At 64.7% G+C, this 115085-nt stretch carries 109 protein-coding genes, 2 tRNA genes and 4 pseudogenes (2 of these 115 only partly in view); 72 read left to right on the top strand and 43 right to left on the bottom strand.

Features of this window, described 5'->3' with window-relative positions:
* Positions 1–431, bottom strand: the start of a protein-coding gene (gene egtB / locus K359_RS0124215; protein WP_029081657.1) for an ergothioneine biosynthesis protein EgtB. The gene continues 823 nt to the left of window position 1, outside the view; the window shows 431 of its 1254 coding nt (coding positions 1–431); it begins with the start codon at positions 429–431; its stop codon lies off the left edge, out of view.
* A 293-nt stretch (positions 432–724) separates the two neighbouring features.
* Here egtB and grxD point away from each other — a divergent pair, with 293 nt between their 5' ends.
* The 5 genes from grxD (at position 725) to K359_RS52815 (ending at position 5831) form a co-directional block, all read left to right on the top strand.
* On the top strand, positions 725–1057 hold the full coding sequence (grxD, locus tag K359_RS0124210; RefSeq protein WP_029081656.1) for a Grx4 family monothiol glutaredoxin: 333 nt from the start codon (positions 725–727) through the stop codon (positions 1055–1057).
* Entirely contained in the window at positions 1054–1605 is a 552-nt protein-coding gene (locus K359_RS0124205) for an O-acetyl-ADP-ribose deacetylase (protein WP_029081655.1), read from the top strand. Before grxD ends, K359_RS0124205 begins: the two co-directional genes overlap by 4 nt.
* A gap of 49 nt (positions 1606–1654) precedes the next feature.
* Positions 1655–2935 carry a serine hydrolase gene (locus K359_RS0124200; protein WP_035976975.1) on the top strand — a complete coding sequence of 427 codons (1281 nt, stop codon included), beginning with the start codon at positions 1655–1657 and terminating at the stop codon, positions 2933–2935.
* 97 nt (positions 2936–3032) lie between these two features.
* Positions 3033–4295, top strand: a complete 1263-nt coding sequence (locus K359_RS0124195; RefSeq protein ID WP_029081653.1) for a serine hydrolase — start codon at positions 3033–3035, stop codon at positions 4293–4295.
* A 21-nt stretch (positions 4296–4316) separates the two neighbouring features.
* Entirely contained in the window at positions 4317–5831 is a 1515-nt protein-coding gene (locus tag K359_RS52815) for a serine hydrolase (RefSeq protein WP_156928638.1), read from the top strand.
* A 44-nt stretch (positions 5832–5875) separates the two neighbouring features.
* On the opposite strand, the gene K359_RS0124185 is transcribed toward K359_RS52815, so the two are convergent.
* The 4 genes and pseudogenes from K359_RS0124185 to K359_RS52805 form a co-directional block, all read right to left on the bottom strand.
* Complete coding sequence (locus tag K359_RS0124185; RefSeq protein ID WP_029081652.1) at positions 5876–6943, bottom strand: low specificity L-threonine aldolase; 1068 nt, start codon at positions 6941–6943, stop codon at positions 5876–5878.
* A gap of 92 nt (positions 6944–7035) precedes the next feature.
* Positions 7036–7653, bottom strand: coding sequence for a 30S ribosomal protein S4 (gene rpsD, locus K359_RS0124180; RefSeq protein ID WP_029081651.1), 618 nt, complete (start codon positions 7651–7653; stop codon positions 7036–7038).
* Between the two features lie 288 nt (positions 7654–7941).
* Positions 7942–8271: pseudogene (locus K359_RS52810) on the bottom strand (acyltransferase); the annotation flags it as partial.
* Between the two features lie 85 nt (positions 8272–8356).
* Positions 8357–8743, bottom strand: a pseudogene (locus K359_RS52805) (cupin domain-containing protein).
* Positions 8744–9568: 825 nt separating this feature from the next.
* Between K359_RS52805 and K359_RS61470 the strand changes: the two are divergent.
* The 14 genes and pseudogenes from K359_RS61470 (at position 9569) to K359_RS64550 (ending at position 25050) form a co-directional block, all read left to right on the top strand.
* A complete protein-coding gene (locus K359_RS61470; RefSeq protein ID WP_156928637.1) occupies positions 9569–9835 on the top strand; it encodes a hypothetical protein in 267 nt (88 codons plus the stop codon).
* Positions 9836–10141: 306 nt separating this feature from the next.
* Positions 10142–11140 carry a formylglycine-generating enzyme family protein gene (locus K359_RS0124165; protein WP_029081650.1) on the top strand — a complete coding sequence of 333 codons (999 nt, stop codon included), beginning with the start codon at positions 10142–10144 and terminating at the stop codon, positions 11138–11140.
* Between the two features lie 30 nt (positions 11141–11170).
* Complete coding sequence (locus K359_RS0124160) at positions 11171–12973, top strand: arylsulfatase (RefSeq protein WP_029081649.1); 1803 nt, start codon at positions 11171–11173, stop codon at positions 12971–12973.
* A gap of 85 nt (positions 12974–13058) precedes the next feature.
* The gene (locus tag K359_RS0124155; RefSeq protein WP_029081648.1) at positions 13059–14771 is read left to right on the top strand and encodes an arylsulfatase; all 1713 of its coding nucleotides are present in this window, start codon (positions 13059–13061) and stop codon (positions 14769–14771) included.
* Positions 14772–14822: 51 nt separating this feature from the next.
* Positions 14823–15836 carry an HAD family phosphatase gene (locus K359_RS52800; protein ID WP_035976974.1) on the top strand — a complete coding sequence of 338 codons (1014 nt, stop codon included), beginning with the start codon at positions 14823–14825 and terminating at the stop codon, positions 15834–15836.
* 10 nt (positions 15837–15846) lie between these two features.
* Complete coding sequence (locus tag K359_RS0124145; RefSeq protein WP_029081647.1) at positions 15847–17169, top strand: DUF1214 domain-containing protein; 1323 nt, start codon at positions 15847–15849, stop codon at positions 17167–17169.
* 9 nt (positions 17170–17178) lie between these two features.
* On the top strand, positions 17179–17421 hold the full coding sequence (locus K359_RS0124140) for a DUF3302 domain-containing protein (protein ID WP_029081646.1): 243 nt from the start codon (positions 17179–17181) through the stop codon (positions 17419–17421).
* Positions 17421–18362, top strand: coding sequence for an HlyD family secretion protein (locus tag K359_RS0124135; RefSeq protein ID WP_029081645.1), 942 nt, complete (start codon positions 17421–17423; stop codon positions 18360–18362). The genes K359_RS0124140 and K359_RS0124135 overlap by 1 nt, the downstream gene beginning before the upstream one ends.
* Before the next feature lie 13 nt (positions 18363–18375).
* On the top strand, positions 18376–19803 hold the full coding sequence (locus K359_RS0124130; RefSeq protein WP_029081644.1) for a DUF1254 domain-containing protein: 1428 nt from the start codon (positions 18376–18378) through the stop codon (positions 19801–19803).
* A 53-nt stretch (positions 19804–19856) separates the two neighbouring features.
* A pseudogene (locus tag K359_RS52795) lies at positions 19857–20844 on the top strand (DUF1254 domain-containing protein).
* Positions 20845–20893: 49 nt separating this feature from the next.
* A complete protein-coding gene (locus K359_RS0124120) occupies positions 20894–21922 on the top strand; it encodes a transporter (RefSeq protein ID WP_029081643.1) in 1029 nt (342 codons plus the stop codon).
* 21 nt (positions 21923–21943) lie between these two features.
* A complete protein-coding gene (locus K359_RS0124115) occupies positions 21944–24046 on the top strand; it encodes an adenylate/guanylate cyclase domain-containing protein (protein WP_029081642.1) in 2103 nt (700 codons plus the stop codon).
* A gap of 1 nt (position 24047) precedes the next feature.
* Positions 24048–24614 (top strand): annotated as a pseudogene (locus tag K359_RS64555) (ABC transporter substrate-binding protein); the annotation flags it as partial.
* 133 nt (positions 24615–24747) lie between these two features.
* A complete protein-coding gene (locus tag K359_RS64550) occupies positions 24748–25050 on the top strand; it encodes a hypothetical protein (protein ID WP_029081640.1) in 303 nt (100 codons plus the stop codon).
* A gap of 7 nt (positions 25051–25057) precedes the next feature.
* Here the strand turns inward: K359_RS64550 and K359_RS0124100 are convergent, their stop codons facing one another.
* Positions 25058–25834 carry an HpcH/HpaI aldolase/citrate lyase family protein gene (locus K359_RS0124100; protein WP_029081639.1) on the bottom strand — a complete coding sequence of 259 codons (777 nt, stop codon included), beginning with the start codon at positions 25832–25834 and terminating at the stop codon, positions 25058–25060.
* Between the two features lie 60 nt (positions 25835–25894).
* Positions 25895–26692, bottom strand: coding sequence for a glutamate racemase (gene murI, locus K359_RS0124095; RefSeq protein ID WP_029081638.1), 798 nt, complete (start codon positions 26690–26692; stop codon positions 25895–25897).
* A gap of 184 nt (positions 26693–26876) precedes the next feature.
* Here murI and K359_RS0124090 point away from each other — a divergent pair, with 184 nt between their 5' ends.
* The 3 genes from K359_RS0124090 to K359_RS0124080 all read left to right on the top strand — a co-directional run bounded on the left by K359_RS0124090 (position 26877) and on the right by K359_RS0124080 (position 31125).
* Complete coding sequence (locus K359_RS0124090) at positions 26877–27440, top strand: cytochrome b (protein WP_029081637.1); 564 nt, start codon at positions 26877–26879, stop codon at positions 27438–27440.
* Positions 27441–27573: 133 nt separating this feature from the next.
* Positions 27574–28560 (top strand): agmatine/peptidylarginine deiminase, encoded by a 987-nt coding sequence (locus K359_RS52785; protein WP_051346339.1) that lies wholly within the window; start codon positions 27574–27576, stop codon positions 28558–28560.
* 156 nt (positions 28561–28716) lie between these two features.
* Complete coding sequence (locus tag K359_RS0124080; RefSeq protein ID WP_051346336.1) at positions 28717–31125, top strand: DUF2235 domain-containing protein; 2409 nt, start codon at positions 28717–28719, stop codon at positions 31123–31125.
* Positions 31126–31141: 16 nt separating this feature from the next.
* Here K359_RS0124080 and K359_RS0124075 read toward each other — a convergent pair whose 3' ends face one another.
* The 4 genes from K359_RS0124075 to K359_RS0124060 all read right to left on the bottom strand — a co-directional run bounded on the left by K359_RS0124075 (position 31142) and on the right by K359_RS0124060 (position 36065).
* Positions 31142–32314 (bottom strand): M20 aminoacylase family protein, encoded by a 1173-nt coding sequence (locus K359_RS0124075; RefSeq protein WP_029081635.1) that lies wholly within the window; start codon positions 32312–32314, stop codon positions 31142–31144.
* A 178-nt stretch (positions 32315–32492) separates the two neighbouring features.
* A complete protein-coding gene (gene purB, locus K359_RS0124070) occupies positions 32493–33800 on the bottom strand; it encodes an adenylosuccinate lyase (protein ID WP_029081634.1) in 1308 nt (435 codons plus the stop codon).
* Positions 33801–34021: 221 nt separating this feature from the next.
* Positions 34022–34690, bottom strand: a complete 669-nt coding sequence (locus K359_RS0124065; protein WP_051346334.1) for a response regulator transcription factor — start codon at positions 34688–34690, stop codon at positions 34022–34024.
* Position 34691: 1 nt separating this feature from the next.
* Positions 34692–36065 (bottom strand): sensor histidine kinase, encoded by a 1374-nt coding sequence (locus K359_RS0124060; protein WP_029081632.1) that lies wholly within the window; start codon positions 36063–36065, stop codon positions 34692–34694.
* 285 nt (positions 36066–36350) lie between these two features.
* Between K359_RS0124060 and K359_RS0124055 the strand changes: the two genes are divergently transcribed.
* The 7 genes from K359_RS0124055 (at position 36351) to K359_RS0124025 (ending at position 41829) form a co-directional block, all read left to right on the top strand.
* Entirely contained in the window at positions 36351–37118 is a 768-nt protein-coding gene (locus K359_RS0124055; RefSeq protein ID WP_029081631.1) for a MotA/TolQ/ExbB proton channel family protein, read from the top strand.
* Complete coding sequence (locus K359_RS0124050) at positions 37115–37789, top strand: hypothetical protein (protein WP_029081630.1); 675 nt, start codon at positions 37115–37117, stop codon at positions 37787–37789. Before K359_RS0124055 ends, K359_RS0124050 begins: the two co-directional genes overlap by 4 nt.
* A complete protein-coding gene (locus tag K359_RS0124045) occupies positions 37782–38390 on the top strand; it encodes a hypothetical protein (RefSeq protein ID WP_029081629.1) in 609 nt (202 codons plus the stop codon). The genes K359_RS0124050 and K359_RS0124045 overlap by 8 nt, the downstream gene beginning before the upstream one ends.
* 412 nt (positions 38391–38802) lie before the next feature.
* Positions 38803–38937 carry a hypothetical protein gene (locus tag K359_RS65840; RefSeq protein ID WP_256375171.1) on the top strand — a complete coding sequence of 45 codons (135 nt, stop codon included), beginning with the start codon at positions 38803–38805 and terminating at the stop codon, positions 38935–38937.
* The gene (locus K359_RS0124035) at positions 38934–39527 is read left to right on the top strand and encodes a TetR family transcriptional regulator (protein ID WP_029081628.1); all 594 of its coding nucleotides are present in this window, start codon (positions 38934–38936) and stop codon (positions 39525–39527) included. The genes K359_RS65840 and K359_RS0124035 overlap by 4 nt, the downstream gene beginning before the upstream one ends.
* A gap of 95 nt (positions 39528–39622) precedes the next feature.
* Positions 39623–40363, top strand: coding sequence for a metallophosphoesterase (locus tag K359_RS0124030; RefSeq protein WP_029081627.1), 741 nt, complete (start codon positions 39623–39625; stop codon positions 40361–40363).
* A gap of 5 nt (positions 40364–40368) precedes the next feature.
* Positions 40369–41829 (top strand): bifunctional serine/threonine-protein kinase/universal stress protein, encoded by a 1461-nt coding sequence (locus K359_RS0124025; RefSeq protein ID WP_029081626.1) that lies wholly within the window; start codon positions 40369–40371, stop codon positions 41827–41829.
* Positions 41830–42043: 214 nt separating this feature from the next.
* Here the strand turns inward: K359_RS0124025 and rpe are convergent, their stop codons facing one another.
* Positions 42044–42745: a ribulose-phosphate 3-epimerase gene (gene rpe / locus K359_RS0124020; RefSeq protein ID WP_029081625.1), complete on the bottom strand. Its 702-nt coding sequence runs from the start codon at positions 42743–42745 to the stop codon at positions 42044–42046.
* 253 nt (positions 42746–42998) lie between these two features.
* Between rpe and K359_RS0124015 the strand changes: the two genes are divergently transcribed.
* A complete protein-coding gene (locus K359_RS0124015) occupies positions 42999–43814 on the top strand; it encodes an EF-hand domain-containing protein (protein WP_029081624.1) in 816 nt (271 codons plus the stop codon).
* On the opposite strand, the gene K359_RS0124010 is transcribed toward K359_RS0124015, so the two are convergent.
* The 6 genes from K359_RS0124010 to K359_RS0123985 all read right to left on the bottom strand — a co-directional run bounded on the left by K359_RS0124010 (position 43811) and on the right by K359_RS0123985 (position 50086).
* Positions 43811–44806 (bottom strand): P1 family peptidase, encoded by a 996-nt coding sequence (locus K359_RS0124010; RefSeq protein ID WP_029081623.1) that lies wholly within the window; start codon positions 44804–44806, stop codon positions 43811–43813. The two genes, K359_RS0124015 and K359_RS0124010, sit on opposite strands and share 4 nt — an antisense overlap.
* A gap of 177 nt (positions 44807–44983) precedes the next feature.
* Positions 44984–46102 (bottom strand): branched-chain amino acid ABC transporter substrate-binding protein, encoded by a 1119-nt coding sequence (locus tag K359_RS0124005; RefSeq protein WP_029081622.1) that lies wholly within the window; start codon positions 46100–46102, stop codon positions 44984–44986.
* Between the two features lie 154 nt (positions 46103–46256).
* A complete protein-coding gene (locus tag K359_RS0124000) occupies positions 46257–47006 on the bottom strand; it encodes an ABC transporter ATP-binding protein (protein ID WP_029081621.1) in 750 nt (249 codons plus the stop codon).
* The gene (locus K359_RS0123995; RefSeq protein WP_029081620.1) at positions 47003–47836 is read right to left on the bottom strand and encodes an ABC transporter ATP-binding protein; all 834 of its coding nucleotides are present in this window, start codon (positions 47834–47836) and stop codon (positions 47003–47005) included. Before K359_RS0123995 ends, K359_RS0124000 begins: the two co-directional genes overlap by 4 nt.
* Positions 47833–49158, bottom strand: coding sequence for a high-affinity branched-chain amino acid ABC transporter permease LivM (livM, locus tag K359_RS0123990; protein ID WP_029081619.1), 1326 nt, complete (start codon positions 49156–49158; stop codon positions 47833–47835). Before livM ends, K359_RS0123995 begins: the two co-directional genes overlap by 4 nt.
* 10 nt (positions 49159–49168) lie before the next feature.
* Positions 49169–50086 carry a branched-chain amino acid ABC transporter permease gene (locus K359_RS0123985; RefSeq protein ID WP_029081618.1) on the bottom strand — a complete coding sequence of 306 codons (918 nt, stop codon included), beginning with the start codon at positions 50084–50086 and terminating at the stop codon, positions 49169–49171.
* Positions 50087–50598: 512 nt separating this feature from the next.
* Between K359_RS0123985 and K359_RS0123980 the strand changes: the two genes are divergently transcribed.
* Positions 50599–51129 carry a hypothetical protein gene (locus tag K359_RS0123980; protein WP_029081617.1) on the top strand — a complete coding sequence of 177 codons (531 nt, stop codon included), beginning with the start codon at positions 50599–50601 and terminating at the stop codon, positions 51127–51129.
* Here K359_RS0123980 and K359_RS0123975 read toward each other — a convergent pair.
* From K359_RS0123975 to K359_RS0123960, 3 genes are all read right to left on the bottom strand, one after another.
* A complete protein-coding gene (locus tag K359_RS0123975) occupies positions 51109–51501 on the bottom strand; it encodes a carboxymuconolactone decarboxylase family protein (protein WP_029081616.1) in 393 nt (130 codons plus the stop codon). The genes K359_RS0123980 and K359_RS0123975 overlap by 21 nt on opposite strands.
* A 107-nt stretch (positions 51502–51608) precedes the next feature.
* Complete coding sequence (pcaD, locus tag K359_RS0123970) at positions 51609–52391, bottom strand: 3-oxoadipate enol-lactonase (protein ID WP_029081615.1); 783 nt, start codon at positions 52389–52391, stop codon at positions 51609–51611.
* Positions 52392–52494: 103 nt separating this feature from the next.
* On the bottom strand, positions 52495–53850 hold the full coding sequence (locus K359_RS0123960; protein ID WP_029081614.1) for a 3-carboxy-cis,cis-muconate cycloisomerase: 1356 nt from the start codon (positions 53848–53850) through the stop codon (positions 52495–52497).
* A gap of 209 nt (positions 53851–54059) precedes the next feature.
* On the opposite strand from K359_RS0123960, the gene K359_RS0123955 reads away from it, so the two are divergent.
* The 9 genes from K359_RS0123955 (at position 54060) to K359_RS0123915 (ending at position 61626) form a co-directional block, all read left to right on the top strand.
* Positions 54060–54506: a carbon monoxide dehydrogenase subunit G gene (locus K359_RS0123955; protein WP_029081613.1), complete on the top strand. Its 447-nt coding sequence runs from the start codon at positions 54060–54062 to the stop codon at positions 54504–54506.
* Positions 54507–54674: 168 nt separating this feature from the next.
* Complete coding sequence (locus K359_RS0123950) at positions 54675–55160, top strand: (2Fe-2S)-binding protein (protein ID WP_029081612.1); 486 nt, start codon at positions 54675–54677, stop codon at positions 55158–55160.
* Positions 55161–55197: 37 nt separating this feature from the next.
* A complete protein-coding gene (locus tag K359_RS0123945; protein WP_029081611.1) occupies positions 55198–56004 on the top strand; it encodes a xanthine dehydrogenase family protein subunit M in 807 nt (268 codons plus the stop codon).
* 48 nt (positions 56005–56052) lie between these two features.
* A complete protein-coding gene (locus K359_RS0123940) occupies positions 56053–56961 on the top strand; it encodes a MoxR family ATPase (protein ID WP_029081610.1) in 909 nt (302 codons plus the stop codon).
* A gap of 137 nt (positions 56962–57098) precedes the next feature.
* Complete coding sequence (locus K359_RS0123935; RefSeq protein WP_029081609.1) at positions 57099–58301, top strand: VWA domain-containing protein; 1203 nt, start codon at positions 57099–57101, stop codon at positions 58299–58301.
* Positions 58302–58329: 28 nt separating this feature from the next.
* The gene (locus K359_RS0123930) at positions 58330–58653 is read left to right on the top strand and encodes an XdhC family protein (protein ID WP_021077800.1); all 324 of its coding nucleotides are present in this window, start codon (positions 58330–58332) and stop codon (positions 58651–58653) included.
* Positions 58654–58655: 2 nt separating this feature from the next.
* Positions 58656–59357, top strand: coding sequence for an XdhC family protein (locus K359_RS0123925; protein ID WP_029081608.1), 702 nt, complete (start codon positions 58656–58658; stop codon positions 59355–59357).
* Positions 59354–60958 (top strand): NTP transferase domain-containing protein, encoded by a 1605-nt coding sequence (locus K359_RS0123920; RefSeq protein WP_029081607.1) that lies wholly within the window; start codon positions 59354–59356, stop codon positions 60956–60958. The genes K359_RS0123925 and K359_RS0123920 overlap by 4 nt, the downstream gene beginning before the upstream one ends.
* 263 nt (positions 60959–61221) lie before the next feature.
* Positions 61222–61626, top strand: a complete 405-nt coding sequence (locus K359_RS0123915) for a DUF4189 domain-containing protein (RefSeq protein ID WP_371261179.1) — start codon at positions 61222–61224, stop codon at positions 61624–61626.
* Between the two features lie 13 nt (positions 61627–61639).
* Here K359_RS0123915 and K359_RS0123910 read toward each other — a convergent pair whose 3' ends face one another.
* The 3 genes from K359_RS0123910 to K359_RS0123900 all read right to left on the bottom strand — a co-directional run bounded on the left by K359_RS0123910 (position 61640) and on the right by K359_RS0123900 (position 64825).
* The gene (locus tag K359_RS0123910; protein ID WP_029081605.1) at positions 61640–62857 is read right to left on the bottom strand and encodes an FAD-binding oxidoreductase; all 1218 of its coding nucleotides are present in this window, start codon (positions 62855–62857) and stop codon (positions 61640–61642) included.
* Between the two features lie 123 nt (positions 62858–62980).
* Positions 62981–63595 carry a tetratricopeptide repeat protein gene (locus tag K359_RS0123905; protein ID WP_165124427.1) on the bottom strand — a complete coding sequence of 205 codons (615 nt, stop codon included), beginning with the start codon at positions 63593–63595 and terminating at the stop codon, positions 62981–62983.
* A gap of 117 nt (positions 63596–63712) precedes the next feature.
* Complete coding sequence (locus K359_RS0123900) at positions 63713–64825, bottom strand: S9 family peptidase (RefSeq protein WP_029081603.1); 1113 nt, start codon at positions 64823–64825, stop codon at positions 63713–63715.
* Between the two features lie 154 nt (positions 64826–64979).
* On the opposite strand from K359_RS0123900, the gene K359_RS0123895 reads away from it, so the two are divergent.
* The 10 genes from K359_RS0123895 to K359_RS0123850 all read left to right on the top strand — a co-directional run bounded on the left by K359_RS0123895 (position 64980) and on the right by K359_RS0123850 (position 75200).
* Complete coding sequence (locus tag K359_RS0123895) at positions 64980–65390, top strand: DUF2000 family protein (RefSeq protein ID WP_029081602.1); 411 nt, start codon at positions 64980–64982, stop codon at positions 65388–65390.
* 607 nt (positions 65391–65997) lie between these two features.
* Positions 65998–66711: a TetR/AcrR family transcriptional regulator gene (locus K359_RS0123890; protein ID WP_245284705.1), complete on the top strand. Its 714-nt coding sequence runs from the start codon at positions 65998–66000 to the stop codon at positions 66709–66711.
* Positions 66708–67505 carry an HlyD family secretion protein gene (locus K359_RS0123885; RefSeq protein WP_051346332.1) on the top strand — a complete coding sequence of 266 codons (798 nt, stop codon included), beginning with the start codon at positions 66708–66710 and terminating at the stop codon, positions 67503–67505. Before K359_RS0123890 ends, K359_RS0123885 begins: the two co-directional genes overlap by 4 nt.
* Complete coding sequence (locus K359_RS0123880; RefSeq protein ID WP_029081599.1) at positions 67502–68461, top strand: ABC transporter ATP-binding protein; 960 nt, start codon at positions 67502–67504, stop codon at positions 68459–68461. Before K359_RS0123885 ends, K359_RS0123880 begins: the two co-directional genes overlap by 4 nt.
* 6 nt (positions 68462–68467) lie before the next feature.
* Positions 68468–69631, top strand: coding sequence for an ABC transporter permease (locus K359_RS0123875; protein WP_029081598.1), 1164 nt, complete (start codon positions 68468–68470; stop codon positions 69629–69631).
* 127 nt (positions 69632–69758) lie between these two features.
* The gene (locus tag K359_RS0123870) at positions 69759–71075 is read left to right on the top strand and encodes an adenylate/guanylate cyclase domain-containing protein (protein ID WP_029081597.1); all 1317 of its coding nucleotides are present in this window, start codon (positions 69759–69761) and stop codon (positions 71073–71075) included.
* Between the two features lie 80 nt (positions 71076–71155).
* Positions 71156–71884: a GntR family transcriptional regulator gene (locus tag K359_RS0123865; protein WP_029081596.1), complete on the top strand. Its 729-nt coding sequence runs from the start codon at positions 71156–71158 to the stop codon at positions 71882–71884.
* Between the two features lie 46 nt (positions 71885–71930).
* Entirely contained in the window at positions 71931–73175 is a 1245-nt protein-coding gene (locus tag K359_RS0123860) for an MFS transporter (protein WP_029081595.1), read from the top strand.
* A 15-nt stretch (positions 73176–73190) separates the two neighbouring features.
* Positions 73191–74090 (top strand): amidohydrolase, encoded by a 900-nt coding sequence (locus K359_RS0123855; RefSeq protein ID WP_029081594.1) that lies wholly within the window; start codon positions 73191–73193, stop codon positions 74088–74090.
* 180 nt (positions 74091–74270) lie between these two features.
* Entirely contained in the window at positions 74271–75200 is a 930-nt protein-coding gene (locus K359_RS0123850) for a PhzF family phenazine biosynthesis protein (protein WP_029081593.1), read from the top strand.
* A gap of 143 nt (positions 75201–75343) precedes the next feature.
* Here the strand turns inward: K359_RS0123850 and dapD are convergent, their stop codons facing one another.
* The 3 genes from dapD to K359_RS0123835 form a co-directional block, all read right to left on the bottom strand.
* Positions 75344–76315, bottom strand: coding sequence for a 2,3,4,5-tetrahydropyridine-2,6-dicarboxylate N-succinyltransferase (gene dapD, locus K359_RS0123845; protein WP_029081592.1), 972 nt, complete (start codon positions 76313–76315; stop codon positions 75344–75346).
* A 192-nt stretch (positions 76316–76507) separates the two neighbouring features.
* A complete protein-coding gene (locus K359_RS0123840; protein ID WP_029081591.1) occupies positions 76508–76969 on the bottom strand; it encodes a DUF488 family protein in 462 nt (153 codons plus the stop codon).
* Between the two features lie 11 nt (positions 76970–76980).
* Complete coding sequence (locus K359_RS0123835; protein WP_029081590.1) at positions 76981–77808, bottom strand: DUF72 domain-containing protein; 828 nt, start codon at positions 77806–77808, stop codon at positions 76981–76983.
* 136 nt (positions 77809–77944) lie between these two features.
* Here K359_RS0123835 and K359_RS0123830 point away from each other — a divergent pair, with 136 nt between their 5' ends.
* The 12 genes from K359_RS0123830 (at position 77945) to K359_RS0123775 (ending at position 90754) form a co-directional block, all read left to right on the top strand.
* Positions 77945–78301 (top strand): hypothetical protein, encoded by a 357-nt coding sequence (locus K359_RS0123830; RefSeq protein WP_029081589.1) that lies wholly within the window; start codon positions 77945–77947, stop codon positions 78299–78301.
* Between the two features lie 67 nt (positions 78302–78368).
* Complete coding sequence (locus tag K359_RS0123825; RefSeq protein ID WP_029081588.1) at positions 78369–78572, top strand: hypothetical protein; 204 nt, start codon at positions 78369–78371, stop codon at positions 78570–78572.
* Positions 78573–78823: 251 nt separating this feature from the next.
* Positions 78824–79957: a glycosyltransferase family 2 protein gene (locus K359_RS0123820; protein ID WP_029081587.1), complete on the top strand. Its 1134-nt coding sequence runs from the start codon at positions 78824–78826 to the stop codon at positions 79955–79957.
* Positions 79958–79964: 7 nt separating this feature from the next.
* Positions 79965–81467: a glycosyltransferase family 39 protein gene (locus K359_RS0123815; RefSeq protein WP_029081586.1), complete on the top strand. Its 1503-nt coding sequence runs from the start codon at positions 79965–79967 to the stop codon at positions 81465–81467.
* Positions 81468–81546: 79 nt separating this feature from the next.
* Positions 81547–82242: a DUF899 family protein gene (locus K359_RS0123810; RefSeq protein WP_029081585.1), complete on the top strand. Its 696-nt coding sequence runs from the start codon at positions 81547–81549 to the stop codon at positions 82240–82242.
* A gap of 424 nt (positions 82243–82666) precedes the next feature.
* Positions 82667–83803 (top strand): tlde1 domain-containing protein, encoded by a 1137-nt coding sequence (locus K359_RS0123805; protein ID WP_029081584.1) that lies wholly within the window; start codon positions 82667–82669, stop codon positions 83801–83803.
* A 90-nt stretch (positions 83804–83893) separates the two neighbouring features.
* Positions 83894–84634 (top strand): signal peptidase I, encoded by a 741-nt coding sequence (gene lepB / locus K359_RS52780; RefSeq protein WP_051346331.1) that lies wholly within the window; start codon positions 83894–83896, stop codon positions 84632–84634.
* A gap of 204 nt (positions 84635–84838) precedes the next feature.
* Entirely contained in the window at positions 84839–85795 is a 957-nt protein-coding gene (locus K359_RS0123795; RefSeq protein ID WP_029081583.1) for a GAF domain-containing protein, read from the top strand.
* A 282-nt stretch (positions 85796–86077) separates the two neighbouring features.
* The gene (gene adh / locus K359_RS0123790) at positions 86078–87595 is read left to right on the top strand and encodes an aldehyde dehydrogenase (protein ID WP_029081582.1); all 1518 of its coding nucleotides are present in this window, start codon (positions 86078–86080) and stop codon (positions 87593–87595) included.
* 96 nt (positions 87596–87691) lie between these two features.
* Positions 87692–88042, top strand: a complete 351-nt coding sequence (locus tag K359_RS0123785; RefSeq protein WP_035976969.1) for a DUF779 domain-containing protein — start codon at positions 87692–87694, stop codon at positions 88040–88042.
* Positions 88043–88155: 113 nt separating this feature from the next.
* The gene (locus tag K359_RS0123780) at positions 88156–89652 is read left to right on the top strand and encodes an AMP nucleosidase (RefSeq protein ID WP_035976968.1); all 1497 of its coding nucleotides are present in this window, start codon (positions 88156–88158) and stop codon (positions 89650–89652) included.
* 322 nt (positions 89653–89974) lie between these two features.
* On the top strand, positions 89975–90754 hold the full coding sequence (locus K359_RS0123775) for a Crp/Fnr family transcriptional regulator (protein ID WP_051346329.1): 780 nt from the start codon (positions 89975–89977) through the stop codon (positions 90752–90754).
* A gap of 16 nt (positions 90755–90770) precedes the next feature.
* On the opposite strand, the gene K359_RS0123770 is transcribed toward K359_RS0123775, so the two are convergent.
* The 5 genes from K359_RS0123770 to K359_RS0123745 form a co-directional block, all read right to left on the bottom strand.
* Positions 90771–90968, bottom strand: coding sequence for a hypothetical protein (locus K359_RS0123770; protein ID WP_029081578.1), 198 nt, complete (start codon positions 90966–90968; stop codon positions 90771–90773).
* Between the two features lie 41 nt (positions 90969–91009).
* Positions 91010–91222 (bottom strand): hypothetical protein, encoded by a 213-nt coding sequence (locus tag K359_RS0123765; protein WP_029081577.1) that lies wholly within the window; start codon positions 91220–91222, stop codon positions 91010–91012.
* Positions 91223–91439: 217 nt separating this feature from the next.
* Positions 91440–91886, bottom strand: a complete 447-nt coding sequence (locus K359_RS0123760) for a phasin family protein (RefSeq protein ID WP_245284704.1) — start codon at positions 91884–91886, stop codon at positions 91440–91442.
* 416 nt (positions 91887–92302) lie between these two features.
* Positions 92303–92932, bottom strand: coding sequence for a glutathione binding-like protein (locus tag K359_RS0123750; protein ID WP_029081574.1), 630 nt, complete (start codon positions 92930–92932; stop codon positions 92303–92305).
* Between the two features lie 10 nt (positions 92933–92942).
* Positions 92943–93536: a cysteine hydrolase family protein gene (locus K359_RS0123745; protein ID WP_029081573.1), complete on the bottom strand. Its 594-nt coding sequence runs from the start codon at positions 93534–93536 to the stop codon at positions 92943–92945.
* Between the two features lie 128 nt (positions 93537–93664).
* Between K359_RS0123745 and K359_RS0123740 the strand changes: the two genes are divergently transcribed.
* From K359_RS0123740 to K359_RS0123725, 5 genes are all read left to right on the top strand, one after another.
* A complete protein-coding gene (locus tag K359_RS0123740) occupies positions 93665–94504 on the top strand; it encodes a LysR family transcriptional regulator (RefSeq protein ID WP_029081572.1) in 840 nt (279 codons plus the stop codon).
* Between the two features lie 205 nt (positions 94505–94709).
* A tRNA-Phe gene (locus K359_RS61465) sits at positions 94710–94780 on the top strand.
* 3 nt (positions 94781–94783) lie between these two features.
* Positions 94784–94850: transfer RNA gene (locus K359_RS0123735), tRNA-Leu, on the top strand.
* 337 nt (positions 94851–95187) lie between these two features.
* Positions 95188–96339 carry an SPFH domain-containing protein gene (locus K359_RS0123730; protein ID WP_029081571.1) on the top strand — a complete coding sequence of 384 codons (1152 nt, stop codon included), beginning with the start codon at positions 95188–95190 and terminating at the stop codon, positions 96337–96339.
* 245 nt (positions 96340–96584) lie between these two features.
* Complete coding sequence (locus K359_RS0123725; RefSeq protein WP_035976965.1) at positions 96585–99932, top strand: adenylate/guanylate cyclase domain-containing protein; 3348 nt, start codon at positions 96585–96587, stop codon at positions 99930–99932.
* An 81-nt stretch (positions 99933–100013) separates the two neighbouring features.
* Here K359_RS0123725 and groL read toward each other — a convergent pair whose 3' ends face one another.
* Positions 100014–101654: a chaperonin GroEL gene (gene groL / locus K359_RS0123720; protein ID WP_029081569.1), complete on the bottom strand. Its 1641-nt coding sequence runs from the start codon at positions 101652–101654 to the stop codon at positions 100014–100016.
* 58 nt (positions 101655–101712) lie between these two features.
* Complete coding sequence (gene groES / locus K359_RS0123715) at positions 101713–102027, bottom strand: co-chaperone GroES (RefSeq protein WP_029081568.1); 315 nt, start codon at positions 102025–102027, stop codon at positions 101713–101715.
* A gap of 380 nt (positions 102028–102407) precedes the next feature.
* Here groES and K359_RS0123710 point away from each other — a divergent pair, with 380 nt between their 5' ends.
* Entirely contained in the window at positions 102408–102698 is a 291-nt protein-coding gene (locus K359_RS0123710; protein WP_029081567.1) for an usg protein, read from the top strand.
* A gap of 113 nt (positions 102699–102811) precedes the next feature.
* Positions 102812–103387, top strand: coding sequence for a cupin domain-containing protein (locus K359_RS0123705; protein ID WP_029081566.1), 576 nt, complete (start codon positions 102812–102814; stop codon positions 103385–103387).
* A gap of 245 nt (positions 103388–103632) precedes the next feature.
* Here K359_RS0123705 and K359_RS0123700 read toward each other — a convergent pair whose 3' ends face one another.
* Positions 103633–104889, bottom strand: coding sequence for a NupC/NupG family nucleoside CNT transporter (locus K359_RS0123700; RefSeq protein WP_029081565.1), 1257 nt, complete (start codon positions 104887–104889; stop codon positions 103633–103635).
* Positions 104889–105140, bottom strand: coding sequence for a hypothetical protein (locus tag K359_RS52775; protein ID WP_035976963.1), 252 nt, complete (start codon positions 105138–105140; stop codon positions 104889–104891). Before K359_RS52775 ends, K359_RS0123700 begins: the two co-directional genes overlap by 1 nt.
* Positions 105141–105190: 50 nt before the next feature.
* Between K359_RS52775 and K359_RS0123690 the strand changes: the two genes are divergently transcribed.
* Both K359_RS0123690 and K359_RS0123685 read left to right on the top strand, forming a co-directional pair.
* Positions 105191–106033: a peptidoglycan-binding protein gene (locus K359_RS0123690; protein ID WP_029081564.1), complete on the top strand. Its 843-nt coding sequence runs from the start codon at positions 105191–105193 to the stop codon at positions 106031–106033.
* A gap of 465 nt (positions 106034–106498) precedes the next feature.
* A complete protein-coding gene (locus K359_RS0123685; protein ID WP_029081563.1) occupies positions 106499–107722 on the top strand; it encodes an MFS transporter in 1224 nt (407 codons plus the stop codon).
* 320 nt (positions 107723–108042) lie between these two features.
* Here K359_RS0123685 and K359_RS0123680 read toward each other — a convergent pair whose 3' ends face one another.
* Entirely contained in the window at positions 108043–108804 is a 762-nt protein-coding gene (locus K359_RS0123680; RefSeq protein ID WP_029081562.1) for an SDR family oxidoreductase, read from the bottom strand.
* A gap of 12 nt (positions 108805–108816) precedes the next feature.
* Positions 108817–109578, bottom strand: coding sequence for a proteasome-type protease (locus tag K359_RS0123675; RefSeq protein ID WP_029081561.1), 762 nt, complete (start codon positions 109576–109578; stop codon positions 108817–108819).
* A gap of 305 nt (positions 109579–109883) precedes the next feature.
* Here K359_RS0123675 and K359_RS0123670 point away from each other — a divergent pair, with 305 nt between their 5' ends.
* Positions 109884–111479 carry an ABC transporter substrate-binding protein gene (locus tag K359_RS0123670; RefSeq protein ID WP_029081560.1) on the top strand — a complete coding sequence of 532 codons (1596 nt, stop codon included), beginning with the start codon at positions 109884–109886 and terminating at the stop codon, positions 111477–111479.
* 169 nt (positions 111480–111648) lie between these two features.
* Here the strand turns inward: K359_RS0123670 and K359_RS0123665 are convergent, their stop codons facing one another.
* From K359_RS0123665 to K359_RS0123645, 5 genes are all read right to left on the bottom strand, one after another.
* Positions 111649–111942: a GYD domain-containing protein gene (locus tag K359_RS0123665; RefSeq protein WP_029081559.1), complete on the bottom strand. Its 294-nt coding sequence runs from the start codon at positions 111940–111942 to the stop codon at positions 111649–111651.
* A 306-nt stretch (positions 111943–112248) separates the two neighbouring features.
* Positions 112249–112659 carry a carboxymuconolactone decarboxylase family protein gene (locus tag K359_RS0123660; RefSeq protein WP_029081558.1) on the bottom strand — a complete coding sequence of 137 codons (411 nt, stop codon included), beginning with the start codon at positions 112657–112659 and terminating at the stop codon, positions 112249–112251.
* 27 nt (positions 112660–112686) lie between these two features.
* Positions 112687–113529 (bottom strand): transglutaminase family protein, encoded by an 843-nt coding sequence (locus tag K359_RS0123655; protein ID WP_029081557.1) that lies wholly within the window; start codon positions 113527–113529, stop codon positions 112687–112689.
* Positions 113530–113690: 161 nt separating this feature from the next.
* Complete coding sequence (locus tag K359_RS0123650) at positions 113691–114638, bottom strand: alpha-E domain-containing protein (protein ID WP_029081556.1); 948 nt, start codon at positions 114636–114638, stop codon at positions 113691–113693.
* A 7-nt stretch (positions 114639–114645) separates the two neighbouring features.
* A protein-coding gene (locus K359_RS0123645) for a circularly permuted type 2 ATP-grasp protein (protein WP_029081555.1) crosses the window boundary here: on the bottom strand, positions 114646–115085 show its end. The gene runs 979 nt beyond the window's last position; only the last 440 of its 1419 coding nucleotides appear in the window; its start codon lies off the right edge, out of view; the stop codon is at positions 114646–114648.

The following is a 115085-nucleotide window of genomic DNA, read 5'->3' as shown; positions in this document are numbered from 1 at the left end:
GCTGCGGCGGTCTGGAAGAATTTCACCACTTCGGCGTCGACATGGCGGCGGTAGGCGGTGACTTCGTCGGCGGTCGGGCGGGTCAGATGGCCGCGCTGATGGCGGGCGTGCCGGGGGCCGGCGCTGACGTAATAGGAATTGAACAGATAGGCGTAGTCCGGATGGAAGGGCGTGTAGCCCTTGACGTGCTCGCCGAGCAGAAACTGCTCGAAGAACCAGGTCGTATGGGCGCGGTGCCACTTGGCGGGGCTCGCATCCGGCATCGACTGGATCAGCTGGTCTTCCGCGGACAGCGGCGCGGCCCGGCGCTCGGTCTCGTCGCGGACCGCGCGATAGGCGTCCACCAGGCGCTGGGCTGACGACCCGGATTCGGAGGGCAATGACGGGGGGGCGCCGGGAATGGCGGCCGCGGCAGAGGCTGGTTTCGTCAACGATGGTCTCCGATTCAAGGGGAGAACGTTGCTTCGGCAAACTGGTTCCAGACGGACAGTTCGTCCTAGATAGGGGCTCCGTTACGGGAAAAAAGCCTCCTCCATGATGATATTGGGGCCGTCAGGTAATCCCGGCACCTTTGGGGCGCCGCCCGGCTCCCGCCGCATGCCAGATTTCCGGCCATTTTGCTTTGGATGCACAATGGTTTGGGCTACATATATGGGAGGTCACGGGTTAGAAGGGCGGGCCGGCCCGTCAGGGCTTGAGAGCGCCGCCGCCGAAGGAAGCGAAAATGAGCATCGAGCAATTCATCGACAACGAAGTGAAGGCGAACGACGTCGTGCTGTTCATGAAGGGCACGCCGCAATTCCCGCAGTGCGGGTTTTCCGGTCAGGTCGTGCAGATCCTCGACCACATCGGTGTCGGCTATAAGGGCCTCAACGTTCTCGAATCGGCCGAGCTGCGCGACGGCATCAAGGTCTATTCGAACTGGCCGACGATTCCGCAGCTCTATGTGAAGGGCGAGTTCGTCGGTGGTTGCGACATCATCCGCGAGATGTTCCAGGCCGGTGAATTGCAGCAGCTGTTTGCCGACAAGGGCATCCCGGTCGACGTGGCTGCCTGACCTTGACCGCGCGCCAGGTCGGCAAGGCGCGGCTCGACGTCATCGTTACCGACATCACGACCCTGCGCGTTGACGCCATCGTCAACGCGGCCAATTCGTCGCTGCTCGGTGGCGGCGGCGTCGACGGCGCGATCCATCGCGCCGCGGGCCCGGAGCTGCTCGCCGAATGCCGCACGCTCCATGGCTGCAAGACCGGTGATGCCAAGATCACCAAAGGGTATCGGCTGCCTGCCAAGCACGTCATCCATGCGGTCGGCCCGGTGTGGAATGGCGGCACCCAAAACGAGGACGCGCTGCTCGCATCCTGCTATCGCCGCGGCATCGAGCTTTGCCACGCCAACCGTCTCGGCTCGGTCGCATTTCCTGCCATCTCGACCGGCGTCTATCACTTCCCGCCGGACCGCGCCGCCGGTACCGCAGTCAGGGCCGTCGTCGATACCCTGGCGGCGGCACCCGACCTCACGCATGTGATCTTCTGCTGCTTCTCGGCCCAGAGCGGCGAGCTTCATCAGAAGGTCCTGGACACCTTCGGTAGCCCTTGTGCCTGATGATACCGCCGCTACACTTCCCCGTGATTTTCGGGGAGGGATAGATAGAATGCATTCATTTCGTTTGACGTGTGCGGCCGCGGCCGCCGCGCTGTTGCTTGCGGTGCCGCTGGCCCGCGCCGAAGGCACCTATGAGATTCCGGCGGGTGCGCATTTCAATCCCGACAAGCTCGCCAAGATCGGCGAGTTCTTCAAGAACGAGGTCGCGACCGGGAAGATTCCCGGCGCCATCGTCCTGATCCAGCAGCACGGCAAGCCCGTCTATCACGAGTCCTTCGGCGTGCAGGACGTGATCAGCAAGGCGCCGATCACGGACAAGACCATCTTCCGTTTGGCTTCGATGACCAAGGCGATCACCGCCGTGGTGTCGATGCAGCTTCTGGAAGAGGGCAAGTACAAGCTCGACGATCCCGTCTCGAAATACATCCCGTCCTTTGCCAATGTGAAGGTCGGCGTCGAGAAGAAGGCCGAGGACGGCACCAAGACGCTCGAGCTGGTGCCGCTGGAGCGGCCGATCACGATCCTCGACCTGATGCGGCACACCTCCGGCATCACTTACGGCTTCTATGGCGATAGCCTGGTCCGCAAGGCCTACAAGGAAGCCAACATCTATGGCGGCGATTTCGACCTCGCCGAATTCGCCGAGCGGATCGCCAAGCTGCCGCTGCACAACCAGCCCGGCGCGCTCTGGCAATACGGCCATTCCACCGACATTCTGGCGCGCGTGATGGAAGTGGTCACCGGCAAACCGCTGCTGACGATCGAGCGCGAGAAGCTGCTCGATCCGCTCGGCATGAACGACACCCGCTTCTTCGTCACCGATCCCGAGAAGCAGAAGCTGATGGCCGAGCCGCTGCCGAACGACAGCGATTTCCGGGTCGGCCGGGTCAACGATCCGACCAAGGTCAAGAAATGGGAGTCAGCCAGCGGCGGCATGGTCTCGACCATGGCGGACTATTCGCGCTTCGCGCAGATGCTGCTCAATGGCGGCACCTTCGACGGCAAGACCATTCTGAAGCCCGAGACGTTCAAGCAGCTGACGACCGACCAGGTCGGCCCGGGCTCCGGCGTCGGGCGCGACGTTTTCTACTTCCCCGGCGACGGCTTCGGTTTCGGGCTCGGGATCGGGGTGCGCACCGATCCCGGCAACGCCAAGCCGCCGCCGCCCGGCGATCTCGGCGAACTGAAATGGGATGGCGCCAGCGGCTGCTATTTCGTCATCGACCGCAAACAGGACTTCTTCTTCATCCTCCTGGAGCAGACGCCGACCGAGCGCCAGCGCGTCCAGCGGACGCTGAAGCTGCTCGTCTATGAAGCCATGGAAAACTAGAGCGTTTTCGAGCGAAGTGGATACCGGTTCGCGTGAAGAAAACGCATCAAAACAAAGGAACAAGAGCATGACCCGATTCAATCGGTCATGCTCTTACATGCGTGGGTGCCGCGCAGTCGTCGCGGCGCTCGCGGTCGCGTTCGTCGCAACGGATGCGAAGGCCGGCTCCGCGGGGCCGGCCGCGCACAGCTTCTCGCCGGAACGCCTCGCCAAGGTCTCCGACTATGTCAGGAACGAGATCGTAACCGGCAAGATTCCCGGCGCGATCCTGCTGCTGCAGCAGCACGGCAAGCCGGTCTATTACGAGAAGTTCGGGGTTCGCGACGTCGCCACCGAGCTCTCGATGAGCGCGGATACCATCTTCCGCCTCTATTCGATGTCGAAGCCGATCACCACTGTCATCGCGATGATGCTGGTCGAGGAAGGCAAGCTCGCTCTCAGCGATCCCGTATCGAAATACATCCCGGCCTTTGCCGGCATGAAGGTCGGCGTGGAAAAGCGCGGCGATGAGGGCAAGGCGACGATGACGCTGGCGCCGCTCAAGCGTCCCGTCACCATCGAGGACCTGATGCGCCACACCGCCGGCCTGCCCTACGGCTATTACGGTGGCGGTGTGGTGAACACGACCTACGCCGATGCCGGCCTGTTCAACAACGATCCCGACAATGCCGAGTTCGTGGCGCGGCTCGCGGCGCTGCCGCTTGCCGAACAACCCGGCACGCAATGGGACTATGGCCATTCCACCGACGTGCTCGGCCGCATCATCGAGGTGATCACAGGGAAATCCCTGTTTCAGGTCGAGAAGGAGCGGCTGCTCGGCCCGCTCGGAATGAACGAGACCGCATTCTATGTCGCCGACCACGCGAAATGGCCGCTGATCGCCGAGCCGATGCCGAAGGATCGCACCATCAGTCCGGTGGCCGAGGTTCGCGACCCGCGCAAGCCGCTGCGCTGGGAATCCGGCGGCGGCGGCATGGTCGGCACCATCGGCGACTATGCGCGCTTTTCGCAGATGCTCTTGAACGGCGGCAGCTATGACGGCCGCCGCTATCTGAAGCCGGAGACCATCGCGCTGATGGCGTCGGACCATATCGGTCCGGAGACCGGGGTCGTGCGCGACAAGAACTACTACCCGGGTCCGAACTCCGGCTTCGGCCTCGGCTTCGCGGTCCGCACCTCGGTGCCGCCCAACACGTCATGGCCGCTGGGCGAATATCGCTGGGACGGTGTCGGCGGCACGTTCTTCTTCATCGATCCCGCGGACGATCTGTTCGGAATCTTCATGGTGCAGACGCCGTCACAGCGCGGCCGGATCCAGCAGGAGCTGAAGACGCTGATCTACCAGGCGATGGGGCGCTAGAGGCGGTGGGCGGAGGTGGTCATGCAGGCAATGACATTCACCTTCCGCAAGCTCATCCCGGTGGCCGTCACGCTTGCCGCGGTGACCGCGTGTCGGCCCGTTCTGGCCGAAGAAGCTCTGCGCCGGAATGATGCTGACGTCATGCAGCGGATCGACCACGTCGTAAACGGCCTGAGGACGGCGATTGTCGTCGACGGCGATGCGCCGATGACATTGTCGGACCGCATGAACGAGCTGCATGTTCCCGGTGTCAGCATCGCGGTGATTCACGGCGGCGCCATCGAATGGGCGCGCGGTTTTGGCACCGTCGCCATCGGCGGTCCGCCCGTGGTGCCGGAAACGCTGTTCCAGGCGGCTTCAATCAGCAAGCCGACGACGGCCATTGCCGCGCTAGCGCTGGCTCAGGCCGGCAAGCTCGATCTCGATGCCGACGTCAACGTCGCGCTCAAGGGCTGGAAGATTCCGGACTATCCGTATCCCCAATCCCGGGTGACGGTTCGGCGGCTGCTGAGCCATACGGCCGGGACGAACGTGTCCTTCTACCCGGGCTATCAGGCCGGCCAGCCGGTCCCCTCGCTTGTCGAGATCCTCGATGGCAGGCCGCCTGCGAACACTGCGCCCGTTCGGGTCGAGCACGAACCCGGCAAGCAGACTGAATATTCGGGCGGCGGTTACACCATCGTTCAGCAATTGCTCATCGACGTGACGGGACGGCCGTTTCCTGCGCTGCTCGATGAGTTTGTCTTCAAGCCGCTCGCCATGACGCATTCCAGCTTCGCGCAGCCATTGCCTGCGGATCGTTTGCCGATGGCCGCCACGCCGTACCGGCCGGACGGCACGCCGGTGCCCGGCGGGGCGCATGTCTATCCCGAACTGGCCGCGGCGGGATTATGGACGACGCCGAGCGATCTCGCCCGTCTCCTGCTCGCCATGCTGGATTCGCTGGCCGGTCGGAGCAATCCCGTTCTGTCGCAATCGATGACGGCCGAGATGCTCGCGCCGGTTCTGGGCAGTGCCGACGGGCTACCCCCGGGGACAGGACGACGTGGGATGGGCTGGCTGGTTCGCGGCTCGGCGCCCAATCGGCAATTCTGGCACAACGGGGTGAACGAGGGCTTCATCGACACCATGGTCATTTTCGAGAATGGCGATGGCGCTGTTGTCATGACCAATGGCTGGGGCGGTCAGATCCTCGTCGGCGAGATCCTGCGCAGCATCGCAGCCGAGTACCACTGGCCGGATCGTCAGGCCAGGGTCGGGAAGCTCACCGCGGTGAGCCCGCAGGCGCTGGACCGTGTGGTCGGGACCTATCGGTTCACGCCCGAATTTTCGATCCACGTTACAAGGGAGGGAGACCGCCTGTTCAGCGAGGCGACAGGGCAGCAGCGGCGCGAGATCTTCGCCACCAGCGATCGCGAGTTCTTTTTCAAGGTTGTCGATGCCGTGTTGTCATTCGACACGGACGGTCAGAACGCGGCAATGCAAGTGACGCTTCACCAGGAAGGCACTGATTACGTCGGAAAGCGGCTGCCGTAGTTTGGTAGCCCGGATATCGATGCACTCCATCCGGGCTACGGGAACTATGCTGCGCGCACGATATCCCTGACGTGGCCCATCATTTCCTCGATCATCGCAGCCGACACGTCGAGATGCGTACAGGCCCTGATCCGGCCGTCCATCATCGCCAGCGTCACGCCGCGTTTGCGCAGCTCGGCGACCATTTTGTCGCCTGATACGCCGGCGCCATCGGGCTTGAAGAAGACGAGGTTGGTCTCGGGCGCCTGCACGGCGATGCCGTTGATCTGCGACAGCCCGCGCGCCAGCGCCCGCGCATTGGCATGGTCGTCGGCGAGGCGGTCGACGTGGTGATCGAGTGCATGGATGCAGGCGGCCGAACAAACGCCGGACTGCCGCATCGAGCCGCCGAGCCGCTGCTTCCAGCGCCAGACGTCGTCGATGAAGGCGCGGCTGCCGGCGATCACGCCGCCGATCGGTGCGCCGAGGCCCTTGGAGAAATCGATCCAGGCGGAATCCCAGCCCGCGGTCATGTCGCGCGGCGAGATGCCCGAGGCCACGGTGGCGTTCAGCAGCCGCGCGCCGTCCATATGGGTGACGAGCCCATGGGCCTTGGCGATACGCACGACCTCGTCAAGCGCGGCCTTCTTCCAGATCGTGCCGCCGCCGATATTGGCGGTCTGCTCGACGCTGACGAGCACCTGCGACGGCTGGTAGCGGGTGCGCGGATGCAGCGCGGCGCGGAAGGTGTCCGGCGTGAACTGGCCGTCATCGCCCGGGAGCTGCGTGATCTGGAAGCCGCCGAGCGCCGCATGCGCGCCGCCCTCGCGTGCGATGATGTGCGCGGTGGCGTGCGCCAGGATCTCGTCGCCGGGGCGGCAATAGGCCAGCGTCGCCGCGACGTTGCACATCGTGCCCGACGGCATGAACACGGCGGCCTCCTTGCCGAGCAGATCGGCGACGCGGGCGCAGAGCTCATTGGTGGTCGGATCGTCGCCGACCTGCTCGTCGCCGACCACAGCCTTCGCCATCGCCTCGCGCATCGCCGGCGTCGGCCTGGTCTGGGTGTCCGACAGCAGGTTGATGCGGACGGGCGGCGCCTTCGGATCGGGCGGGGCAGGGGTGTAGTGCATGATGGTTCTCTCGGTCGATGTGCGCTGACTTTAGCCAAACAAAAAGGCCCCGGCAAAACCGGGGCCTTTCGGATCTCGCATGCGTGCCGTGATCAGCGCGAATAGAATTCGACGATCAGATGCGGCTCCATCTGCACCGGGAACGGCACGTCGCCGAGCGCCGGGATGCGGGCGAACTTCGCGGTCATCTTGCCGTGATCGACCTCGAGGAAGTCGGGCACGTCGCGCTCGGGCAGCTGGGCGGCTTCCAGCACCGGGGTGAGCTGCTTGGAGGCTTCCTTGACCTCGATGCTGTCGCCGACCTTCAGCTTGTAGCTGCCGATGTTGACCTTGCGGCCGTTCACCTTGACGTGGCCGTGGTTGATGAACTGGCGCGCGGCGAACATCGTGGCGACGAACTTGGCGCGATAGACCACGGTGTCGAGACGGCGCTCCAGCAGGCCGATCAGGTTCTCGCCGGTGTCGCCCTTGAGGCGGCTGGCTTCGACATAGATGCCGTGGAACTGGCGCTCGGAAATGTTGGCGTAATAACCCTTGAGCTTCTGCTTGGCGCGGAGCTGCACGCCGAAGTCGGAGAGCTTGCCCTTGCGGCGCTGGCCGTGCTGGCCGGGGCCGTATTCGCGGCGGTTCACGGGGCTCTTCGGGCGGCCCCAGATATTCTGGCCCATGCGGCGATCGATCTTGTACTTCGCCTCACTGCGCTTTGTCATCGCGTCCTCTTTGTACAGCCGTCGCTACGTCGCGCCCGGCGTTTTGTCAGTTTCAGGTTTGAGGAGACGCGCCCTCCTGTGTACCGGCCAAAAGGCCCGTACCGACAGGTCCGCCTCGAAAGCTCGGGGAGAACCACGGGTCGCGAAACGCATCGCGGGCCGAAACCGGCCCGCGAGCAAGGGTGGTCTTAAGGAGAAAGTCCGGGTCTGTCAAACAAAACGCGGGGCGATTTGGGTCGAATCGACGCCAAAATCGGCCATTTTCGTCCCTCCCGGGCGGTTTGCCGCCGCCCGGACCGGCCGGGCGCCGGTTTCCGGCCGGATCGCGCCCAATTCCGCTGCAATCACACTGCTCAGCACCTGCTCGAGCCGGGCCAGGGTCCGGGCGATCAGGGCCGCGTCGCAGACCAGATGGTCCCAGCGCAGCACCACATCGACGGTGTGGTCCGGCTTGATCACGCCATAGCTCAGCAGGAACGGGCCCGGGCTCAACGCGTGCAATTCGCCCGGGCCATAGGCCGCGACCGAGGTCACGCCGAAGCTGCCGCAGAAATTGGCGCGCTGCCGCCCGAAATTCAGCCCGATCGCCCAGGCCAGCAAGTCCCTGTAAACCGGCAAAATATCAATATCGGCGAGCGCAAATTGTCGCTCGCCGTACCTGAAGCTCAGATGAACCAACTGGCGGTAGGCCAATTGGTTCAGCTCACGGCGCCGGTTTTGCCAGGGGCTCGCCGGCCTTGACCACGTACCCGAGCACCTTGAGCGGCTTGTCGCCGGAGGTTTTGGCGTCGTGCACCGCACCTTCCGGGATCTGGTAGGAATCGCCCGCCTTCACTTTCAACGGCGGCTGGCCGTCGATCACAAGTTCGAGCTCGCCTTCGAGCACCTAGCCGGTTTCAGCACCGGGATGACTGTGACGCCCCGATGCACCCCCGGCCGGAACCTCGGCGATCGCGGTCACCGTGTTGTAGCCCGCCGGGAAATCGACCTTCTGCAGCGGCGTGCGCTTGATGCCGCTCTGCTGCGCAACAGCAGCGCCGGCACCGGCAAAGGCAATCACGGTGAGACCAATCATCAATTTTCTGAACATGCATTTCCTCCCAAGGCGCCAAAGCCTAGCAGCGCGGAATCGCGGCGGAAAGCCTGCGAAGTGTGATGCGCGCCTGCGACGTTCGGATAGGTCCGCTCATCTCGCGGCGCCAAGCACCCGAGTTTTTGCAGCATTTGTCCGCCCTCGATTATCAGAGGGCGCAGGGAAAGCCGGGTGCCGATCGCACCCATGGGTCCCGTGCAACAAAAAGCACGGGAGGTAGGACCACAGGTGTAACCGGGAACTCCGGCTTTCCCTGCGCGATGGTTTTACGGCTTATACGTGCTCTCCCCGGTGAGACTGGGCTTGCTTGTCACCGCCTTCGCAAAACGCTTTCGCATCTTGCGACGAGACACCTGCCGCTAGGGCGTCAGGACCACACGATTTCGCCGTCCGCATCAATCACGCTTCGTCGGTCGTGACCTCAGCGTCCACCGCGTCTCACCGCAACACCCGTGACGATGCGCAAGCGCCTCGATCGGGTGAGACGGGCAAATCTATACACTGAGTTGGGTGTGCCGATAAACAGAAATATTTTTGACGAAGGGGCTTGCCACGTCGGGCAACTCAGTGATCGCGATTTCGGGTGACGCCGGCTCGTTGCGCCGTACCCGCAGCGGGCCGAGTTCCGGTTCGTGCAGGCCGTTCAATTCGCGTGAGACAATGTGCCGCGCAGCCTGCCGCGCTCAAGCTGCGTGACCGCGACATGCGAGCCTTTGGCGGCGCCATGGAGTCTTTTGAAGCCGAGGTCGCTGGTGCTGACCGAGAGGGTGCTCGCTTATTTTCAGGTTCATAACTGGAGCGCGATTGATCTGCCGAGACCAAGTGCTTGAAGTCAGGACAGGAACTGCCCCCGCGACAACGCGCCAAGGCTGGTTTGATGTCCGCGGCGAGATCGTGGCGCGGATTCGCAGGCGTGCAAATTTTCGTTTGTTTTTCCGAGAAGGCAATGATGCCGGCGGCATCGGATTGATGGAATTGGCACATCGTTCGTTAAGGCTGCACGCCTTGGGGTTGAGATTGGCACAAAGTGCACATCACACGCATGACGCGTTGCGCTATCGTTTGATCTCAAAGCGAAACAGCTCGTGACAACGTCCGGCGGGATGGATCACGCGCCGCAGGAGCGGCTGCGCGTGTGGACGCGCGCACGGAGAACAACAGAGGAGGAAGGGAAGAAGGCCTGACGTAATCAACGCTGCCGAAAAGTGCAGCATCAAAAAATGGAAGGGCGCGACAATGCAATCGAGCACGACGTTCGATCACCGAGAAGCCGATCCTGCGATCTTCAAGCCTGCCATCTTCGGCAAGATCTTCCGCGGAGCGCTTATCGGAGTCACCGACCCATCGAGAACACAGGGGTTCTGGCCACGGTAGTGCGCGAACAGGTGTATCGCCATGTCCCGGGCCGAGATCGCTTCCGCTGAAGCAGAGCCGGACGACCGCATGCAGACCGACGACATGGTCTGGATTCCCGGCGGCACGTTCCGCATGGGCTCGGACCAGCATTATCCCGAGGAGGCGCCGTCGCATCGCGCGTCGGTCGATGGCTTCTGGATCGACCGCACGCCGGTGACCAACGCCCAATTCCGCGACTTCGTGCGGGAAACCGGCCACATCACGTTCGCCGAGCGGCCGCCCGATCCCGCGCAATATCCGGGTGCGCTGCCGCATATGCTTTATGCCGGCTCTCTGGTGTTTTCTCCGCCGCGCCGCGTCCACACGCTGCGCGACTGGAGCCAATGGTGGACGTTCCTGCGGGGCGCGAACTGGCGCCGCCCCTATGGCCCGCGCAGCAACATCAACGTGCTCGGGAGCCATCCGGTGGTCCACGTCACCTATGCCGATGCGCTCGCCTACGCCAAATGGGCCGGCAAGGAGCTGCCGACCGAAGCGGAGTGGGAGTTCGCGGCACGCGGCGGGCTCGAGGATGAGGAATATGCCTGGGGCAATGCCTTGACGCCCGGCGGCAAGCACATGGCCAACACCTGGCAGGGCAATTTCCCGCTGCAGAATCTCTGCGAGGACGGTTTTGACCGAACCTCGCCGGTGACCGCGTTTCCGCCGAACGGTTATGGCGTCCACGACATGATCGGCAATGTCTGGGAGTGGACCGCCGACTGGTGGTCCGCCCGCCATGAGGCCGACGCCGCGAAACCCTGCTGTATCCCGCAGAACCCGCGCGGCGGCCGCGAGAGCGCGAGCTACGACCCCGCCCAGCCGGCGATCAGGATTCCCCGCAAGGTCCTGAAGGGCGGCTCGCATCTCTGTGCGCCGAACTACTGCCGCCGCTATCGCCCGGCTGCACGCCATGCCGAACCGGTCGATACCTCGACCAGCCATGTCGGCTTTCGCTGCGTGGTGCGGGTATCCGCTGCCGTTTCTCACCCGACGTAGTGAAGGCCTTTGCAATGTAAGGAGTTTCTTATGAGTAACGACGCCGAGAACAAGAAACAGGCTGACAAGGCTATCGACCGTCGCAATCTGTTGCTGGGTACATCCACCCTGGTGGCCGCGGCGACATTGACGTCCGATGCGTTGGCGCAGGCGCAGAAGGCTGCCCCGGCGCCGGCTGCAAGTCCGGCCCCTGCGGCGACCTCGGGCCGCAAGCCGAATATCCTGGTGATCTGGGGTGACGACATCGGCATCGCGAACATCAGTGCCTATTCGAATGGCTTGATGGGATACGAGACGCCAAGCATCGATCGCATTGCGCGCGAAGGCCTCAAGATGCAGCATTATTACGGCGAGCAGTCCTGCACGGCCGGCCGCGCAGCGTTTCTCACCGGCCAGCATGGTATTCGTTCCGGTCTGACCAAGGTCGGCTTTCCCGGTGCGCCAATGGGGATGAGCCAGCTCGATCCCTCAGTCGGCGGTCTGCTCAAGAATCTCGGCTATGCCACCGGCCAGTTTGGCAAGAATCACGTCGGCGACCGCAACGAATCGCTGCCGACTGTGAACGGCTTCGACGAGTTCTTCGGCAACCTCTACCATCTCAATGCCGAGGAAGAGCCGGAGCTGCCCGACTATCCCAAGGATCCGGCCTACCGCGCCAAGTTTGGCCCGCGCGGCGTGCTGCGCTGCAAGGCGACGGATCGTGACGATCCCACGGTCGATCCGCGGTTCGGCAAGATCGGCAAGCAGACCATCGAGGACACCGGCGCACTGACCAAGAAGCGCATGGAGACGGTCGACGACGAAACGTCCGCGGCGGCGATCGATTTCATCAAGCGGCAGCAGGCGGCCGGCAAGCCGTTCTTCTGCTGGTTCAACGCGACGCGCATGCATCTGCGCACGCACGTCCGCGCCGACCACCGGGGCCGCTACACCCACGGCGACAGCGAGTACGTCGACGGTATGATGGAGCACGACGACACCGTCGGCTCACTGCTCAAGGCGCTGGACGATCTGGGAATCGCGAACGACACCATTGTCGTCTATTCGAGCGACAACGGGCCCCACATGAATACCTGGCCCGACGGTGCCATGACCTGGTTCCGCTCCGAGAAGAACACCAATTGGGAGGGCGCTTTCCGCGTGCCTTGCCTTGTCCGCTGGCCCGGTGTGATCAAGCCCGGTACGGTCAGCAACGAACTCATGAGCCACAACGACTGGATCCCAACGTTGTGTTCGATCGCCGGCGAACCCGACATCGTCAACAAGCTTAAATCCGGCTACACCGCGAACGGCACCAGCTACAAAGTCCATCTCGACGGCTACGACCAGTCGGCGTTCCTCCGCAACGTCAGCGGGACCGCCGCCAACAACAACGGCACCAAGAGCGCGCGCGACAAGTTTTTCTACTCGGACGATGACGGCTTGTTGGTGTGCTTCCGGCAGGGCGACTACAAATACGTCTTCTCCGAGCAGCGCAAGGAAGGGACGATGGGGCTGTGGGCCGAACCCTTCACCACGCTCCGCCTGCAGAAGATCTTCAACCTGATGCAGGACCCCTTCGAGCGCGCCGACATCACCTCCAACACCTTCTGGGACTGGAATCTGAATCATGTCGGCAGCGCCTACGGCATGATGGATGAGGTGTTCCAGTTCGTCGCGACGTTCAAGGAGTTTCCGCCGCGCGCCTTCCCGCCGAGCTTCAATCCCGCCAACATCCTGGAAGGCATGATGGATGGGATCAAGCAGAAGAAGGCGCTAACCGAAGGAATGGATGTCGACAAGGTCCGCGCCGGACTGAACCGGATCATCCAGCAGCAACTGCAAAATCGCTAACTCTGCGCACCCGGCTCATCCTTCGGTGAGCCGGCCTGCTGTTCTCGACCGTCGCAACGGCCTTCTGAAAAGTAAGGAGTGTCGAATGAGCAAAGAAACCAGGAGCAAGAGCCAGACCGAAGCGGAACAGGCGATCAATCGCCGAAATCTGCTGCTCGGTACATCCTCACTGGTCGCAGCCGCGGCGTTGACATCGGACGCGCTGGCACAGGCGCAGAAGGCTGCCCCGGCGCCGGCCGCAAGTCCGGCCGCTGCGGCGGCCTCGGGGCGCAAGCCGAATATTCTCATCATCTTCGGCGATGATATCGGCCAGACCAACCTGAGCGCCTATTCATTCGGCCTGATGGGCTATCGCACGCCGAATATCGATCGCGTTGCCAAAGAAGGCATGATGTTTACCGACTATTATGCCGAGCAAAGCTGCACGGCAGGGCGATCATCCTTCATCACCGGCCAATGCACGTTGCGAACCGGCCTCTCGAAGGTTGGCGTCCCGGGTGCGACCGTTGGCCTGCAGGCCAGGGACGTCACGATCGCCCAAGTGCTCAAGCCGCTGGGCTACGCCACCGGCCAGTTCGGCAAGAACCACCTTGGCGACCGCAACGAATATTTGCCGACGGTGCACGGCTTCGACGAGTTCTACGGCAACCTTTATCACCTCAACGCCGAAGAAGACCCCGAGAACTGGTTCTACCCGAAAGACCCCGGCTTCTTCGACAAGTTCGGACCACGCGGCGTACTGCGCTGCAAGGCATCCGAGCGCGACGACCCGACCGAGCAGCCACGCTGGGGCAGGGTCGGCAAGCAGACCATCGAGGACACCGGGCCGCTCACGAAGAAGCGCATGGAAACCATCGATGACGAGACCTCGGCCGCAGCGGTCGATTTCATGCGGCGTCAGGTTCAGGCGAACACGCCGTTCTTCTGCTGGTTCAACTCCACCCGCATGCATTTCCGTACCCATGTGCGGGCGGAGCATCGCGACAAGCCGGGCCTGACTTCACGGACCGAATATGCCGATGGGATGATCGAGCACGATGCGACGATCGGCACGATCCTCAAGGCCCTGGACGATCTCGGCGTCGCCAATGATACGATCGTTCTCTACACGACCGACAACGGCCCGCATCAGAACTCCTGGCCGGACGCCGGCACGACGCCGTTCCGCAGCGAGAAGAACACCAACTGGGAAGGCGCGTTCCGCGTGCCCTGCATGATCCGCTGGCCGGGACGAATCCAGCCGGGTTCGGTCTCGAACGAAATGATCAGCGGACTCGACTGGTTCCCCACACTCATGGCCGCGGCCGGCGACACTGAGATCAAGCAGAAGCTGCTCAACGGCTATAACGTCGGTGGCAAGACCTTCAAGGTTCACCTCGACGGTTACAACCAGCTTCCATATCTCACCGGCCAGCAGGATCGCGGCGCCCGCAAGGAATTCATCTACTTCAACGACGACGGCGATGTCGTGGCGATGCGTTATGAGAACTGGAAAGCGGTGTTCGAAGAGCAGCGCGTCAACGGCACCATGCGGATCTGGGCGGAGCCGTTCACCAAGCTGCGGGTGCCGAAATTCTTCAATCTGCGTTCCGATCCGTACGAACGTGCGGACGTCACCTCGAACACTTACTACGACTGGTTCATGTCGGACGCTGCCGGCGCGTTCCTGGCGTCCTCGGCGGTCGTCGGAGACTTTCTCGCGACTTTCAAGGATTATCCTCCGAGCCAGCGGCCATCGAGCTTCAGCATCGACCAGTTGGTCGAGAAGATGCAGAAGAGCTTCGAGGTGACCCAATAGGCATGAAGCTCAACGAGAGGCGGTAGGGGAAATCCGTTGCGGATTGCAGTGATGGCTGGATGCACAGGACTGAACCGACGAGCGGCCGTTGCGGCGCTCGTCGCTCTCGTGCTGTGCAGCGTTGTCGGTGCCCGTGCCCAGACCGACCCGCTGCCGTCCTGGAACGACGGCGCGGCGAAGAAGGCGATCACCGATTTCGTCGTGCGCGTAACGACGCAAGGCGGAGCGGATTTCGTGCCGCCGGCCGAGCGCATCGCCACCTTCGACAATGACGGCACGCTGTGGACCGAGCAGCCGATCTATTTCCAGCTCGCCTTCGCGTTCGACCGCGTCATGGCAATGGCGCCGGAGCATCCGAACTGGAAGACGCGGCAACCCTTCAAGGCCCTTCTGGAGAAGGATACCAAGGCGCTTGCCGCCACTGGAGAGAAGGGGGTGCTGCAGATCCTGGCGGTCACGCATACCGGCATGACCACGGATGTGTTCGCGCAATCTGTCCGCGACTGGCTCGCGACCGCGAGGCATCCGCGCTTCAAACGTCCCTACGACAGTCTCGTCTACCAGCCGATGCTGGAGCTGCTCGCCTACCTCAGGGCCAACGGCTTCAAGACCTTTATCGTCTCCGGCGGCGGCATCGAGTTCATGCGGCCGTGGACGGAGCGGGTCTACGGCATTCCGCCGGAGCAGGTGGTCGGCTCTTCGGGCGTGGTGAAATTCCAGATCGGTGCTGACGGCAAGTCCGTGCTGATGAAGGAAGCCAAGGTCGAGTTCATCGATGACGGCCCGGGCAAGCCGGTCGGTATCAACCGCTTCATCGGGCGCCGCCCGATCTTCGCCTTCGGCAATTCGGATGGCGATCTGCAAATGCTGCAATGGACCGCGGCGGGGCAGGGCACGCGTTTCGCCGGCATCGTGCACCACACCGATGCTGAGCGCGAATACGCCTACGACCAGCAATCGAAGATCGGCAAGCCCGACAAGGCGCTCGATGCAGCTGCGGCCGGTGGCTGGACCGTGGTCGACATGAAGCAGGACTGGAAGACCATGTTTCCGGACAGCCCTTGAGGATGTTCAGATGAAAACAGCACTGGTTGTCGCGCTTGCAATGTCCTGCCTGGCCGGCGTCGCCGTCGCCCAGGCGCCGAACCGCGCCGGAACGCCATCGGATCAGGAGATCAGCGATTCCTGGATTTACCTGTTCACGCGCATCCTCGTGTTGCGGCAGCAACAGCTCGATTTTCAGGAAGGCTTCAAATGGAACGAACTGCGGCACCGCAAGCCCGGCGCGGTGGACTGGCCCAATCCGAATCTCGACGTCGCCTATTCGGAAGCCTGGGTCGCAGTGGACGAGACGAGTTGCACGATCGTCACCGTGCCGAAGATCGTCGATCGCTACTATACGGTGCAATTCCTTAACGGATGGGACGAGACGCTCGCCAACATCAATGAGCGGCTCTTTCCAAACAAGCCGGATGGCGAGTTCGCGGTCTGTCTGCGAGGCGCCAATGTGACACTTCCTGCCGATGTCAGACGTGTTGATCTGCCGGTCAAATATGCGCGCGTGCTGCTGCGGGTCGAGCTGGGAGACAATTGGGACGATGCGGTCCGCCTCCAGCACGCCTTTGCGTTCCGCGCCACCGGTTCACCGAAACTGCCCGACATTCCGAAGACGCCGATCTTCGACCTCGACAAGCTGCCCGGCGTCGAACTCTTCGACTATGCCGATATCGCGCTCGACAGCGAACCCGACCTCAACCCGGGCCTGGAGAAACAGGCCGCGGATGCGCGGGCGATCGGCAAGGCGATCAAGGACCAGGCCGAGCGCGAGAGAGTCGCCAAGGTCGTGCGCGAGCAGACCTATCCTGAATACGCAAAGTTCGGCAACACCATCGGGCACGGCGTGATCTACAACGGCTGGGCGCGCCCCGCGGTGGTCGGCAATTACAACATCGACTTCATCGCTCGTACGCTGGTCACCTTTGGCGGCATCTGGGCCAACGTGATGCCCGAGGTCCTTTATTACCGCGCCGGCACGGACGGCACCGGCGCAACGCTCTCCGGCAACAGCAGCTATACCATGACCTTTCCGAAGGGCGAGTTGCCGCGGTCCCTTGCGAAATACTTCTGGTCGGTGATCGCAGTCGATCCCGTGCATTACCGCGTGCTGCCGAATCCGAGAGAGCGCTACCTGCTGAACCGCGAGACCAAGCCGGAATACGCCGACGACGGCTCGCTCACGCTGTATTTTGCCGCCGAGAAGCCTGCCAACGCACCCGATGGCAACTGGCTGCCGACGCCGAAAGGCTCAGGTTATCGTCTGACATTCCGCTTCTATGGACCGATCGGTGGCGTGGCGAACGGGACTTACTTCCCGCCGCCTCTGGTGAAGATGCAATAGGATCGAACCATGAGCGGCTACGACATCTTCGCCTGGATCGTGCTGCTTATCCTTGTCGCGAGTGCGATCGGCGTGTTCTGCATCGCGGGCTGGCTGCCCGGGCATATCGCGAAATCCCGCAATCACCCTTATGCGCAGGCCGTGACCGTCGCCGGCTGGATCACCTTGACCTGCGGCTTTGCACTGTGGCCGGTGGCTTTCGTCTGGGCCTATGTCGACGTGCCGGCGCCGCGCCGGGCGGGAGACGCGTGATGGGTGTCGCGATCTTCAACACCTATCTGGTGCTGCTGTTCCTGCTGGTGCACTTCAGGATCGTGCGCTTCAACCTGTTCTGGAAGGCGTCGCCCTTCATCGTGCTGGTGCTCCTGCTGTTCGGCCTGCTGGTGCCGATGGGCTGGGGCGCGCCGCAGGGTTCGGTTCTGGTCGTGCGCAACGCGGTGTCGATCGTGCCCAACGTCGCGGGTGAGGTGACCGAGGTGCCCGTCGTCGCCAACACACCGCTGAAGGCGGGCGACATTCTCTTCAAGATCGATCCGACGCCGTACGACGCACAGGTCAAGGCGATCGAGGCGCAGCTCAAGCTATCCAGGACGCGGCTCGCCCAGATGACGACGCTCTACGAGCGCGACGCCGGGCGTGGCTTCGATGTCGAGCAGCGCCAGTCCGAGGTCGACCAGCTCGGCGGCCAGCTCGAGGCCGCGCAGTGGAACAGCGACAAGACGGTGGTCCGCGCGCCGGCCGACGGCTACGTCACCAACCTCGCGCTGCGCAAGGGCGCGCGGGTGGCGAACCTGCCGCTGTCGCCCGTGATGGCGTTCATCGACACCTCGGACACGATCATCGGCGTCGAGATCAACCAGATCGACGCGCGCTACGTCGCGCCGGGGCAGGAGGTCGAGGCGACCTTCAAGTTCGCGCCCGGGCAGATTTACGCGGGGAAGGTCGAGAGCGTGCTGCAGGCGGTGGCGACCGGTCAGGTCCAGACCTCGGGCACCGCCGTTACGCCGAAAGCAATCGAGGCCGTTCCCTTCGTAGTGCGCGTCAAGCTCGACGATGCCGCGTTCGCCAACCGCTTGCCGGCCGGATCGGCCGGCACGGCCGCAATCTACACCGACCATTTGAAGCCGACCCACGTCGTGCGCCGCGTGATCCTGCGCCAGGTCGCGATCGTCAACTACGTCAATCCGTTTTGAGAGGGAGATCATCATGAGACGTTTGCTCACGGCAGGAGTTGCGCTCATGCTCTCGATCGTGGCCGCGCAAGCCCAAACGGGCGACGATATCGCTGCACGCAATGTTCACCGCCGCGCAGTTGAAGCTGTGATCTGGGCGATGCCTGCAGTGAACTACGATCTCATGCTTCAGGAGATGCTAAGCAAGACTGCCGGGAAGGTCGGACAAGCCATCTATTGGGGGCGACCGCTGGATTGGCACAATCAGACACTGACGCCCAATCCCGATGCCCTCTATTTCATGGTGTTCTTCAACACCAAGGATGGTCCGGTCGTGCTCGATCTGCCATCGGGTGATGCCAATGGCTCGTTCAACGGCAATATCGTCACAGTCTGGCAAATGCCGCTGGAAGACGCCGGGCTGCTTGGTGCGGACAAGGGCAAAGGTGGAAAATATCTGATCCTGCCGCCGGGATACACGGGCAAGGCGCCCGACGGCTACATCGCGCTGCAATCCGACACGTTCGGTGGTTACATGTTGCTGCGCTCGAACCTTCGGAGCCATGGCGCCGACGACGTCGTCAGGTCGATCGCATACGGCAAGCAGCTGAAGATCTATCCGTTGGCGCAGGCGGACAACCCTCCGCCGACCGTGTTCACCGACGTCAAGGACATTGGTTACGACTCGACGATCCGCTATGACGCGAGCTTCTTCGAGCATCTCGATCGGATCGTGCAGAACGAGCCGTGGCTGCAGCGCGACCGGGCGATGATCGATCCGCTCAAGACGGTCGGCATCGAAAAGGGCAAGCCGTTCAGTCCAAGCGACGCTACCAGGGCCTTGCTGACGTCGGCTGCGCGCGAAGCTGGTGCTCTGCTCGAGGCGAAGTACGACGCCGGACTCCCGCCGTTCTTCTCCGAGACGAGCCGCTGGACACTCCCGGCTCCGGCCGACATCGTCAAGGCGGCTCAAGAAGGTTACGCCGATCCAGACGTATATCCGATCGATAGTCGCGGTATGGCCTACAGCTATGCCTACATAGGGATCAAGCGGCTTGGGGCCGGCCAGTTCTACCTGATCTCGATCAGGGATAAGGATGGGCGGGCGTTCGAGGGGGGCGGGACCTACCGCCTGACGGTGCCGCCCAATGCGCCGGTCGAGCAATACTGGTCCGTCACCGCGTACGATCGGCAGACCCACGCGCTGATCAAGAATATGTCACGCGCCAGCCGCTCGTCCCAGATCGCCGACATGCAGAGGAACGCCGACGGTTCGGTCGATGTCTATTTCGCCCCGGCCGCGCCGGTGGGCAAGGAGGCCAACTGGGTGCCGACCGATCCGGCGCGCAAGTTCGAGCTGATGTTCCGTGCCTATGCGCCAACGAAAGCGCTGTTTGATCACAGCTGGAAACTGCCTGACGTCGAGCGTCTCGCCGCCACGGTTGGCGGGTCAACGCGATGACGCGTCAGAATCAGCAACGGAGCATTCCCATGAAGGTCAGTTTCTTGCTTACGATGGTTGCCGGTTCCTGCCTTGCGGTTTCGTCTGCATTCGCACAAGCGCCGGTCCCGGTGACAGTTGATAATTTCGCCCGTGCCGAGTCCGATCTCTACATGAACAACCTCGTCAAGGACGCCGGCCTTGGCAAGCTCAGCCACCGCCGCGAGCCGGCCAGCATCGACAAGCAGTCCGTCATCCGGCTCAATCGCGACACGCTCTATACATCTGGCGTGTTCGACCTCGACGCAGGTCCGGTGACGGTCACGATGCCGGATCCCGGCAAACGCTTCATGTCGCTGCAACGAGGATCACTACGTGCCCGCGGTGTATTACGGCGCCGGAAAACGCAAATTGACGCGCGAGAATGTCGGCACGCGCTACGTGGTGGCCGGGATTCGTACGCTGGTCGATCCGAACGATCCGAAGGACCTCGCGCAAGTGCATGCGCTGCAGGATGCCATCAAGGTCGACCAGAAGGCACCCGGCAAGCTCGAACTGCCGAGCTGGGACCAGGCCAGCCAGAAGGGCATCCGCGATGCGCTTCTGGCGTTGAACGACTATACGGGCGGCTTTGCGCACGCGTTCGGACCCAAGGGGCAGGTCGACCCTGTCAGGCACTTGATCGCAACCGCTGCCGGCTGGGGCGGCAACCCCGACAAGGACGCGTCCTATCTCAGCATCACGCCGGCCAGGAACGACGGCACCACGGTCTACAAGCTGACCGTCAGGGACGTTCCCGTCGACGCGTTCTGGTCGATCAGCGTCTACAACGCGAAAGGATACTTCGAGAAGAATCCCTACGATGCGTATACGCTGAACAACATCACGGCGAAGAAATCCGCTGATGGTTCGATCGCGATTCAGTTCGGCGGCTGCGACGGCAAGCTGCCGAACTGCCTGCCGATCATGAAGGGATGGAACTACACGGTCCGGCTCTACCGGCCGCACCCGGAGATCCTGAATGGGAAGTGGAAATTCCCGGAGGCGAAGGCGGTGAGCTGAGGCGCACGCGAATCCGCTACGCTGTGGTGAACGAAGTGGGGAGGTCGGGATGACGATGGTCAAACATCACGGGTGCGCCGTACTCGGCATTGTTGGCACACTGGCGCTGGCGACGATGCCGCGCACAGCGTTGGCCGATGCCGGTGGATTGAGCTTCTGGCTTCCCGGCGCATTCGGAAGTCTTGCCGCCGCGCCAGCGGTGCCGGGATGGTCCTATGCCACGATCTACCTGCATCTGCAGTCGAGCGGCGGCCGAGGGGCCAACTTCGTGCTTCCCGGCGGCGGCCGTGGCGCGGTGGCCGTCGGCCTCACCGATCATGCCGACGCCCTGGTCCAGGGCATCACCTACACCTCGGCGTTGCCGGTGCTCGGTGGCCAGGCGGCGCTCACGATCCTCGGCGCGCCGGGCAACGTCGGCGTCGGCGTCGGCGCCACGCTGACGGGCCCGCTCGGCAACACCGTCTCGGGCGTCCGGACCGACAACCGCACCACCTTCGCCGACGTGTTTTATCAGGGGACGCTCAAATGGAACCAGGGCGTCCACAACGAGATGGTCTACGTCACCGGCAACATCCCGAGCGGCACCTACGATGCGAATCGCCTTGCCAACCTGAGTCTCGGCTTCGCCGCCATCGATGCCGGCGCCGGCTACACCTATTTCGACCCCAAGGCCGGCAACGAGTTCGCCGTCGTCGCCGGCCTGACCTACAGCGCCTCTAACCGGGATCTGCAGTACCAGAACGGCATCGACTTCCATATCGATTGGGCGGCCTCGAAATTCCTCACCAAGACGTTCCAGATCGGCGCTGTCGGCTACTACTTCCAGCAGCTGACCGACGACAGTGGTCCAGGCGCGGTCCTCGGAGGCTTCAGAGGCATGACGGTCGGCATCGGCCCGCAAGTTGGATTCCTGTTTCCGAACCTGTCCGAAGGCTACCAAGGCTACTTGAACCTCAAGGGCTACAAGGATCTCGCGACGGAGAACCGGCCGAGCGGCTGGAGCACATGGGTCACCTTCGCGATCTCGCCAGCGCCACCCGAAACCGCGCCGGCGAAGCCGATCGTTCGGAAGTACTAGGGGAGGCGGACAACAAGCCCGATGAGTGACGTGCGTGCGACCAGCCGGAGGCCGGTTCGGATCGGTTTCCGTACCTCGATCATCGCGGTGTTCATCGCCGCCGTGCTGGTCGTCGGCTTGACGCTGGTCTATCTCAGCTTCAGGCGGGTCTCGTCGATCACGCAGATGGCCGCGAGCACCTTCATCGACAAGGTGGGGCAGCTCGGCGCCGACCGCATCGACGCGCAGTTCAAGAATGTGCGCGACAATCTCGATATCCTGGCCGGGCTGCCGGCGATCCAGGAGGCCGACATCGCCGACAACAGCCGGCTCTACGCCCTGCTGGCCTCGATGCTGCGCAACAATCCGCAGATCTTCAATCTCTATGTCGGCTACGAAGACGGCTCGTTCCTGGAGATGGACGTCATCGACCGCGCCAAACCGCAATTCCGCGCGGCGCTGAATGTCGACGCCGACGCGGTCTATCGCGTCGTGGTGATCGCCCGCACCGGTGCTGCTGCGGCCGCGCCGGTGACGCTGTTCCTGTCGGAGAACCTGATCCAGGTCGGCGAGGTGGCGGGGCCGGACAGCTATGACCCGCGGCAGCGGCCCTGGTATGTCGAGGCCTTCAAGGATCGCAAGACGCTGCTCACCGGGCCGTATGTGTTCTATGCGACCGGCGAGCCCGGCTACACGCTGCGCATTCCGCTCAAGGAGGGCCGCCGCGGCGTGGTGGCCGCCGACCTCCTGCTCAACCGGCTCGAGGAGATGCTGAGCCGGCAAAAGCTCGGCAAATCCGGGCTGGCCTTTCTGTTCAACGACGCCGACCGGATCGTAGGCCATCCCGAGATGCGCGATCTGATGGCCGAACGCCGCGACGCGCTGCCGCGGATCGACGCCCTCAAGCTTCCCGGCCTGTCCGCGGCGATCCAGTCCTGGCGCAGCGACGGACGCGCGCAGCAGTTCTTCACCGACGCCGACGGGCGGACTTTGGTGGCGGCCTTCCACCGCATCGAGACCGCCGGGACGGCCAACATCCGCCTTGCGGTGGTCGCCCCGCTCGATGAATTCTTTGCCCAGATCATCTCGGAGCGACGCGCGCTGTTCGCCATCGCGCTCGGCTTTGTGGCCGCGATGCTGCCGTTCGCATTCTGGCTCGGCTCGCTGCTCGCCCGCTCGCTGCGCGAGCTGGCGCGGCAGACCGACGAGATCCAGCGCTTTCAGCTCGCCGACCGGCCGCGGATGCGATCGGCGATCGGCGAGCTCGACGAGCTCGGCCGTTCGGTGTTCACGATGCGCACCGTCGTGCGAAATTTCTCCAGCTTCATTCCGCAGCCGATCGTGCGCCAGCTGATGGCGTCCGGCGCCTCGCTGCAGCTCGGCGGCGTCAGGCGCGAGGTCACGGTGCTGTTCACCGACGTCGCCGACTTCACCGCGAAGACGGAGAAAGCCGATCCGTCGCAGGTCATGATCTTCACCTCGCGCTATTTCGCCGCGATGTCGGAGGCGATCATGAAACACCATGGCACCATCGACAAATTTATCGGCGACGCCGTGATGGCACTGTGGAACGCGCCCGACCAGGATCCAGATCACGTCATTCACGCCTGCGAGGCCGTGCTGGACTGCCTGCAGCGCAACGCCGAGCTCAACCGGGCGTTCCGCAGCGAGGGCTGGCCGGCCTACACCACACGGTTCGGCCTGCATCTCGGCGACGCCGTGGTCGGCAATGTCGGCTCCGCCGACCGCATGAACTACACCGCGCTCGGCGCCACCATCAATCTCGCCTCGCGGCTTGAAGGCCTCAACAAGAATTATGGCACGCAGGTGCTGGTCAGCGCCGCGGTGCGGGCGCGTGCCGAACACAAATTCGCGTTCCGCAGCGTCGACCAGATCCGGCCGAAGGGCTTTGCCGAGGCGATCACCGTCTACGAGCTCCGCGGCGCGCGCGGCGATTCCGAGCTGACGTTCTGCGCGTGCTGGGAGGCCGTCTACGCTGCGATCCGCGGCGCCGAGCCCGCCACCGCGCTGCTGCACATTGCCGACTTCCTGGCCGAATATCCCGGGGACGGCGTCGCGCAATACCACGCCGAACGGCTGCGTGGGATCTTCCCGCAACCGCTGCTCGATCATCCGGTGCACTGAGATGCGGGTCGGGGCCAGGCTATTGTCTCGCAGGACCAGTCGACGGCTCTTTCTCATCGGATCAGCGCTCGGTGCCGCGGCGCTCGGGACGCCTGCGATCGCGCGCGAGCGAGCCCGGCTGCGGCTCGGCTATCTCCACGTCGTCGCCGTCGACGGCCAGATCCTCACCGGGCTCGACCGCGGCTCGTTCGACCGGGAAGGGATCGATTTCGATCTGGTCGAGTTCAACACCGGTTTCGAGGTGGTAGAGGCGATGGCTGCCGGCAAGCTCGACGTGCTCTCGGCCGGCGGCGTCATCTCGAGCCTGCTGCCGCGCGGCGGTTACACCGCGTTCCTTGTCAACGATATCGAGATCGCGACCGCTCAGCTCTGGGTGCGGCCGGACAAGGGCGTCACGACATTCGCCGACCTGCGCGGCAAGCGCATTGCGACTACCAGGATGACCACCGCCCACATTTTCCTCGATCGCGCGCTGCGCGCCAACGGCCTCGCGCCGGCCGACGTCGAAATCGCAAACAGCAGCATGTCCGCGGCGGTGAACGCGTTCATCGCAGGCGAAGTGCCCGCCGTCGCGCTGTGGGTTCCGTTCAATAAAGGCGCCCGGCGCCGTCAAGCTGGTCGACGCATCCGCCTACTATCCGCAATCCGCCGTCGTCGGCGGCTGGGTCGCCCGCCAGGATTATTTTGCCGCCAACCGCGACGTGTTCGCCCGGATCATCCGCGGCTGGGCCGACGCCAACGACCACATGCTGCGCAACGGCAAGGCGGTGGCCGGCGCGTTGCAGAAGAAGCATTATCCGCAGGCCACGATCGCCGATATCGAGGAGGCGCTGGCCGCGCAGAAGATGTTCTCGTCGCGGGAGTGGAAACGGCTCTATGCCGACGGCTCCGTGGCCCGATGGCTGCAGCAGGTCAGCGACTTCTTCCTGACCGAGGTCTCGATCGCGCCTGCAACGCCGGCCACGCAATATTTCGATCCGAGCCTTTACCTCGCGACAGTCTAGCGTTTTCTTACCGCTTGATCCCGGCGAACGCGGCGGCGATGCCGCGCTGGAACAGCGACCAGTCAAAGCCGAGCGCGAGCGCGAGGTAGCCGCGGTCGATCATCGCATTGGCCTGCTCGGCGGTGCGCGCGACGCCGCCGATCGGCACGCCGCTCTTCATGATGCCCGCCTCGGCGCGTTTGATCAACTCCTGCACCTCGGGATCGTCAATCTGGCCGCGCTTGTTGATCGAGGTGGCGAGATCACCGGGGCCGATCACCGCGAGGTCGACGCCCGGCGTCGCCATGATCTCGTCGATGCGGTTGACGGCCTCGACATGCTCGATCGTGATCATGCAGATCATGTCGTCGTCGGCGGTCGCCATGTAGTCGATCATCGAGACGCCCCAGCGGAACGGCGCATGGAACGGCCCCCAGAGCCGGTCGCCGTTCGGCGGATAGCGCACGCTGCGCACGGCTTTGTCGGCGTCGCCGCGGTTGCAGATCATCGGGAAATTGATGCCGAGCGCGCCGATGTCCATCGGCGCCTTGGCGAGATAGGGCTCATTGGCGGCGATCCGCACCATCGGCACGCAGGGTGTGCCCGAGGTGGCGACGATCATCGCATGGGCGGTGCCGAGATCGATCGGACCGTGCTCGAGATCGACGATGATCCAGTCCAGCGACTGCGCCATGATCTGTACGGTCTGGATGCTCGGTATGGTCGCGATCGCGCCGAAGGTCGGGCGCTTGTCGCGCCACGCCCTGCGCAGGCGGTTGAGCGGCGGCAGCGGTGCTGAGGTCAATGCAGTGCTCCCTCGATGAGGCGAGGGGAAGCTAGCAGCACATGGTGACCGCGAAAAGGATCAGGCCGGGACGCGGCCGCCGAAGAATGGCGTCAGCGCCTCTGTCAGCCTGTGCGGGCGCTTTGAGGTGAAGATCATCTCGGCACCGGCTTCGTCGCTCTCCGAGCCGGCCGGGCCGAGCAGGTCGGCGACGCGGCGGGCGATCGCCGGCGCCGGATCGATCCAGTCGACGGGCCAGGGCGCGAGCCTGGTCAGCCGCTCCAGCAGCAGCGGGTAATGCGTGCAGGCGAGCACGACAGTGTCGGTGCGGGCGGGGTCATTACCTCCATCGCCGACGAAGCAGGGCGCAAGCTCGGCCGCGATGTCCTCGTCGCGCACCCTCTCGCCGCTCAGCGCAGCCTCCGCCAACGAGGCGAGCTCGCCGGAGCCGACCAGCGTCACCTCGCAGCCCTGCGCGAAGTCCGAGATCAGCTTGCGGGTATATTCCCGCTTCACGGTGCCCCTGGTGCCGAGCACCGAGACGCGCCTGGTTTTCGACGAGGCGCAGGCCGGCTTGATCGCCGGCACCGTGCCGACGAAGGGCAGGGGATAAGCATCGCGCAGATGCGACATGACCAGCGTCGACGCGGTGTTGCAGGCGATCACGACCAGATCGGGCGCATGGGCCTCGATCAGCTCGCCGACCAGCGGCACCACGCGGGCGACGATCTCGTCCTCGCTGTGGTGGCCATAGGGGAAGAACGCGTCGTCGGCGACATAGACGTAATGTGCGTCGGGCCGGGCGCGGACGACCTCGCGCAGCACGGTGAGGCCGCCGAGGCCGGAATCGAAGACAAGGATGGTGGGGGGATTGGACACGCGGAAATTCTATCCGAACCGGGGTTACCATTCAGTTGTTTTTGGCTATCCGGCGAGTTGGGCCGACAAAAGGCGGTGAAGGGCGGGAATTTCATATGGCTTTGGCAGATACCTGCAAGTATCACGGCAAGCTATTGCTGCGACGTGCGAAATCCAAACGGGGCCGCCTGGGGACCAATCCACCATGATCCGCAATACCACAGCGAGCTGGGGCTCGCTTGCCCGCGCGTTCCACTGGGTGCTGGGCATCACCATCATCGGCATGCTGGCCTATGGCTGGTGGATGAACCACATCCCGGCGCGGGCGGACAAGTTCTTCTACCGGTCGATCCATGCCGACATCGGCTATCTGGTGCTGCTGCTGACGGTGCTCAGGCTGGTCTGGCGCGGCGTCAACCCGTCGCCGTCGCTGCCGGCCGACACGCCCTCCTGGCAGCGGATCGCCGCCCGCGTCAGTCACGGCGCGCTCTATGCCGTCACCATCCTGGTGGCGATGCTGGGTTGGGCGCATTCCGGCGCCCGCGCGCAGAATTATTCTGATTTCTTCGGCCTGTTTCACGTGCCCCAGATCACCTCGCCCGACAAGGCGGCGGCGGATGCCTATGAGGATCGCCACATCTTCTTTGCCTATGTGCTGCTCGCACTGATCGTGCTGCACCTCGCGGCGGTCGCTTTCCATCATTTCGTCAGGCGCGACCGCGTCGTGGCGCGGATGGTGGGGGCGGGTGAGGCGGACGGCGCTCGCTAGAGCCCCGCGGCTCCGGGCGTCCCAAATTGGCCACGCGTGCGGGGCTAACTGCGCTACCTTGTGATAAACAGGGATGGCCATCGCGGCCTGAACGCTCGTGGATCAATTGGCGCGGGATCATGCGAACTGGCGGATGCCGGACGAGGGCGCTCCGCATGCCGCGACCTGGATGGCTTTTGGCGCCAGCGCCGCGATCTGGGGCGGCAAGCTGCTGCCGGTCGCGCGGGAAAATCTCGCTGGCATTGCCAAGGCGATCGCGGCCTATGAACGCGTCAACATGCTGGTGCGCGAGGAGGACCAGGAGATCGCCGCGCGGCTGTGCGGCCCCTCGGTCAGCCTCGTCGTTCAAGCGATCGATGACGTGTGGATGCGCGATACCGGGCCGGCTTTTGTCAGGGATCCGTCGGGCCAACTCGGCGCCGTCGGTTTCAACTTCAACGGCTGGGGCAACAAGCAACGCCATGCGCTCGATGCCGAGGTCGCCGCGAACGTGGCCCGGGCCGCAAAGGCTGTGTTCATCAAGGCCGGCCTGGTGCTGGAAGGCGGCGGGATCGAAGTCGACGGCGAGGGGACGGCCATCATCACCGAGAGCTGCGTCCTCAATCCAAATCGCAATCCGGGTGTATCCCGGGACGAATGCGAGGCCGAATTGTCTCGCCTGCTGGGGCTGGAGAAGATCATCTGGCTGCCCGGCATTGCCGGCAAGGACATCACCGACGGGCATACCGATTTCTACGCACGTTTTGCCAGTCCCGGCGTTGTCGTGGCCGGACTGGAGATCGACCCGTCGTCGTTTGACCATGCGGTGACGAGGCGGCACCTCGAACTCCTGCGCGGCGCTGTTGATGCGAACGGCCGGCGCCTGGAGGTCGTGGTGCTGCAGGGGCCGTCGACCGTGCGGCCAAAGGTCAACAAGGACTTCGCCGCCGGATACATCAATTTCTACGTTTGCAACGGCGCCGTGATCGCTCCCGAATTCGGTGACGCGACCGCGGACCGCAACGCGCGCGACACGTTGCGCGCGCTGTTTCCGGACCGGGAGATCATCCAGCTCAACATCGACGGCATCGCCGCCGGCGGCGGCGGAATTCACTGCACAACGCAACAGCAGCCGCGCTGACGAGAGACGCCGCAGTCTTGCTCGGCGATCGCCTGGTTTGCCACGCTGGAGAGATTTTCCAGCGGATTTCCCTATCTGCTCTCTGTGATTGTACCTTGCCTGAAAAGCAATTTCAGGCAAGCATGCTGCTTTTCCAGTTTTTCAGGCAAGGCATCCATGCCAAAGAATATTGTCCTCCTTTCCGACGGAACGGGAAACAGCTCCGCCAAAGTCCTGAAGACCAATGTCTGGCGAATGTTCCAGACGCTCGACCTGTCGGACGCGCAGCGGCAGATTGCCTATTACGACAACGGCATCGGGACATCCTCGTTCAAGCTGTTCGCGATCCTGGGCGGCATTTTCGGCTTCGGGTTGAAGCGGAACGTCATCGATATCTACAGCTTCTGCTGCCGCAACTATGTGCCGGGTGACCGCATCTACGGCTTCGGCTTCAGCCGGGGCGCCTTCACCATGCGCGTTGTCGCAGGCCTGATCGCGAATGAAGGTCTTGTCCCGTATCATGGCGACGAGATTGCGCTCGCGCGTTACGCGACCGACGCCTACCGGGGTTACCGGAGGCGGTTCAGCATCACGAAGGGGCTGGTCACGCCGCTGCGCAACCTGCGCGACGGCTGCATCAGGATCTATCGTCATCTGCGGGGCATTCCGCAATACGAAAAAGATGATCAGGTCGGTGTCCCGCAAATCCACTTCCTGGGTCTGTGGGACACGGTCGATGCATATGGCGGGCCGATCGAGGAGATCGTCAGTGCGATCGACTATTGGTACTGGCCACTGTCGATGCCCGATCGCTTCATGAGCTCGAAGATCCACCGCGCCTGTCACGCGCTTGCGCTCGAGGATGAGCGAGACGCATTCAGGCCTGTGCTTTGGGACGAGCGTTATGTGCGCAATTTCGACACCCAAAAGCTGCGTGACATGCAGCAGGGGTGGAGCGCGGACGTTACGGACGAATGGCGCGGCAGGTTGACGCCGATCGACAATCGCCGGCTCAGCCAGGTCTGGTTCGTCGGCGTTCACGCCGATATCGGCGGCGGGTATCCGCAAGATGGCCTGTCGTATTTCACGCTCAGCTGGATGTTGGACCGCGCCGCGCCGTTCGGGCTGCTGTACAATCCGCCTCAGCTCGAGCTTGTGCGATCGATGGCCGACCGTTTCGACAAGCTGAACGATTCACGCCACGGGCTCGCCGGCTATTATCGCTACAAGCCGCGCAACGTGCACGAACTCAGCACCGCCTTGCCGTACAAGCCGTCGTTCAGCGGCGATATCGAGTACATGCTCGGTGAATTGATCAACCGTGATCCGGAGCGCCGCGTCGAACAGAAGGCGGTCATGAAGGATCTGGAGCCGGGCACGCCCTATCTGTGGCAGCCGGACCCCATCATCCACAAAGCCGTGTTTCAACGGATCGAGGCGACCGCAAAGCCGACTCCCGCGCCGCCATTCAGCGTCGGGACCGACGGCTACGTGCCGATCATGCTGCCCGCCGCCTATCAGGTCACTGACAAGGCGGGTGATCTCTTCGCAGCGAATGATCCGGGCGATCCGGAGCCGCCGCGTCATCAGCTGCAGACCCACACGGTCTGGAATATGGTTTGGCTGCGGCGCATCGTCTATTTCCTGACAGTGTTCGCATCCGTGGCCCTGGCGGCCGTGCCGTTGCTCGATCATCCGACGCTCGGCGCGGATACGCCGCTGGTTCTGCTGCGGCCGCTGATTGCGCTTGCAGGCGCGTTTTTGCCGTCGATGGTCGCTCCGTGGCTGACAGCCTACAACGCCGCACCAGGCTTTCTCGTACTGGGCGGGGTCACTGTGGCGGTTCTGCTATTCGTCAGCGGTTGGCTGCAAACAAGAATTCGCGACGTCATGCGGATGATCTGGATGTCGCGCTCCGTGACTCCCGGCGCTTTCGATACGGTCGCTTACGCGATACGCACCCAGCCAGCCTACAGGATCTTCTTCTATTGGTCCAAACACCAGGGCCTGCCGTCGCTGTTCGCCGCCCTGATCCTGCTGATCTTGCTGGCATTGGCCAGCCAGACCGCGTTCCGCGTGGCCGATTCCTTTGGAGCATTTTGCGTCGGCAGCGGAGGCGCCGGGGCGGGCTCCGGCCAGGTCAACTTTGCGACCAGCGAGATCTGCATGCCGACGAAGGTCGCGGTGGTGCGGGACGAGGATTACCGCATCACGATCGACGTGAAGGAGGGCTGGAGCGACCAGACGATCGCGACCGATCCTCGCGGCTTCGGCTTCAGCAAGATGTCCTGGCCGATGTATTTCGGGCTGCCGTTCCGCCGGGTCGTCTTTGCAAGCTGGTTCGCTCCGGTGATCCGGATCGGGGCCAAGGGCGGAGAGGAGCATGTCCTCGATATCAAGCCGGTCGATCCCGGGCGGAGCTCGCTCTACGAGGCCAGGTTCAGGCCGCGCAGCGATGGCGAGGTTTTCATCTTCGTCAACGACGCGGTTTGGGGCTTGCCGTCGGTCTACGGCACGTTCTACGCCAACAACGGCGGCAGCGCGTCGGTGACGATCGAGCATCTCCAGATCAAGTCGCGCGAGTAACGATCGGCGGGCGACCTCATCCCGCCGGCATCTGCTTCTCGACCAGCCGGACCCAGTAGGACGCGCCGTGGCCGAGAATGTTGTCGTTGAACTTGTAGGCCGGGTGGTGGCACATCGGGCCATCGCCCATGCCGAGGAACATGAACGCGCCGGGGCGCGCCTCCAGCATGAAGGCAAAATCCTCGGCGCCCATCACCGGCACCAGATTGTCGTTGACGCGGTCGGCGCCGACCACGTCGCGGGCGACCTCGGCGGCGACGCCGGCCTCGCGCGCATGGTTCAGCGTCACCGGATACATGCGCCCATAGTCGGTCTCGGCCGATCCGCCATAGGCGCGGGCGATGCTGGAGGCGACCTCGCCGATCCGGCGCTCGACCAGATCGCGCACTCCCGGATCGAGCGTGCGCACGGTGCCGCCCAGCGTCACGGTCTCCGGGATCACGTTGAATGCGGTGCCGGCTTCGAACATCGTGATCGAGATGACCGCGGATTTCAGCGGATCGACATTGCGCGACACGATCGACTGCAGCGCATTGATGATCTGGGCGCCGATCAGCACGCTGTCGACCGCCTCGTGCGGCGCGGCGCCGGCGTGGCCGCCCTTGCCGTGCACGACGATTTTCAGCGTGTCCGACGAGGCCAGCATCGGGCCCGGCGTGGTCGCGAAATAACCCTCGGGCAGGCCGGGCATGTTGTGCAGGCCATAGACCTCCTGGATGCCCCAGCGGGTCATCAGCCCGTCGTCGACCATTGCCTTGCCGCCGGCGCCGCCTTCCTCGGCGGGCTGGAAGATCACGACCGCGGTGCCGTCGAAATTGCGCGTCTCGGTGAGATATTTTGCGGCGCCCAGCAGCATCGCGGTGTGGCCGTCATGGCCGCAGGCGTGCATCTTGCCGGGAATCTTCGAGGCGTAGGCGACGCCCGAGGCCTCCGCGATCGGCAGCGCGTCCATGTCGGCGCGCAGCCCGATGGTCTTGCCCGAATTGGACTTGCGGCCGCGGATCACGCCGACCACGCCGGTGCGCCCGATCCCCGTCACCACCTCGTCGCAGCCGAACTCGCGCAGTCTGTCGGCGACGATGCCGGCGGTGCGGTGGACCTCGTAAAGCAGTTCAGGGTTCTCGTGGAAGTCATGGCGCCAGGCGGCCATTTCATCCGAGAGGGCGGCAACGCGGTTGACGATGGGCATGGGGACCGTCCGTTTCTTGTCATTCGTAGGGCGGGGTCAGCGTAGCGTAACCCGCCGCTTTGTCACGCAAAAGCGGCTGTCATTCCGGGGCGATGCGCAGCATCGAACCCGGAATCTCGAGATTGGGGCGCGAGATTTCACGCGCGGTGCGCGTGCCCCGGAATGACGGAGAAGGTCTTCAGCTCTCGCCGAACACCCGCCTGAAGATCGTGTCGACATGCTTGAGGTGATAGCCGAGGTCGAACTTCTCCTCGATCTCGGCATCGGTCATGTATTTCTTCACGTCGGGGTCTTGCTTCAGCAGCGTCTGGAAATCGCCTTCGCCGCGCCACACCGGCATCGCGTTGCGCTGCACGAATTTGTAGGCGTCCTCGCGGCTGGCGCCCTTCTGGGTCAGCGCGATCAGCACGCGCTGCGAATGCACGAGGCCGCCGAGCCGGTCGAGGTTCTTCTGCATGTTCTGCGGATAGACCAGGAGCTTCTCGATCAGGCCGGCAAGACGGACCAGCGCGAAGTCGAGCGTGACGGTGGCATCGGGTCCCATCATGCGCTCGGCCGAGGAATGCGAGATATCGCGCTCGTGCCACAGCGCGACGTTCTCCAGCGCCGGCGTCACATAGGCGCGCACCATGCGCGACAGGCCGGAGAGGTTTTCCGACAGCACCGGGTTGCGCTTGTGCGGCATCGCCGAGGAGCCCTTCTGGCCCTCGGAGAAGAATTCCTCCGCTTCCAGCACCTCGGTGCGCTGCAGATGGCGCACCTCCACCGCGAGCCGCTCGACCGAGGCGGCGATCACGCCGAGGGTGGCAAAATACATCGCGTGGCGGTCGCGCGGGATGACTTGCGTCGAGACCGGCTCCGGCCGCAGGCCCATCGCCTTCGCAACGTGCTGTTCGACCCGCGGATCGATCTGGGCGAAGGTGCCGACCGCGCCCGAAATTGCGCAGGTCGAGATCTCGTCGCGCGCGGCGACCAGGCGGGCGCGGGCGCGTGCGAACTCGGCATGGGCATAGGCGAGCTTGAGGCCGAAGGTGACCGGCTCGGCATGGATGCCGTGGGAGCGGCCGATGGTCGGCGTCATCTTGTGCTCGAAGGCGCGGGTCTTCAGCGCCGCCAGTACGCGGTCGAGATCGGCGATCAAGAGGTCGGCGGCGCGCTTGAGCTGGACGTTGAGGCAGGTGTCGAGCACGTCGGAGGAGGTCATGCCCTGGTGCACGAAGCGGGCCTCGGGACCGACGATCTCGGCGAGATGGGTCAGGAAGGCGATGACGTCGTGCTTGGTCTCACGCTCGATCTCGTCGATCCGCGCGACGTCAAAGGTGGCGTCCTTGCCCTTGGCCCAGATCGTCCTGGCGGCCTCCCGGGGGATCACGCCGAGCTCGGCCAGGGCGTCCGCGGCATGCGCCTCGATCTCGAACCAGATCTTGAAACGCGTCTGCGGCTCCCAGATGGAGGCCATTTCCGGGCGGGTATAGCGGGGGATCATCGAAAACTCCGAAGCGGGGCGGGGGGCAAAGGCTGCTCCCGGCCGAATTGTTTTTTACGCCGTGCTTTAGCAAATCGGGCCCCAGGAGGCCACCCGTTCGGGCCTTTGGAGGGGAAAACCGGGCCGAAACGGCTGCCGGCGAAGTGGTTGCCGCGACGGACCTGCCTTCCCTCCCTCTGCAAGCGGGAGATACGCAGCGAATCTGGCGAGGGAGCGGCCCGCTACAGGTTCGCCAGGCCGCACTCGACGGCGAGGCGGACCAGCTGGGCGTCGGTCCGCAGGCCGGTCTTGGCCTTGATCAGGTAGTGGTAGTTCTGCACGGTCTTGGTGCTGAGGTTGAGGTTGGCCGCGATCTGCTCCTTGGTGTTGCCGGCCGCGAGCTGCCGGAGGATCTCGATCTCCCGCTCGCCGAGCTGGTCGAGCGCGGATCTGGTCGGCACCAGGCTTTCCAGCGCCAGCACCCGCGCGACGTCGTCGCTCATGGCGTGCTCGCCGCGCGCCACCGAGCGGATCGCCGCGATCAGCTCGGCCGGCTCGCTGCCCTTGGTGACGAAGCCGCTGGCGCCGGCGCCGAATGCCGCCTTCACCTGCGCCGCCTCGCTGTGCATGCTGAAGACGAGGATGCGGGCATCAGCGTCGCGGGCGCGGATGTTGCGGATCGCTTCCAGCCCGCTGGCGCCCGGCATCGAGATGTCCATCACCACGACGTCGGGCGTGTGCGACTTGAACTCTCGGTAGGCATTGGCGGCGTTGTCGGCCTCGGCGACCACGCGGAAATCGTCCTGATGCTCGAGCACGCGCCGGTAGCCCTGGCGGACGACAGGGTGATCGTCGACCAAGAGGATCGAGATGCCCCTAGTCTTCGCTTCTATCGTCTTCGTGGTCGTCATCTCAGGCGGCAAGCGGGATTGTGGCGGCGACGGAGAGGCCGCGGCTGGCGCGCGCGATCGACAGCGAACCGCCGAGCGCTGCGACGCGCTCGCTGACGCCGGTGAGGCCGAAGCCCGCCGACTGCGCCACCTTGGCGGCATCGCCGCCGCCATCGTCCTCGACCCGCACCAGCAGCGCATTCTCGGTTCCGGTCCGCCGCTCGATCCGCAACACGATCTCGCGCGCGTCGCTGTGGCGCAGCGCATTGGTCAGGCATTCCTGCGCGACCCGATAGGCGGTGGCCGCGACCGTGCTGCTGATATCGCCAAGGTCGCCCTGCATGTCGAGCTGGATCAGCGGCTGCGTCGCGGCGCGCGACCGCCAGCTGTCAACCAGATCGACCAGGCTTGCCTCCAGCCCAAGCTCCTCGGCCGGCGGATGGCGCAACCGGTTCAGCGTGTCGCGCAGGCAGGCCATGATGCGCCGCGTCGCCTGCGAGATCATCCGCGCGTCCTGCGCAATTTCGGTGCCGGCGGCGTACTTGTCCCCGGCGCTTGCCTCGATCGTGTTGGCGAAGGCCAGGATCGCGGTGAGGTTCTGGCCGAACTCGTCGTGCAGCTCGCGCGCCAGCGTGCGGCGTTCGTCGTTGCGGATTTCGAGCAGCCGCCGCGTCAGCACCGTGCGTTCCTCCTCGGCCTCTGCGAGGCGGTCGCCGAGATCGCCGACGGCGCGTCCGATCATCGCGAGATCCATCGAGCGGACGCGCGGCAGCGGGGTGCGGTACTCGCCATCCGCCATGCGCCGCAGCGCTGACACGATCGCGTGGGCGGGCGCCAGCGTGTGCGCGATCGCAAGCGAGGCGAGCAGCGCGATGGCGAGCGCCATCAAGAGCGCGACATGGATGTTGTCGAGGATGTGCTGCCAGGCGAGGGCGGTGGCGGCGTCCGGATCGGAGGTCGCGCGGACGGTTCCCGCGGTCGCGGTGCGGGCGCTGATCGGCCGCTCGATGGTGGCGTGATCGCCGAGCACCGTCTGCACCGTGGCTGCGAACCAGCGCGGCGGCGCCTTGCCGATCCCCTTGCTCTGGCCGCAGAGCGGCTTCTCGAAGGCGCCGGCCGGTTCGAATTGCACGCAGATCCCGGGCGCGATCAGGCCCATGGTTTCGATGGTGCGCCAGTCCGGCGCCGGCAGCAATTGTTCGCGCATCCGGTTGCTGCGCAGCAGCAATTCGCGCCAATACAGCGCTTCGAGCGCCTGCGAGACCCGCTCGGCGGACGCCACGGTGGCGCGATCGACGCTGCGATAGGCGTCGATCGTGGCCCAGACGGTCGCGGCGCCGAGGCACAGCGCGACGATGACGAGCAGGCGGGCGACCAGTTGAAGCACGAGGCGCATGCGATCACTCCACGGCCGGAACATGATCCGGAAAAGCGTGAGCCGGTTTCCCTCGCGACAAACGCGGAACGCGTTTGCGCGGAGGTCATGCTCAAACGAGAGAGTGATGCTAACAGCACCGGTATTCCCCGCCAATCGCAAGCATGCGAAGCTATGCAGGTCGGGAAATTTGCCCGACGAAACTTGGGCAGATGTCTTTGGACGGCACCGGCCGGCTCTGCTCTAACGGCAAATGAGGCCGCCGCAGAGCCTCATGGAACAGTCGCCACAGGGAGCGAGCGCAGCATGGATGCCAAGGTCGAAGCTGCGGCCGCGTCGGCCGGCACGGACGCCGCGGAGCGCAGCGTCCTGCTGCTCTGGATGATCTTCACCGGCCTTTCGGTGTTCGCCGCCTTCCTGCTGTGGCGCTACGGGCTGATCCGCCTGATGGTGTCGTCCGACCGCACCTACATTTCCAGCGTCATCGCCGTGCTCTACATCCTCACCTGCATCCATTGCTTCTGGCGGACACGGGCGATCGCGCGGGAAGGCGAGGTGGCGCGCGGCTGCCGCGCGATCCTCGCGGCGCCCGACGGCGCCAGGGCGCTTGTGTCAGACGCGCGCGGCCTGCCCGGTGGCCTCGTCACCGATCACATCAAAAGCCTGGTGCAGAAGGCCGAGGCCCAAGCCAAAGGCCGCATCGACCAGACCCTGCTGCTGCGGACGCTGGCCGACCGCCTGCGCGGTTCCAACGGCTTCGGCGCCTTTGTCTCCGACACGCTGATGAAGCTCGGCCTGCTCGGCACCATCATCGGCTTCATCATCATGCTGGCGCCGATCGCCTCGCTCGATGCTGCCGACAAGGTCGCGATGAAATCCTCGATGGGCCTGATGAGCGACGGCATGGCGGTCGCGATGTACACGACGCTGGCCGGGCTGATCGGATCGATCCTGGTCCGGATCCAGTACTACATGCTCGATTCCGCGACCCAGCGGGTGTTTTCCGATGCCGTCGTGCTGACCGAGACGCACGTCACCCCGGCCATGGAGCGTCGCCTTGGAACGCCGACATGATGGATGAGTTCGGCCTCTATCCGCGTGAGGAGCCGTTCGATCCGCTCGGCGTCATGCTGTTCAAGGCGCTGCAGGTGATCGCCTTCCTGTTCTTCCTGGCGCTGCTCGCAGTGTCGCCGGACTCCAAGGAAGGCAAGATCGAATCCAAGGCCGAGTTCATCATCACGATGGACTGGCCGGACAATCATCCTGACGATCTCGACCTGTTCGTACAGGACCCGGCCGGCAACATCGCCTGGTACCGGCATCGCGAGGCCGGTTTCCTGACGCTCGACCGCGACGATCGCGGCGGCGCCAACGATTTCATCATCGTCAACGGCAAGAAGATCGCCTCGCCGATCCGCGAGGAGATCGTCACGCTGCGCGGCATCGTCGCCGGCGAATACACCGTCAACATCTCGCATTTCGTGGCGACGACCGGCGAGCCGGTGCAGGCCAATGTCAAGGTGCAGAAGCTCAATCCGACCGCGCAGGTGATCTTCGACGACAAGCTGACCGTCGATCACACCGGCGACGAGAAGACCGCGGTGCGGTTTCGTCTCGATGCCGAAGGCAAGGTGATCAACGTCGACCGGCGGCCGAAATCGTTGCTCGAGACCTTCCGCAGCAGCTGGCGCAACGGCGCCGATGTCGATCCGAAAACCGGCGTCAGGGTGATCGGCCGTGAATAGCCTGCAGTCAATCATCCTCACGCTTGCGGTCGCCTATGCGGTGATCGGCGCGCTGCTCTTGATCGTGCTGGTCTATGCGCGGCTGCACTGGTCGCTGAAGGCGTTCGTCATCGTCGTGACCAGCGCGTTCTATTTCGTCAGCTTCGGCGGCATGCGCGGCCTGCTCGGCTGGGCGTCTGCCGAAAGATTGCCGGCAAACTTCAAGCTGCTGTATTCGCGGATCGTGGAGCCGCATTCGCTGGAGGGCGACCCGGGCTCGATCTATCTCTGGGTCGAGGAGCTCGACGAGGACAACCGGCCGAGCGCGGTGCCGCGCGCCTTCCGCATTCCCTACAGCGACGCATTGGCCGAGCAGACCCACACCGCCGAGAACGAGATCAAGGCTGGTCATCCGCAGGGCGGACGGGCGGCCGATTTCGGCGGCGGCGACGGCACCATCATGGACCTCGTCAGGGAGTACATCACGCCGAAGACGATCCTGGAGACCACGGGCGGCGATTCCACGACGGGGACCTTCGTGCCGCCGCCGGCGGGCGCGCAGGGGGCGGTCTTTACGCCACTGCCGCCGCCCCGGATGCCGGCCAAGGACGAGCAGCAATAGGCGGACGCGCACCATTCGGAGGAGTGGCACAAAAATAGGGATCGCCAATAATCAGTCAGCGGGGTGGACAGTAATCATCCGGAATTCCTCAATTCCCTGAACCGTGTAGTCTGTGGATAACCGGGGCTAGATTTTATCCCGAAGCCATTTTTCCCGGCAAAGGGGCCGCTGCGTGAAGCGGCCCCTTTCGATTCCTGCCCCAAGTCCGCCCCCAGGTCCGACCAGCATGTCCCGCAGCGGGCGCGTCCTGCGCATAGCTGTCATCCTCAGGATACTGTCTGACAGATATTGAAATCTGTCAGCGGGATGGTGTATATACTCAACAGCCCAAGGGAGGAGGGCGCCCAGTGGTTGTTCCGGCGTTTGGCCGGGAGAGCCGTTCGTAATTTGACTACCTCGAAGGACTACCTCCATGACGATAGAAATCTTTCAATTGACCGCCCAGATTCAACAGTGGCTCAATCTTCGCGTCGCCCGCCACTTGGCCGCCCAGGCCGCCAAGTTCAGCCGCGGCCAGGACAGCGATAACCAGACGGTAAACGCATGACCGAGGCGGTGGTTTTGACCCCCGAGCGGATCCTCGAAGCAACCGAGGATGTTTTGAGACGCTTCGGGCTCGCCAAGGCCACCGTTGTCGACGTTGCCCGTGCGCTGGATGTCAGCCACGGCAGCGTCTACCGCCATTTCCCCAGCAAAGCCTCGCTCCGCGACGCGGTCGCCAAACGCTGGCTCGACCGCGCCAACGAACCCCTCTGCAAGCTCGCGGCCGCCTCAGGCCCGGCGCCGGAGCGGCTGGAGCAGTGGCTGCGCACCATGTTCGCGATCAAGCAGAAGAAGGTCTGCGACGATCCCGAGATGTTTGCGACCTATCTCGCGCTCGCCCAGGAGGCGCGCGAGGTGGTTGAGTCTTACAAAGACAAGCAGGTCGATCTGGTCGCAAAAATCCTGTCCGACGGCGTCGCGCAGGGCGTGTTCGAGATCGACGACGTCAAGGCCACGGCGCGTGCCGTGTTCGACGCCACCGTCCGCTACCATCACCCGGCGCATGCCGAGGAATGGGCCAAGCCCGAATGCCCGTCGCGGATCGACGCCCTGATCAGCTTGCTGCTGAAGGGCCTTCAGGCCTGCAAGCACTAGCCAGCGCTTCTTCCCATATCCCCTGAACGTCAGATGCCTTCGGCCCGATTGCGAGCCCGGGGCCGCATGTGCTTGATATCGGACGAGGATCAACAATGCGGCTTGCACTGTTTGCCGATATTCATGCCAACCGGCAGGCCTTCGCGGCCTGCCTGGAGGCCGCGCGTGCGCGCGGCGCCGAGCGGCTGATCTGCCTCGGCGATATCGTCGGCTATGGCGCCGACCCCGAATGGGCCGTCGACACCGTGATGGACCTCGCGGCCCGCGGCGCGATCGCGGTGTGCGGCAATCATGACAATGCGATCGGCACCCCGAGCGACAGCATGAATGCCGATGCGCAGGCCGCCATCGACTGGACCCGCGAGCGGCTCAGCGCCTCCCAGAAGGCCTTCCTGGCGGGCCTGCCGATCAGCCGCGAGGAGGACAACCACCTCTACGTGCACTCGGAAGCCTCCGACCCCGCGAAGTGGCGCTATGTCCGCGACACCTCGGATGCCGCGCGCAGCATGATGGCGACCGAGCTGCAGATCACCTTCTGCGGCCACATCCATCGTCCCGGCCTCTACTCGATGTCGTCGACCGCGAAGATGACGAGCTTCGTCCCGACCTCGGGCGTCCCGGTGCAATTGCTGACCGGGCGGCGCTGGCTCGCGGTGCTCGGCTCGGTCGGCCAGCCCCGCGACGGTGATCCCGCGGCGGCGTTTGCGATGTTCGACACCGCGAGCCGCGAGCTCACCTATCTGCGGGTGCCCTACGACGTCGCGACCGCCTCCGCGCGGATCAAGGCGAGCGGCCTGCCGCACTGGCTGGCCGACCGTCTGCCGATCGGCCGGTGACTGACATGGCGGCGCGGATGATGCGGCCGGGCGCCGAGATCGATGGCTTCACCATCGGCGAGCGCGTGCACCGCGGCGGCATGGCGACGCTGTGGAGCGTGACCCATCCCGGCATCAACGTGCCGCTCCTGATGAAGGTGCCGCTCACCTCGGAGGGCGAGGATCCGGCCGCAATCGTCAGCTTCGAGATGGAGCAGATGATCCTGCCGCGGCTGTCCGGGCTGCACGTGCCGGCCTGTTTCGGCACCGGCGACTTCGAGCGCCAAGCCTATGTGGTGATGGAGCGCATCCCAGGGCAAACGCTCTACAAGCGGCTCGGCGATCTGCCGCTGCCGTATGAGGAGGCGAGGGTGATCGGCGTCAAGGTCGCGACCGCACTCGCCAGCCTGCACCGGCAGAACGTCATCCATCACGACATCAAGCCGAGCAGCATCATGTTCCGCGAGCGCGGCGAGGCGGTGCTGATCGATTTCGGTCTCTCGCATCACAACCATCTGCCCGACCTGCTGCAGGAGGAGTTTCGGCTGCCTTACGGCACCGCGCCCTACATGGCGCCGGAGCGTTTGCTCGGGGTGCGCGACGATCCGCGCAGCGACCTGTTTTCGCTCGGCGTGCTGCTCTATTTCTTCACCACCGGCGTCCGCCCGTTCGGCGAGACCGAGAGCCTGCGCGGCATGCGCCGTCGGCTGTGGCGCGATCCCACGCCGCCGCGCAAGCTCCGGCCCGATTATCCGCCGTGGCTGCAGGAGATCGTGCTGCGCTGTCTCGAGATCGACCCGGCCGCGCGCAATCCGACTGCGGCGCAGCTTGCCTTCGATCTCGGCCATCCCGAGCAGGTCAAGCTGACGGCGCGGGCGCAGCGGTTGAACCGCGATCCACTTAGCACGGTCTGGCGCCGCCGCTTCAATCTCGGCGCGGTGCCGCCGCAGCCGAAGTCCGATGTCGCAGCGCAACTCGCCTCGAGCCCGATCGTTGCCGTCGCGCTCGATCTCGGGGAGGGGGCGGAGACGCTGAACGACACCATCCGGGTCACCGCCGAGCGGGTGCTGTCGACGTCGCCGTCGGCGCGGCTCGCCTGCGTCAACGTGCTGAAGCTCAATCGCCTCGCGATCGACCGCACCCATGACGAGCAGGGCCAGAACAAGCATATCGACCGCCTGGTGGCGCTACAGCACTGGGCGCGGCCGTTCGGGCTCGAGGACAACAGGCTGACCGTGCATGTGCTGGAGGCGATCGATCCGGCGGCCGCCATCCTGGAATTCGCTGATGTCAATCTGGTCGATCACATCATCATCGGCGCGCGGCAGACCTCGATGCGGCGCGCGCTGCTCGGCAGCGTCTCCGCCAAGGTCGCCGCCGAAGCGCCGTGCACTGTGACGGTGGTGCGGCCGTCGCGGCTGGCGCCGGCGACGGATGCGGGCGACGACGCGGCGGATGCCGCGGTCACGCCGCCCGCGTTGTTCTAATCGCGTTGCGATTAGGCTGAGCTGGAACGGCATCGAAGGCTTACCTCTCCCTTGGGAGAGGTCGATTTGCGCAGCAAATCGGGTGAGGAGTTACGGTCTATCGAGAGAACAAGAGCCCTCACCCGGATTGCATTGGACGATGCTTCGCATCGCCAGGCGCAATCCGACCTCTCCCCGATGGGGAGAGGTGAAGCGAAGTCGCGGCCGCAGCTGATCAGATCGCTTCGCCGCGCGCCGCTGCTGCGGCGTTGCGGATCGCGGCGATGTTGGTCTTGTAGGCCTCGACCGTGCCGCCCTTGAACACCGCGGAGCCCGCGACAAAGGCGTTGGCGCCGGCGGCGGCGAGCTGACCCGCGACGTCGGGCGCAACGCCGCCATCGACCTCGATGTCGATCGGCCGGCCGGCCGTCATCGCCCTGACGTCAGAGATCTTGCCGATCGCCGAGCGGATGAAGGCCTGGCCGCCGAAGCCGGGATTGACCGACATGACAAGCACGAGGTCGATCAGGTCGAGCACATATTCGATCGCGCTCGGCGGCGTGCCCGGATTGAGCGAGACGCCGGCCTTCTTGCCCAGCGCGCGGATCGCCTGCAGCGAGCGATGCAGATGCGGGCCGGCCTCGGCATGGACGGTGATGTGGTCGCAGCCCGCCTTGGCGAAGGCCTCGAGATAGGGGTCGCAGGGCGAGATCATCAGATGGGCGTCGAAGATCTTCTTGGTGTGCGGCCGCATCGCCTTGATGACGTCGGGGCCATACGAGATGTTGGGAACAAAGTGCCCGTCCATCACGTCGAGATGGATCCAGTCGGCGCCGGCCTGGTCGACGGCGCGGACCTCCTCGCCGAGCTTTGAGAAATCCGACGCCAGGATCGACGGCGCGATAACGAGGGGACGCGGGGTGAATGACTGAGTCATAGCGCAGTTCCGAAAGACTTCAGGGGGCGACGGGTGATCCCGCCTAACATGCGGACGCGTGGCGGGCAATGCGAGCGGTCGGCGTTCGCCAGCCGGAAAAATCTGCCCCAGGCGGCAGCTCTTGCCGGGTGCGCGGAACCCGCATCGGTGCGCCAAGGCCTGGTTTTATTGGGTTTTTGCCATGGCACGCCCCTTGCTCACCGACTGATTAAGCGTTCGAACGCGCCATGCGCGGCTTTGTTGGAGTATTGCCATGCTGTTTGCCATTGGGGCTGCATCGTCGGCCCTCGATCTTTTGAGCTCGCTGATGTCGTCGAAATCGACGACGCAGACGGGCAGCACGAGTCCGGGAAGTCCGTCGACCGGCCTGTTCGCGCCCGCGACCAGCACCTCGACTTCGACCAGCACGAGTACCAGCACCGCATCGGGCTCCGGCTCGACGCAGATTTCGGCGGAGACGATGAGCGCGCTGCTCGCCGCGCAGAGCCAGTCGCAGACCACGTCCTCCACCAGCACGACCCCGACCAGCCGGTCGGACGCGCTGCAGGACCTGTTCTCGCAGATCGATGCCGACGGCAACGGCCAGATCACCAAGACGGAATTCGAAAATGCGCTCGGCGCCGGCGGCACCAACACCGCACAGGCCGACGACGTGTTCGCCAAGCTCGATGCCAATGGCGACGGCAGCGTCAGCCTCGACGAGATGTCGCAGGCGTTGCAGGGCCACAAGGGCGGCGGCCATCATCACCATCACGCGGCCGGCGGCGCGACCGACGGATCCGGCTCCAGCAGCGGATCGAGCTCCGATCCCTTGATGCAGGCGCTCGACGGCGCAACCTCGACGTCGGTGACCAACAGCGACGGCTCGACCACCACCACAATGACCTATGCCGACGGCTCGAAGGTGTCGATGACATCGCCGGCGGCGGCCTCCAGCACCAGCAGCACGACCTCGTCCTCCGCCAGCAGCAGCGCGACCTCGTCCTACAATTTCATCGAGCAGCTGATCCAGCGCCAGTCGCAGGCGATCTCCGCGCAGGCTTCCTCGAGCGTGTCGGTCAGCGCCTAACCGAACCGGTTCCGCCAGCTCGGCAACGCGCCGGGGAAGGGCAGGGCGGTGGCTGAATGGATACCGCGGGCGATCGCGCGCGCCACCGTGTTGGCCGCGATCGCGCCGAGCTTGGTCAGCCCGAACAGCGGATCGATCGGCTTGGCGCCGGTCGCGGCGGCAAACACCACATCGCCATCGAGCGGGGCGTGCACCGGATAGATCGCGCGCGCCATGCCGGTCTGCGCGATCATCGCAAGGCGCCGCGCCTGCGGCTTGGTCAGCTGCGCATCGGTCACGACCACGACCAGTGTGGTGTTCTCGGCAGCGGTCGCGTCCGCGCCGCCTTTCAGCCGCACCTTCAGCATGTCCTGCGTGAACGAGGACGGCAGGCCGCGCCCGCCGAACTCGCCGTCGATCTCGAACGGCGCCGCCCAGAACCACGGGCCGCCGCCGACCGTCACGCTGCCGACCGCGTTGACCACCGCGAGCGCCGCGACCTTGACGCCGTCGTCGGTCACGTCAGACGCCGAGCCGAGGCCGCCCTTTAGATTGGCGGTGGTCGCGCCCATGCCGGCGCCGACGCTGCCGAGCTCGAAGGTGTCAGAGGCGGCGTTCGCCGCCGCGTAGCCGAGATCGCGATAGGGCGGAAAGCGTCCCCACGCCTTGTTGCCGCCGTTGAGCAGATCGAAGCAGATCGCGCCGGGCACGATCGGGATCACCGCGTCGCGGACGCGAAAGCCGCGGCCGCGCTCGGCGAGCCAGGCCTGCACGCCGCCGGCGGCATCGAGCCCGAGCGCGGAGCCGCCCGACAGCGTGATGGCGTCGATCGCCTCGACGACGTTATGGGGCGAAAGGAGGGCGTCCTCTCGGGTGCCGGGCCCGCCGCCGCGGACATCGATCGAGGCCACCGCCGGCCGTTCGAACAGGATGGCGGTGACGCCGGAAGCGATCACCGCGTCGTCGGCATGGCCGACGCTGACGCCGGCAATATCGGTGAGAAGGTTTTTCACGATAGGTCCGTCCGCCTGCTGTCCGATCGATCCGGTATAGCAGCCGCCGCGGATGCATCAACCGCGTCGGTGCACGCGCTAGCGGCGACTTGCGGTAAGACTTGCAGGCCTCAGGTCAAAAAAAACGCCCCGGCGAACCGGGGCGTTGTTCTCGGATTCAAATCAGATCCGAGAAGCTCAGGAGCCTTTCGGATTGATCTCGGTATAGTTGCCCTTGGCGTCCCACTTGTAGACGACGTAGTCGATCGCCTTGATGTCGCCCTTGGCGTCGAAGGCCATCTTGCCGAGCACGGTGTCCCACTCGCCGGCCTTGATGGTCTCCATCACCTTCTTGGCGTCGGTGGTCTTGGCCTTGGCCGCAGCCTGGGTCCAGACCTGCATCGCCGCGTAGGTGTAGAGCGTGTAGCCTTCGGGATCGATGTTCTTGGCCTTGAACTTCTCGACGATCGCCTTCGCGGTCGGCTTGTTGCGCGGGTCGGGACCGAAGGTGAACAGCGTGCCTTCAGCGGCCGGGCCGGCGATCGAGGCGAACTCCTTGTCGTTCATGGCGTCGCCCGCCATCAGCACCGCCTGCAGGCCCTGGTCACGCATCTGGCGCAGGATCAGGCCGGCTTCCTGATGGTAGCCGCCGACATAGACCAGATCGATGTTGTCGCGCTTCAGTCGCGAGACGATCGCGTTGAAGTCCTTGTCGCCCTTGTTGTAGGACTCGTTGACCTTCTCGGTGATGCCGGCCTTGTTGAGCGCCTTCTTGGTCTCGTCGGCGAGGCCTTTGCCGTAGGTGGTCTTGTCGTTCAGGATCGCGATGTTCTTGCCCTTGTAGGCCTTCGCGATGTACTCGGCGGCGACGATGCCCTGCTGGTCGTCACGCCCGCAGACGCGCGCCACGTTCCAGAGCTTGCGCTCGGTGAACAGCGGGTTGGTCGAGGCCGGGGTGATCTGCAGCACGTTGGCGTCGGCATAAGCCTCGGAGGCCGGGATCGAGGACGACGAGCAGAAGTGGCCGGCCACGAACGGGATCTTCGAAGAGCCGATCTTTTCCGCGATCGAGCGCGCCTGCTTCGGATCGCAGGCGTCGTCGTCGGTTTCCAGCGCGAGCTTCTTCCCGAGCACGCCGCCGGCGGCGTTGATGTCGGCGACCGCCTGCTCGGCGCCGTTCTTCATCTGCCGGCCGAAAGCGGATTCGGAGCCCGTCATCGGGCCCGCGACTGCGATCGTGATGTCTTGCGCGAACGCGCTCGCTGATAATGCGAACGAAGCGCCCAATGCCAGGCCGATCAGCTTCAGTGATTTCATGAGACGTCCCTCGTGGTCGTTGCCTCTAGCGGAAGAGCCCGGCACGCCGGGCCTCAAAACCGCGGGCATTCTCGGCTGATTTCGCGGCGAAGTCACCGGCAATTTTCAGGCAAATCGACGCTGCATCCGCCGCATCTTGCTGCTCGGGGCGGCGCTAGCTGCGGCGGCCGCCTTCCAGATAGGCGGCGCGGATTTCCGGGCGCTGCAGCAATTCTGCGCCGGTTCCGGCCAGCGTGATCAGGCCGTTGACCATGACATAGCCGCGATGGGCGAGCTTCAGCGCATGGTTGGCGTTCTGCTCGACGATCAGCACGGTGAGGCCGTCCTGCCGGTTCAGCGTGCGGATCGCGTCGAAGATTTGCCGCGCGATCAGCGGCGCGAGGCCGAGCGAGGGCTCGTCCAGCATCAACAGCCGCGGCCGGCTCATCAGGGCGCGGCCGATCGCCAGCATCTGCTGCTCGCCGCCCGACAGCGTGCCGCCGCGCTGCGCGACGCGCTCCTTCAGCCGCGGGAACAGCGCAAACACGCGCTCCAGGCCGCCCGCGCGTTCGGCGTCGCTGCATTCGGTGGCATCGGCGCCCATCTGCAGGTTTTCCGCGACGCTCATGCGCGGAAAGATTCGCCGGCCCTCGGGCGATTGCGCGATGCGCAGCCGCGCGATCTCGTGGGTCGGCACGCCGGTGATGTCGTGGCCGTCGAATTCGATCCGCCCGGCGCGGGCGCGCGGCCGGCCGAAGATCGTCATCATTAGCGTCGACTTGCCGGCGCCATTGGCACCGATCAGCGCGACGATCTCGCCGGCATTGATCTCGATGTCGACGCCCTTCAGCGCCTCGATCTTGCCGTACGCCGCACGCACACCGCGCACCGCGAGCAGGGGTGTGGTTGCCGGTGCCGCGCTCACGTGCCGCTCTCCATCACGGCGATCGCCTCTTCCTCGTCGGCGCCGAGGTAGGCGGCGATCACCTTGGGGTCGTCGCGCACGGCCTGCGGCGTGCCCTCGGCGATCTTGACGCCGTAGTCCATGACCACGACGTGGTCGGAGATCTCCATCACCACCGACATGTCGTGCTCGATCAGGAGGATCGAGGTGCCCTGTTCGTTGCGGATCGACAGCAGGAGCTCGTTGAGCCCGCCGCTCTCGCGCGCGTTCAGTCCCGCCGCCGGCTCGTCGAGGCAGAGCAGCGCAGGCTCGGTGCACATCGCGCGCGCGATCTCGAGCCGCCGCTGGTCGCCATACGGCAAATTGCCCGCGGCATCGTCGGCGCGGTCGAGCAGCCCGACGCGGTCGAGCCAGGTCCGCGCCAGTTCGATGGCGCGCTGCTCGGCCTCGCGCCAGGACGGCAGGCCGAGCAGGCCGAGCAGGGTCAGGCCCGAGGCGCGCATCAGCGCGTTGTGCTGGGCGACCATCAGGTTTTCCAGCGCGGTCATGCCGGGAAACAGCCGGATGTTCTGGAAGGTGCGCGCCACCTTGGCCTGCTTGGAGATGCGGAAATCGTTCAGCCGCTCGAGCTGGATGGTGCGGCCGTCGTCATGGGTGAGGCGGATTGTGCCGCCGCTCGGCCGGTAGAAACCGGTGATGCAGTTGAACACGGTGGTCTTGCCGGCGCCGTTCGGCCCGATCAGCGCGGTGATCTTGCGCCGCTCGGCCGAGAAGGAGAGTTCGTTGACCGCGACGATGCCGCCGAAGCGCATCATCAGGCGGTCGACGGTGAGGATGTGGTCGGCGCTCATCCGTGGCCCTCCTTGACGAGGTCGGACGAGATCGCCTGGTTGCGCTCCAGGAACACGGTCGGCGCGCGGTGGCCGATCAGCCCGCGCGGTCGCCAGATCATCAGCACCACCATGGCGATGCCGAACACCAGCATGCGGTATTGATCGAACCCGCGGAACAGCTCGAAGCCGCCGATCATGGTCAGCGCGGCGAGCGCGACGCCGAGCTGCGAGCCCATGCCGCCGAGCACGACGATCGCCAGCACCAGCGCCGATTCCTGGAAGGTGAAGGATTCGGGACTGATGAAGCCCTGCCGCGTGGCGAAGAACGCGCCGGCGAGGCCGCCGAACATCGCTCCCGTTGCGAAAGCCGTCAGCTTGGTGGTCGTGGTGTTGATGCCGAGCGCGCGGCAGGCGACCTCGTCCTCGCGCAGCGCCTCCCAGGCGCGGCCGATCGGCAGCCGTCGCAGCCGGATCGTCACCCAGTTGGTGAGCAGTGCCATCGCCAGGATCAGATAGAACAGGAAGACGAGGCGGTGGGTCGGCGAGAACTCGATGCCGAGCCTGGCGGCGAGCCCGTCATCGCCCGGCGTCAGCGGAATGCCGAACATGGTCGGGCGCGGAATCCCCGAGACGCCGTTGGGGCCGCCGGTCAGGCTCTGCCAGTTGATGATGACCAGCCGGATGATCTCGCCGAAGGCGAGCGTCACAATCGCGAGATAATCGCCGCGCAGCCGCAGCACCGGGAAGCCGAGCAGCACGCCCCAGAAGGCCGCCAGGATGCCGGCAAGCGGCAGGCAGACCCAGAACGACAATCCGAAATTGGTGGCCAGCAGGGCGTAGGAATAGGCGCCGACCGCATAGAAGGCGACATAGCCGAGATCGAGCAGGCCGGCGAGGCCGACCACGACGTTCAATCCCCATCCCAGCATCACATAGGTCAGGACCAGGATCGAAAGGTCGAGAATGTAGCGCTGGTTGTAGAAGATGACGGGCACCAGGAAGGCGAACACCAGCAGCGCCGGGGCGAGCCATCGTCCGGCGAACGCCATCGCGCTCTGCACCGGTTTCGGCACGATGCGGTCCTTGTCGATCGGCCCCCACCATTGCCGCAGCAGCTCGACGATGATGCTGCCGCCGAACACGGTGCCGACCATGGCGGCGAGGTCGCCGAACCGTGTCCAGTAGATCAGGCCGCCTTGCGGTCCGGCCTCGGTGCGCACGCCGATCATCAGCGAGAACAGCACCAGCGCGACGGCGGCGCTGATCAGGGCTTTCTTGAGAATGAAGGCGCTGCCCGAGGGCTGCGCGGCGGGCGATGGGCGGGCTGAGGTCGCGCTCACGAAGTGCCTGTCAGACTTTTTCGACTTCGGGACGGCCAAGCAGGCCGGTCGGCATGAAGATCAGCACCACGATCAGGATCGAGAACGCAGCGACGTCCTTGTACTCCACCGAGAAATAGGCCGACCACATCGTCTCGATCAGGCCGATCGCGAGCCCGCCGAGCATCGCGCCCGGCAGCGAGCCGATGCCGCCGAGCACGGCGGCGGTGAACGCCTTGATGCCGGCGACGAAGCCCATGAAGAAATCGACCAGGCCGTAATAGAGCAGGTACATCATGCCGGCGACGGCGGCGAGCGCGGCGCCGATCACGAAGGTCATCGAGATGGTGCGGTCGACGTCGACGCCGAGCAGCGCGGCCATGGTCTGGTCCTGCTCACAGGCGCGCATGTCGCGTCCGAGCCGGGTGCGCGAGACCAGCCAGGTGAACAGCGCGAGCACCACGATGGTGGCGAGCACGACCATGATCTGGACGTTGGAGAGCTGCACGGCAAAGCCGGCCGGGCCTTCGTGCAGCGTGTAGCCGCCGGTGATGATCGGCGGCACCGGCTTCACCCGCGCGCCCTGCGACACCTGCGAGAAGTTGGTCAGCACGAACGACATGCCGATCGCCGACAGCATCGGCGCCAGGCGGAACGAATGCCTCAAGGGACGATAGGCGATGCGCTCGATGGTCCAGCCATAGAGCGCGGTGATCGCCATCGAGACCAGCAGCACGATCAGCAGGATCACGGGGATCGCAGTGAGGCCGAGCGACACCAGCACCAGGAAGGAGATCAGGGCGATGAAACCGCCGATCATGAAGATGTCGCCATGGGCGAAGTTGATCATGCCGACGATGCCGTAGACCATCGTGTAGCCGATGGCGATCAGGCCGTAGATCGAACCGAGCACGAGGCCGTTGATCAGTTGCTGGGCGAAATAATCCATGCGCTGCCGTTAGAGCCTGTTCGGTTGAGAACCGAACGGGCTCTCGTTTTGATTTGGACGCGTTTTCTTCACGCGAACCGGTTCCCACTTCGCTCGAAAACGCTACGTCGAGGGTGACGCGGCGAGGGCCCCCGGCAGCCTGATCCGTCGCATCGTGTCATTTTCTAACAGTGGAACCCCGGCGGCGGCAACAGTGCTGGCTGCCGCCGAAAGGGCTTGTACATAACTACTTCGGCGGGGGCGGTTCCGATGTCACAGGGCCGACACGCCGTTGCCTTGCAATGATCACGCCGGAACCCGTGTTCCCCGCGCAACTGCGTCACTGACGGTCTCGCCGAAGGCGGGGCCCTTCTTTCTGCGCCGTTTTGGCACGGGCTTGGCCGTCCCCAGACAATCCCCAGCCCAGTTAAGGTAAACAAAGGGTTTAAATTGCCGCCGGCAATTGATCGGCGTTACCTCGCAGGCTGAACCGTCGCCAATCCGATAAGGCGTCGGAACCACGGGAAGCGGCAATGTCGAGTAACTGGCGGATCAGCTCCTTCAACGGCGCGCTGCTTGCGGCCTATTTCATTCCGGTCTGGACCATCATCGCCTTCAGCATCATGGTGTCGCCGATCCACGGCCTCTATGAGCGGCCGAGCGTGTCGATCGCGCTGTATGCGAGCGACCATCTGCACCTTGCCAAGATGGCGACGGTGCGGCTCGCATGGCTGTTGGCGCTGGCGCGGATCACCGTGGTGGCGTTCTTCGCGGTGTTCCTTGCGATGGCCGCCTTTGCACCCTTCCGCAAGAGCCGCGGCAGCGGCATCGACGAGGCGCTTGCGGTGGCACTCTGCCTCGGCAGCGTGCTGAGCTTCGCCAGCATGATGATGGCATCCAAGGTCGGCGAGATCGAAGCGCTGCGCATGCATGCCGCCGAGCTTCTGATGCTGCTCGGCACCGCGATCGTGATGCTGTTCGAGACCTCGCCGAAGCGAACTGCCGAGGCTCCTGCCGCCGAGGCGGGCGCGCCGGCGACCGAGCTATCCCTTCAGCAGCCCTAGTTCGGCAATGATCGCGCCGGCTTCCTTGACGGCGTGATTGGCCGCGGGCACGCCGCAATAGATCGCCTGCTGCAGCAGGATCTCCTTGATGTCATCGGGGGTGAAGCCGCCTTCGCTCAGCGCCGCGCGCACATGCAGGCGGAATTCATCCCATTGGCCGAGCGCGACCATGGTGCCGATCACAAGCACGCGCCGCGTGCGGTGATCGAAATGCGGGCGGGTCCAGATGTCGCCCCACGCATAGCGGGTGATCAGGTCCTGGAAGTCGGTGTTGAACGCGTTGCGGTTTGTGATCGACTTGTCGACCCATTCATTGCCCAGCACCTTGCGGCGCTGCGCCATGCCGTCGTCGCGGCGTTGATTGTCGTCCATTGATGTCTCCTCAGCCTATGTCATTCCGGGGCGGTCCGTATGACCGAACCCGGAATCTCGAGATTCCGGGTTCGATGCTTCGCATCGCCCCGGAATGACGATGGTCGTTACCGTTGCGTCAGGAAGCCGACCACGGCTTCGGTGAAGGCGTGCGACTGCTCGACATTGGAGATGTGCGCGGCATCGAGCAGCGTCATGCTGGCGCCGGGAATGCCGCTGCGGATCATTTCGCCCGCCGACACCGGCGTCGCCATGTCCTGCTTTCCTGCGATCACGAGCGTCGGGCCCTTGATCCTGGGCAAGAGTGCGCGCTGGTCGAGCGTCGACAGCGCCTCGCAGCAGGCGAGATAGCCTTCGACCGGCGAGGCTATCAGCATCGCCTTCATCCGTGCGGTGGTCTCGAGCTCGCGCTCGCGGAAATCGGCGGTCAGCCAGCCCGCGATCACGGTGTCGGCGACCGCGGCGATGCCGCCTTCCTTCACCGCCTTGATGCGGTTCAGCCAGTTGGTCGGATCGGGATAGTAGCAGGCGGTGTTGGCGAGGATGATCTTGCCGAATCTTTCAGGCGCGTTGGCGCCGAGCCATTGCCCGACCATGCCGCCCATCGACAGCCCGCACCAATGCACCTTCTCGATGTTGAGATCGTCGAGAATCGCCAGCACGTCGCGGCCGAACCGCTCCATGGAGTAGGGGCCCGCCGGCACGCCGGACTTGCCGTGGCCCCGGCGGTCGTAGCGGATGACGCGGAACATCTGCGTCAGCGCCGGCATCTGCGGCTCCCACATCTGCAGCGTGCAGCCGAGCGAGTTCGACAGCATCAGGGTCGGTCCGCCGTCGCGGCCGTCCACCTGGACATTGAGCAGGCACCCGTCGGCGTTGATCATCGGCATTATTTCATCCCCTTGTCATGCGCGGGCTTGACCCGCGCATCCATCAAGAAAGAGTCTTCTGCGATGATGGATTGCCGGGTCAAGCCCGGCAATGACGTCATCGCTACTTATCGTCGAGCGAAGCCAGCAACCGGTCGATCAACGCTTGCGAGGCGCCCTGATAGGCCATCGGCTCGAACAGTTCTGCGATTCGCTTGGTGTCGAGATGCGCGGTGACCTTTGCATCTGACGACAGCACGTCGCGCAGATGCTTGTTATCCGCGACCGCTTGCTTGCTGGCGGCCTCGACCAGATGATGGGCATCGCTCTTGCCGATTGTCTCGGCCAGCGCCATCGCGACCGCCTCCGCCATGATCAGCCCGCCGGTCGTCTCCAGATTGCTCCGCATGCGCGCCGCATCGACCTCGAGGCCCTCGGCGAGATCGACGATCGCGGCGAGCGCGCCTGACGTCACCAGCATCAGGCTAGGCAATGTCGGCCATTCCGCATGCCACGGGCCGGCGCTGCGCTCGTGATCCTGTACCTGCGCGGCAAAGATCGTGGCGGCGAAGTTCGGCGCCATGGTCGCGGCGCCCAGCGCGCTCGCGGCGGCGACCGGATTGCGCTTGTGCGGCATGGTGGAAGAGCCGCCGCGGCCAGCGCCGGCCGGCTCGAACGCCTCGCCGACATCGGTCTGCATCATCAGCGAGACGTCGCGCGCGATCTTGCCGCAGCTTCCGGCGAGGATGGCGAACACCGACGCGGCCTCCGCGATGCGGTCGCGATGAGTGTGCCAGGGTGCATCCGGCAAGGGCAGGTCCAGCTCTTTCGCAAGGCCTGTCGCGACTGCGAGGCCCTTGTCGCCGAGTGCGGCGAGTGTGCCGGCGGCACCGCCGAATTGCAGCGCCAGCGTCTCGTGGCGCAGCCGTTGCAGCCGCTTGCGGGAGCGATGCAGGGCCGCGGAATATTCGGCGAGTTTGAGTCCGAACGGCATCGGCAGCGCGTGCTGCAACCAGGTCCGCGCCACCACCGCGGTGTTGCGATGGGCGCGCGCCAGGGTGGCAAAACCGGCAACGGCGCGGTCGAGGTCGGCCAGCAGCGCATCGATGCCGGCACGCAAGCTCAGCATCGTCGCGGTGTCGATGACGTCCTGGCTGGTCGCGCCCCAATGCACATAGCGCCCAGCCTCGGCATCCGTCCTGGCGACATTGGCGGTCAGGGCCTTCACCAGCGGGATCGCGAGATTGCCCGACCGCGTCGCGGCGTCGGCCAGCTCGGCGAGGTCGAATGATTCGGCCTTGCAGGCGGCGGCGATCGGGCCGGCCGCAGCGGCAGGAATCACGCCGCAGGCCACCTCGGCGCGGGCCAGCGCGGCCTCGAAATCCAGCATGTTTTGCAGGGTGGCGGCATCGTCGCACACCGCGCGCATCGCGGCGCTCGACAGCATCGGCGCAAGCAGGGGGGAGAGGGCTGTGCTCATGGCGCGCGACCTAACCACTGTCGCGCGCTCCTGCCAATGCCCCGCCGCTGCCGCCATTTTCGACAGCGCCGATCGCGCGATTTTGTGAACGGCGGACGGGTCTTGCTGCGGTGCGAATATGCATCGCTCATCCTCCGAAGGTGCCCTTTCCTTTGCGCCCCGGCTGCTTTACTTGGGGGAAAAGGTTCTAGCGATCGAGGAGGTCCCCCATGGCCATGACAATGACCGGCGAAGTTCAGCTCGCGGCGGCGCGCCAGGCTGTGTGGGACAAGCTCAACGATCCCGACGTGTTGAAGGCCTGCATTCCCGGCTGCGAAGAGCTGGAGAAGACCGACGAGGGCGGCTTCCGCGCCACCGCCAAGATGAAGGTCGGCCCGGTCTCCGCCCGCTTCAAGGGCAAGGTCACCTTGAGCGATCTCGATCCGCCGAACGGCTACAAGATATCAGGCGAAGGCGAGGGCGGGGTCGCGGGCTTCGCCAAGGGCGGCGCCACCGTCGGCCTTGCCGACAAGGATGGCGGCACGCTTCTGAGCTACAACGTGGAGGCGCAGATCGGCGGCAAGCTCGCCCAGCTCGGCCAACGCCTGATCAACGGCGCCGCCAAGAAGCTGGCGGACGAATTCTTTGCAAATTTCGCCAAAGCCGTGCAGGGTTAGCCCCGCCTTTCGGCTGGATAATTAGGGTCCGGCCATGCCTTCCCGCTATGTCCTGGATGGGTGGCTCGAACGGTTGCCCATCGCGGGACGCGCCCATATTATGCCGTCTGGAATGATTATAAACCGCCTGCTTCGCCGATATGCGGTGGGGCAGATAAGAGAGTGCTGATGGCCAAGATTTCAATGATCGTGAACGGCAATCCCGTGAACGCGAATGTCGACCCCCGTACCCTTCTGGTCCAGTTTCTGCGCGAAAATCTGCGGCTGACAGGCACGCATGTCGGCTGCGACACCTCGCAGTGCGGCGCCTGTGTCGTGCATCTGGACGGCAAGGCGGTGAAGTCCTGCACGACGCTTGCGGTGATGGCCGACGGTCATGAAGTCAAGACCATCGAGGGGCTGGCGGCCGATGGCGCACCGCTGCATCCGATGCAGGAGGCCTTCCGCGAGCATCACGGCCTGCAGTGCGGCTTCTGCACGCCGGGCATGATCATGACCGCCGTCGACCTGGTCCATCGCAGGGGCCACGACCTCTCCGACGAGGTGATCCGCGAGGAGCTGGAAGGCAATCTGTGCCGCTGCACCGGCTACCAGAACATCGTCGCTTCGATCGCCGCCGGCGCCAAGGCGATGGCGAAGTCGGACCTCGCCTAATCAGCAATTCGTCGCGACAAGCGATCAGGACATTCCAATGTACGAATTCAAATATCATCGCCCCGGCACCGTACGGCAGGCCGCCAATCTGCTGGTGAAGAACGAGGACGCCAAGCTGATCGCCGGCGGTCACACGCTGGTGCCGGTGATGAAGCAGCGGCTCGCCAGCCCGCCGCATCTGGTCGACCTCTCCCATATCGAAGGTCTCGACACCATCGAGATGAAGGGCCGCTCGCTGGTGATCGGCGCCACCGCAAAGCACGCCGAGGTCGCGAACTCCGCGATCGTGGGCGAGGCGATCCCGGCGCTGGCCGAGCTCGCCGGCATGATCGGCGATCCCGCCGTGCGCCACCGCGGCACCATCGGCGGCTCGCTCGCCAACAACGACCCGACCGCCGACTATCCGGCTGCGGTGCTGGCGCTGGGCGCGACCATCGTCACCAACAAGCGCCGCCTCAAGGCCGAGGAGTATTTCCAGGGCCTGTTCTCGACCGCGCTCGAGGCTGACGAGATCATCACCAAGGTGATGTTCCCGCTGCCGAAGAAGGCGGCCTATGTGAAATTCCGCAACCAGGCCTCGCGCTACGCGCTGGTCGGTGTGTTCGTCGCCAAGCGTCCGTCCGATGTCCGCGTCGCGGTCACCGGCGCAGGCTCCGACGGCGTGTTCCGCGTTACCGTCTTCGAGGACGCCTTGAAGAAGCGGTTCTCGCACAAGGTGCTCGACGGCATCTCGGTTCCGGCCGATGGGCTCAACAGCGACCTGCACGGCAGTGCGGAATACCGCGCGCATTTGATCGGCGTCCTGACGCGCAGGGCGGTGGAAGCCGCGACCGCCAAGGGCTAAGTACCAAGGCGTGACACTGCTAACCCCTGTTCGAAGACTGGCTGTTCCATGAGTGCATCGGCGTTACCCACTTCCGTCGATGCGCTCGAGGAGCTGTTGACGTCGCGCGGCTACCTCGCCGAACGGTCGCTCGCGACCGTGACCTATCTGGCGCTGCGCATGGGCCGGCCGCTGTTCCTCGAAGGCGAGGCCGGCGTCGGCAAGACCGAAATCGCAAAGGTGTTGTCGGCGGCGCTCGGGCGCAAGCTGATCCGCCTGCAATGCTATGAAGGCCTCGACGTCGCCTCCGCCGTCTACGAGTGGAGCAGCGCGGCGCAGATGATCGCAATTCGGTTGGCGGAGGCCTCCGGCGATACCGATCGCGACCAGCTCGCGAGCGATATTTTCGCCGAGCGTTTCCTGATCAAGCGGCCGCTGTTGCAGGCGCTCGAGCCCGACGTCGCGGGTCCCCCGGTGCTGCTGATCGACGAGCTCGACCGCGCCGACGAGGCGTTCGAGGCGTATCTGCTGGAAATCCTCAGCGACTTCCAGGTGACCATCCCGGAGCTCGGCACCGTGAAGGCGCCTGCGCCGCCGATCGTGATCATCACCTCGAACCGCACCCGCGAGATCCACGACGCGCTGAAGCGGCGCTGCCTCTATCATTGGGTGGACTATCCCATCGCCGAGCGCGAGCTCGCGATCGTCAAGTCGCGGGTGCCAGGTATCTCCGCCAAACTGTCGCAGCAGGTCGTCCGCTTCGTGCAGGCGCTGCGCAACCAGGATTTCTACAAGTCGCCGGGCGTGGCCGAGACCATCGACTGGGCCACCGCGCTGTCGGAGCTCGACGCGCGCTCGCTGACGCCGCAGGTGGTCGGCGACACGCTGGGCGCGCTGCTGAAGTATCAGGACGACATCGCGCGGATGCAGGGCGATGCGTTGCAGAAGACATTGAAGGAAGCGACGAGCGAGACGTAAGGCTCGCGTGTTGCAACATCGTTCGTCATTCCGGGGCGCGCGAAGCGCGAGCCCGGAATCCATACCTACGATTGTGGTTATGGATTCCGGGCCTGCGCCTGACGGCGCATCCCGCAATGACGGGAGTGGATAGTTCGATGCCGATCAACCACCTCGCGCCTCCGACCGGCCACATGGCCGACAACGTGATCGGCTTTGCCCGCGCGCTGCGGGCGGCCGGGCTCCCGGTCGGGCCGGGCTCGGTGATCGATGCGCTCGACGCGCTGCAGCTGATCGAAGTCGGCCACCGCGGCGATTTCTACGCCACGCTGGAAGCGATCTTCGTCAAGCGCCATGAGCATGCGCTGATCTTCCGCCAGGCCTTTGCGCTGTTCTTCCGCGCCGCCGAGGAGTGGAAGAGCATGTTGGATTCGGTGCCGCTGCCGGATCACGCCAAAAAGAAGCCGCCGCCGGCCTCGCGCCGCGTCCAGGAGGCGATGGCGCGGCCGGCGCGGAGCGAGGAGCGGCCGCAGGCCCAGGAGCAGGAGCTGAAACTCTCGGTCTCCGACAAGGAGATCCTGCAGAAGAAGGATTTTGCGCAGATGACCGCGGCCGAGATCGCCGAGGTCGTCAGAGAGATCGCCAAGATGCGGCTGCCGCAGGCCGAGCTCGTCACCCGCCGCTACCAGCCGGACGCGCGGGGACTGCGGCTCGACATGCGTCGCACCGTGCGCAACTCGCTGCGCACCGGCGGCGAGATCATCGATATCCGCAAGCTCGGCCGGATCGAGAAGCCGGCGCCGATCGTGGCGCTGCTCGATATCTCCGGCTCGATGAGCGAGTACACCCGCCTGTTCCTGCACTTCCTGCATGCCATCACCGACGCCCGCAAGCGGGTCTCGGTGTTCCTGTTCGGCACCCGCCTGACCAATGTGACGCGCGCATTACGGGCGCGTGACCCCGACGAGGCGCTGGCGAGCTGCTCGTCCTCGGTCGAGGACTGGGCCGGCGGCACCCGGATCGCGACCTCGCTGCATACGTTCAACCAGCTCTGGGCCCGCCGGGTGCTCGGGCAGGGCGCCATCGTCCTCCTTATATCCGATGGACTAGAACGGGAGGCCGATGCCAAACTGGCCTTCGAGATGGACCGATTGCACCGCTCCTGCCGCCGCCTGATCTGGCTCAACCCGCTGCTGCGCTATTCGGGCTTCGAGGCCAAGGCGCAGGGCATCAAAATGATGTTGCCCCACGTTGACGAATTTCGCCCGGTGCATAACTTGACGTCCATCAAGGGCTTGATCGGGGCGCTGTCGTCGCCGCCGCCGGCGCACCACCGCAGCCTGATCCGCTCTGTAGCCTAAGAAGCCTGACCATAAGCAGGAGGCCACCATGCTGAACCGCGACGAAGACATCCTGCAGGCCGCCGAGACCTGGCAGAAGCAGGGCCATGGCGTGGCGCTCGCCACCGTGGTCGAGACCTGGGGCTCGGCGCCGCGGCCGGCCGGCTCCAGCCTCGTCATCAATGACGACGGCACGTTCTTGGGCAGCGTCTCCGGCGGCTGCGTCGAGGGCGCCGTGGTCACCGAGGCGCTCGACGTGATCGCGAGCGGCCAGCCCAAGATGCTCGAATTCGGCGTCGCCGACGAGACGGCCTGGAATGTCGGCCTGTCCTGCGGCGGCACCATCCGCGTGTTCGTCGAGAAGGTCGGTTAGCCGTGAAACTCGAGGTCCTGAAAGAGCTGAACGCCGAGCGCGCCGCGCGCCGCCCGGTCATCGTCGTCACCGACACCGCCAATGGCGAGCAGCGCCTGGTGAAGGCCGAGGATATCACCGCCGATCCGCTGCGCGCCGAACTGGCAAAACAGCTGCGGATGGGCAAGAGCGGCAATGTCGAGGTATCAGGCAAAAAACTGTTCCTCAACGTCTACGCGCCGACGGCAAAGCTCGTGATCATCGGCGCGGTCCATATCAGCCAGGCCCTGGCGCCGCTGGCGCGCTCGCTCGACTATGACGTGACGGTGGTCGATCCGCGCACCGCGTTTGCGAGCCCGGAGCGTTTCCCCGACGTGCCGCTGGTCGCCGAATGGCCCGACGTCGCGCTGCCGCCGCTCAATGTCGATCACTACACGGCGTTCGTCGCGGTGACGCACGATCCGAAGATCGACGATCCGGCGCTGCTGCACGCCTTCGACCGCGACTGCTTCTATATCGGCGCGCTCGGCTCGCGGAAAACGCACGCCAAGCGCGCCGAGCGGCTGCGGGCGCAGGGCGCCAAGGACAGCGACATCGCGCGCATCCATGCGCCGATCGGCCTCGACATCGGCGCGGTGTCGCCGTCCGAGATCGCGGTTGCGATCATGGCCGAGATCACCGCGCAGCTGCGTCTGCCTCCAAAAGAAAAAGAAGAAGCGGCATGAAGTTCGGTCCCGCCAGTCCGGCCGACGCGATTGGCGGCGTCACCGTGCATACGCTCCGCCAGGGTGCGCTGGTGCTCAAGAAGGGCACCACGATCGGCGAGGCGGAAGTCGAGGCGCTGACCAAAGCCGGTGTCAAGGACGTCGTCGTGGTGCGTCTGGAGAAGGGCGACGTCTCCGAGGACGTTGCGGCCGCCAGCATCGCGCAGGCGGTGGCGGGCGAGGGCGTCAATGTCGAGCGCGCTTTCACCGGCCGCGCCAATCTATTCGCGGCGCGCCCCGGCGTGCTGGTGGTCGATCGCGCCGCGGTCGACCGCATCAACGGCGTCGACGAGGCCATCACCTTTGCCACGCTCGCGGCGTACAAGCCGGTGGTCGAAGGCGAGATGATCGCGACCGTCAAGCTGATCCCGTTCGGCGTCGAGGGCCGGCTGCGCGATGCCGCCGTCGCGGTCGCAGGCCGCGACACGCTGCGGATCGCACCTTATGTGATCAAAAAAGTCGGCGTGGTCTCGACGCTGCTGCCGGGCCTGGCGCCGAAGGTGATCGACAAGACGCTGCGCGTCACCGCCGAGCGGCTCGCGCCCGCCGGTGCGACGATCATTGCCGAGCGCCGCGTGCCGCATGACGAGACCGTGCTCGCGACCGCGATCAAGGAATTGCTTGGCCTGGGGGCCGAGCTCGTCATCGTGTTCGGGGCATCGGCGATCGCCGACCGCCGCGACGTCATCCCGGCCGCGATTACCGAGATCGGCGGCGCGATCGAGCATTTCGGCATGCCGGTCGATCCCGGCAATCTGCTGTTGATCGGCAGCGCCGGCGGCGTGCCGGTGCTCGGCGCGCCGGGCTGCGCGCGCTCGCCGGTCGAGAACGGGTTTGACTGGGTGCTGATGCGGCTGCTCGCCGGCATCAAGGTGACGCGATCGGATCTCACCGGCATGGGCGTCGGCGGCCTGTTGATGGAAATCGTGACGCGGCCGCAGCCGCGCACCGTGCCGGACACCGAAGGCAACCGCAACGTCGCGGCGATCGTGCTCGCGGCGGGACGCTCGACCCGGATGGGCGGCCCGAACAAGCTGCTCGCCGAACTCGACGGCAAGAAGCTCGTGCGCATCGTCGCCGAGCAGGCGCTGGCCTCGAAGGCCTCGGAGGTGATCGTCGTCACCGGGCATCAGGCCGATCTGGTCGAGCAGGCGCTGGCGGACCTCAAGGTGAAGTTCGTCCGCAATCCCGATTTCGCCGGTGGCCTCGCAAGTTCGGTGAAGGCGGGCATCGCGGCGGTCTCCGACGCCGCTGACGGCGCGATCGTCTGCCTCGGCGACATGCCGCTGATCGACGCGCAGCTGATCGACCGCCTGATCGAGACCTTCGAGCCCGACCGCGGTCACCTGATCGCGGTCCCCGTCAGCGAAGGCCGCCGCGGCAATCCGGTGCTGTGGTCGCGGCGCTTCTTCAGGGAATTGATGACGCTCGACGGCGACATCGGCGCCCGTCATTTGATCGCCAAGCATGCCGAGGTGGTCGCCGAGGTCCCGGTCGAAGGCAACAGCGCCTTCCTCGACATCGATACGCCGCAGGCGCTGGAAGCGGCACGGCGGGGATAGCTCCATCCGCCGTCGTCCCGGCCTAGTGCGCAATTGCGCACGGGGGCCGGGACCCATTACCACCGAACGTTGTTGTCGCCGGGGAAGCGGCCCCAGCCTCGCAAGACAATCTGCATTTGTGGTTATGGGTCCCGGCCCCCGTGCGCAATTGCGCACTAGGCCGGGACGACGAGTGGATAGGACTCGCCATCAACCCATCATTCACCATCTGGAAACGACCCCCCGCGTACAGTCCGCGCCGGGTTCTGGGGGATTTCCGCTTGATCATTTCGACTGCCGCCGCGCGGCGTCGCGCGTTGACGATTCTTGTCCTGACATTGCTGGTTGGCGCCACGCGTTTCACCGTGGACAACTTCGTCACCAAGGCGTGGGGAGCCGGTGCGTTCGCGGTCGGCAAATGCGGTGCCTACGGCCAGGCCTATGACTATCCGGCGGAGGGCGCGGCGCGTGCCGCGGCGCTGAAGCAGTGCAAGGGCGACTGCACCACCGTGACCATGAAGCGCGCCTGTGCCGCGCTCGCGATCGACATGAAAAATCCCTGCGGTGCGCACGGCTACGCGGTGGCGCCGAAGATCTCGAGCTCGCTGAATGCCGCGACCAAGAAGTGCTACGACTATGGCGGCAAGGAATGCGTGATCCGCGCCTGGGCGTGCGACGCCAAGGGCTAGCGCCGGCAGACGCTCAGACGGCGCCGTAGAAGTGTCGATATTGCCAGGCGGCGTCGTGCTGCAGTTGGTCTTCAGACCACGATTGGTCTTTGAACCGCGCGACCGACATCGGCGATAGATCGACAGTCGGCTTGCCGTCCACGATCCAGGCCGCAAGCGCCTCACCGACGGTCGGCGAGATCGAGAGGCCGGCGACGTTGCACCCGCTTGCAAAATAGAAGCCGGTCGCACCAGTGGCCGGGCCAAGAATATGATGGCCATCAGCGGTCATCGTCGGAATGCCGCCGCGAAATTCCCGCACCTTGGCGGTTTGCAGGAACGGCAGCTGATCCTTCACCTCATCGGCGGCTGCATGAAGCACCTCGATGTCGAGCGGCATGTCCTTGACGTCGAAGCCGGCCCCGAGCGATTGCATGTCGAAGAAGCGCGGCGTTTCCTCGTAGACACCCCAGAGGAAACCGCCCTGACACGGGCGCGTATACACGGCGGCATCCATGATGCGGATCATCGGCAAGTCGGCACGTGCGCCATCCAGGGGCTCGGTGACGATCAATTGCTGCCGGGTCGGCACCAGCGGCACGCGGATCCCGCTTGCCTCCGCGACCTGCCGCGTCCACGCACCGGCGGCATCGACGACAACAGGACTTTCAATGACGCCGTTCGCCGTGGTCACGCCGATCACGTTGCCGCCGACGATGTTCACGGCGCGTACGTCGGTCTTCGGCAGCAAGGTCACGCCTTGGGCCGCCGCGGCTCTGGCGAAACCGACAGCAACCTGCGCCGGGTCGAAATACCGGTCGTCGCCGATCCGCATCGCTGCGACGACACCCGTCGGATACAAAAGCGGATTGAGACGGCTCGCCTCTTCCGGAGAGATCAGCTCGACGTCGAGGCCGGTGCGGCGCCCGCGCTCAAGGTCGTCCTCGATCACTTCGGCGTCCTGTGGCCGGCGTGCGATCTTCAAGCTGCCCGAATGCACCCAGTCGAGCGGCTGGCCGGTTTCTTCGGTGAACGCCTCGATCTTGCGGCAGGCGTCCTTGATGAGGCCAATCATCAGGTCGCTCTTGCGAACGCAGCTCACCATGCCCGCTGCACGGGGCGAGGTTTGCGATCCGATCTCATGCTTGTCGACGAGAGCGACGCTGAGACCTCCACGCTTGCTCAAGTAATACGCCGTGGCCGCGCCCAATCCGCCCGAACCAATAACAACAACATCGGCCTTGCTGATCATGATGCAATGCCCCGAAATATGCTGTGGTCATCAAACCCGCGGAGCTTACTACGCGGCGCAGGAACTGCCTATTGCTTTCCTGGCCGGCGCGTCCGGGCCTGCGACGCCAGGCTAGCCGCATGGCTAGCGGTCGACATGCGCATAGATCTTCTTCGCCGCAGCGATGTCTGCCTCGCCCGCCGCAACATCGCCCTGCTGGCGTTTGGTGATGCCACGCCAGTACAGCGCCGCGGCGGAGGCCGGTTGCAGCCGGAGCGCTGAATCGAATTCGGCGACCGCATTGTCGTATTTGCCGGTCGCCAGAAACACGATGCCGCGGCCGATCAACGCGAGATCGAAGTCGGGCGCCAGCGCGGCCGCCTTGCTGTAGTCGGCGAGCGCATGGTCGTAATCCTTCCGCACCAGAAAGATGTCGCCGCGCGCGCCGACCGCAAAGGCATCGTCGGGCTCGAGCCGGATCACCTGCTCGATATCGGCAAGGCTGCGGTCGAGATCGCCGGTCTGCGCATAGGCCTGGGCGCGGTAGGTGAGGGCTTTTGCAAAATCCTTTCCAGCCAGCTTGCCTGACGCGATCACAGCGCTGCATCCTGCGATCTGCGCCTCCCACGCGATATCGGGCTTTCCGGTGCATTTGTCATTCAGCACGGCCTCGGCGCGCACGGAGATCGCGGGCCACGCGAGCGCGAGGACGGTGCAGATCATCCAGGCGGAAGACTTTGACGAACGGCGTTTCGCCATCGATGAGGTCCGAATGACAAGGTTCGGGCATCGCGAAGCCGCATGCCCACCCCTTTGTCGCGGACGCGGAATGGCGGGTTCAGGGAATTGGTGCTGGAGCATCCACAACTGCGCTGTTCAGTTCTCGCCAACGTGCTGGCCAGCGGCATAGACATGGCACGCGCTGTCCTTGTTGGAGCACTCCGCGATGGCATTGTCGCGCGCTTCGGCGACCGTCCTGCCGTTGCTGGAGCCGCAGCCGCCCTTGTCGTCGACGGCAAAGGCCTTGGCATCGCTGCGATAGCTTGTGTAGCGGGCAAACATCTTCTGGCAGCCCGGCGAAAGACCGGGCGGTGCAGGAAGCGCGGTGGGCTCCGGCAGATCGATCGCAGCCGCGCTTGGCAGCTTCAGCTCGGCCAGGAACGGTTCGACGATCGGCAGCCATCTGCTGGCCGCGCCCTCGGTCACGAGGTCGTGGCCGTTTTTGCCGAACGGCGGCAGGATCTGCAATCGCGCCGGCGCCCCGCCCGCGGTGTAGGCGGCGAACATCTGGTGCACCAGATCAGGGCCGTAGAATTGGTCGTTTTCGGCGTAGAGCCACAGCGCGGGCACGCGCACAGCTCGGCTTAGCGCCGCCACGGTTTCGACGAGACGCTCAGGCGCACAAGGTTCGTCTGGCTTGACCGTTGACTGGTAACCGCCGTCGAAGTTCAGGATACCCACGACCCCGGCCGGATTGCGCTCCGCCGCGGCGAGCATGGTCAGCCCGCCGGTGGAGTGTCCGAGCAGCAGGATGTGATCGCCGTTGACCCAGGGCTCGTTGCGCACGGCTGACATCGCCTCGATGACATCGTCGGCGCCGATGCGCACCCCTGAAGTGTAGTCGCAGGGCGCAGGCAGTCCCTCCGAATAGCCGCCGCCCGATCGTCCGAAGCCGCGGCGCATGATGGAGAGCGTCGCGTAGCCGCGCCGCGCCAGTGCGATAGCGGCGAGGTTGAAGCTGATCGGCGTGCGCCGAGTGATCTTGTCGAAGAAGCCCTCGCCACCGCTCGGCGTGCCATGCGTCATGATCACCAGCGGAAACCGGCCGGGCCGATCCGGGCGAATGACGTAGGCGTCGAGCGTCAGGTCCTTGCCGGAGATGTTGACGGGCAACAGCAGCGGCGCGGCGATCAGGCCGGGCAGCAGGCCGCGGTCCTCGGCATGCGCGACGGTGACGAACGACAGCAGCAGCGCGAGCAAAATTCGCATGTCAAACCCTCAGGGCAGGGGCCGCGAGCGAGCCTTATCATGGAGCCGCGCGATGCAGCGAGCAGAAAGGAGCGTCCGGCTGGTGCGAATATGAAGGCAAGGTTTGCATCGACGGGACTGGCCTGAAGCGGCGCGTTGCCGCTAAACTCCCGCGATGCAGTTCGACACCAAGATCGCGGTCGTGATCCGCACCGACCTGGAAGTCTGGCAGAAGCTCAACGTGGCGTCCTTTCTTGCCGGCGGCATCGCAGCTTCCTTCCCTGAATGTATCGGCGACAATTACGAGGACGGCTCGGGGACCAGATATCTCTCCCTGATCGGCCAGCCGATCCTGATCTACGGCGCCGACCGCGCGCAGCTGTCACGGGCGCTGGAACGCGCGCTGGCGCGCGACGTGCGGCCGGCGCTCTACACCGAGGACATGTTCAGGACCACGCATGACGCCGCCAACCGCGAGGTAGTGAAGGCGGTCGCACGCACCGAGCTCAACCTGGTCGGTCTCGCTTTTCGCGCCGAGCGCAAGGTGGTCGACAAGATCCTCGACGGGCTGAAGTTTCACACGTAGCGGACAGCGCACGTAGGACAGGTGGAGCGACTTGTCCGCCGTAGCTCGGAGAGCGAAGGCGGAAGCGAAACCCATCGATTCATGTCCGCGGCGCAGATGATGGGTATCGCTTCGCACAAGCCGCGCCGCATATTCGGTGTCGTCCCGGCCTTGTGCGCAATTGCGCACGGGGGGCTGGGACCCATTACCATAAATGCGAATTGTTGGGTGACGCTGGGGCAACAGCCTGTTTCCAACAACACAACCCTGTGGTTATGGGTCCCGGCCCCCCGTGCGCAATTGCGCACTAGGCCGGGACGACGGTGGCGTGTGCGGAGAAAGTCGGGCGACGAATGCGAAGCTGCATTCTCATCCACAACTGTCATCGCCCGGCTTGACCGGGCGATCCAGTACGCCGCGGCTTCTGGACTCAAGCACTGGCGTCTCTGGAATACTGGATCACCCGCATGCGCGGGTGATGACGCCGAACAATGACGGCGAGAGATGGGGTTCAGGCGCGTCCTGACGACCTGCCGCCGGATAGGAACACTTAACGTCACGGGACGCCTTCTTCCATCATATTGACAATGACTGACCAGTCAGTCATAATATGAGCATGACCAAGCGCATGAAAACATCGACCCGCACCCCGTCTGCCAGGCGCCGGACCACGATCCGGGCCGCCGCGGCGAGGGTCCCGAAGGTGGCCTCGGCCAAACTGTCCGAGCCGAAGCCAGTCGCGAACCGTGCCGAGAAATCGGCGGAGCGGCGGGCGGCGATCGTCGAGGCGGCGATGGACGAGTTCATTGCCCGCGGCTTTGCCGCGACCCGGCTCGACGACGTCGCCAAACGGGCGGGCGTCGCCAAGGGCACGCTCTACCTCTACTTCAAGGACAAGGAATCGATGTTCGAGGAGCTGATCCGCACCGCGCTGGTGCCGCTGATCAGCCGCATGACCGCGCTTCCGACCATCAAGGGTCCCGTGCGCGACGCGGTGGAGGGATTTGCCGAGACCTTCATCCGCGAGGTCGTGGCGACCCGCCGCGGCGACATCATCCGCCTGATTGTTTCGGAAGGGCCGCGCTTTCCGGCGATCGCCGATTTCTATTTCCGCGAGGTGGTGTCGAAGGGCCTCGCCGGCATGCGGGCGCTGGTCCAGCTCGCGATCACGCGCGGCGAGATCAAGCACCGGGAGCTCGGGCAATTTCCGCAGCTGGTCGTCGCGCCCGCGATCGTCGCAGTGATCTGGCAGAGCCTGTTTGCCCGGCATGCACCGCTCGACGGGCTCGCGATGTTCAAGGTGCATCTCGATCTGATCTTCGGCGAACGGAGGACAACATGACCTCGCCGCGCATGATGAAGCTGGTGACCGTGGTCGCGCTGGCGGCGGCGCTCGCCGGTTGCCAGGAAAAGCGGGATCCCGGCTTCCAGGGCTGGGTCGAAGCCGACATGATCTTCGTCAGCCCCGATGAATCCGGCCGCGTGATCAAGCTCAATGTGCGCGAGGGCGACGAGGTCAAGCCCGGCGATCAGCTCTATTCGGTCGATGACGATTTGCAGCGCGCCGATCTCAACCAGAACAACGCGACACTGGCGAACGCCCAGCAGAGCTACGACCGCGCGGCCTCGCTGCGCGGCACCGGTGCCGGCACCCAGGCCAATCTGGATGCCACGCTCTCGGCGCTGCGCGTCGCCGAGGCCCGCGTCGTGAGCTCGCAGACCCGGCTCGATCGCCGCAAGGGCTTTGCGCCGATCGCAGGCGCGATCCAGCAGATCTATTTCCGTGAGGGCGAGATGGTGCAGGCGCAGCGGCCGGTGCTGTCGATCATGCCGCCCGGCAACATGAAGCTGCGCTTCTTCGTGCCGGAGGCCGAGTTGCCGAAGCTCGCGCTCGGCGACGAGGTGAGGGTGACCTGCGACAATTGCGCCGCCGATCTCACCGCAAAAATCTATTTCATCGCCACCACGGCGGAGTACACGCCGCCGGTGATCTACAGCCTCGATGAGCGCAACAAGCTGGTCTATCTGATCCAGGCGCGGCCGAGCCGGCCCGATGTGCTGCGCGTCGGCCAGCCGATCAGCATCTACCTCAACCCCAAGAACAATCCCAAGACGCCGTTGGCGGACCGCAGATGAACAGCGGCCCGACCAGCGCGCGGCCCAACGCATCCGGCATCGCCATCGATGTGAAGGGCCTCAGCAAATCGTTCGGCGGGCGAGAGGTCGTCCATGACCTCTCGATGCAGGTCAAGCGCGGCTCGATCTACGGCTTCCTCGGTCCGAACGGCAGCGGCAAGACCACGACCATCCGCATCCTGTGCGGCCTGTTGACGCCCGACAGCGGCGAGGGCACCTGCCTCGGCTACGATATCCGGCGCGATGCCGACAAGATCAAGCGCAAGGTCGGCTACATGACGCAGCGCTTCAGCCTCTACCAGGATCTGTCGGTGCGCGAGAACCTGGAATTCGTGGCGCGGCTCTACGGCATGCCGGATGCGCGTGGCGCCGCGCGCGACATGATCGCACGCATCGGCCTCAAGGGCCGCGAGGACCAGCTCGCCGCCAATCTGTCCGGCGGCTGGAAGCAGCGGCTGGCGCTCGGCGCCTGCACGCTGCCCAATCCGCAATTGCTGCTGCTGGACGAGCCGACCGCGGGCGTCGATCCCAAGGCGCGGCGCGACTTCTGGAACGAGATCCACGCGCTCGCCGCCGACGGCCTCACCGTGCTGGTCTCGACCCATTACATGGACGAGGCCGAGCGCTGTCACGAGATCGCCTATATCGCCTACGGTCACCTGCTCGCGCACGGCACGGTGGACGAGGTGATCGCAGCCTCCGCGCTGTCGACCTGGACGGTAACGGGCGAGGATTTCAACGGGCTGATGACCGAGCTCACCGGCAAGCCCGGCGTCGACATGGTGGCGCCGTTCGGCACCAGCCTGCACGTCTCCGGCCGCGACAAGGCCGCGCTCGAGGCCGCCATCGCGCCCTATCGCGACAATCCGAAGTGGCGCTGGCAGCCGAGCGAGCCGTCGCTCGAAGACGTCTTCATCGACCTGATGGGGCGCTCCAAGGACAATTTTCAAGGATAGGTTCCGATGAGCGCAGCGGATACGATCCACAATGACGAGACCAGGGAGCCGGCATTCGGCTTCTGGCGGCGCAGCTACGCGATGCTGGTCAAGGAATTCATCCAGCTTCGCCGCGATCGCGTCTCGTTCGCCATGATCATCATGCTGCCGGTGATGCAGCTGACGCTGTTCGGCTACGCCATCAACACCACGCCGCGCAATCTGCCGACCGCGGTGCTGACCCAGGAGGACAGCGATCTCGGGCGTTCGATCCTGAAGGCGATGCAGAACACCGCCTATTTCCATTTCACCCGCGAGGTCCACACCGTCGCGGAGTTCGACGATCTCCTGCAATCCGGCAAGGTGCTGTTCGGGGTCGAGATCCCGCGCGGCTTCGAGCGCGCGGTACGGCGCGGCGACAAGCCGGCGCTGCTGGTCGCGGCCGACGCCACCGACCCGGTGGCGTCGGGCTCGGCGCTCGGCGCGCTCGGGCCGCTGGTGCAGTCGGCGCTGGCGCATGACCTGCACATCGGCGATCCGCCGGAGATGCCGTTCGAGATCCGCGCCCATGCCCGCTACAACCCGGCGGCGGACTCGCGCCTCAACATCGTGCCCGGCCTGGTCGGGACCATCCTGACCATGACCATGCTGATCTTCACAGCGCTGTCGGTGACGCGCGAGATCGAGCGCGGCACCATGGAGAGCCTGCTGTCAATGCCGATCAAGCCGGTCGAGGTGATGTTCGGCAAGATCATCCCCTATGTGCTGGTCGGCTTCATCCAGGCCACGCTGATCATCGCCATCGGCATCGTGCTGTTCGGCGTGCCGATCCTCGGCAGCCTCACGCTGCTGGCGCTGCTCACCACGCTGTTCATCACCACCAATCTATCGATCGGCTACACTTTCTCGACCATCGTGCAGAACCAGCTGCAGGCGATGCAGCTCTCGATGATGTTCTTCCTTCCGAGCATCCTGCTGTCCGGTTTCATGTTTCCGTTCGCGGGCATGCCGGTCTGGGCGCAATATATCGGCGAGGGGCTGCCGCTGACCCATTTCGTCCGCATCGTCCGCGCCATCATGCTGAAGGGCGCCGCCATGCAGAACCTGCAATACGACACCATCGCGCTGGCCGCCCTGATGCTGTTCGCCATGACGGTGGCCGTGACGCGCTTCCGCCGCACGCTTGATTGAGGCAGAATGGACGTGACAATTCATTCCGGGGCGCCTCGAAGAGGCGAACCGCAGATGCGCAATTGCGCATCGGGGAATCTCGAGATTCCGGGTTCGCTTCGCGCCCCGGAATGACGGGCGAGGGGAAATGGCCGGGTTCTGGGGTAGTAACGACAGCGCGGGAAGCGGCGCGACCGTCGCAACGGACTTCCATCACGCCCTGATGCGCGAGGTGATGACCACCGAGCTGCTCCGCATCAAGGTGCTGATCGCCATCGCCGCAGGATTCTCGGTGATCACCTGCACGATCTACTTCATTGCCCCCGAAGCGCTGGTCCGGGTGTGGCACGGCAATTTCAAGCCGTCTTATCTCTATTCCGTCATCGCGCCGTTCATCCTGTTCGAATTGTGGGTGCATGGCGCGATCACCAGGCACATGAAGCAGGATCGCGACCTGCCGGTGTTCAGGCGCTATGTCGGCGCCCTGATCGAGACGTCGATGCCCACCGTCGCGCTTGCGCTGCACATCGACAGCATGGGCCCTGTCGCGGCGCTCGGCTGGGTCGCACCGCTGGTCTATTTCATTTTTATCATCGCCTCGACCTTGCGGCTCGATTTCTGGCTGTCGGCGTTCACCGGCTTCGTCGCGGCCTCGCAGCTGTTCTGGATGGCGATGTATTATCGCCCCGAGGGGACGCTCGATCCCGCGCCGGATTTCTTCTACCACGCCGCGCGCAGCGTCGTGATTCTGGTCTCGGGCATCCTTGCCGGCGCCGTCGGCCGGCAACTGCGGCTTCAGTTTGGCGCCAGCATCATGGCTGCCACCGCGCGCGACCGCATTACCAACCTGTTCGGCCAGCACGTCTCGCCGCAGGTGGTCGAACGTTTGATGACGGAAGGCGCCTCGACCGGGAGCGACATCCGGCGCGTCGCCGTGATGTTCGTCGATTTCCGCAGCTTCACCGCCGGCGCGCGCACGCGCTCGCCGCAGGAGGTGGTTGATAGGCTCGACGGCGCCTTTGCCGTGCTGGTCGAGATCCTCGATCGGCATGGCGGCATCGTGAACAAGTTTCTGGGCGACGGCTTTCTCGCGCTGTTCGGCGCGCCGTTCGAGGCCGGCGACGCCGCGCATCAGGCGGTCGCCGCGGCCCGCGAAATGCTCGCGGCCAATGAACGCACCAACGCAGCGTCGAGCTGGCCGCTGCGCATCGGGATCGGCATCCATATCGGCGAGGTCGTGGCTGGCAATATCGGCTCGCCGCGGCGCAAGGAATACACCGTGATCGGCGACACCGTGAATTTCGCCGCGCGGCTCGAGGCGCTCAATAAGGAGCTCGGCTCGCAGTTTTTGATCTCGTCCGCGGTGCGCGACGCGCTCGGCGAGGAGTGCAAGGACGCCGTCTCGCGCGGCGAGATCCCGGTGCGGGGGTACGAGCACCCGGTGCCGGTCTGGCAGCTGGGGTAGGGCTAGGACGCTGCATTCAAATAGCCTGAGGTATTTAGGTAGTGATTGACGTCCAGTCATATATTCATATAGATGACTAGATGAATTCAGCTCTCGACGACCGCCTGCCGCGCTACCAGCGTCTCCGCGACGATCTCGCGGCGCGCATCAACCGCAATGAATGGCGTCCGGGGGACCTGATCCCCTCCGAGGCCGAGCTCGGCGCGCATTACGGCGTCGCGATCGGCACCGTGCGCAAGGCGATCGATCAGCTGGTCTCAGACGGTGTGCTGGAGCGCCAGCAGGGCCGCGGCACCTTCGTGCGCCGCGCGCGGTTCAATTCCTCGCTGTTCCGCTTCTTCCGCTTCCAGTCCGAGAGCGGCGAGCGCCGCGTGCCGCAGAGCCGCATCCTGCGGCGGAAGGCGATGCCGGCGACCACGGCGGTCGCCTCGGCGCTGCGCATTGGCGTCGGCGAGCCCGTCATCAGCCTGTCGCGGCTACGTCTGATCGACGACGTGCCGCTGCTCGCCGAGGAGATCTGGCTCGAGAGATCGCGCTTCGAGGCGATCCTCGCGCTCGCGACCTCCGAGTTCGGCGACTTGCTGTATCCGCTCTACGAGGATCGCTGCGGCCAGGTCGTGGTCTCGGCCGATGAAATCCTCACCGTCGAGATCGCGACCGAGATGCAGTCGCGCCTGCTGCGGCTCGAGGCCAACGCACCGCTGATCGTGATCGAGCGCCTGGCCTTCGATCTGGAGCGGCGGCCGATCGAATGGCGCCGCTCGCGCGGGCCGGCGGATCGCTTCCGCTACCACGCCGAGATCAGGTGAGCGCGGCATCAACACAGAACAACACATAAAATCACAGGGAGGAATGATGGCAAACTGGTACAGCGAATGCTCGCCGCTCGAACGGCGCACCTTCTGGGCAAGCTTTGGCGGCTGGGGGCTCGATGCGCTCGACGTCCAGATGTTCAGCCTCGCCATTCCGGCGCTGATTGCAGCGTTCGGGATCAACAAGGCCGACGCCGGCCTGCTTGGCTCGGTCACGCTGTTCTTCGGCGCGTTCGGCGGCTGGCTTGGCGGTGCGCTCGGCGACCGCTTCGGCCGGGTGAAGGCGCTGCAGATCACGGTCGCGACCTTTGCGCTGGCGACCTTCGCCTGCGCCTTCGCAACAAGCTACCCCCAGCTCCTGGTGCTGAAGGCGATCCAGGGCATCGGCTTCGGCGCCGAATGGGCCTGCGGCGCGGTGCTGATGGCGGAGATCATTCGCGCCGAGCATCGCGGCAAGGCGCTCGGCGCGGTGCAGAGCGCCTGGGCGGTCGGCTGGGGCGCCGCGGTGCTGCTGTCGGCGCTGGTCTTCACTTACGCGCCGGCCGATATCGCCTGGCGCATCCTGTTCGCCGTCGGCCTGATCCCGGCGCTTTTGATCCTGTATATCCGCCGCGGCTTGAAGGAGCCGCCGCGCGCCGCTTCGCGCGAGGCCGAGCCTCCGTTCTTCGCCACACTCGCCGGAATCTTTCACCGCGACGTCCTGCGTGCGACCTTGATCGGCGGCCTGTTCGGCATCGGTGCCCATGGCGGCTATGCGGCGCTGACCACATTCCTGCCGACTTATCTGCGCGAGGTGCGGCACCTCTCGGTGCTCGGCTCCAGCGCGTATCTTGCCGTGATCATCGTCGCGTTCTTCTGCGGCTGCGTGGTGTCAGGGATCATCAGCGATCGGATCGGCCGGCGCGCCAATGTGACGCTGTTCGCCGCGGCCTGCGTGGTGACGGTGCTGGTCTACATCTTCGCGCCGCTGTCCAATTCGCAGATGCTGGTGCTCGGTTTCCCGCTCGGCTTCTTCTCGGCGGGCATTCCCGCCAGCATGGCGGCGCTGTTCAGCGAGCTCTATCCGACCGGAGTGCGCGGCACCGGCGTCGGCTTCTGCTACAATTTCGGCCGCATCGTCTCTGCGGCGTTCCCGTTCCTGGTCGGCTATCTCAGCGATCACATCGGCCTTGGTGCGGCGATCGGGATCGACGCGGCCTTCGCCTATTCGCTGGTGCTGGTCGCCGTGCTGATGTTGCCGGAGACCCGCGGCAAGGTCTTCGAGCAGGCCGCCGCGACGCGCGCGTGATGATGAGGGACGATCATGACATCACGCGAACATGGGGTGACGCGGCGCCGGTTTGCCGCGGGATTGATTGGCGCTGTGGCAGCAGGCGGGCTGGCGAGCAGGGTGAGGGCTGAGGTGCGACAATCAGCGATCGATACTCACGCCCACGTCTTCCATCGCGGCCTGAAGCTCGCACCGGGCCGGCGCTATGCGCCCGATTACGACGCGCCGCTTGATCTCTATCTGCAGCAGCTCGACCAGAACGGCATCACCAATGGCGTGCTGGTGCAGCCGAGCTTTCTCGGCACCGACAATTCCTATCTGGTCGAATGCCTGAAGGCGACCAACGGCCGGCTGCACGGCATCGCCGTGGTCGATCCCGGCGTCGCGGCGGATGAGCTTCGCGCGCTCGACCGCGCCGGCGTGGTCGGCATCCGTCTCAATCTGGTCGGCCAGCAGCTTCCCGATCTGACGTCGTCGGACTGGACGGCGCTGCTGGCACAGATCAGGACGCTCGACTGGCAGATCGAGATCCAGCGCAACGCGAGCGATCTCGCGATGTTCGCGCCAACGCTGCTCGACCAGGGCGTGAAAGTTGTGCTCGATCACTTTGCCTTGCCCGATCCAAAACTCGGCATCGACGATCCCGGATTCCAGTCGGTCCTCAAGCTTGGCGCGACGCGAAACGTCTGGGTCAAGATTTCGGCGCCCTATCGCAACGGCGCGGCCGGCGAGGCATTTGCGAAACAGGCCTATCCGTTGCTACGCAGGGCCTACGGCGTCGACCGGCTGCTGTGGGGCAGCGACTGGCCGCACACGCAATTCGAGGCGACGCAGAGCTACGCGAAGAACCGCAAATTCCTGGACGAGCTCGTCACCGATGCCGATGAGCGCGCGCGCGTGCTCGCGTCACCACGCGAGCTGTTTCGCTTCTAAAGCATGATCCGGAAAAGTGCGAAGCGGTTTTCCCTCGCGACAAACGCGGAACGCGTTTGCGCGGAGATCATGCTCAAACAAGGCGCGCGTGATTGCACCGAGTGCTCTGAAGGGCGTCGTTGCTTCTGTGCTACGATGACGCCATCGGTCGCGAGTGACCGGAGCACAGGGACAAGCAAGATGCAGCGGCGCTATATCACCGTCGACGTTTTCACCGACCGCGCCTTCGGCGGCAACCCGCTCGGCGTGGTGCTCGACGCCGGCGGGCTGTCGACGGCGCAAATGCAGGCGATCGCGACCGAGTTCAACTATTCCGAGACGACCTTCGTCTTGCCGCCGCAGGACAGGGACAACGACGCCCAGGTTCGCATCTTCACCGTGCGCTCGGAAATTCCGTTCGCCGGCCATCCCAATGTCGGCACCGCCTTCGTGCTGGCGAGCCAGGCAGCGAAGGCGCCGGCGCGATTGCGGTTCGAGGAGAGGGCGGGTCTCGTGCCGGTCGAGATCCTGTCTGACGGGGGCAAGGTGATCGGCGCCGAGCTGACGGCGCCGCAACCATTGCAGCGGACCAACGAGGTGAGCGCGGCCGATGCCGCCGCCTGCCTGTCGCTGTCGGCGGACGACGTGAAGACCAATCAGCATGCGCCGCAGGTCGTCTCGGTCGGCCTGCCGTTCCTGGTGGTCGACATCGCTTCGCGCGAGGCAGTCAAGCGCGCCCGGCCCGATGCGGCGGCGTTCGCCAGGGTGTTGCCGCATATCGGAAGCGACGCCATCTATTTCTATACGCGCGACGTGCCGGCGAGCGAGCAGCCGCTCGACCTGCAGGCGCGCATGTTCCATCCTGGCGCCAGCGGCCTGTCCGAGGATCCCGCCACCGGCAGTGCGACCGCGGCCTGCGCGGCGCTGCTCGCCGATATCGATCCCGCGCGTGACGGCGAGTTGCGGCTGCGGATCGGGCAGGGTGTCGACATGGGCCGGCCGAGCCTGTTGCTGACGCGGGTCCGCAAGCAGGGCGGCGCAATCGCGTCCGTGCATGTCGGCGGCGGCTGCGTGAAGATGATGGAGGGGACGATCAGCGTCGCGGGGGAGGAGGGTGAGAGCCGAAGCTAGGGCGCGTACTCAAAAGTTCTCATGACGTCCGCTTCGCTCCGATAACGGCCGCTTTGTGCAGCCGCAGCAAAATGACGCGAGGGGCCGGAAGGCGACATCGCTGACGCGCCACATGTCGCCGACGACTTCTTCGCGTGAGCTGCCTAGCTGTGAAGTTGCGAGTTGAGGCCGTCCCAATTTGGTGTGCGTCTGGTTGCCTCAAGAGCGCCGCTCTGGGAGTTACGACGAAAAAGAAGGCCCTTCTGGCCTGAGAGTTCTTTGGCTTTCAGTACTCGGCCATCTTCCAAAAGGATGCGCGCACCTGCCGTGACATAACAGCCCGCTTCGACGATACAATCGTCACCCAATGAAATGCCGATACCGGCGTTGGCTCCGATCAGGCAGCGCTCACCGACTGTAATCCTCTCTTTCCCTCCTCCGGACAGAGTGCCCATGATCGACGCTCCGCCACCGACGTCGCTGCCACTTCCCACAACCACACCGGCGCTTATCCGGCCTTCGACCATGCAGGGACCGAGCGTACCTGCATTAAAATTGCAAAAGCCTTCATGCATAACGGTCGTGCCCGGCGCCAGGTAGGCTCCGAGCCTTACGCGATCCGCATCTGCAATTCTCACGTCCGCAGGCGTCACATAGTCAGTCATGCGCGGAAACTTATCCACGCCTGTCACCTCAAACGCGAGGGCACGCTTTCGTGCTAACATTCGTGCTTCCGGTACACGAGAGCATTCACAGGGACCGAGGGTCGTCCAGGCAACGTTAGGTAACAGACTGAAAATTCCTTCAAGGTTCAGGCAATTTGGCTGGACGAGCCGGTGGCTCAATAGATGGAGTCGAAGATACGCGTCGTGCACATCAGTCGGCGCAGATGCAAGGGAGTCGATTTCTGCACGGATTGGAACGATGTCGACATTGCGGATGTCATCGTGTCGCGCATATCCGTCTGCTGATTCACCCAACGATCTTTTGAGTTCGTCCGTCGACAGCCGTACCGTTGCCGCCTTGTCGGCCTCCACAACCAGGCGCAGCTGGAGAAACCAGGAATCTAACACGCAACCGTCAGCGGTAATCGTCGCAAATCCCTCGCCTCTCGCGCCCTTCAGCTCCATCGCCATTTGAATTGCTCACAGTACGACCCTGCACATAATGCATACGCGAGCTGGAATTAGCAACTTCTGCATTCTCAAACACGTTCGCTTTGGGTTGATTTTCGACGGATTCAGCGGGGGACTCGACGGGTGATGTCCACTTGGCTTCGTTCAACTCGCGTCAACTAGGCTATGGCTGCGGCATGATGAGTCCGCGTCCTAGACCTGCGGCGCGGCCAGGTTCTCGATCTTGACCCCGTCGCGCTCCTCGATGATCTCGGCGATCCAGCGGCGGTGACAATGCTCGTGGTCGCGCTCGTAGCAGAGGATGCAGACCGGGCCGGATTTCTTGACCAGCGACGACAGCTCGTCGAGCTCCTCCTTGGCCTGCACCGTCTTCAGGTGGGCCGAATAGATCTTGTGCAGCACCGCATATTGCCCGCTGCGCGCGGCCTCCCGGCCGCTCTTCGGCGTGCCGAGGCCGCGCAGATGGACGTAGGCGATGCCGCGCTCATTGAGGCCCGCGGCGAGTTGGCTCTTGGAGAAGCCGGGGCGGCGCGAGGAGGCAACCGCGCGGACGTCGACCAATAGCTTGACGCCGGCGTGCTGGAGCTCGTCGAGCACCGCCTTCGACGGCGTCTGCTCGTAGCCGATGGTGAACAGCCTCGATGCCTTCGCCATCGCTACCTCCCTCACTTCACCCGTTCGATCAGCTCCATCGCGCCCGCCGGCGCGCGGATCTTGCCCTCGTGGATCACGTAAGCGAACACGTCGCGCGGCGCCTTCTTCGGCGCGGTCTTGTCGACCTTCGGCAGGTCGTCGGGCTCGCCGCCGCCGGCCCAGTCCTGGAACCGCTTGGCCCAGGCGTCGAGCTGCTTCGGCGGATAGCAGGTCTTCAGTTCGTCATCGCCTTTCTGCAGCCGGGCATAGACGAAGTCGCTGGCGAGGTCGGCAATCGCCGGATATTTGCCGTGCTCGGCGAACACCACGGGCACCTCGAACTGGCGCAGCAGCGCGATGAATTCAGGAACGCAAAAGCTGTCGTGGCGCACCTCGACGACGTGGCGCAGCGCGCGGCCGTCGAGTTTGCGCGGCAACAATTCGAGGAATTTGCCGAAATCGGCGCCGTCGAACTTCTTGGTCGGCGCAAACTGCCAAAGCACCGGTCCGAGCCGGTCCTTCAATTCCAGCACGCCCGAATCGTAAAACCGCTTCACCGAATCGCCGGCCTCGGCGAGCACGCGGCGGTTGGTGGCAAAGCGCGGTCCCTTCAGCGAGAAGATGAAGCCGTCGGGCACCTCGCTGGCCCATTTGCGAAAGCTCTCCGGCTTCTGCGATCCGTAATAGGTGCCGTTGATCTCGATCGAGGTCAGCTTCGACGCCGCGTAGGACAGCTCCTTCGCCTGCGTGAGCTTCTCCGGATAGAACACCCCGCGCCACGGCTCGAAGGTCCAGCCGCCGATGCCGATATAGATGTTGCCTGCGTTCGTCTTGGTCGCCTTGGTGGGAGCTTTGGCCACGACTGCACTCATCGTGAAGGAGGGAACATGGAGAGTAGTCAAAATAATCGTGATTGGCCAGTTTGCCAGATTTGCGCGGCGGTGCTTATCGTGCTTGCCGGTGTTGGCTAGGATGCCGAAAAACGGGAGTACAACAATGCGCATACTGGTTGCGGCCGTCCTCTTGATCACGTCGTCAGCTGCGATGGCCGACGAGGTCGACGATGCGCACAAGCTCGCGATCACCGGCCGCGACGCCTACTGGAATTGTCTCGCCCGCGAATATCCCCGCGACAGCAACAAGACGATGTCCGACCAGGAATTCACCTCACTGATCGCCAGTGTCTGTCCCTCGGAGCGGCAGAACTTCCGGGTGTCGCTGATCGACTTCCTGTCGCTGCAATTTCCGAAGCAGGACGCCGATGCGCAGCTGACGACCGCCAACCGCGCGATCGAGCTTGCGCAGAAGGACATCGTGACCGCCTTCGTCCGGCGCAAGGCCGCAGCCAAATAGGTTCCCAAATCCTGTTGCGGGCGGTCGATTTTTGATATCAATCCCCGCAGGCGAGGGGATCGGCGGCATGAACTCACAATCGACGGCAGGCTTTTTGGGCGCGGTGGTCGCAGCCATCGTGCTGGCGGCGGCGTTTATCTATGGGCCGTCGCCCAGCCAGATCCGCAATCCCGCCCAGCCCGCGGCGGCGCGGGCTGCTCCTGCCGCGGAAGCTGCGCCGGCGGCCCCGGTGCCCCGCGGCCCCGTCATCCGGGACGTCCCGAACAACTAGCGCCCTGCGCCTCTTGCGGACCGCTCGGGGGCTTCCCATTTAGCCTGGAACGGCGACGTTGCAGCTTGTAAGGGCTCCGGCGCTGGGACGACCACGGCAATGTCGGCTGCGCCGGATGTACGCGCGCCCCCCTTGTTCGTGGTCGTTGGTATTTTCAGGGGTATTTTGGCCCCGTTTTCCCGCTTCCCGAGACAGCGTTCGGTTCGGCCCGCCTTGGCAGCGGGGGAGGCTGCGGCTATACGCTGGCGCTCATGAACGAAGCCATCAAGCCGGGCCCCGAAACCCTGTCGCAGGCAGCACGTCTGCCGCAGCTTTCGGTGGTCGTCCCGACCTTCAACGAACGCGCCAATGTCACGGTGCTGTACCGCCGGCTTGATGCGATCCTGAAGGACGTGTCGTGGGAAGTCATCTTCGTCGATGACAATTCGCCCGATGGAACCTGGGACGTGGTGCGTGAGCTGGCGCGGAAGGATTCCCGCGTGCGCTGCATTCGCCGAATCGGCCGGCGTGGCCTGTCCGGCGCCTGCATCGAGGGCATCCTGGCATCGAGCGCGCCTTACGCCGCCGTCATGGATGCCGATCTGCAGCATGACGAGACCCAGCTGCCGAAGATGGTGGCGCTGCTGCAGAGCGGCGAGGCCGAGCTCGTGGTCGGCAGCCGCTATATCGAGGGCTACAAGGCCGACGGCTTCAACAAGCAGCGCGCCGGTGCCAGCGCCTTCGCCACCGAGATCGCGCGCCGCACGTTGAAGGTCGAGATCGCCGACCCCATGAGCGGCTTCTTCATGATCCGCCGCGACCGTTTCGAGCAGCTGGCGCCGCAGCTGTCGACGCAGGGCTTCAAGATCCTGCTCGACGTGGTGGCGACCGGGGAAGGCAAGCTGCGCACGGTCGAAATACCCTTCACCTTCGGTGCCCGCCAGCATGGCGAGAGCAAGCTTGACTCGATGGTCGCGCTCGACTTCCTTGGCCTGGTGCTGGCGAAGCTGACCAATGACCTGATCTCGCTGCGCTTCATTCTGTTCGCAGCCGTCGGCGGGCTCGGCCTGCTGGTGCATCTCGGCGTGCTGTTCATCTCGCTGGAACTGTTCAAGGCACCATTCCCGGAGGCTCAGGCAGCCGGCGCGATCGTCGCGATGACCAGCAACTTCATCCTCAACAACTTCCTGACCTACCGCGACCAGCGGCTGAAGGGGTTTGGCATCCTGCGCGGCCTGTTGCTGTTCTATCTGGTCTGCAGTGTCGGCCTGCTCGCCAATGTCGGCGTCGCGTTCTCGGTCTACGACCAGGAGCCGATCTGGTGGCTTGCGGGCGCAGCCGGCGCGCTGATGGGCGTGGTGTGGAACTACGCGATGTCCGGGCTGTTCGTCTGGCGCAAGCGATGACGGTGGCATGAACGCGAACGAGGCGCGGCTTGCCCGGAACACCGCCGTTGCGGTGTGCGCGCTCGTGGTGCTGCGGCTGGCCGCCGCCGCATGGACGCCGCTGACCTTCGACGAAGCCTACTACTGGATGTGGTCGAAGTCGCTCGCCGGCGGCTATTACGACCATCCGCCGATGGTGGCGATCGTGATCCGGCTCGGCACCATGATCGCGGGCGACACGCCGTTCGGGGTGCGGCTGGTGTCGATCCTGCTCGCGCTGCCGATGAGCTGGGCGATCTACCGGGCGGCCGAGCTGCTGTTCGGCGGCCAGCGCATCGCCGCGAGCGCGACGATCCTGCTCAACGTCACGCTGATGGCGGCCGTCGGCACGCTGATCGTGACGCCGGATGCGCCGCTGCTCGTTGCTGCCAGCCTGTTGCTGTTCTCGCTCGCCAAGGTGCTGGAGACCGGCCGCGGCGCCTGGTGGCTGGCGGTCGGCGCCAGCGCCGGTGTGGCGCTGCTGTCGAAATACACCGCGCTGTTCTTTGGTCCCGCGATCCTGATCTGGCTTGCGACGGTGCCGAAGCTGCGGCGCTGGTTTCTCTCGCCTTGGCTCTATCTCGGCGGCCTGGTCGCGGCCGGCCTGTTTGCGCCGGTCATCCGCTGGAATGCCGATCACCAATGGGTGTCCTTCATCAAGCAAATGGGCCGCGCCCGGATCGAGGATTTCCGGCCGACCTATATCGCCGAGCTGATCCCGACGCAGTTCGCGTTCGCGACGCCGCTGGTCTTCATTCTCGGCGTGATGGGCCTCTACGCGCTCTCTCGGCGTCGCGCCGGCGCGATGGGCGCGCGCGTGCTGATCAATACGATGTTCTGGACCATCGTCGTCTACTTCACCTGGCACGCGCTGCATGCGCGGGTCGAGGCCAACTGGTTCGCGCCGGTTTATCCCGCCTTTGCGGTGGCGGCCGCGGTTGCAGCGATCCAGGTGCAGTGGGCGCCGCGCGAGCAGCGCACGATCGATTTCTGCCGCTGTTGGGCCGCGCCGGTCGGCGTCGTGCTGTTCGCGCTGCTGATCGTGCAGGCGAACACCGGCATGCTTTCCGGCTATCGTCGCGACGCCACCGTGCGCAGCGTTGGTGTCGGCTGGCAGGAGCTCGCCGACGAGATCGAGGCGGCGCGCGCGCGTAGCGGTGCGACCTGCGTGCTGGCGCCGGACTACGGCACCGTCGGCTGGCTTGCCTTCTATCTCCCCAAGGGCAGCTGCGTGGCGCAGCAGGGCCAGCGCATTCGCTGGGTCAACATGCCTGAGCCGAGCCCGGCCCAGCTGTCCGGCAAGCTGCTGTATGTGCATGAGCTCGAACAGACGATGCCGGCTTCGCTGCGCGACAATTTCGCCCGTGTCGAAACCATCGCCGAGGCCAAACGCATGCGCGGGCCGCTGGTTGTCGAGACCTATGCGCTCGATCTGCTGGAAGGTCCAAAGGGCGACGTGCTCGACCGCTCGCCGCCGCCGGAACTGCAGTAGAAATCATTGAAGTCGAATGTCGGACCGGCCGGTTCCGGTTCGTCTTCCAGGGTACCCGTCAACCACACGAGGTCCCGACATGACCAGTTCCGTCCTGAAGCCCGCTGCCGAACTCGCCAAGACCAATGCCAGGCGTTTTCCCAATGAGAGCGCCGAATATCGTCGCGCGCGCCAGGAGCTGCTCGTCGAAGAGATCGAGCTGCGCCGGCATATCGAGCGCGTGGCCGAGCTGCGCCGCGCATTGCCGCCGGGCGGCGAGGTGACAAGGGCCTACGAGTTCACCGGCGAGGCCGGCGTGGCGTCGCTCGGCGATCTGTTGGGCAGCAAGCAGACGCTGATCATCTACAGCTACATGTTCGGCCCGCAGCGCGAGAAGCCGTGTCCGATGTGCACGTCGTTCATGGCCACGTGGGAAGAGAAGCTGCTCGATATCGAGCAGCGCGTGGCGTTCGTGTTCGTGGCGCGCTCGCCGATCGCGCGGCTGATCGAGGCGAAGCGGGCGCGTGGCTGGACGCGCCACAAGGTCTATTCCGATGCGTCGGGTGACTACACGCGCGACTATGTCAGCAGGGATGACGGCGACGTGCCCGGCTACAATGTCTTCACGCGCCACAACGGCACGATCCGTCATTTCTGGGCCGGCGAAATGGGGGCCGGCACCGTCGACCCCGGCCAGGATCCGCGCGGCGCGCCGGACCTGGATCCGCTCTGGGCCGTGCTCGACACCACGCCCGAAGGACGCGGCAAGGACTGGTATCCGAAGCTCAGCTACTGAGGAGATTCTTGCTCAATCCCCGCGCGAATCCGGGGTGATCGGCAAGGAAATTCTCCCCTCATTGATTGCGGCATGCAGCAGGTGGAACTGCGTGCCGGAATGTCCCATGATGGGACAGAAAAGCCGCTTTGGCGGTCCATTGCCATCTTAAAAAAGCCCGATGCCACAGGCACTTCCCGCGTTGCAGGGGATCGCATCCGGTTAAGTCGCATTTAACTAAAAGTCGCCTTAATGGCCGTCTGTGCCCCCGCGCGACGTTGAGCCGAACATCCGTTCGACCTGTCGTCGAGTGAGGGACAAAGGTGGACCTGTTTTGAGCGTCGGGCGTATGGGTACGAGTGCGAGTGCGTATGTTCTTGGGGCGCCAAGCCGCAAGAAAGCTTCCCGAAAAATCCTCCCACAGCATTTCCTCGGCAGCGCCGCGGTGGCGGGGCTGGTGCTTGGCTGCGCCTGGACCGTCTACGCCAACATCTTCGCGGCGGGCGTCTACCCATCAGTGGACAATGCGGCGTTCGATGCGCCGGTGGTCAAGCGGCCCGCGGCGGTCGCCGCACGGCCGGCGCCGGCGTTCAACGAGGTGTTCGCGTCCCTGACGCCGGCACCGGCGGCTCCCGCCAAGAGCGAGGTCGCGAAGTCGGAAGCCCCGGCACCTTCGCTTATGTTTAACGATCGGTTTGCGGCCGCCTCGCCCGAGGGCGTGGCCTCCAGCGTGCCGTCCAGCGCCTTGGCCGACGCCGCGCCGCAGATCGACCCGATCAAGCAGGCGGCTGCGCCCAAGGTCGCCGAAGGGGCGAGGGCCGTTGCCTCGGCCAAGCTCGCCGAGACATCGAAGCCACTGCCGGCGCCGAAGTCGGTCGAGACCGCCAAGAAGGAAGCCGCCGCCAATCTGCAGGTGGCGCTCAACGATCCCTCCGCAACGGTTCAGCCCAAGGAAGCGAAGCCCGCCGAAGCCAGGCAGGCTGCGAAATCCGGCGGCGTCCGCGACATGGCCGCGCGGGCCAAGGCCGCGGTGCTGTCGATCGCATCGAGCGAGCGGCAGACCATGGTCGAGAAGCTGTGGGGCAAGCGCGAGGCGAGCGGCGGTCTGCTCTCCTTCGCATCCGCCGATGCCAATGTGACCGGCAGCATCCCCTCGACGCTGGACCAGAATCCGATGCTCGGCGGCTCGCCGCCCTATGACCGCCAGACTGCGGTCTACGACATCTCGGCCAGGACCGTGTATCTGCCGGACGGCACGCGCCTCGAGGCGCATTCGGGCCTCGGCTCCAGGCTCGACGATCCCAGATCCTCGCATCTGAAGATGGTCGGCGTGACGCCGCCGCACATTTACGAGCTCAAGCCGCGCGAGGCGCTCTTCCACGGCGTGCCGGCGCTGCGGCTCAATCCGATCGGCGGCGAGGGCAAGATCTTCAACCGCGACGGCCTGCTCGCGCACACCTTCATGCTCGGCCCGAACGGTGACTCCAACGGCTGCGTCTCGTTCAAGGACTATTACGCGTTCCTCGACGCCTATCGCAACAAGGGCATCCGCCGCCTCGCGGTGCTCGCGAGGGTTCAGTAGGCGCGGTTCACTGCGGGGCGCTGCCCCCTTGGCCTGTCCCGCCGTCGTCGGCTATCCTGGGCGACGTGAATCCTCGCGCAGGGCAGGCGCATGACACTCGTGCAGGAAACCGGCCGGCGGCGACCCTGGGGCAAGATCCTGCTGATCGCGCTGGTCGTGATCGTCGCGCTTCCGTTCGTGTCGCTGCCGCTGTTCCGCACCTTGCTGTTTCAGCCCTTCAATATCCCGGCCAGATCGATGATGCCGACGGTGCTGGTCGGCGATTATGTCTTCGTCTCGAAATTCGCTTATGGCTACACCCACTATTCCTTTCCGTTCTCGCCAAAACTGTTCGAGGGGCGCATCTTCGGATCATCCCCGGCGCGCGGCGACGTGGTGGTGTTCCGGCTGCCGAAGGACGATCGCGTCGATTACATCAAGCGCGTCGTCGGGCTGCCCGGCGATCGTATCCAGATGCGCAACGGGCAGCTTATCATCAATGAGACGGCCGTGGCGCGCGAGCGGATGCCGGATTTCGTCGGCGACGACCCCTGCGGATCGAGCGGCGAGGCCGGTGCGCGGCGCTGGCGCGAGACCCTGCCGAACGGCGCGAGCTACGAAACGCTCGATTGCATCGACAACTCGTTTCTCGACAACACGAACGTCTTCACCGTGCCCGCCGGTCAGTTCTTCATGCTGGGCGACAACCGCGACAATTCCACGGATAGCCGCATGCGGTCGATGGGCACAATTCCGCTCGAGAACATCATCGGCCGGGCCGGGCTGATCTATTTCTCCCGATCGCCCGATGGGGAGATCCGGACGGAGCGGATGGGCACGGTTGTCCACTAGGGATGCCGCGGTGCCCGCGCCGAACCGGCAGTCGGCTGCCTGGAACGGGGCCACCGGCGCATCGCCGGTTCCTGTCCGAACGTCGCAATGACCGTCCCTTGAAAGGCTGCTAGCAGCGCTATATCCTGCGGGATACAAGGGTGCCAGGGCCAACAGCGCCGCGCTCCCGAGGGTCGCAGAACCCGGGGGAGCAGGGAGGGAGGCATGAGCCGGTCGCCAGGTGTCGTGCATACGGACAAGGTTCTCGGCGTGCTGGCCGGTGGCGGAGCGCCCTCGGACCTGTCGGCGTCGTGGCGGCGTTCCGGCCATCTGCATGCGCTCGATCCGGCGAGCCGCCTGCCGTCCTATCGTCTCGACCAGGCTGACATCGCCGCCGCGCAGCAGCGGCTCGGCGAATTCCTGAAAGTGGCCCAGAACACGCTGGACCGGCTGTTCCTTGCCGTGGGCGGGGTTGGCTGTTCGGTGCTGCTGGCGGACCGTGACGGCGTCGTCGTCGACCGGCGCGGCGCCTGCGCCGATGACGCCACGTTCAACGCATGGGGGCTCTGGACCGGGGCGGTCTGGAGCGAGAAATACGAGGGGACCAACGGCATCGGCACCTGCATCGTCGAAAAGCGGCCGCTGTCGATCGACCGCGAACAGCACTTCTTCACGCGCAACTCCGGTCTGTTCTGCACCACCGCGCCGATCTTCGACGAGCATGGCGAGCTTGCAGCCGCGCTCGACGTGTCGTCCTGCCGGGCCGACCTGACCGACGGATTTTCCCGGCTAATCGCGACCACCGTCACGGATGCTGCGCGCGCGATCGAGGCCGAGAATTTCCGTCGGGCGTTTCCCGATGCGCGCATTCTGCTGACGCCGCGGAGCGAGCGCGCCGTCAATTCGCTGCTCGCAGTCGATCGCGACGACCTGGTGATCGGCGCAACGCGGGCCGCGCGCCGTGCGCTCGGCCTCAACGCGGCGTCGCTGGCGCGGCCATTGCCGGCGGCCGATCTGATCGGTGAGGCGCACAGCGACGGCGGCCTGATCGCCGCCGAGCGCGCCGCCTTACAGCGCGCGCTGGCGCGAGCCGGCGGCAATGTGTCCAGGGCGGCCAAGGACCTCGACATGTCCCGCGCGACATTGCACCGCAAGCTGAAGCAGCTCGGCCTGCACCGCTAGAAAGGGATGACTCTTCTTCGAATCGTCATCCCACTTAGCTCTATTTTCAGCATGATCTTTTCGGAAAACCGCTACACACTTTTCCGGATCATGCTCTGGGCCGGGAAAGGCCGAAACAGCCATCCGGACTTTGTCGCGCGCCGGGACAGTTTGCGGCGCACCCTGTCTCAGATTTGCGACAGTTCCCCTGCGGCCGTTGGGGCGGGCCCCTGTTCTGTCTGCCTGATTTGACCGAGCGTTTCGGCCAACGCCGTGTGCATCGGCGTGCCAACGGAGGAACACATGAACAAGGTTGACATGCAGTCCGTGCTCAAGGCGCCATTTGCCAAGCGCTACGGCAATTTTATTGGCGGCGAATGGCGCGAGCCCCGGTCCGGAAAGTATTTTGAAAACATCTCGCCGATGACCGGACTTCCGGTCTGCGAGATCGCGCGCTCGGACGCGTCCGACATCGAAGCCGCGCTCGATGCGGCGCATGCGGCCAAGGAGGCCTGGGGCCGGACCAGCGTTGCCGAGCGGTCGCTGATCCTCAACAGGATTGCCGACCGGATGGAAGCCAATCTCGAAAAGCTCGCCACCGCCGAGACCTGGGACAATGGCAAGCCGATCCGTGAGACGATGGCCGCCGACATGCCGCTCGCGATCGATCACTTCCGTTACTTCGCCAGCGCGATCCGTGGGCAGGAAGGCTCGATCTCGGAAATCGACCATGACACGGTCGCCTATCACTTCCACGAGCCGCTCGGCGTCGTCGGCCAGATCATTCCCTGGAATTTTCCGATCCTGATGGCGGTCTGGAAGCTCGCGCCGGCGCTCGCCGCCGGAAACTGCGTCGTCCTCAAGCCGGCCGAGCAGACGCCGGCATCGATCCTGGTGTTGCTCGAGCTGATCGCCGATCTGCTGCCCAAGGGCGTGTTGAACGTCGTCAACGGCTTCGGCCTGGAGGCGGGCAAGCCGCTGGCGTCATCGAACCGGATCGCCAAGATCGCCTTCACCGGCGAGACCACGACAGGCCGGCTGATCATGCAATATGCCTCGCAGAACCTGATCCCGGTGACGCTCGAACTCGGCGGCAAATCGCCCAACATCTTCTTCAAGGACGTTTTAGAGGAAGATGATGATTTCTTCGACAAGGCGGTCGAAGGCTTCGTGATGTTCGCGCTTAATCAGGGCGAGGTCTGCACCTGTCCGAGCCGTGCGCTGATCCAGGAATCGATCTACGACAAATTCATGGAACGCGCGCTCAAGCGCGTGGAGGCGATCACGCAAGGCAGCCCGCTCGATCCGTCCACGATGATCGGCGCACAGGCGTCTTCCGAGCAACTCGAGAAGATTCTCTCCTATATCGACATCGGCAAGAAGGAAGGTGCGCAGGTTCTGACCGGCGGCGAGCGCAACAATCTCGGCGGCGGGCTCTCGGGCGGCTACTATGTCAAGCCGACCGTGTTCAAGGGCCACAACAAGATGCGCGTCTTCCAGGAGGAGATCTTCGGGCCAGTGGTTTCCGTGACCACCTTCAAGAACGACGAGGACGCGCTCTCGATCGCCAACGACACCCTCTATGGCCTCGGTGCGGGCATCTGGAGCCGCGATGTCAATCGCTGCTACCGGTTCGGCCGCGCCATCCAGGCTGGACGGGTCTGGACCAATTGCTACCACGCCTATCCCGCGCATGCGGCGTTCGGCGGCTACAAGCAGTCCGGCGTCGGCCGCGAGAACCACAAGATGATGCTCGACCACTACCAGCAGACCAAGAACATGCTGGTGAGCTACAGCCCGAAGAAGCTCGGCTTCTTCTAGAACTCGGAATGCTGCTCCCTTTCGTTTTGGGGGGGCGGGCCAAGCGACTGGCTCCGGCGGGGTGTTCCCGCCGGAGCTCCCATCACGGAGGTCGAGATGGCAGACAAGGTGACCGCGACGCCGGCTGCGCTGGAGCTGATTGCCGAGATCGTCGCCGATCATGGGCCGGTGCTGTTTCACCAGTCCGGCGGCTGCTGCGACGGTTCGTCGCCGATGTGCTTTCCGCAAGGCGACTTCCTGATCGGCGATTATGACGTCAAGCTCGGCGAGATCGGCGGCGCGCCGTTCTATATCAGCGGCTCGCAATATGACGTCTGGAAGCACACCGACCTGATCATCGACGTCGTACCCGGCCGCGGCGGCATGTTCTCGCTCGACAACGGTCGCGAACGCAGGTTCCTGACCCGGTCCGAGATCTGCGCGCTGCCGCCGCGCGGGCCGGAGTAGGGGGCCGGCGCCGAGGCGCGCTCGCCGCCGATCTGGAACTCGATGCCATAGTCGCTATACTGCGCTGATCCGGAGTGAGTCCACGCTCGGCCACGGATCTGGCGCAAGGCGACATGTCTCCCACACCTCCCATCGAAACCCCGCCGTCCATCACGACCGAAGCGTTCGTCGAGGCCGGCGCGGCGGTTGCCCGCCTCGAAGAGATCTACGAGCGGAACACTGCGTTCCTGCGCAGCCGCTTCGAGGCCTATGTCAACGGCGTGCCGTTCACGACGCGGGTGCGCGCGCATTACCCCTTCGTGCGCATCACGACCTCGTCGCATGCGCGGCTGGATTCCCGGCTCGCCTACGGTTTTGTCGCGGGGCCCGGCGTTCACGAGACCAGCATCACGCGGCCGGATATTTTCCGGACCTATCTCACCGAGCAGATCGGGCTCCTGATCAAGAACCACGGCGTGGCGGTCGAGATCGGCGAGTCCAACGAGCCTATACCGATCCATTTCGCCTACCGGCGCGACATCAATATCGAGGCGGCGCTGAGCATCGCCGACAGCTCGGCGTTCACAAGGTCGCTGCGCGACGTGTTCGATACGCCCGATCTCGCCGCGATGGACGATGCGATCGCCGACGGGACGTTCGAACTGACGCCGGGCACGCCGGAGCCGCTGGCGCTGTTTCGCGCGGCACGGGTCGATTACTCGCTGCGCCGGCTCTATCACTACACCGGCACCGACCCCGAGCATTTCCAGAACTTCGTGATCTTCACGAACTACCAGTTCTATGTCGACGCCTTCGCGCAATCGAGCCTGCAGCGTCTCGCCTCGGGTGAGGCAGGCCTCGAGGCCTTCGTCGCGCCCGGTAATGTGATCACGCGCAACGCGCTGGCAGGCGGCGGAGTGAGCGGGACGGCCTCGGAGCGCGTGCCGCAGATGCCGGCGTTTCATCTGGTCGAGCCCGGGTATCGCGGCATCACCCTGATCAATATCGGGATCGGGCCGTCCAATGCGCGCAACATCACCGATCACATCGCGGTGCTGCGGCCGCATGCCTGGCTGATGATCGGGCATTGCGCGGGGCTGCGCAACACGCAGCGGCTCGGCGACTACGTGCTGGCCCACGGCTATGTCCGCGAGGATCACGTGCTCGATCACGAGCTGCCGCTCTGGGTCCCGATCCCCGCGCTTGCGGAGATGCAGGTAGCGCTCGAGGAGGCGGTCGGCGAGGTGACGGGACTTTCCGGCTTCGAGCTCAAGCGGCTGATGCGCACCGGCACGGTCGCGAGCGTCGACAATCGCAATTGGGAGATCAGCGGACCGCAGGTGATCCGGCGGATGTCGCAATCGCGCTCCATCGCGCTTGATATGGAATCGGCGACGATCGCCGCCAATGGCTATCGTTTCCGCGTGCCCTACGGCACGCTGCTGTGCGTCTCGGACAAGCCGCTGCATGGCGAGATCAAGCTCGCCGGCATGGCCAGCGAGTTCTATCGCCAGCGTGTCGGCCAGCATCTTCAGATCGGCCTCAAGGCGCTCGAAAGGTTGAAGGACCAGGAGTCCGAGCGGCTGCATTCGCGCAAGCTGCGCAGCTTTGCCGAGGTCGCATTTCAATAGTTCCGTTCGCCAAGCCGCAGACTACGCTCGATCTCGGCCCAGATCGTTGAACGACTCCTGCACCTATTTCGCCAGCTGGCTGCCTGACGCCGCGGAATCGAAGGTAGCATTTTCCGCGCCCGGAAATTGGAACTTTTGGGTTCCGCAGTTCTACGGTTCGGCCGTGCGCATTTTGCTGTTGCGTCCGGCGGCGCATTTGCATCTAACTTCTCAGTGTACTGTCTGCAGAAAATTCCGCCTTGCGGTCAAGCGTTTGGAGTTTATTTTTGAGAGCCTGTCTGAGTGAGTTGGTTGGGTGTCGCTTCACTTTGGGTCCCCGCCAGTGAGTGCTTTTGGCGGAAATGGTAATCGCCTTCTCGCAACACTGCCGGCAGCGGACCTGGATCTGCTGGGTCCCGAGCTCGAGACGGTCGCGCTCGATCAGGATGCAGTCCTGGCGCGAGCCGGTGACGAGATCGACTACGTCTTCTTCCCTCATAGCGGGGCGATCACGCTAATGATCGACATGGCGGACGGGAGCACGGTTGCGACCGGCGTGGTCGGGCGCGAAGGGGCGGTGGGCAGTCTTTCGGTGCTCGGATCGTCCCCGTCGGGTATTACCGCAGTCGTTCGTGCGGTGGGCACCGCCTCGCGGATTTCCGCGCCGCGCTTTCATGCCGCTTTCGGACGCAGTGCCGCGATCCGGCAGGCGATGCAAAAGCACATCAGGTCGATGCTGATCCAGTTCCAGCTCGGCTCCGCCTGCAATGCGCTGCACCCGGTCGAGGCCCGGATGGCGCGCTGGCTGCTCCAGCTCCGCGATCGCGTCGACAGCGACGTCCTGCCGCTGACCCAGCAGGCGCTGTCGCAAATCCTCGGCGTGCGACGAACGACCGTGACCCTCTTGATGCGCAATCTGCGCACGCGCGGCGCGATCAGGTCTGATCAACGAGGCCGGATCGAGATCGACAGGTCGCGGCTCTCGGCGGCGGCGTGCGAGTGCCATCGCGTCATGCGTCTCGAAGCCGAGGAGATCTTCTCGGACAATAAGGCCCGATCTCGCGCGGCAGCCCTAACCGACAATCCGCGGATCTCCGAAATCGAAACGGACGACGCGCTGTGAGCGCGGTGCGGCGCGATCAGCTTCTCCGCCGCCGATCAAGCTTCTGTGCGGGGGCGGATGCCGTCTCGAGCTTCGCAATCTCGCGCAGCACCTTCGCCGTCTGGCGCAATTCATTGCGCTCCGGTCCCGGCTTCAGCCGTCGAGCTTCGTTGAGAAAGTCCTTGGCCTGCACCAGCCAGGTGGATGTTTCCGTTGCGATCTGCATGCGCGCCATGGCGTCCCTCCATCGCGATCATCAATGGTCTGTGTCGTCGTTCAGGCCGGTGAGCCGGCGCCGCGGCGCCGCACGCGGATGCTCGGCTCATCGACCCAGGCGTCCCGCGCGAACCAGGCGTGATCGGTACGGCAGAACGGGCAATTGGTGCGCGAGAAGAACACCGCGCTGCGCCTAAAGCTCTCGCGATCAGTCCGGATGCCGGTGGAAATTGCGTCTCCGGTTTGCGGACATTTGACCATGAGCATGCCCATGTGAGCCTCCTCGATGTTGCTTCTTGCTCTTTGCAGGAAAGCACCGGCCGGTTGGACTGCGCCCATTTGCCGGTGCGACTACTTTGGGGGGCATCGCGCACCTGCGGCGTTTGACAGAGCATCGGGCAGTGGGGGCTGCATGCTCGTCGCTGGGCTTATTCCAACCGGCCGGATCCCTCCTCAAACGAATCCTCGACGTGAATTGAGTGCCGCTCTTTTAGCCGGCTTGGTGGATAACCTTGGCGAAATGCTTCGTGACCGGCTCACTTGTCTCCGTGGCAAGCTTCTGGCCAAGCGCCCACAATTCCCTGTTCTGGTCCGATGCCATGTCGAAGGCCTTGCGGGCCTGCTCAGTGGACAAGGTCAGGACATCGGCCGCTGACTTGCTGCCAAGGAGATGGGCGAAGAAATCAAGCGCGGAGACGGCATTGGCGTGGGAGATTTCGATCACCTTAAGCGCGTAGTCGGTCGCGCCTCGCGCATTGCACGAATACGTTTCGCCCAAAACCTCGGTCATCCGTCCGGAGGCGGCCCGCGCGTGGGCAAAACCCTGCTCGGCAAGATCGCCGATCACGCCGGGCAAGCCGATCTTCGGAAAGCTCGACAACGGCATTCCGAAGACATTCGTATCGTTCACTTTGACTTTCATTTCACCTTCACTCAAGATCCAGTCCCCTTCTCAAGCGAAAGCGTTGCTCGCAACGCTCGCTCGCGTCACGAGAGCTGACGCTCCGTGTTCGATTCAGATTTTGGTTGAGCTTCGATCGTGTCCCGACGCTACTGTGCGGAACGAAAGCGCGACTGTCGGTTCGGTTTGCGACTCTCGCGAAGAATTTTTTTTAGATTGTCAACTCACACCAACGTATGTTTACGGGGTGCTGTGCATAATGTGGATATTGTGAGCAGCAGAAGACACCTGCTTCAGCGTGAGGTTGCGCAAAGCATCCCCGTAAGCGCGCTGTGGAAGGGTCCCAGGTGGTTTGCCCAAAACAAAAACGCCGGCATCGCCGGGCGTTGCGGCTTTCGCGTTCTCGCGGCCCCCCCTCCAGCGAAGGGTCTGGAGGCTCTTGCCCGCTGCGATCACGCCGTCACTGTCTTCCACAATTGCGTCTCGATGCCGATCGCGGCCTTGACCTGCGGCCGCGCCTGCATCCGCGCGAGATAGCCGGCGAGATCGGGCCATTGCGCGACATCGACGCCGGCAGGGCGGAGCAGCGTCAATGCCCACGCCAGATGCGCGTCCGCGACCGTGAAGCGTTCGCCGACGAGGTATTCCCGGCCGGCGAGATGCGCGGCTACGATTGCGACATTCTGTCCGATCCGTTCGCGCGGTTTGGCCAAGGCCGCATCGTCCTTGTACCAGAAGGTCGGGAACAGGAATCCCTTGTGGAGCTCGGTCCCGATGAAGCTCAGCCATTCCTGCAGGCGATAGCGGTCCGGGTCGCCCGGCGGCGGCGCGAGGCCGAGTTCGGGCCTGAGGTCCGCAATATATTGCAGCACCGCCGCGCTTTCGGTGAGCCGCTCGCCGTTCTCCAGCACCAGCACGGGCACCGCGCCTTTCGGCGAGACGGCGCGGAAGTCGCCGTCATCCTCCAACACCTTCTTGGTCCAGAGATGGACCAGGTGATAGCGCGCCTCGATGCCGGCCTCCATCAGCGCGATCCGGCTGGCGAGCGAGCAGGCCATCGGCCAGAAATAGAGCTGCAGCATGGCTGATGTCTCAGGCGAGGGCGTTGCCGCGGGCGATGATGGCGAAGCGGTCGGACAGTTCGGCGAGCGCGATGTCGTGAATGAGCTTTGCCGCAATCGTGCCGCCGACGCCGTCGGGCAGGTCGCGGGTGGCGCAGCTGTCGGCATCGATGGTGGTGCGGAAGCCCAGATCGAGCGCGGCGCGGGCGGTCGAGCTCACGCACATATGCGTCATGAAGCCGGCCAGCACGAGCTCCTTGCGGCCGGTCGCGGCAAGCTGCGCGTTGAGGTCGGTGCCCGCGAACGCGTTCGGCAATTCCTTCTCGATCACGGCCTCGCCCGGCCGCGGCGCCAGCGGCGCGACGATGGCGCCACGCTCCGCGCTGCGGTCGAACAGGCTTCCCGGCTTTCCCCGGTGCGCGATGTGGAAGATCGCGGCGCCGCTTTCTCGCGCGTGCGCGAGCAATGCGGCGGCACGTGCGATCGCCGGGTTGGCGCCGGGCAGGGCCAGCGGACCGGCGAGATATTCGTTCTGGATATCGATCAGCACCAGGCAGCTGTCCGCGAGGCGGGGCGGGGTGAGGTCGATGCCGGCAAGCTGCATCAGGGTTTTGGCTGCTGTCATGATCCTGAGATCTCCACGAGATGTGTTCCCCGAAAATATAGCGGTGGAGCTGCCTGCCGTAATGCAGGGATATTGCAGCCGGTGGCTGCGTTATTGCAGGCGGCCGGCTCACGCTGTAGCCTGATGCGATGAACTGGGACGACCTTCGCATCATCGCAGCCGTCAGGGACGAGGGCACCTATGCCGGCGCCAGCGCGCGGCTGCGCATCGACGAGACCACGGTCGGCCGCAGGCTGGCGCGGATCGAGCGGGCGCTCGGCGTTCGTCTGTTCGAGGCCGCCGACGGCGTCCGCAGGCCGACCCGGCAGTGCGAAATGGTGCTCGCGCACGTCCAGGCGATGGCGGCGCATGCCGAGGAGATCGGCCGGATCGGCGAAAGCCTGCCTGGCCCGGCCGGCCGGCTGCGCATCGCCTCCACCAATGCGATCGCGGAGGAGGTGCTGGCGCCGCGCACCAGCAAATTGCTGCGCGCCAATCCCGGCCTCACCCTGCAATTCCTGACCTCGAGCGACAACGTAAAATTCTCGCGCTGGGAGGCCGATCTCGCGATCCGGCTGCGCAAGCCGGACAAGGGCGATTTTTCGATCTCGAAGCTCGCGGAGGTCAGGCTGTATTTCTTCGAGCCGGTCGCGACGACAGCGGGGGAAGCGGTGACGTGCGCCTATCCCGATGAGCTCGGAGCAATTCCGGAAATGCAGTTCCTGCGCGCGAAGCGGCTTCGTGCGCGCTGCGTCACCGACAATGTTCGGATCATCCATTCGCTGATCCAGTCGCATCAGGCGGTCGGCGTGCTGCCGGAACATAGTTGCGTGGACTTGCTGACCGACCGCCGGCTGCGCGCCACGCTGCTGCCGAAGCGGCGCGATGTCTGGCTGCTGGTGCAGAGCCATCTCAAGCGCGATGCGGCGACGCGCGTCACCATCGACTGGCTGCGTGCCTGCTTTCAGGATGTCGCGCACAGCGGCTGAGGCGGCCTCGGAACGATACGATGTGTTGCGGTACGCGTGTTGCCGCGTCGTTTCGTCTTGAAAAAATCTCGTCCAGCCCTCTTGCAACCCGGGCGTGCTTCGTCTATTAGCCCGCTCCTTCGCTTCGGCCATGGGTTCGGGCTCTCTGAGATCCCGACTGGCGCGTGCCGCTCTGCGGTGTCGTGTTCCGCTGAAATGAAGGCCACGAGATGAAGCTCATGGGCGAGCATCGGGGATGAAATCCCGAAGGTATCGGTTCGAATCCGATCTTCTCACAAAGGATAGCTCAGTTGGTTAGAGCAGGTGAATGAGACTCATCGGGTCGCGGGTTCGATTCCCGCTCCAAGCGCACCGTTTCAGCCTGAAAAGCTGATGCCTCTGAAGGGGGACCGGACGCGCGCTTCAGTCGCAATCCGGCCGTCTTGCCGCAAGGCTCTTCGTCCGAACCTAGACACTGTGAGACCGGCTTTGCGCCGCGGTGGATACCGCTTGCGCTGATGCCGGGTGGCTCCGCTCGGCCGCGCGACAAATGTCGCGCGAACGCGCGCGTGCGCCCGTCATCGCGCGAGCTCAAGCCACGGCCCGCCTGGCTGACAGGAAGCCGCGTTCGCGTCCTCACGTCCTTTGCGAAACGAAACCCGCTCTCCGGCCCATGGGCCCGATGGCAACAATGGAGGCGTGTCATGACCTGGCATTTCCTGACGACCAAGTTGACGGTGAAGGATGGCGAGCGTGCGTTGCTGACGCGCGACGGCCGGCTCGAGCAGGTGCTCGCGCCCGGACGTCACCGCCTGTTCGATCCCCTGCATCAGCTCAAGGCTGAGCTGTTCAGTGTCGTGCGGAGCGAATTCCCCGCGGATCGCTTCGCGGTGATCAAGGCCGCGCGCCCTGATCTCGCCGAAGCGCTGTTCGAGGCGGTCGAGACCAAGGCGAACGAGGTCGCGATCGTCAGCCTCGACGGCCGTCCTGTGCAGCTGATGACGCCCTGGCAGACGCGCGTCTACTGGAAGGTCGCAACCACAGTCGACGTCGAGCGCATCGACGTGGCCGACGATCCCCGGGTGACCACGCGGCATCTGGCGATGATCCAGCCCAACCGGGCCGGCGTCATCACCGAGGCCGTGGTCGAGAACCACGAGGCCGGCCTGCTCAACGTCGAGGGCAAGCTGGTCGAGCGGCTCGCACCCGGCCGGCACGCGTTCTGGATCGCGGGCCGCAAGATCGAGGTCAAGCGCCTCGACCTGCGTCCCCAGGCGGTCGAGATCACGGCGCAGGAGATGCTGACCAAGGATCGCATCGCGCTGCGCGTGACGCTGACCGCGTTCCGCCGGATCGTCGATCCCGAGCGGGTCGTGGCAGCGGTGCCCGACGTGGATGCGTGGCTGTATCGTTTGGTGCAGTTCGCGATCCGCGAGGCGGTGGCCGGCCGCACGCTGGACGAGGTGCTGTCTGCGAAGGCGGCGCTCGACGATGAGCTTCGCGACTATGTCCGCGGCCGTGTCGCGGAGTCCGGCGTCGAGGTCACCGAGCTCGGCGTGAAGGACGTGATCCTGCCCGGCGAGATCCGCGAGCTCGTCAACAAGGTGGTGGAGGCGGAGCGGGTGGCGAAGGCCAACCTGATCCGCCGCCAGGAGGAGACCGCGGCGACGCGTTCGCTCCTGAACACCGCCAAGCTGATGGAGGAGAACCCTCTGCTGCTGCGGCTCAAGGAGCTGGAGTCGCTCGAGCGTCTGGTCGAGAAGGTCGGCCGCATCGACCTGCATGCCGGCGAGGGCCAGGGCCTCGATGCGCTGCTGACCAAGCTGGTCCGCCTCAAGGCGCCCGAGAGCGCATAGGAAGAAGGGCCGCCCACGGGCGGCCCTTTGTTTTCCGCCGGCACGGACCGCCGGGATCATTAGAATGTGTGTTAGCGTGCAGGACCGCTGTAACGGAGCACCGCCAAGGCACAACATGGCACAATTCGCATGTCCTGCTCCGTGCGAACTTCCGCAAACAGAAGGTGCCACCCCAGACAGATTGCGATAACGTACGCTCTCCGTGGTCCGGAATTCGGCCAGCCGTCAACCCGTCGGTGGTGCCAATGCAACAGATTGCGGAATGGCTCGAGAAGCTGGGGCTTGGGCAATACGCGCTGCGTTTTGCCGAGAACGGGATCGACGTTGATGTTTTTCCCGAGTTGACGGATGAAGACTTTGACAGGCTCGGCGTCTTGCTCGGCCATCGCCGCAAGATGCTGCGTGCGATCGCCGATTTCACTCAAGCCGAACTGATCGCCGCGCCGGTTTCACCGCACGATGCCGAGCGCCGCCACCTTACCGTGATGTTCTGCGACCTGGTCGGCTCGACGGCCTTGTCGGCGCGTCTCGATCCCGAGGACATGTGGGAGGTGATCCGCGCCTACCGCGCGGCCTGTGCGCGGGTGATCGCGACATACGATGGCGTCGTTGCCAGATTTATCGGCGATGGGATCCTCGCTTATTTCGGCTATCCCCGTGCCCACGAGGATGACGCGGAGCGCGCGGTGCGCGCCGGCCTCGACGTCATCACCGCAATCGGCGGGCTCGAGATCCGCGCGAACGAGGGAGTAGCGGTACGGGTCGCGATCGCGAGCGGGCTCGTCGTGGTCGGCGACCTCGTCTCCGGCGGCGCGTCGGAGGAGCAGGCGTTGGTCGGCGATGCGCCGAACATCGCCGCACGGCTGCAGGGCTTGGCGGAGCCTGGTGTGGTCGTCGTGGCCGCCTCGACACGCCGGCTGCTCGGCAATCTGTTCACGCTTCGCAACCTCGGTCGCCGCGAGGTCAAGGGCATCGCCGAGCCGATCGCGGTGTGGGCTGTCGAAGGCGAACTGGCATCGGAAAGCCGCTTCGAGGCGGTGCGCACCGCGCGCTCGATCGGCTTCGTCGGCCGCAAGGCGGAGATCGAATTTGCGCTGTCGCGCCAGCAACTGGCGTGGCAGGGCCAAGGGCAGGCCGTGCTGATATCGGGTGAAGCGGGTATCGGCAAGTCGCGCATCGTGGCGATGCTCTCCGACAGTCTCCCGCCCGGGACGCATCGCCGTGTGCGGTATCAATGCTCGCCCTATCACACCAACAGCGCGCTGCATCCCTTCGCCGCCCAGCTCGAGCGCGCCGCCGCCATCAGGTCGGAAGATCTGCCGGAGCAGAAGCTGGACAAGCTCGAAGCCATGCTGGCGCTCGGGACGCAGCAGGTGGCCAGCGTGACGCCGCTGATCGCGGCGCTGCTGTCGATCCCAACCGGCGACCGCTATCCGCCGCTCGGCATGAGCCCGGCGCAGCAGCGGCGGCAGACATTCGCAGCACTGCTCGACCAGCTCGAGGGCCTCGCCAGGCAGCAGCCGGTGCTTGTGGTCTGCGAAGACATGCATTGGGCCGACGCCACATCGCTCGAACTGCTCGACCTCGCGGTCGACCGGATCAGGGGGCTGCCGATCCTCATGCTCATGACGTTCAGGCCCGAGTTCGAGCCGCCGTGGGCTGGGCTCGCAAATGTCAGCCTGCTGCGGCTCGATCGCCTCGACCGGCAGGACACGCGCGCGCTGATCGAGCAGGTGACCGTCGGTCGGTTGCTACCCGGCGAAATGATGACGCAGATCATCGAGCGGACGGATGGCGTCCCGCTGTTCGTCGAGGAACTGACCAAGATGATCATGGAGTCGGGGCTGCTCGTCGAGAATGCCGGGCGCTATCCACTGCCGCCGCTTGCGATCCCGGCGACGCTGCAGGACTCGCTGATGGCCCGGCTCGACCGGCTGGCGCCGGTCAAGGAGGTGGCGCAGATCGGTGCAGCGATCGGCCGCGAGTTCTCATATGCGCTGCTGCGCAGCGTGGCCGGGCGCGATGATCTGACCCTTGGCGCGGCGCTTGCCCAGCTCGAAGAGGCCGAGTTGCTGTTGCGCCGGGGCACGCCGCCGGATGCAAGCTACAGCTTCAAGCATGCGTTGGTTCAGGAAGCGGCTTACGAGAGCTTGCTCAAGAGCCGGCGGCAATTGCTCCACAAGCACATTGGCGACGTGCTGCGCGACAAGTTTGCCGAGATCGCCGAGATCGAGCCGGAAGTCGTTGCGTACCATTTCACCGAGGCAGGGCTCGGCGACACCGCGCTGGCGTGGTGGCGCAAGGCCGGTCAGCAGGCGCTGAAGCGCTCGGCCTATTGCGAGGCGATTGCACATCTCGGCAAGGCGGTCGCAATCGCCGATGAACTGCCCGACGAGCCGGGTCGGATGATCGGCCGGCTCCATCTGCAAATCGCGTACGGCCGCGCGCTGCGAGGCAGTCTTGGGCACAGCGCCCCCGAGACGGTGGCCGCCTGGACACGAGCCCGGCATTTCGCCTCTGATATCGACGATCCAATCGAACTGGCGCCGATCCAGTCGGGCCTTTTCAACGCCTGCTTGACCCACGGCGAGCTCGCGCCGATGCGGGAGTTGGAGGAGGCGATCATGGGCGCGGCGGAACGGCATCCGGAATCGCCGGTGGCGACGATCGTCGCACGCTGGAGCAGCGGGGTGACCGCCTGGTTCGCGGGCGATTACCTCACCGCGCGCATCCATCTCGAGCAGGCGTTCGCGGCCTATACGACCGAGCCGGATCCGGCAACCTTCAAGGCATCGACGCTCGACCTGCCGTTCGTCATCATGAGATTTCTGGCCTTGGTGCTTTGGCCGCTTGGCGAGATCGATCGAGCCCGAGAGCTCGCGGGCGCAGCGGTGAGCGTCGCCGGGGAGCAACGCGCGCTCGCGCGTGCCAATGCTCTGGTTCACAAGGCCGTTTTCGACGGGCTGTGCGGCAGCAGGTTGCGGCAGACCGAGACGATCCTTGCCCTGGGCCTGGCGCAAGACCACACGATGCCGCTGTATGTTGCCGCCGGCACCTACCTCAATGGTCTGGCCAAGTGGCGCGCCGGCGACCGGGCGGCAGGTCTCGCGGAGATGCAGCGTGGCTGGACGTTGCTTCACGAGAACGACTGCTACCTCTGTGAGCCGTTCTGGGGATTGCAAATTGCGGTGGCGAGTGCAGAGGCCGGGCATGTCAAGGCGGGGCTCGACATCATCAATGAGCTGATCGACGCGACGGAGCAGTCCGGGCAGCACTGGCTGGATGCCGAGCTATACCGCGTGCAGGGTGAGCTGCTGTCGCGTCGCGAAACCCCTGACATTTCCGGCGCCGAGGATGCCTACCACCGCGCCCTCCAGATTGCCCGAAGGCAGCAGACCAAGACCTTCGAGCTGCGCAGCGCGCTGGGACTTGCACGCCTGTACGCCGGCAATGGCCGGGTGGATGCGGGGCCGGAGGTGCTTGCGCCGGTGCGCGCCCGCTTCGATGCGGGGCAGGATCTCGCCGAGATCAAGGATGCCGACGAAGTGCTCAACCAGACGGATTGGCTGGTCCGTCGTCCTCGTGCATCCTGACGGACGTCGGTGGAGATAAAACAAAACCCCGGCATCGCTGCCGGGGTTTCGCATGTCTTGCAGTGCCCTGAGAGGCTGGACTTAGAAGTCCATGCCGCCCATGCCGCCGCCCGGAGGCATCGCGGGGCCGCCGGCGTTCTTCTTCGGCAGCTCGGCAACCATTGCTTCCGTGGTGATCAGCAGCGCCGCAACCGAGGCAGCGTTCTGGATCGCGGTACGGACGACCTTGGTCGGGTCGATGATGCCCTTCTTGACCAGGTCGGCATAGTCGCCGGTCTGGGAGTCGAAGCCGTAATTGTAGGCCTTGTTCTCCAGGATCTTGCCGACGATGACCGAACCGTCTTCACCCGCGTTGATCGCGATCTGGCGAGCCGGAGCCGACAGCGCCTTGCGCACGATCTCGACGCCGGTCTTCTGGTCGTCGTTCTTGGTGCGCAGGCCCTTGAGCTGCTCGGAAGCACGGAGCAGGGCGACGCCGCCGCCCGGGACGATGCCTTCCTCGACAGCCGCGCGGGTCGCATGCATCGCGTCATCAACGCGATCCTTGCGCTCCTTCACCTCGACCTCGGTCGCGCCGCCGACGCGGATCACCGCGACGCCGCCTGCGAGCTTGGCGAGACGCTCCTGCAGCTTCTCACGGTCGTAGTCCGAGGTGGTCTCCTCGATCTGCGCCTTGATCTGGGCAACGCGGGCGTCGATGTCGGCCTTCTTGCCGGCGCCGTTGACGATCGTGGTGTTCTCCTTGTCGATCATCACCTTCTTGGCGCGACCGAGCATGGCGAGCGTGACGTTCTCGAGCTTGATGCCGAGGTCTTCCGAGATGGCCTGGCCGCCGGTCAGGATCGCGATGTCCTGCAGCATGGCCTTGCGGCGATCGCCGAAGCCCGGAGCCTTGACGGCCGCGACCTTCAGGCCGCCGCGCAGGCGGTTGACGACGAGCGTGGCGAGCGCTTCGCCTTCGACGTCTTCAGCGACGATGATCAGCGGCTTGCCGGTCTGCACCACGGCCTCGAGCAGCGGCAGCAGCTCGTTCAGCGAGGAGAGCTTCTTCTCGTTGATGAGGATGTAGGCATCGTCCATCTCAACGCGCATCTTGTCTGCGTTGGTGACGAAGTAGGGCGAGATGTAGCCGCGGTCGAACTGCATGCCCTCGACGACGTCGAGCTCGGTCTCGAGCGACTTGGCTTCCTCGACCGTGATCACGCCCTCGTTGCCGACCTTCTTCATGGCGTCGGAGAGGAACTTGCCGATCTCGGCATCGCCGTTGGCCGAGATGGTGCCGACCTGAGCGATCTCCTCGTTGGAGGTGACCTTCTTGGAGTTCTTGACGAGGTCGGCGACAACGGCTTCCACAGCCAGGTCGATGCCGCGCTTCAGGTCCATCGGGTTCATGCCGGCGGCAACCGACTTGGCGCCTTCACGAACGATCGCAGCCGCGAGCACGGTTGCGGTGGTGGTGCCGTCGCCGGCCGCGTCAGCGGACTTGGAGGCGACTTCGCGCACCATCTGGGCGCCCATGTTCTCGAACTTGTCCTCGAGCTCGATCTCCTTGGCGACGGTGACGCCGTCCTTGGTGATGCGGGGAGCGCCGAACGACTTCTCGAGCACGACGTTGCGGCCCTTGGGGCCGAGCGTCACCTTGACGGCGTTGGCGAGGATGTCGACGCCGCGCAGCATCTTGTCACGCGCATCGACGCCGAATTTGACTTCTTTAGCTGCCATCTGAATTTTTCCTTGGAATGGTTTTACCCTGGAGGAATCTTGGGGAGAGAGGAGGCGCTTAGGCCGCCTTCTTCTTGGAAGCGGGGACGTCGAGGACGCCCATGATGTCGCTTTCCTTCATGATCAGCAGGTCTTCACCGTCGATCTTGACCTCGGTGCCGGACCACTTGCCGAACAGGACGCGGTCGCCGACCTTGATGTCGATCGGGATCAGCTTGCCAGCCTCGTCGCGGCCACCCGGGCCAACGGCGATGATTTCGCCCTGGGAGGGCTTTTCCTTGGCACTGTCCGGAATGATGATGCCGCCAGCAGTCTTCTCTTCGGCGTCGATACGCTTGACCACGACGCGGTCGTGAAGCGGACGGAATTTCATGCAGTCCTCCTAAACTTTTGTGGATGCTGTAGATTTTTGGAGTGTTGGCAGTCCAGCCCGGCGAGTGCCAAGCCAGCTGCGCAGGAGATAGGCCAAGCCTGGGCGGCGGGCAAGTGCCTCTAGCAGAAAAATTGGCACTCGCGAATGACGGCTGCCACGATCATTTCGGCATCCTTAATGCCGGCCCGCGGGGTCGCCGAGGCTATTAGCAGATGCGGTAAGCTGCTGCCAACGCAAGAAATTTCAACAACCTATTAAACATTTGGGCTTGAGATTGGTTAGTCGCGTGCGTCACATTTCTCTCATGTGAGCGCATCCATTGCCGGTGGTCCGGCTGGGTCCGGCCGCCAGGTGAATGCGCTCCGTCACAGGAGGTTGGCATGGTCTCGCGAGTTGGTGGGGTTGCTTCCGACGATTTCCGGAAGCAGTTGCTGGGGTACGGGCTGACGACGGCGCAAATCCTCTATCGGATGCCGGATCATCGCTCGTTGCTGCAAACCTATGTCTGGCAGAACTACGATCTGTTTCCGAAATTTCCGGTGCTGCAGGATTTCCTCGCCTTCTGGCAGGAGAAGCTCGAGGGCCCGCTGTTTTCGGTGACGGTGGCGCATTCCAAGCTGGTCAAGCCGGCTGAACTGCGCGCCGTCGACGGCGTGTTCCGGCTGCATTGACATAGGCCTTGGACTTGGACCTTGCGGGCAGGGCGCAGCTTGCGCCTTTGCTCACCAGCGCTGCGCGACTTGTGTTAGCCTCTCACCGTCAGAAAAAAGACGGGAGGCGAACAATGGCCAAGAAGACGGCATCACGATCCGCAGCCAAGACCGCGGTAAAGAAGAAATGGACGGGGCTAGGAGCCGGCGCCAAGTCGTCCGCGCGCAAGACCATCAAGTCCAAGGGCCGCGTGCCGGCGGCGAAGAAGAACGCGCCCAAGACCGCGACAAAGACTGCAACAAAGGCGGCGAGCAAGGCACGGCCGAAGCAGCGCGTCGCCATCAGCCATCACCGCGAAGAGGATTTCAAGGCCGACGGGCTGCGCACCTACGCCAAATACCGCGACCTCGGCATCGCCGCGGCCTCGCATGGCCTCGCTCAGGCGCACGTCATCCGGCTGCAGGGGCCGTGCAATCCCGATGAAGTGTCGAAGCTGCACTTCCACGACGTCGACTTCCAGATGGTCTATGTGCTGAAGGGCTGGGTGAAGACCTACATGGAAGGCGAGGGCGAGACGCTGATGCAGCAGGGTAGCGCCTGGACCCAGCCGCCGCGCATCCGGCACATGATTTTGGACTACTCCGACGACGTCGAACTGCTGGAGGTGATCCTGCCGGCCGAGTTCAAGACGGTGGAGTTGAAGGCGTAAGCCTCGCACTGTCATGGCCGGGCTTGACCCGGCCATCCATCCTGCTTCGCAAGACTCTTTCCAGGTTGATGGATGCCCGGGTCATAGGCGAGCGGAAGCGACGCCGTCCTTCGGACGGCTGTGCCCGGGCATGACGATTTTGTAAGTGGCGGCCATCGGTTTCGTAGCCCGGATGGAGCGAAGCGAAATCCGGAAATCGCGCACACGATCAGCATGGCCCCGGATTTCGCTTCGCTCCATCCGGACTACGGCTGTGTCATCATCCCGACGATCGCCCCCATCAGGCATGTCGTCAGCGTGCCCGATACGATCGACTTCAGCCCGAGCGCATTGATCTCGTCGCGCCGCTCGGGTGCCATGATGCCGAGGCCGCCGATCATGATGCCGAGGCTCGCGAAGTTCGCAAAACCGCACATCGCGTAGAGCATGATCAGCCGCGAGCGCGGGTCGAGCGCGTCGGGACCGAGCTTCGACAGGTCGACATAGGCGATCAGTTCGTTCAGCACGGTCTTGGTGCCCATCAGGCTTCCTGCCGTGATCGCCTGCGGCCACGGCAGGCCCATCAGCCAGCACACCGGCGCCATGACGTAACCGAGCAAGCGTTGCAGCGAAATCTTCGCGCCGCCGATCTCGGGCAGCAGGCCGATGATCGCGTTCGCGAGATAGACCAGCGCGACCAGCACCAGCAGCATCGCGATGATGTTCATCAGGAGCTCGAGGCCGGCGGCGGTGCCCTTCACGATGGCGTCCATCGTCGACGACACCTGAACATCGGGATCATCGAGCGATCCGCCGGTGTGTCTGTCAGACGTTTCCGGCACCATGATCAGGCTGACTAAAATTGCGGCCGGCGCGCCCAGCACCGAAGCGATGACGAAATGCGCGGCGGCGTCAGGGATCAGCGGTGCGAGCAGCGTCGCATACAGCACCAGCACCGTGCCGGCGATCCCGGCCATGCCGCCGGTCATCACCAGAAACAATTCGCTGCGGCTGAGCTGCGCCAGATAGGGGCGGATGAAGAGCGGCGCTTCCACCATGCCGAGGAAGATATTGGCGGCGGTCGAGAGCCCGACCGCGCCGCCGACGCCGAGCGTACGCTCGAGCAGCCAGGCCATGCCGCGCACCACCGGCGGCAGCACGCGCCAATAGAACAGCAGCGTCGTCAACACGCTCATGACGAGCACGATCGGCAGCGCCTGGAACGCGAGGATGAAATCCGAACCCGGTGCCTTGGGATCGAACGGCGCCGGGCCGCCGCCGACATAGCCGAACACGAAGGCGGTGCCGGCGCGCGTCGCCGCCGCGATGATGCCGACGGCATCGTTGATCGCGCCGAAGGCCTGCGTCACCAGCGGCACCTTGATCAGCACCAGCGCGGTTGCGACCGTGACGACGAGCCCGATCGCTGCCTGCCGCAGCGACACGACGCTCCGATTCTCGCTCAACGCCCAGGCGACCGCCAGCAACGCCACCACGCCGAACGCCGATTGCAACTGCAGCATCATGCCCCCAGGAACCCGCGCGGGATTATGGCAGGGGCCTCGCGCAGCGCAATGCTGTTGCGCGCTTGGCAGGCTGGTGAAGAAGTCTTTGCTCGACGTGCGATGAGTGCGATGTCGTCGCCGTTGAGGAGGCAGATCTCCCGTTCGAGTGAGCCGTCATCCTTTAGTTCGGCCCAACCGTCACCTTCGGCGGGCTCCATTTCGTCGTTTCCCTGCCAGCCGAACTCGATGGCGGCGCCGTGCGCAACCATACCGCAAGGACAGGAAGCCAGAGGTGTGTTACAGGCGACGATCGGCGACCTTGCATCCGCTCGCGACGCCGGAGGACAGCATCATGCCGCTCTCGTCGGAACTGTTCACAAAGGAAGGTCCGGGCAAAAAGCGTCTAGCCGACTGCGCCGTCAATCATCAGTTTAATATCTTTAAGGACAAGACGCCGAATTTTCCCGGCACGGAGGACGCGGTCGGGCGAATCCAGACCGCGCTGCGGTCGCTGGGTTTCACCATCTCCGATGCGGCCGGCGTTTACGGAGAGTCGACGGCGAAGGCGGTGTTCGCTTTCAAGAGCGCTCATCGTCCCAAGCCGATCCTCGGCCCTGGCCAGACAGTTCCGGACCGTGTCGTCGGCATCCAGACCGTCGCTGCACTCGACAAGGCAATGGCCGGAAAAGGCCCGAATCCCGGTCCGACGCCTCCCGGTCCGACGCCTCCCCCTCCGACGCCTCCGCCGCCCGCGCCCAAACCGACGGACCGCGTCTGGAAGTTCAGCCTCAAACTACAGACGAATGCGGATAGCATATTTAGCTTCAGGCTAGAGCTGACCGATCCCGACGGCAACAGCGAAAACTTTCTCACTTCTAAACCTGTGAAGTTTGCGAATACCTTGGGTACGCCAGTCAACTGCATCCAGGTCGGAACCATGAAGTTCTCGAACGAGGTTTCCCTCGACGATATTCTCGGCTGCCTCGCCGGTGTGGCGCTCAAGCCTGGCGACCGCGCTGAGGTTCTCACCGGCACACTGGCTGTCTCCGACGCGGACAAAAACATCAATTCCTTGGCGCCCGTCAACGGCGCCGCTCAGGGACAGCCGAACGAAGGTGGCATCCTTTTCGTGGCTTCCGTGCTACAGCGGTTGGCGTTTTAGCGGTCCGCGACGCGCCGGCCCACCTATCCCCGCGCCTGCGCCGCGCCCTCGGCTGTGAGCGGAGCGTCGCGGGTGATGTTCACGTTTCCGCTGTGGTAAACATGACCTACTAACCCGGGACGCGCTCTATTCCTCCGGCTAGAAGAGACATCAGCCACACGTGCGGCCGCCGCTCGCATTTATATGATCTTGGGTACTTTCCCGCGCGCGTTCTATTGACAGGGGGGCCGCCTCGCGAACTCGGCTTCACCAGACGTGAAGGGCCGCCAGCGGAGAGGATCTGACCCCGCTACGGCCCCTCGCGCTCGGCGCTCTAAGAGCGTTTTCAAGCGAAGTGGACACCGGTTCGCATGAAGAAAACGCGTCAAAACAAGAATCTAGAGCTCGTTCCGATCTTATCGGAACGGAATAGCTCTTACCTCGTCTCCATTGACAAGTTGCAGGGGCTCAGCCACGCAATCATCCATGCTCACCGCCACGCCGGCCGGCGCCCGCGATCTGCTCGGCCACAGACCGTTCCTGTTCTTTTTGTCGTCGCGCAGCCTGTCGCGCTTCTCCAGCCAGATCGGCGCGGTCGCGATCGGCTGGCAGATCTATGAGCTGACCGGCAGCGCGTTCGACCTCGGCATGGTCGGACTGGTGCAGTTCCTGCCGACGGCACTGCTGGTGTTCGTCGCGGGCCACGCCGCCGACCGCTTCGAGCGCAAGCGCGTGGTGCAGGCCTGCCAGATCGCGGAAGCGCTGACCGCACTGTTTCTCGCCGGAAGCACGTTCGCCGGCACCATCTCCGAGATCCAGATCTTCGCTGCGACCTTCGTGCTCGGCATTGCCGGCGCGTTCGAGAGCCCGGCGACCGCCGCGTTGCTGCCGCTGATCGCGCCGCAGGGCTCGCTGCAGCGGGCGACCGCGATCTCGAGCGGCGCGGCCCAGGTCGCGACCATCACCGGACCCGCGCTCGGCGGCTTCGCCTATGCGCTGATGCCGAGTGCGCCCTATGCGGTGATGATGGTGTTCTGGCTGTTCGGCGCGCTCTTGACCGGCGGCATCGGCCGGCTGCAGCAGGCGGCGCCGAAGAACGGGCAGGTGTCGGATGATCTGTTTGCCGGCGTCACCTTCGTGCGCAGCAATCCGGCGATCCTCGGCACCATCTCGCTCGACCTGTTCGCGGTGCTGTTCGGCGGCGTCACTGCGCTGCTGCCGATCTACGCACGCGACATCCTGCAGACCGGCCCGCTCGGCCTCGGCATCCTGCGCGCCGCGCCCGCGGTCGGTGCGCTATTGATGACGATTGTGCTAGCACGGCACACCATCAACCGCCGCGTCGGCATGCGCATGTTCCAGGCGGTGATCGTGTTCGGCGTGGCGACGGTGGTGTTCGCGTTGTCGCACTGGATGTGGTTGTCAGCGCTGTCGCTCGCAGTGCTCGGCGCCGCCGACACGATCAGCGTCGTGATCCGCTTCTCGCTGGTGCAGCTTGCGACCCCCGACGAGATGCGCGGCCGGGTTGGCGCGGTCAATTTCCTGTTCATCAATGCGTCGAACCAGCTCGGCCAGTTCGAGAGCGGCGTCACCGCGGCGCTGCTCGGCGCCGTGCCGTCCGCCGTGCTCGGCGGCGTCGCCACCGTTGCAGTCGCGCTGCTCTGGATGAAGCTGTTCCCGACGCTGCGGGACGTGGAGAAGCTGGAGTAGGGGCCTTCTTACCTCGCCCCGCTTGCGGGAGAGGTTGAATCGCATGCAGCGAAGCGAAATGCGATTCGAGTGAGGGGGACTCTCCGAGAGCCGTCCCTCACCGTCCTCGTGGAGACTCCCTGCACGATTTCGGAATAATGGAAGAGTGCCGCTGATTTGCCCGACGTGTCAAGTTGCCGTGTCGAAGGTCGGCAGCCGACGGCTACTTTGCATGGGGTTGTTCTCGATATTTTGGCAGCGCGCCCCCGCGACGGCATGGCCGGGACAAGTCCGGCCATGACGACGTGATAGTCCTGCCGCAAGCGGGGAGAAGGAGAAGATCAGCCCCGGCCCACGAACGGCATCTTGGTCGCCATGACCGTCATGAACAGCACGTTGGCGTCGAGCGGCAGGCCGGCCATGTAGGCGACGGCATCGCCGACCGCCTTGGCGTCCATGCGCGGCTCGTGCTTGGTGGTGCCGTCCGGCTGCAGCACGCCGGGGCCGTTGACCATGCGGTCGGTCATCGGGGTCGCGGCATTGCCTATGTCGACCTGGCCGACCGCGATGTCATACATCCGGCCGTCGAGATTGGAAGCCTTGGTGAGCCCGGTGATGGCGTGCTTGGTCGAGGTGTAGGCCGCCGAGAACGGCCGTGGCGCATGCGCCGAGATCGAGCCGTTGTTGATGATGCGGCCGCCGCGCGGCTTCTGGTCCTTCATGATGCGGAAGGCGTGCTGGGTGCACAGGAACGGCGCGGTGAGGTTGGTGTTGACCACCGCCTGCCACTGCTTGAGCGTCAGATCCTCGAAATTCACCGGCGGCGCGCCCATGCCGGCGTTGTTGAACAGCACGTCGAGCCGGCCATAGGTCGCCTTCACCTTGTCGAACAGCGCCGTGATCGCGGCCGGGTTGGCCATGTCGGCCGACACGCACAGGCTCTTGCCGGCAGGGCCGAGCTTGCTGGTCTCTTCCAGCATCTCGATGCGGCGCCCGACGAGCACCACGGTATAGCCTGCGTTCATCAAGGCGAGCGATGCCGCGCGTCCAACGCCGGTGCCGGCGCCGGTGACGAGTGCGATCTTGCTGGTTGCCTCAGTCATCCGAGTTTCCTCTTACTTGGTTTTTGCTTCGGTTTCGTTCTTGTAGGGTGGGCGTGGAATGTTCTGGTGCGCCGCGCGCAGCGCCGCCGACCAGCGCGAGCGCAGATCGTGGAAATAGGGCTCGCCGGCCTCGATGCGGTGGTTGAGGTCGGCATCGCAGGCGTCCGTGCGCACCACCAACACGTCGATCGGCAGGCCGACGCCGAGGTTGGAGCGCATCGTCGAATCCATCGAGATCAGGCCCGTTTTGAGCGCCTCGTAGAGCTCGACATCGTAATGCATGGCGCGGTCGAGCACCGGCTTGCCGTATTTGTGCTCGCCGATCTGCAAATAGGGCGTGTCGGTGGTGCATTCGATGAAGTTGCCGGCGGTGTAGACCATGAACAGGCGCATCCGCGAGCCCTTGATCTGGCCGCCGAACAGGAACGACACGTCGAACGAGATGTCCTCGGAGCGCAGCGCGTCGCCCTCGGTGGCGTGCACCGAGCGGATGGCGCGGCCGATCCGCTGCGCAGCCTGGAACATGGTCGGCGCGTTCATCAGCGTCTCGAGCTCGCCGGTGTGCGGATCTTCCATGCCCTCGGTCAGGGTCGACAGCACCGACTGGCTGATCGCCAGATTGCCGGCGCTGGCGATCGCCATGATGCGCTCGCCGGGTTTTGAGAAGATGTGCAGCTTGCGGAAGGTCGAGACATTGTCGAGGCCGGCATTGGTGCGGGTGTCGGCGATCATGACGAGGCCGTCTCGCACCAGAATTCCGCAACAATAGGTCATTTCCAGTCCCCAAACGGTCCGAAATTCTCGGCGCAGAACTAGTAGCCAATTTCAGGGTGTCATCCAACCCCAATTCCCTGCCGCGGGACATGCGGCGACCGGTCAAAAAGGGGCGGGTGGCCTGCCGCGGCGAATGGCCGTATGGGACTGTTCCGCCCGCAGGCCGTTCGGAGATGCCCGGGCGCCAACCTCGTTCTGCGCCGCGCGCAGCCGGCAATGATCGGCATCCCCTGTCATTGCGAGGCTCCTGGCGTTGTGCTCGACTGCCTGCAACCGACAACAACAAGAAATTCCGGGAGACGAGAATGTCGTTCAAACTGGCCGCATGCATCGTGGCCTTCGGCATCGTGACAATGGCTGCGAGCCCAGCATCGGCGCAGAAGAAGGGCGGCACGCTGCGGCTCTATCACAACGACAATCCGCCCTCAACCTCGCTGCTTGAAGAGTCGACCATCGCCTCGGTGATGCCGTTCGCGGCGGTCTTCAACAACCTCGTGGTGTTCGATCCCGCCAAGGTGCACGAATCGATCGACACCGTGATCCCGGATCTCGCCGACAGCTGGTCGTGGGATTCGACCAACACAAGGCTGACTTTCAAACTGCATCACGGCGTGAAGTGGCACGACGGCCAGCCTTTCACCGCCAAGGACGTGCAATGCACTTGGCGGATGCTGATCGGCAAGAGCGAGACCCAGGACTTCAAGCGCAATCCGCGCAAGGTCTGGTACACGAAGCTCAAGGACATCAGCGTCAATGGCGACGATGAAGCGACTTTCGAGCTGACCGAGCCACAACCCGGCCTGCTGGCGCTGCTCGCCAGTGCTTTCTCGGTGGTCTATCCCTGCCATGTGCCGCAGCAGGTGATGCGCACCAAGCCGGTCGGCACCGGGCCGTTCAAGTTCGTCGAATTCCGGCGCGGAGATTCAATCCGTCTCGTCCGCAACCCCGATTACTTCAAGAAGGACCGGCCGTATCTCGACGAGATTACGGTGCGCTCGATCGACAGCCGGGCCACGCGGATGCTGGCGTTCGCGACCGGGGACTATGACATCACCTTTCCGTCCGACGTCAGCATTCCCCTGATGAAGGACGTCAAGGCGCGGGCACCGAACGCAATCTGCGAGGTGACCTCGACCAATCTGCAGATCAATCTCTTGGTCAACCGCGTCAATCCGCCGTTCGACAATTCCGAGATCCGCAAGGCGATGTCGCTGGCGCTCGACCGCAAGGCGTTCAACAGCATTCTGTTCGAGGGCACCGGTCGGCTCGGCGGCGCGATGCAGGCCAAGCCCGAAGGCGAGTGGGGCATGCCGGCAGACGTGCTGTCGACGCTGATGGGCTACGGTCCCGACACCGAGAAGAACCTCGCGGACGCGCAGGCGATCATGCAGAAGCTCGGCTACAGCGACGCCAAGCCGTTGTCGATCAAGATCCAGACCCGCAATTTGCCGACCTATCGCGACCCGGCGGTGATCCTCGCCGACCAGCTCAAGAACATCTACATCGTCGCCGAGCTCGATATCCTTGATACGCCGCGCTGGTACTCGCGGCTGCAGCGCAAGGATTACACGATCGGTCTCAATGTCACCGGCGTCAGCGTCGACGATCCCGATGGCAACGTCGTCGAGAATTATTCCTGCAACTCGGAGCGCAACTACACCCAGTATTGCAATGCCGAGGTCGACAAGTTGCTCGCCGCGCAATCGCGCGAGGTCGACAAGGACAAGCGGCGGAGCATCGTGTTCGACATCGAGCGCGTGCTGGTCGAAGACGCGGCGCGGCCGGTCATTCTGCACTCATCGGCCGGCAATTGCTGGCAGCCTTACGTGAGGAATTTTCATCCGCACGACAACAGCCAGTACAACAATCTGCGGTTTGAGGATGTCTGGCTGGATAAATGAATCAAGTTGGCCCGCTTGGCGACGACGTCCGCCGTCGTCCTCGTGCGCTTCGTAGCTCAGTCGTTATTCCTGCGCGCGCGGAGTACCCGCGCCGACCGTCGGGTGTCACGATCGCGACGGCACCCGTCGGTCAAGGCCGCGCAGGGATGCATCGGGACATCCGAAGCCGCTACGGAAGCTCGGATATCAGCTTGGTCCACTCGGCCTCGGGCCAGGCCCGTGAGGTGCAGGTCCGTATGTTTCCCTGAGAACTGAGCGCGAGCGCGAGTTTCGTGATGTTGTCGCCGAGAGGCGCTTCGGCGAGGAGAAGGATGTCATGCTCGCCGGAGGTGAGATAGACCTCCTTGATTTCGACACCGAGCGTCTTGGCGAGTTCTTTCGCCGCTCGGCTGCGCTTGGGAGCTTCCTTGACATTACGAATTCCCTGGTCGGTCCAGTCGATCCTCACTATGAATGTCGCCATGTCGTCCTCCAAGGGTTACGCACTGCCCTTGTCTGCCGCGCGCGCGGCAGGCCAACGTGCTTCATGTTGAAATTGAGGGAGCGCCCCATAAGGCAGGCGCTGCTTTCAGACTGCGATGCCTGCCGACGGCCTGACCGCTGCCTGTTCCGTCAAACGGCGACGTCGGCCCGTCCCGTCTCAAAGGGCAGCTCGGTGCAGATTACGCCATGTCATTTGCTGGAGAAAGAGGGCTCCCCGCGTTGTGATCGCAAACGCAGTGGCGCCCCGGAATGACAGGATGAGGGCAGGCAAAGCAAAGCGTCCAGCCTACGCATCCGGTGCATCGACGAGGAACGCCTCGTCCACCGGCACGCCGAGCGCCGTGACCAGCCGGTTGGTCTCGGCGGCCATGCCGACGATCGCCAGCATTTCCAGATATTCGGCCTCGGTCATGCCCTTGGCGCGGGCGCTCGCGGTGTGCGAATGAATGCAGTAGCTGCAGCCATGGGCCACCGAGACCGCAACGTAGAGCATTTCCTTGACCTTCGGATCCAGCGCTCCCGGCGCCATCACCTCCTTGATGCTCTCCCAGGTTCGCCGCAAGGTCTTCGGATCATGCGCCAGCGCGCGCCAGAAATTGTTGACGAAGTCCGACTTTCGCGTCGTGCGGATGTCATCGAAGACGGCGCGCGCCTCCGGCGAGAGTTCATCGTCGGACAGCAGTTTTACGGTGGCCATGGTGTGTCTCGCTAATCGGACTAGCAGCTACGACTGCGTCTGGCTCTGCCATTGTCCGGGGCGCCCGGCCTGATCGACCTTGACCGCGACCGACAGCGTCTCGCTGCCGCCGCCATAGCGGGTGCCGCGGACCGGGGCGGCGCCGAGATAGTCGAGGCCGATCGCGACGCGGGCATGAGCGTCGGTGGTGCAAATGCCGTTGGCGGCGTCGAAGCCGACCCAGCCGAGATTGGGCACGAACGCCTCGGCCCAGGCATGACCGGCCTGCTGGTTGACCATGCCGTCGGAGCGCAGGAAGTGGCCGGAGACGAACCGCGCCGGCACGCCGCCGGCGCGCGCGCACGCGATCAGGATATGCGCGTAATCCTGGCAGACGCCGCGCTTCAGCGCGAACGCCTCGGAGGCCGAGGTGGCGCTGTTGGTTGGATCCTCGTCAAACGTCATGTGCTCGTAAATCTGCGCCATCTGCGCGTGCAAGAAGCCGAGCACGTCCGCGCCGGCCGCCGCCCGCAGCTCGCGCACGGAGGCGGTCATGGCCGGGTTGAGGTCGGTCAGCGGTGTGGGCCGCAGGAACAGGCTCGGCGGAAACCGCTCGTCGCTACCGCGCAGCACGCCGCCGGTGTCCTGAGTCTCGACCAGGCCTTCGCAATGGATGGTGAGGTCGCTGATCGCGCCGTGGGTCAGCACGTGGGTGACGTTGCCGAAAGCGTCCTCATGGGTGTCGAGCCGGGAATCGGTCGAGACGTCGATCTGCCAATCCGCGACGTACTGGCCGTCATGGCTGCCCGGCGTCATCCGCAGGATCTGGATCACGCCCGAGGCCGCCGGCTCGTAGCGATAGGTGGTGGTGTGGGCTATCCGCAGGCGCATGGTCGACCAACACAGTCGGGATCGTTATATCAGAGCAAAAGCGCGAAGCGCGTCCTCGCCAGATGCTCCTAGCGTTCGTCTTTCGCCCTTATCGTCCTTCAAAGCAAGACGTGGATGGCCGGGTCAAGCCCGGTCATGACGGGATTTTGCGTCAAAACCGGTCAAATCAGGTACTGCTTGGTGACGATCTCACCGAGCCGTGAGTTGTCCGCGATGAATTCCTGGATGAACTCGTGCACGCCGTGCTGGAAGATGTCGTCCATATGGCTGTGCTCGAGCCGGTTCCTGATGCCGCGGGCGTGGCGCTGGGCGGCGCCCTGGCGGCCATAGGCGACGCCGATCTGGTCCAGATTGCGCACGAGGTTGCTGTAGCAGCTGGCGAGCGACCGCGGCAGCGTGTCGTTGAGGATCAGCAGGTCGGCGATCAGCCAGGGCTTCAGGGTTTCCCGGTAGACCCAGTGATAGGCGGTCGTTGCCGACACCGAGCGCAGGATCGAGGTCCACTGGTAGTAATCCAGCGGGCCGCCGACATGCTCCTCTTCGGGCAGCAGCATGTGATACTTCACGTCGAGAATGCGCGCGGTGTTGTCGGCGCGCTCGAGATGCACCCCGAGCCGCGAGAACCAATAGGCGTCGTTGCGCAGCATGGTGCGGTAGGCTGAGCCGTCGAAGCGCAGCGAGGTCTCCTGCACGAAGCGCAGGAATTTGGCCAATTCCTCGCGGCTGCCGGTCCCGCCCTTGCCCCACACCGCCTGCAACTCAATCCAGGCCGAATTGATCGTGTCCCACATTTCCGAGGTCAGCGCGGTGCGCACCGAGCGTGAATTGAGCCGGGCTGCCTCGATGCAGTTCTTGATCGAGGAGGGGTTCTCCGACGAGAAGGAGAGATATTCGACGACGTTCTGCTGGTTGGCTTCCGGGTAGTGATCGTAGAAGCTCGCGCCGACGCCGGCGGTGAGCAGCGCGGAATCCCACTCATTGGTCTTGCCGATATAGGCCGCGGGCAGCGCGGTGACGCGCAGCGTGGCGTCGATCGTGCGCGCCAGATATTCGGCACGTTCGACGTAACGGGCGAGCCAGAACAGATTTTCGGCGGTGCGCGACAGCATGCTTCAACTACTCGCTTAGAATCCAGGTGTCCTTGGTGCCGCCGCCCTGGCTCGAATTGACCACGAGCGAGCCTTCCTTCAGCGCGACGCGGGTCAGCCCGCCGGGCACGATGGTGGTCTGGCTGCTGCCGGTCAGCACGAACGGGCGAAGGTCGACATGGCGCGGCGCCAGACCCTTGTCGGTGCAGGTCGGGCAGGTCGACAGCGCCAGCGTCGGCTGGGCAATGAAGCCTTCGGGCTCGCGCTTGAGCTTGTCGCGGAACGCCTCGATGGTGGCCTTGGTGGCGGCCGGGCCGATCAGCATGCCGTAGCCGCCCGAGCCGTGCACCTCCTTGACGACGAGGTCGGCGAGGTTGTCGAGCACGTAGGACAGATCCTGCGCTTCGCGGCAGCGCCAGGTCTGCACGTTCTTCAGGATCGGCTCCTCGCTGAGGTAGAACTTCACGA

This window comes from Bradyrhizobium sp. th-b2 (assembly GCF_000426785.1).
GTDB classification, from domain to species: Bacteria; Pseudomonadota; Alphaproteobacteria; order Rhizobiales; family Xanthobacteraceae; genus Bradyrhizobium; species Bradyrhizobium septentrionale.
This window is presented reverse-complemented; position numbering and strand designations above follow the sequence as displayed.

Coding starts and splice junctions, on each gene's coding strand:
- grxD (WP_029081656.1), top strand. CDS start 725: ATGAGCATCGAGCAATTCATCGACAACGAAGTGAAGGCGAACGACGTC.
- K359_RS0124200 (WP_035976975.1), top strand. CDS start 1,655: ATGCATTCATTTCGTTTGACGTGTGCGGCCGCGGCCGCCGCGCTGTTG.
- K359_RS0124195 (WP_029081653.1), top strand. CDS start 3,033: ATGCGTGGGTGCCGCGCAGTCGTCGCGGCGCTCGCGGTCGCGTTCGTC.
- K359_RS52815 (WP_156928638.1), top strand. CDS start 4,317: ATGCAGGCAATGACATTCACCTTCCGCAAGCTCATCCCGGTGGCCGTC.
- K359_RS0124185 (WP_029081652.1), bottom strand. CDS start 6,943: ATGCACTACACCCCTGCCCCGCCCGATCCGAAGGCGCCGCCCGTCCGC.
- rpsD (WP_029081651.1), bottom strand. CDS start 7,653: ATGACAAAGCGCAGTGAGGCGAAGTACAAGATCGATCGCCGCATGGGC.
- K359_RS0124165 (WP_029081650.1), top strand. CDS start 10,142: ATGTCCCGGGCCGAGATCGCTTCCGCTGAAGCAGAGCCGGACGACCGC.
- K359_RS0124160 (WP_029081649.1), top strand. CDS start 11,171: ATGAGTAACGACGCCGAGAACAAGAAACAGGCTGACAAGGCTATCGAC.
- K359_RS0124155 (WP_029081648.1), top strand. CDS start 13,059: ATGAGCAAAGAAACCAGGAGCAAGAGCCAGACCGAAGCGGAACAGGCG.
- K359_RS52800 (WP_035976974.1), top strand. CDS start 14,823: ATGGCTGGATGCACAGGACTGAACCGACGAGCGGCCGTTGCGGCGCTC.
- K359_RS0124145 (WP_029081647.1), top strand. CDS start 15,847: ATGAAAACAGCACTGGTTGTCGCGCTTGCAATGTCCTGCCTGGCCGGC.
- K359_RS0124140 (WP_029081646.1), top strand. CDS start 17,179: ATGAGCGGCTACGACATCTTCGCCTGGATCGTGCTGCTTATCCTTGTC.
- K359_RS0124135 (WP_029081645.1), top strand. CDS start 17,421: ATGGGTGTCGCGATCTTCAACACCTATCTGGTGCTGCTGTTCCTGCTG.
- K359_RS0124130 (WP_029081644.1), top strand. CDS start 18,376: ATGAGACGTTTGCTCACGGCAGGAGTTGCGCTCATGCTCTCGATCGTG.
- K359_RS0124120 (WP_029081643.1), top strand. CDS start 20,894: ATGACGATGGTCAAACATCACGGGTGCGCCGTACTCGGCATTGTTGGC.
- K359_RS0124115 (WP_029081642.1), top strand. CDS start 21,944: ATGAGTGACGTGCGTGCGACCAGCCGGAGGCCGGTTCGGATCGGTTTC.
- K359_RS0124090 (WP_029081637.1), top strand. CDS start 26,877: ATGATCCGCAATACCACAGCGAGCTGGGGCTCGCTTGCCCGCGCGTTC.
- K359_RS52785 (WP_051346339.1), top strand. CDS start 27,574: ATGCCGGACGAGGGCGCTCCGCATGCCGCGACCTGGATGGCTTTTGGC.
- K359_RS0124080 (WP_051346336.1), top strand. CDS start 28,717: ATGCCAAAGAATATTGTCCTCCTTTCCGACGGAACGGGAAACAGCTCC.
- K359_RS0124075 (WP_029081635.1), bottom strand. CDS start 32,314: ATGCCCATCGTCAACCGCGTTGCCGCCCTCTCGGATGAAATGGCCGCC.
- purB (WP_029081634.1), bottom strand. CDS start 33,800: ATGATCCCCCGCTATACCCGCCCGGAAATGGCCTCCATCTGGGAGCCG.
- K359_RS0124065 (WP_051346334.1), bottom strand. CDS start 34,690: ATGACGACCACGAAGACGATAGAAGCGAAGACTAGGGGCATCTCGATC.
- K359_RS0124060 (WP_029081632.1), bottom strand. CDS start 36,065: ATGCGCCTCGTGCTTCAACTGGTCGCCCGCCTGCTCGTCATCGTCGCG.
- K359_RS0124055 (WP_029081631.1), top strand. CDS start 36,351: ATGGATGCCAAGGTCGAAGCTGCGGCCGCGTCGGCCGGCACGGACGCC.
- K359_RS0124050 (WP_029081630.1), top strand. CDS start 37,115: ATGATGGATGAGTTCGGCCTCTATCCGCGTGAGGAGCCGTTCGATCCG.
- K359_RS65840 (WP_256375171.1), top strand. CDS start 38,803: ATGACGATAGAAATCTTTCAATTGACCGCCCAGATTCAACAGTGGCTC.
- K359_RS0124035 (WP_029081628.1), top strand. CDS start 38,934: ATGACCGAGGCGGTGGTTTTGACCCCCGAGCGGATCCTCGAAGCAACC.
- K359_RS0124030 (WP_029081627.1), top strand. CDS start 39,623: ATGCGGCTTGCACTGTTTGCCGATATTCATGCCAACCGGCAGGCCTTC.
- K359_RS0124025 (WP_029081626.1), top strand. CDS start 40,369: ATGGCGGCGCGGATGATGCGGCCGGGCGCCGAGATCGATGGCTTCACC.
- rpe (WP_029081625.1), bottom strand. CDS start 42,745: ATGACTCAGTCATTCACCCCGCGTCCCCTCGTTATCGCGCCGTCGATC.
- K359_RS0124015 (WP_029081624.1), top strand. CDS start 42,999: ATGCTGTTTGCCATTGGGGCTGCATCGTCGGCCCTCGATCTTTTGAGC.
- K359_RS0124005 (WP_029081622.1), bottom strand. CDS start 46,102: ATGAAATCACTGAAGCTGATCGGCCTGGCATTGGGCGCTTCGTTCGCA.
- K359_RS0123995 (WP_029081620.1), bottom strand. CDS start 47,836: ATGAGCGCCGACCACATCCTCACCGTCGACCGCCTGATGATGCGCTTC.
- K359_RS0123985 (WP_029081618.1), bottom strand. CDS start 50,086: ATGGATTATTTCGCCCAGCAACTGATCAACGGCCTCGTGCTCGGTTCG.
- K359_RS0123980 (WP_029081617.1), top strand. CDS start 50,599: ATGTCGAGTAACTGGCGGATCAGCTCCTTCAACGGCGCGCTGCTTGCG.
- K359_RS0123975 (WP_029081616.1), bottom strand. CDS start 51,501: ATGGACGACAATCAACGCCGCGACGACGGCATGGCGCAGCGCCGCAAG.
- pcaD (WP_029081615.1), bottom strand. CDS start 52,391: ATGCCGATGATCAACGCCGACGGGTGCCTGCTCAATGTCCAGGTGGAC.
- K359_RS0123960 (WP_029081614.1), bottom strand. CDS start 53,850: ATGAGCACAGCCCTCTCCCCCCTGCTTGCGCCGATGCTGTCGAGCGCC.
- K359_RS0123955 (WP_029081613.1), top strand. CDS start 54,060: ATGGCCATGACAATGACCGGCGAAGTTCAGCTCGCGGCGGCGCGCCAG.
- K359_RS0123950 (WP_029081612.1), top strand. CDS start 54,675: ATGGCCAAGATTTCAATGATCGTGAACGGCAATCCCGTGAACGCGAAT.
- K359_RS0123945 (WP_029081611.1), top strand. CDS start 55,198: ATGTACGAATTCAAATATCATCGCCCCGGCACCGTACGGCAGGCCGCC.
- K359_RS0123940 (WP_029081610.1), top strand. CDS start 56,053: ATGAGTGCATCGGCGTTACCCACTTCCGTCGATGCGCTCGAGGAGCTG.
- K359_RS0123935 (WP_029081609.1), top strand. CDS start 57,099: ATGCCGATCAACCACCTCGCGCCTCCGACCGGCCACATGGCCGACAAC.
- K359_RS0123930 (WP_021077800.1), top strand. CDS start 58,330: ATGCTGAACCGCGACGAAGACATCCTGCAGGCCGCCGAGACCTGGCAG.
- K359_RS0123920 (WP_029081607.1), top strand. CDS start 59,354: ATGAAGTTCGGTCCCGCCAGTCCGGCCGACGCGATTGGCGGCGTCACC.
- K359_RS0123910 (WP_029081605.1), bottom strand. CDS start 62,857: ATGATCAGCAAGGCCGATGTTGTTGTTATTGGTTCGGGCGGATTGGGC.
- K359_RS0123905 (WP_165124427.1), bottom strand. CDS start 63,595: ATGGCGAAACGCCGTTCGTCAAAGTCTTCCGCCTGGATGATCTGCACC.
- K359_RS0123900 (WP_029081603.1), bottom strand. CDS start 64,825: ATGCGAATTTTGCTCGCGCTGCTGCTGTCGTTCGTCACCGTCGCGCAT.
- K359_RS0123895 (WP_029081602.1), top strand. CDS start 64,980: ATGCAGTTCGACACCAAGATCGCGGTCGTGATCCGCACCGACCTGGAA.
- K359_RS0123890 (WP_245284705.1), top strand. CDS start 65,998: ATGAAAACATCGACCCGCACCCCGTCTGCCAGGCGCCGGACCACGATC.
- K359_RS0123885 (WP_051346332.1), top strand. CDS start 66,708: ATGACCTCGCCGCGCATGATGAAGCTGGTGACCGTGGTCGCGCTGGCG.
- K359_RS0123880 (WP_029081599.1), top strand. CDS start 67,502: ATGAACAGCGGCCCGACCAGCGCGCGGCCCAACGCATCCGGCATCGCC.
- K359_RS0123875 (WP_029081598.1), top strand. CDS start 68,468: ATGAGCGCAGCGGATACGATCCACAATGACGAGACCAGGGAGCCGGCA.
- K359_RS0123870 (WP_029081597.1), top strand. CDS start 69,759: ATGGCCGGGTTCTGGGGTAGTAACGACAGCGCGGGAAGCGGCGCGACC.
- K359_RS0123865 (WP_029081596.1), top strand. CDS start 71,156: ATGAATTCAGCTCTCGACGACCGCCTGCCGCGCTACCAGCGTCTCCGC.
- K359_RS0123860 (WP_029081595.1), top strand. CDS start 71,931: ATGGCAAACTGGTACAGCGAATGCTCGCCGCTCGAACGGCGCACCTTC.
- K359_RS0123855 (WP_029081594.1), top strand. CDS start 73,191: ATGACATCACGCGAACATGGGGTGACGCGGCGCCGGTTTGCCGCGGGA.
- K359_RS0123850 (WP_029081593.1), top strand. CDS start 74,271: ATGCAGCGGCGCTATATCACCGTCGACGTTTTCACCGACCGCGCCTTC.
- dapD (WP_029081592.1), bottom strand. CDS start 76,315: ATGGCGATGGAGCTGAAGGGCGCGAGAGGCGAGGGATTTGCGACGATT.
- K359_RS0123840 (WP_029081591.1), bottom strand. CDS start 76,969: ATGGCGAAGGCATCGAGGCTGTTCACCATCGGCTACGAGCAGACGCCG.
- K359_RS0123830 (WP_029081589.1), top strand. CDS start 77,945: ATGCGCATACTGGTTGCGGCCGTCCTCTTGATCACGTCGTCAGCTGCG.
- K359_RS0123825 (WP_029081588.1), top strand. CDS start 78,369: ATGAACTCACAATCGACGGCAGGCTTTTTGGGCGCGGTGGTCGCAGCC.
- K359_RS0123820 (WP_029081587.1), top strand. CDS start 78,824: ATGAACGAAGCCATCAAGCCGGGCCCCGAAACCCTGTCGCAGGCAGCA.
- K359_RS0123815 (WP_029081586.1), top strand. CDS start 79,965: ATGAACGCGAACGAGGCGCGGCTTGCCCGGAACACCGCCGTTGCGGTG.
- K359_RS0123810 (WP_029081585.1), top strand. CDS start 81,547: ATGACCAGTTCCGTCCTGAAGCCCGCTGCCGAACTCGCCAAGACCAAT.
- lepB (WP_051346331.1), top strand. CDS start 83,894: ATGACACTCGTGCAGGAAACCGGCCGGCGGCGACCCTGGGGCAAGATC.
- K359_RS0123795 (WP_029081583.1), top strand. CDS start 84,839: ATGAGCCGGTCGCCAGGTGTCGTGCATACGGACAAGGTTCTCGGCGTG.
- adh (WP_029081582.1), top strand. CDS start 86,078: ATGAACAAGGTTGACATGCAGTCCGTGCTCAAGGCGCCATTTGCCAAG.
- K359_RS0123785 (WP_035976969.1), top strand. CDS start 87,692: ATGGCAGACAAGGTGACCGCGACGCCGGCTGCGCTGGAGCTGATTGCC.
- K359_RS0123780 (WP_035976968.1), top strand. CDS start 88,156: ATGTCTCCCACACCTCCCATCGAAACCCCGCCGTCCATCACGACCGAA.
- K359_RS0123770 (WP_029081578.1), bottom strand. CDS start 90,968: ATGGCGCGCATGCAGATCGCAACGGAAACATCCACCTGGCTGGTGCAG.
- K359_RS0123765 (WP_029081577.1), bottom strand. CDS start 91,222: ATGGGCATGCTCATGGTCAAATGTCCGCAAACCGGAGACGCAATTTCC.
- K359_RS0123750 (WP_029081574.1), bottom strand. CDS start 92,932: ATGCTGCAGCTCTATTTCTGGCCGATGGCCTGCTCGCTCGCCAGCCGG.
- K359_RS0123745 (WP_029081573.1), bottom strand. CDS start 93,536: ATGACAGCAGCCAAAACCCTGATGCAGCTTGCCGGCATCGACCTCACC.
- K359_RS0123740 (WP_029081572.1), top strand. CDS start 93,665: ATGAACTGGGACGACCTTCGCATCATCGCAGCCGTCAGGGACGAGGGC.
- K359_RS0123730 (WP_029081571.1), top strand. CDS start 95,188: ATGACCTGGCATTTCCTGACGACCAAGTTGACGGTGAAGGATGGCGAG.
- K359_RS0123725 (WP_035976965.1), top strand. CDS start 96,585: ATGCAACAGATTGCGGAATGGCTCGAGAAGCTGGGGCTTGGGCAATAC.
- groL (WP_029081569.1), bottom strand. CDS start 101,654: ATGGCAGCTAAAGAAGTCAAATTCGGCGTCGATGCGCGTGACAAGATG.
- groES (WP_029081568.1), bottom strand. CDS start 102,027: ATGAAATTCCGTCCGCTTCACGACCGCGTCGTGGTCAAGCGTATCGAC.
- K359_RS0123710 (WP_029081567.1), top strand. CDS start 102,408: ATGGTCTCGCGAGTTGGTGGGGTTGCTTCCGACGATTTCCGGAAGCAG.
- K359_RS0123705 (WP_029081566.1), top strand. CDS start 102,812: ATGGCCAAGAAGACGGCATCACGATCCGCAGCCAAGACCGCGGTAAAG.
- K359_RS0123700 (WP_029081565.1), bottom strand. CDS start 104,889: ATGCTGCAGTTGCAATCGGCGTTCGGCGTGGTGGCGTTGCTGGCGGTC.
- K359_RS52775 (WP_035976963.1), bottom strand. CDS start 105,140: ATGGTTGCGCACGGCGCCGCCATCGAGTTCGGCTGGCAGGGAAACGAC.
- K359_RS0123685 (WP_029081563.1), top strand. CDS start 106,499: ATGCTCACCGCCACGCCGGCCGGCGCCCGCGATCTGCTCGGCCACAGA.
- K359_RS0123680 (WP_029081562.1), bottom strand. CDS start 108,804: ATGACTGAGGCAACCAGCAAGATCGCACTCGTCACCGGCGCCGGCACC.
- K359_RS0123675 (WP_029081561.1), bottom strand. CDS start 109,578: ATGACCTATTGTTGCGGAATTCTGGTGCGAGACGGCCTCGTCATGATC.
- K359_RS0123670 (WP_029081560.1), top strand. CDS start 109,884: ATGTCGTTCAAACTGGCCGCATGCATCGTGGCCTTCGGCATCGTGACA.
- K359_RS0123665 (WP_029081559.1), bottom strand. CDS start 111,942: ATGGCGACATTCATAGTGAGGATCGACTGGACCGACCAGGGAATTCGT.
- K359_RS0123660 (WP_029081558.1), bottom strand. CDS start 112,659: ATGGCCACCGTAAAACTGCTGTCCGACGATGAACTCTCGCCGGAGGCG.
- K359_RS0123655 (WP_029081557.1), bottom strand. CDS start 113,529: ATGCGCCTGCGGATAGCCCACACCACCACCTATCGCTACGAGCCGGCG.
- K359_RS0123650 (WP_029081556.1), bottom strand. CDS start 114,638: ATGCTGTCGCGCACCGCCGAAAATCTGTTCTGGCTCGCCCGTTACGTC.